This is a genomic window from Novosphingobium sp. CF614 (assembly GCF_900113255.1).
Lineage (GTDB): Bacteria > Pseudomonadota > Alphaproteobacteria > Sphingomonadales > Sphingomonadaceae > Novosphingobium.
In genome coordinates, this window is the sequence record NZ_FOOR01000001.1 from 115,343 (window position 1) to 225,224 (window position 109,882).

General features: G+C 67.2%; 120 protein-coding genes (2 of these 120 cut by a window edge). 67 read left to right on the forward strand and 53 right to left on the reverse strand.

Annotation, left to right across the window (positions count from 1 at the left end; genetic code table 11):
* Positions 1-247: the 3' end of a hypothetical protein gene (locus BM052_RS00450; RefSeq protein WP_091141998.1), read on the forward strand. The gene continues 971 nt to the left of window position 1, outside the view; only the last 247 of its 1,218 coding nucleotides appear in the window; its start codon lies off the left edge, out of view; it ends in the stop codon at positions 245-247.
* A 153-nt stretch (positions 248-400) separates the two neighbouring features.
* Here BM052_RS00450 and BM052_RS00455 read toward each other — a convergent pair whose 3' ends face one another.
* The 5 genes from BM052_RS00455 to BM052_RS00475 are packed head-to-tail and all read right to left on the reverse strand — an operon-like array spanning position 401 to position 3,611.
* Complete coding sequence (locus BM052_RS00455) at positions 401-1,537, reverse strand: GNAT family N-acetyltransferase (RefSeq protein WP_091141999.1); 1,137 nt, start codon at positions 1,535-1,537, stop codon at positions 401-403.
* On the reverse strand, positions 1,534-2,319 hold the full coding sequence (locus tag BM052_RS00460; RefSeq protein WP_091142001.1) for a glycerophosphodiester phosphodiesterase family protein: 786 nt from the start codon (positions 2,317-2,319) through the stop codon (positions 1,534-1,536). Before BM052_RS00460 ends, BM052_RS00455 begins: the two co-directional genes overlap by 4 nt.
* Positions 2,300-2,764 (reverse strand): RidA family protein, encoded by a 465-nt coding sequence (locus BM052_RS00465; RefSeq protein WP_091142002.1) that lies wholly within the window; start codon positions 2,762-2,764, stop codon positions 2,300-2,302. Before BM052_RS00465 ends, BM052_RS00460 begins: the two co-directional genes overlap by 20 nt.
* The gene (locus tag BM052_RS00470; RefSeq protein ID WP_091142004.1) at positions 2,761-3,405 is read right to left on the reverse strand and encodes an HAD family hydrolase; all 645 of its coding nucleotides are present in this window, start codon (positions 3,403-3,405) and stop codon (positions 2,761-2,763) included. The genes BM052_RS00465 and BM052_RS00470 overlap by 4 nt, the downstream gene beginning before the upstream one ends.
* The gene (locus tag BM052_RS00475; protein ID WP_369821483.1) at positions 3,402-3,611 is read right to left on the reverse strand and encodes a DUF3572 family protein; all 210 of its coding nucleotides are present in this window, start codon (positions 3,609-3,611) and stop codon (positions 3,402-3,404) included. Before BM052_RS00475 ends, BM052_RS00470 begins: the two co-directional genes overlap by 4 nt.
* Positions 3,612-3,775: 164 nt before the next feature.
* On the opposite strand from BM052_RS00475, the gene BM052_RS00480 reads away from it, so the two are divergent.
* The 4 genes from BM052_RS00480 (at position 3,776) to BM052_RS00495 (ending at position 6,546) form a co-directional block, all read left to right on the forward strand.
* Complete coding sequence (locus BM052_RS00480) at positions 3,776-4,138, forward strand: response regulator (protein WP_091142007.1); 363 nt, start codon at positions 3,776-3,778, stop codon at positions 4,136-4,138.
* Positions 4,139-4,259: 121 nt separating this feature from the next.
* Positions 4,260-4,499, forward strand: a complete 240-nt coding sequence (locus BM052_RS00485) for an acyl carrier protein (protein ID WP_091142009.1) — start codon at positions 4,260-4,262, stop codon at positions 4,497-4,499.
* A gap of 6 nt (positions 4,500-4,505) precedes the next feature.
* Positions 4,506-5,744 (forward strand): serine palmitoyltransferase, encoded by a 1,239-nt coding sequence (locus BM052_RS00490; RefSeq protein ID WP_091142010.1) that lies wholly within the window; start codon positions 4,506-4,508, stop codon positions 5,742-5,744.
* 4 nt (positions 5,745-5,748) lie between these two features.
* Positions 5,749-6,546: a GDSL-type esterase/lipase family protein gene (locus tag BM052_RS00495; RefSeq protein ID WP_143084714.1), complete on the forward strand. Its 798-nt coding sequence runs from the start codon at positions 5,749-5,751 to the stop codon at positions 6,544-6,546.
* On the opposite strand, the gene BM052_RS00500 is transcribed toward BM052_RS00495, so the two are convergent.
* Both BM052_RS00500 and BM052_RS00505 read right to left on the reverse strand, forming a co-directional pair.
* Positions 6,530-6,853 (reverse strand): usg protein, encoded by a 324-nt coding sequence (locus tag BM052_RS00500; RefSeq protein WP_091142013.1) that lies wholly within the window; start codon positions 6,851-6,853, stop codon positions 6,530-6,532. The genes BM052_RS00495 and BM052_RS00500 overlap by 17 nt on opposite strands.
* Before the next feature lie 160 nt (positions 6,854-7,013).
* Complete coding sequence (locus BM052_RS00505) at positions 7,014-7,652, reverse strand: YqaA family protein (protein ID WP_091142015.1); 639 nt, start codon at positions 7,650-7,652, stop codon at positions 7,014-7,016.
* Positions 7,653-7,915: 263 nt separating this feature from the next.
* Here BM052_RS00505 and BM052_RS00510 point away from each other — a divergent pair, with 263 nt between their 5' ends.
* From BM052_RS00510 to BM052_RS00600, 19 genes are all read left to right on the forward strand, one after another.
* Positions 7,916-8,434, forward strand: coding sequence for a hypothetical protein (locus BM052_RS00510; protein WP_255405863.1), 519 nt, complete (start codon positions 7,916-7,918; stop codon positions 8,432-8,434).
* Entirely contained in the window at positions 8,427-9,791 is a 1,365-nt protein-coding gene (locus tag BM052_RS00515) for a DNA-packaging protein (protein WP_255405864.1), read from the forward strand. The genes BM052_RS00510 and BM052_RS00515 overlap by 8 nt, the downstream gene beginning before the upstream one ends.
* A 50-nt stretch (positions 9,792-9,841) precedes the next feature.
* A complete protein-coding gene (locus BM052_RS00520; RefSeq protein WP_091142016.1) occupies positions 9,842-11,014 on the forward strand; it encodes a phage portal protein in 1,173 nt (390 codons plus the stop codon).
* Positions 11,011-11,319: a DUF6127 family protein gene (locus BM052_RS00525; protein WP_091142018.1), complete on the forward strand. Its 309-nt coding sequence runs from the start codon at positions 11,011-11,013 to the stop codon at positions 11,317-11,319. The genes BM052_RS00520 and BM052_RS00525 overlap by 4 nt, the downstream gene beginning before the upstream one ends.
* Entirely contained in the window at positions 11,316-11,858 is a 543-nt protein-coding gene (locus BM052_RS00530; protein ID WP_091142020.1) for an HK97 family phage prohead protease, read from the forward strand. The genes BM052_RS00525 and BM052_RS00530 overlap by 4 nt, the downstream gene beginning before the upstream one ends.
* A 26-nt stretch (positions 11,859-11,884) precedes the next feature.
* A complete protein-coding gene (locus tag BM052_RS00535) occupies positions 11,885-13,015 on the forward strand; it encodes a phage major capsid protein (protein ID WP_091142022.1) in 1,131 nt (376 codons plus the stop codon).
* A 173-nt stretch (positions 13,016-13,188) separates the two neighbouring features.
* On the forward strand, positions 13,189-13,737 hold the full coding sequence (locus BM052_RS00540) for a head-tail connector protein (RefSeq protein WP_091142024.1): 549 nt from the start codon (positions 13,189-13,191) through the stop codon (positions 13,735-13,737).
* Positions 13,734-13,895 (forward strand): hypothetical protein, encoded by a 162-nt coding sequence (locus tag BM052_RS19770; protein WP_177198262.1) that lies wholly within the window; start codon positions 13,734-13,736, stop codon positions 13,893-13,895. Before BM052_RS00540 ends, BM052_RS19770 begins: the two co-directional genes overlap by 4 nt.
* Positions 13,896-13,898: 3 nt before the next feature.
* Positions 13,899-14,288 carry a tail completion protein gp17 gene (locus BM052_RS00550; RefSeq protein WP_091142027.1) on the forward strand — a complete coding sequence of 130 codons (390 nt, stop codon included), beginning with the start codon at positions 13,899-13,901 and terminating at the stop codon, positions 14,286-14,288.
* 54 nt (positions 14,289-14,342) lie between these two features.
* A complete protein-coding gene (locus BM052_RS00555; protein ID WP_091142028.1) occupies positions 14,343-14,750 on the forward strand; it encodes a phage major tail protein, TP901-1 family in 408 nt (135 codons plus the stop codon).
* Entirely contained in the window at positions 14,747-15,073 is a 327-nt protein-coding gene (locus BM052_RS00560) for a gene transfer agent family protein (protein ID WP_091142030.1), read from the forward strand. The genes BM052_RS00555 and BM052_RS00560 overlap by 4 nt, the downstream gene beginning before the upstream one ends.
* A complete protein-coding gene (locus BM052_RS20395) occupies positions 15,070-15,360 on the forward strand; it encodes a phage tail assembly chaperone (protein WP_091142032.1) in 291 nt (96 codons plus the stop codon). The genes BM052_RS00560 and BM052_RS20395 overlap by 4 nt, the downstream gene beginning before the upstream one ends.
* Complete coding sequence (locus tag BM052_RS00570; RefSeq protein WP_091142034.1) at positions 15,350-15,916, forward strand: tail tape measure protein; 567 nt, start codon at positions 15,350-15,352, stop codon at positions 15,914-15,916. Before BM052_RS20395 ends, BM052_RS00570 begins: the two co-directional genes overlap by 11 nt.
* 32 nt (positions 15,917-15,948) lie before the next feature.
* Entirely contained in the window at positions 15,949-18,297 is a 2,349-nt protein-coding gene (locus BM052_RS00575; protein ID WP_091142036.1) for a DUF2460 domain-containing protein, read from the forward strand.
* Positions 18,294-19,118 (forward strand): DUF2163 domain-containing protein, encoded by an 825-nt coding sequence (locus BM052_RS00580; protein ID WP_091142037.1) that lies wholly within the window; start codon positions 18,294-18,296, stop codon positions 19,116-19,118. The genes BM052_RS00575 and BM052_RS00580 overlap by 4 nt, the downstream gene beginning before the upstream one ends.
* Before the next feature lie 11 nt (positions 19,119-19,129).
* Entirely contained in the window at positions 19,130-19,552 is a 423-nt protein-coding gene (locus BM052_RS00585; protein ID WP_091142969.1) for a hypothetical protein, read from the forward strand.
* A gap of 1 nt (position 19,553) precedes the next feature.
* The gene (locus tag BM052_RS00590; RefSeq protein ID WP_091142039.1) at positions 19,554-21,749 is read left to right on the forward strand and encodes a phage tail protein; all 2,196 of its coding nucleotides are present in this window, start codon (positions 19,554-19,556) and stop codon (positions 21,747-21,749) included.
* 24 nt (positions 21,750-21,773) lie between these two features.
* Positions 21,774-22,226: a DUF2793 domain-containing protein gene (locus BM052_RS00595; protein ID WP_091142041.1), complete on the forward strand. Its 453-nt coding sequence runs from the start codon at positions 21,774-21,776 to the stop codon at positions 22,224-22,226.
* A 196-nt stretch (positions 22,227-22,422) separates the two neighbouring features.
* Positions 22,423-23,439 (forward strand): OmpA family protein, encoded by a 1,017-nt coding sequence (locus tag BM052_RS00600; RefSeq protein ID WP_091142043.1) that lies wholly within the window; start codon positions 22,423-22,425, stop codon positions 23,437-23,439.
* Between the two features lie 159 nt (positions 23,440-23,598).
* Here the strand turns inward: BM052_RS00600 and queC are convergent, their stop codons facing one another.
* The 6 genes from queC to BM052_RS20375 all read right to left on the reverse strand — a co-directional run bounded on the left by queC (position 23,599) and on the right by BM052_RS20375 (position 28,775).
* Complete coding sequence (queC, locus tag BM052_RS00605; protein WP_091142045.1) at positions 23,599-24,294, reverse strand: 7-cyano-7-deazaguanine synthase QueC; 696 nt, start codon at positions 24,292-24,294, stop codon at positions 23,599-23,601.
* 49 nt (positions 24,295-24,343) lie between these two features.
* On the reverse strand, positions 24,344-24,739 hold the full coding sequence (locus BM052_RS00610) for a hypothetical protein (RefSeq protein ID WP_255405908.1): 396 nt from the start codon (positions 24,737-24,739) through the stop codon (positions 24,344-24,346).
* A 105-nt stretch (positions 24,740-24,844) separates the two neighbouring features.
* Entirely contained in the window at positions 24,845-25,753 is a 909-nt protein-coding gene (locus BM052_RS00615) for an Hsp33 family molecular chaperone HslO (protein WP_177198263.1), read from the reverse strand.
* Positions 25,750-26,676 carry an ornithine carbamoyltransferase gene (gene argF / locus BM052_RS00620; RefSeq protein ID WP_091142048.1) on the reverse strand — a complete coding sequence of 309 codons (927 nt, stop codon included), beginning with the start codon at positions 26,674-26,676 and terminating at the stop codon, positions 25,750-25,752. Before argF ends, BM052_RS00615 begins: the two co-directional genes overlap by 4 nt.
* The gene (locus tag BM052_RS00625) at positions 26,676-27,866 is read right to left on the reverse strand and encodes an aspartate aminotransferase family protein (RefSeq protein WP_091142050.1); all 1,191 of its coding nucleotides are present in this window, start codon (positions 27,864-27,866) and stop codon (positions 26,676-26,678) included. Before BM052_RS00625 ends, argF begins: the two co-directional genes overlap by 1 nt.
* A gap of 144 nt (positions 27,867-28,010) precedes the next feature.
* Positions 28,011-28,775, reverse strand: a complete 765-nt coding sequence (locus BM052_RS20375; protein ID WP_091142051.1) for a cold-shock protein — start codon at positions 28,773-28,775, stop codon at positions 28,011-28,013.
* Between the two features lie 309 nt (positions 28,776-29,084).
* Here BM052_RS20375 and BM052_RS00635 point away from each other — a divergent pair, with 309 nt between their 5' ends.
* The 7 genes from BM052_RS00635 (at position 29,085) to BM052_RS00665 (ending at position 35,037) form a co-directional block, all read left to right on the forward strand.
* Positions 29,085-29,513 carry a protein tyrosine phosphatase family protein gene (locus BM052_RS00635; protein ID WP_091142053.1) on the forward strand — a complete coding sequence of 143 codons (429 nt, stop codon included), beginning with the start codon at positions 29,085-29,087 and terminating at the stop codon, positions 29,511-29,513.
* Positions 29,514-29,682: 169 nt separating this feature from the next.
* On the forward strand, positions 29,683-31,218 hold the full coding sequence (locus BM052_RS00640) for a peptide chain release factor 3 (RefSeq protein WP_091142054.1): 1,536 nt from the start codon (positions 29,683-29,685) through the stop codon (positions 31,216-31,218).
* Between the two features lie 19 nt (positions 31,219-31,237).
* Complete coding sequence (locus BM052_RS00645) at positions 31,238-31,816, forward strand: pyridoxamine 5'-phosphate oxidase family protein (RefSeq protein WP_091142056.1); 579 nt, start codon at positions 31,238-31,240, stop codon at positions 31,814-31,816.
* Positions 31,817-31,824: 8 nt separating this feature from the next.
* Positions 31,825-32,529, forward strand: a complete 705-nt coding sequence (locus BM052_RS00650) for an endonuclease/exonuclease/phosphatase family protein (protein ID WP_091142976.1) — start codon at positions 31,825-31,827, stop codon at positions 32,527-32,529.
* Positions 32,530-32,679: 150 nt separating this feature from the next.
* A complete protein-coding gene (locus tag BM052_RS00655) occupies positions 32,680-33,018 on the forward strand; it encodes a P-II family nitrogen regulator (protein WP_007687500.1) in 339 nt (112 codons plus the stop codon).
* Positions 33,019-33,032: 14 nt separating this feature from the next.
* On the forward strand, positions 33,033-34,460 hold the full coding sequence (locus BM052_RS00660; RefSeq protein ID WP_091142057.1) for an ammonium transporter: 1,428 nt from the start codon (positions 33,033-33,035) through the stop codon (positions 34,458-34,460).
* 238 nt (positions 34,461-34,698) lie between these two features.
* Entirely contained in the window at positions 34,699-35,037 is a 339-nt protein-coding gene (locus BM052_RS00665) for a P-II family nitrogen regulator (protein WP_091142059.1), read from the forward strand.
* On the opposite strand, the gene BM052_RS00670 is transcribed toward BM052_RS00665, so the two are convergent.
* The 9 genes from BM052_RS00670 to hisN form a co-directional block, all read right to left on the reverse strand.
* A complete protein-coding gene (locus BM052_RS00670; protein WP_091142061.1) occupies positions 35,034-35,786 on the reverse strand; it encodes an SDR family NAD(P)-dependent oxidoreductase in 753 nt (250 codons plus the stop codon). The genes BM052_RS00665 and BM052_RS00670 overlap by 4 nt on opposite strands.
* A 15-nt stretch (positions 35,787-35,801) precedes the next feature.
* A complete protein-coding gene (locus BM052_RS00675) occupies positions 35,802-36,695 on the reverse strand; it encodes an aldose 1-epimerase family protein (protein WP_091142063.1) in 894 nt (297 codons plus the stop codon).
* A gap of 151 nt (positions 36,696-36,846) precedes the next feature.
* Positions 36,847-39,273, reverse strand: coding sequence for a phenylalanine--tRNA ligase subunit beta (gene pheT / locus BM052_RS00680; RefSeq protein WP_091142064.1), 2,427 nt, complete (start codon positions 39,271-39,273; stop codon positions 36,847-36,849).
* Between the two features lie 17 nt (positions 39,274-39,290).
* On the reverse strand, positions 39,291-40,445 hold the full coding sequence (gene pheS / locus BM052_RS00685) for a phenylalanine--tRNA ligase subunit alpha (protein WP_091142066.1): 1,155 nt from the start codon (positions 40,443-40,445) through the stop codon (positions 39,291-39,293).
* A gap of 43 nt (positions 40,446-40,488) precedes the next feature.
* Positions 40,489-40,821: a GIY-YIG nuclease family protein gene (locus BM052_RS00690; protein WP_091142067.1), complete on the reverse strand. Its 333-nt coding sequence runs from the start codon at positions 40,819-40,821 to the stop codon at positions 40,489-40,491.
* A gap of 146 nt (positions 40,822-40,967) precedes the next feature.
* Entirely contained in the window at positions 40,968-41,327 is a 360-nt protein-coding gene (gene rplT, locus BM052_RS00695; protein ID WP_091142069.1) for a 50S ribosomal protein L20, read from the reverse strand.
* Positions 41,328-41,340: 13 nt separating this feature from the next.
* Positions 41,341-41,544 (reverse strand): 50S ribosomal protein L35, encoded by a 204-nt coding sequence (gene rpmI / locus BM052_RS00700; RefSeq protein ID WP_091142070.1) that lies wholly within the window; start codon positions 41,542-41,544, stop codon positions 41,341-41,343.
* A 109-nt stretch (positions 41,545-41,653) separates the two neighbouring features.
* On the reverse strand, positions 41,654-42,124 hold the full coding sequence (locus BM052_RS00705) for a gamma-glutamylcyclotransferase family protein (RefSeq protein ID WP_255405867.1): 471 nt from the start codon (positions 42,122-42,124) through the stop codon (positions 41,654-41,656).
* Entirely contained in the window at positions 42,108-42,890 is a 783-nt protein-coding gene (gene hisN / locus BM052_RS00710) for a histidinol-phosphatase (RefSeq protein ID WP_091142074.1), read from the reverse strand. Before hisN ends, BM052_RS00705 begins: the two co-directional genes overlap by 17 nt.
* Between hisN and BM052_RS00715 the strand changes: the two genes are divergently transcribed.
* Positions 42,889-44,013, forward strand: a complete 1,125-nt coding sequence (locus tag BM052_RS00715; protein ID WP_255405868.1) for a helix-turn-helix domain-containing protein — start codon at positions 42,889-42,891, stop codon at positions 44,011-44,013. The genes hisN and BM052_RS00715 overlap by 2 nt on opposite strands.
* 43 nt (positions 44,014-44,056) lie before the next feature.
* Here BM052_RS00715 and BM052_RS00720 read toward each other — a convergent pair whose 3' ends face one another.
* Positions 44,057-44,992, reverse strand: coding sequence for a ribose-phosphate pyrophosphokinase (locus BM052_RS00720; RefSeq protein ID WP_091142077.1), 936 nt, complete (start codon positions 44,990-44,992; stop codon positions 44,057-44,059).
* Positions 44,993-45,152: 160 nt separating this feature from the next.
* Positions 45,153-46,133 carry a class II fructose-bisphosphatase gene (gene glpX / locus BM052_RS00725; RefSeq protein WP_091142079.1) on the reverse strand — a complete coding sequence of 327 codons (981 nt, stop codon included), beginning with the start codon at positions 46,131-46,133 and terminating at the stop codon, positions 45,153-45,155.
* 102 nt (positions 46,134-46,235) lie between these two features.
* Here glpX and BM052_RS00730 point away from each other — a divergent pair, with 102 nt between their 5' ends.
* A complete protein-coding gene (locus tag BM052_RS00730; RefSeq protein WP_255405869.1) occupies positions 46,236-46,643 on the forward strand; it encodes a hypothetical protein in 408 nt (135 codons plus the stop codon).
* Between the two features lie 40 nt (positions 46,644-46,683).
* On the opposite strand, the gene BM052_RS00735 is transcribed toward BM052_RS00730, so the two are convergent.
* On the reverse strand, positions 46,684-47,991 hold the full coding sequence (locus BM052_RS00735) for a homoserine dehydrogenase (protein WP_091142080.1): 1,308 nt from the start codon (positions 47,989-47,991) through the stop codon (positions 46,684-46,686).
* Positions 47,992-48,097: 106 nt separating this feature from the next.
* Positions 48,098-48,919 (reverse strand): hypothetical protein, encoded by an 822-nt coding sequence (locus tag BM052_RS00740; protein WP_255405870.1) that lies wholly within the window; start codon positions 48,917-48,919, stop codon positions 48,098-48,100.
* 380 nt (positions 48,920-49,299) lie between these two features.
* Here BM052_RS00740 and BM052_RS00745 point away from each other — a divergent pair, with 380 nt between their 5' ends.
* The 4 genes from BM052_RS00745 (at position 49,300) to BM052_RS00760 (ending at position 51,917) form a co-directional block, all read left to right on the forward strand.
* A complete protein-coding gene (locus BM052_RS00745; protein WP_091142083.1) occupies positions 49,300-49,956 on the forward strand; it encodes an energy transducer TonB in 657 nt (218 codons plus the stop codon).
* A 66-nt stretch (positions 49,957-50,022) separates the two neighbouring features.
* On the forward strand, positions 50,023-50,796 hold the full coding sequence (locus tag BM052_RS00750; protein WP_091142085.1) for a MotA/TolQ/ExbB proton channel family protein: 774 nt from the start codon (positions 50,023-50,025) through the stop codon (positions 50,794-50,796).
* Between the two features lie 123 nt (positions 50,797-50,919).
* The gene (locus tag BM052_RS00755) at positions 50,920-51,453 is read left to right on the forward strand and encodes an ExbD/TolR family protein (protein ID WP_177198264.1); all 534 of its coding nucleotides are present in this window, start codon (positions 50,920-50,922) and stop codon (positions 51,451-51,453) included.
* 29 nt (positions 51,454-51,482) lie between these two features.
* Positions 51,483-51,917: an ExbD/TolR family protein gene (locus BM052_RS00760; protein ID WP_091142087.1), complete on the forward strand. Its 435-nt coding sequence runs from the start codon at positions 51,483-51,485 to the stop codon at positions 51,915-51,917.
* Positions 51,918-52,025: 108 nt separating this feature from the next.
* On the opposite strand, the gene BM052_RS00765 is transcribed toward BM052_RS00760, so the two are convergent.
* Entirely contained in the window at positions 52,026-54,503 is a 2,478-nt protein-coding gene (locus BM052_RS00765; protein WP_091142088.1) for a ligase-associated DNA damage response DEXH box helicase, read from the reverse strand.
* A gap of 152 nt (positions 54,504-54,655) precedes the next feature.
* Here BM052_RS00765 and BM052_RS00770 point away from each other — a divergent pair, with 152 nt between their 5' ends.
* On the forward strand, positions 54,656-55,969 hold the full coding sequence (locus BM052_RS00770) for an MgtC/SapB family protein (protein WP_255405871.1): 1,314 nt from the start codon (positions 54,656-54,658) through the stop codon (positions 55,967-55,969).
* 86 nt (positions 55,970-56,055) lie between these two features.
* Here the strand turns inward: BM052_RS00770 and pgmG are convergent, their stop codons facing one another.
* The 3 genes from pgmG to BM052_RS00785 are packed head-to-tail and all read right to left on the reverse strand — an operon-like array spanning position 56,056 to position 58,577.
* Entirely contained in the window at positions 56,056-57,459 is a 1,404-nt protein-coding gene (gene pgmG, locus BM052_RS00775; protein WP_091142090.1) for a phosphoglucomutase/phosphomannomutase PgmG, read from the reverse strand.
* Between the two features lie 7 nt (positions 57,460-57,466).
* Positions 57,467-57,754 (reverse strand): J domain-containing protein, encoded by a 288-nt coding sequence (locus BM052_RS00780; protein ID WP_091142091.1) that lies wholly within the window; start codon positions 57,752-57,754, stop codon positions 57,467-57,469.
* Between the two features lie 13 nt (positions 57,755-57,767).
* On the reverse strand, positions 57,768-58,577 hold the full coding sequence (locus BM052_RS00785; protein ID WP_091142984.1) for a division plane positioning ATPase MipZ: 810 nt from the start codon (positions 58,575-58,577) through the stop codon (positions 57,768-57,770).
* Positions 58,578-58,734: 157 nt separating this feature from the next.
* On the opposite strand from BM052_RS00785, the gene panC reads away from it, so the two are divergent.
* The 4 genes from panC to BM052_RS00805 all read left to right on the forward strand — a co-directional run bounded on the left by panC (position 58,735) and on the right by BM052_RS00805 (position 63,126).
* Entirely contained in the window at positions 58,735-59,598 is an 864-nt protein-coding gene (gene panC, locus BM052_RS00790) for a pantoate--beta-alanine ligase (RefSeq protein WP_091142093.1), read from the forward strand.
* A gap of 116 nt (positions 59,599-59,714) precedes the next feature.
* Positions 59,715-60,482, forward strand: coding sequence for a CsgG/HfaB family protein (locus BM052_RS00795; RefSeq protein ID WP_091142095.1), 768 nt, complete (start codon positions 59,715-59,717; stop codon positions 60,480-60,482).
* Between the two features lie 590 nt (positions 60,483-61,072).
* Complete coding sequence (locus BM052_RS00800; RefSeq protein WP_091142986.1) at positions 61,073-61,759, forward strand: response regulator transcription factor; 687 nt, start codon at positions 61,073-61,075, stop codon at positions 61,757-61,759.
* Positions 61,756-63,126, forward strand: coding sequence for a sensor histidine kinase (locus tag BM052_RS00805; RefSeq protein WP_091142097.1), 1,371 nt, complete (start codon positions 61,756-61,758; stop codon positions 63,124-63,126). The genes BM052_RS00800 and BM052_RS00805 overlap by 4 nt, the downstream gene beginning before the upstream one ends.
* Positions 63,127-63,184: 58 nt before the next feature.
* Here the strand turns inward: BM052_RS00805 and BM052_RS00810 are convergent, their stop codons facing one another.
* Positions 63,185-64,429, reverse strand: a complete 1,245-nt coding sequence (locus tag BM052_RS00810) for an aspartate kinase (protein ID WP_177198296.1) — start codon at positions 64,427-64,429, stop codon at positions 63,185-63,187.
* 97 nt (positions 64,430-64,526) lie between these two features.
* Between BM052_RS00810 and ubiG the strand changes: the two genes are divergently transcribed.
* Entirely contained in the window at positions 64,527-65,261 is a 735-nt protein-coding gene (gene ubiG, locus BM052_RS00815; protein ID WP_091142099.1) for a bifunctional 2-polyprenyl-6-hydroxyphenol methylase/3-demethylubiquinol 3-O-methyltransferase UbiG, read from the forward strand.
* Here ubiG and BM052_RS00820 read toward each other — a convergent pair.
* From BM052_RS00820 to BM052_RS00835, 4 genes are all read right to left on the reverse strand, one after another.
* Entirely contained in the window at positions 65,242-65,760 is a 519-nt protein-coding gene (locus BM052_RS00820; RefSeq protein WP_091142101.1) for an AAA family ATPase, read from the reverse strand. The genes ubiG and BM052_RS00820 overlap by 20 nt on opposite strands.
* A complete protein-coding gene (gene pnuC, locus BM052_RS00825) occupies positions 65,757-66,356 on the reverse strand; it encodes a nicotinamide riboside transporter PnuC (protein ID WP_091142103.1) in 600 nt (199 codons plus the stop codon). Before pnuC ends, BM052_RS00820 begins: the two co-directional genes overlap by 4 nt.
* Positions 66,353-66,700, reverse strand: a complete 348-nt coding sequence (locus tag BM052_RS00830; RefSeq protein ID WP_091142105.1) for an arsenate reductase — start codon at positions 66,698-66,700, stop codon at positions 66,353-66,355. Before BM052_RS00830 ends, pnuC begins: the two co-directional genes overlap by 4 nt.
* Before the next feature lie 420 nt (positions 66,701-67,120).
* The gene (locus BM052_RS00835; protein WP_369821484.1) at positions 67,121-67,432 is read right to left on the reverse strand and encodes an antibiotic biosynthesis monooxygenase family protein; all 312 of its coding nucleotides are present in this window, start codon (positions 67,430-67,432) and stop codon (positions 67,121-67,123) included.
* 142 nt (positions 67,433-67,574) lie between these two features.
* On the opposite strand from BM052_RS00835, the gene aroC reads away from it, so the two are divergent.
* Positions 67,575-68,642, forward strand: a complete 1,068-nt coding sequence (gene aroC, locus BM052_RS00840; protein ID WP_091142108.1) for a chorismate synthase — start codon at positions 67,575-67,577, stop codon at positions 68,640-68,642.
* A gap of 72 nt (positions 68,643-68,714) precedes the next feature.
* On the opposite strand, the gene map is transcribed toward aroC, so the two are convergent.
* Both map and BM052_RS00850 read right to left on the reverse strand, forming a co-directional pair.
* Positions 68,715-69,545 carry a type I methionyl aminopeptidase gene (gene map / locus BM052_RS00845; RefSeq protein WP_091142111.1) on the reverse strand — a complete coding sequence of 277 codons (831 nt, stop codon included), beginning with the start codon at positions 69,543-69,545 and terminating at the stop codon, positions 68,715-68,717.
* 122 nt (positions 69,546-69,667) lie between these two features.
* Positions 69,668-70,507, reverse strand: a complete 840-nt coding sequence (locus BM052_RS00850) for a DUF3298 and DUF4163 domain-containing protein (protein WP_091142112.1) — start codon at positions 70,505-70,507, stop codon at positions 69,668-69,670.
* Positions 70,508-70,556: 49 nt separating this feature from the next.
* On the opposite strand from BM052_RS00850, the gene BM052_RS00855 reads away from it, so the two are divergent.
* The 6 genes from BM052_RS00855 to BM052_RS00880 all read left to right on the forward strand — a co-directional run bounded on the left by BM052_RS00855 (position 70,557) and on the right by BM052_RS00880 (position 76,331).
* A complete protein-coding gene (locus BM052_RS00855; RefSeq protein ID WP_091142115.1) occupies positions 70,557-71,939 on the forward strand; it encodes a leucyl aminopeptidase family protein in 1,383 nt (460 codons plus the stop codon).
* A 15-nt stretch (positions 71,940-71,954) separates the two neighbouring features.
* Entirely contained in the window at positions 71,955-72,356 is a 402-nt protein-coding gene (locus tag BM052_RS00860; protein ID WP_255405872.1) for an SH3 domain-containing protein, read from the forward strand.
* Positions 72,356-73,279: an N-acetyl-gamma-glutamyl-phosphate reductase gene (gene argC, locus BM052_RS00865; protein WP_091142118.1), complete on the forward strand. Its 924-nt coding sequence runs from the start codon at positions 72,356-72,358 to the stop codon at positions 73,277-73,279. Before BM052_RS00860 ends, argC begins: the two co-directional genes overlap by 1 nt.
* A 281-nt stretch (positions 73,280-73,560) precedes the next feature.
* On the forward strand, positions 73,561-73,899 hold the full coding sequence (locus BM052_RS00870) for a P-II family nitrogen regulator (protein WP_007685114.1): 339 nt from the start codon (positions 73,561-73,563) through the stop codon (positions 73,897-73,899).
* A 142-nt stretch (positions 73,900-74,041) separates the two neighbouring features.
* Complete coding sequence (gene glnA, locus BM052_RS00875) at positions 74,042-75,451, forward strand: type I glutamate--ammonia ligase (protein ID WP_091142119.1); 1,410 nt, start codon at positions 74,042-74,044, stop codon at positions 75,449-75,451.
* A gap of 199 nt (positions 75,452-75,650) precedes the next feature.
* The gene (locus BM052_RS00880; protein WP_091142122.1) at positions 75,651-76,331 is read left to right on the forward strand and encodes a lysozyme; all 681 of its coding nucleotides are present in this window, start codon (positions 75,651-75,653) and stop codon (positions 76,329-76,331) included.
* A 58-nt stretch (positions 76,332-76,389) separates the two neighbouring features.
* Here the strand turns inward: BM052_RS00880 and BM052_RS00885 are convergent, their stop codons facing one another.
* The 3 genes from BM052_RS00885 to BM052_RS00895 form a co-directional block, all read right to left on the reverse strand.
* Positions 76,390-78,171: a hypothetical protein gene (locus tag BM052_RS00885; RefSeq protein WP_091142124.1), complete on the reverse strand. Its 1,782-nt coding sequence runs from the start codon at positions 78,169-78,171 to the stop codon at positions 76,390-76,392.
* An 84-nt stretch (positions 78,172-78,255) separates the two neighbouring features.
* Positions 78,256-79,098, reverse strand: coding sequence for an arginyltransferase (locus tag BM052_RS00890; RefSeq protein WP_091142126.1), 843 nt, complete (start codon positions 79,096-79,098; stop codon positions 78,256-78,258).
* Between the two features lie 200 nt (positions 79,099-79,298).
* On the reverse strand, positions 79,299-80,552 hold the full coding sequence (locus BM052_RS00895) for a threonine ammonia-lyase (protein ID WP_091142129.1): 1,254 nt from the start codon (positions 80,550-80,552) through the stop codon (positions 79,299-79,301).
* A gap of 104 nt (positions 80,553-80,656) precedes the next feature.
* Here BM052_RS00895 and BM052_RS00900 point away from each other — a divergent pair, with 104 nt between their 5' ends.
* Together BM052_RS00900 and BM052_RS00905 are read left to right on the forward strand one after the other, a co-directional pair.
* Positions 80,657-81,565 (forward strand): NAD(P)-dependent oxidoreductase, encoded by a 909-nt coding sequence (locus BM052_RS00900; protein ID WP_091142130.1) that lies wholly within the window; start codon positions 80,657-80,659, stop codon positions 81,563-81,565.
* Entirely contained in the window at positions 81,562-83,253 is a 1,692-nt protein-coding gene (locus BM052_RS00905) for an amidohydrolase (protein WP_091142133.1), read from the forward strand. The genes BM052_RS00900 and BM052_RS00905 overlap by 4 nt, the downstream gene beginning before the upstream one ends.
* Positions 83,254-83,542: 289 nt before the next feature.
* Here the strand turns inward: BM052_RS00905 and tatC are convergent, their stop codons facing one another.
* From tatC to argS, 8 genes are all read right to left on the reverse strand, one after another.
* The gene (tatC, locus tag BM052_RS00910; protein ID WP_091142134.1) at positions 83,543-84,361 is read right to left on the reverse strand and encodes a twin-arginine translocase subunit TatC; all 819 of its coding nucleotides are present in this window, start codon (positions 84,359-84,361) and stop codon (positions 83,543-83,545) included.
* Positions 84,362-84,372: 11 nt separating this feature from the next.
* Positions 84,373-84,768: a Sec-independent protein translocase protein TatB gene (gene tatB / locus BM052_RS00915; RefSeq protein WP_091142137.1), complete on the reverse strand. Its 396-nt coding sequence runs from the start codon at positions 84,766-84,768 to the stop codon at positions 84,373-84,375.
* Between the two features lie 30 nt (positions 84,769-84,798).
* On the reverse strand, positions 84,799-85,032 hold the full coding sequence (locus BM052_RS00920; RefSeq protein WP_091142138.1) for a twin-arginine translocase TatA/TatE family subunit: 234 nt from the start codon (positions 85,030-85,032) through the stop codon (positions 84,799-84,801).
* A gap of 51 nt (positions 85,033-85,083) precedes the next feature.
* The gene (gene scpB / locus BM052_RS00925) at positions 85,084-85,725 is read right to left on the reverse strand and encodes an SMC-Scp complex subunit ScpB (protein ID WP_091142140.1); all 642 of its coding nucleotides are present in this window, start codon (positions 85,723-85,725) and stop codon (positions 85,084-85,086) included.
* A complete protein-coding gene (locus tag BM052_RS00930; RefSeq protein ID WP_091142142.1) occupies positions 85,725-86,543 on the reverse strand; it encodes a segregation and condensation protein A in 819 nt (272 codons plus the stop codon). The genes scpB and BM052_RS00930 overlap by 1 nt, the downstream gene beginning before the upstream one ends.
* Positions 86,544-86,546: 3 nt before the next feature.
* A complete protein-coding gene (gene nagZ / locus BM052_RS00935; RefSeq protein ID WP_091142144.1) occupies positions 86,547-87,560 on the reverse strand; it encodes a beta-N-acetylhexosaminidase in 1,014 nt (337 codons plus the stop codon).
* Between the two features lie 496 nt (positions 87,561-88,056).
* On the reverse strand, positions 88,057-88,839 hold the full coding sequence (locus tag BM052_RS00940; protein ID WP_091142146.1) for an SPOR domain-containing protein: 783 nt from the start codon (positions 88,837-88,839) through the stop codon (positions 88,057-88,059).
* Between the two features lie 3 nt (positions 88,840-88,842).
* Positions 88,843-90,600, reverse strand: a complete 1,758-nt coding sequence (gene argS, locus BM052_RS00945) for an arginine--tRNA ligase (protein ID WP_091142149.1) — start codon at positions 90,598-90,600, stop codon at positions 88,843-88,845.
* Positions 90,601-90,925: 325 nt separating this feature from the next.
* Between argS and miaB the strand changes: the two genes are divergently transcribed.
* On the forward strand, positions 90,926-92,257 hold the full coding sequence (miaB, locus tag BM052_RS00950; protein ID WP_091142151.1) for a tRNA (N6-isopentenyl adenosine(37)-C2)-methylthiotransferase MiaB: 1,332 nt from the start codon (positions 90,926-90,928) through the stop codon (positions 92,255-92,257).
* Positions 92,258-92,478: 221 nt separating this feature from the next.
* Here miaB and BM052_RS00955 read toward each other — a convergent pair whose 3' ends face one another.
* A complete protein-coding gene (locus BM052_RS00955) occupies positions 92,479-92,928 on the reverse strand; it encodes an RcnB family protein (protein ID WP_091142153.1) in 450 nt (149 codons plus the stop codon).
* A gap of 261 nt (positions 92,929-93,189) precedes the next feature.
* On the opposite strand from BM052_RS00955, the gene BM052_RS00960 reads away from it, so the two are divergent.
* The 5 genes from BM052_RS00960 (at position 93,190) to BM052_RS00980 (ending at position 97,577) form a co-directional block, all read left to right on the forward strand.
* Positions 93,190-94,212, forward strand: a complete 1,023-nt coding sequence (locus tag BM052_RS00960; RefSeq protein ID WP_091142155.1) for a PhoH family protein — start codon at positions 93,190-93,192, stop codon at positions 94,210-94,212.
* Positions 94,213-94,352: 140 nt separating this feature from the next.
* On the forward strand, positions 94,353-94,844 hold the full coding sequence (gene ybeY, locus BM052_RS00965) for an rRNA maturation RNase YbeY (protein ID WP_091142158.1): 492 nt from the start codon (positions 94,353-94,355) through the stop codon (positions 94,842-94,844).
* A gap of 22 nt (positions 94,845-94,866) precedes the next feature.
* The gene (locus tag BM052_RS00970; RefSeq protein ID WP_091142159.1) at positions 94,867-95,787 is read left to right on the forward strand and encodes a hemolysin family protein; all 921 of its coding nucleotides are present in this window, start codon (positions 94,867-94,869) and stop codon (positions 95,785-95,787) included.
* A gap of 65 nt (positions 95,788-95,852) precedes the next feature.
* Positions 95,853-96,737, forward strand: coding sequence for a LysR substrate-binding domain-containing protein (locus BM052_RS00975; protein WP_091142162.1), 885 nt, complete (start codon positions 95,853-95,855; stop codon positions 96,735-96,737).
* Between the two features lie 81 nt (positions 96,738-96,818).
* Positions 96,819-97,577 carry a DUF2059 domain-containing protein gene (locus BM052_RS00980; protein WP_091142164.1) on the forward strand — a complete coding sequence of 253 codons (759 nt, stop codon included), beginning with the start codon at positions 96,819-96,821 and terminating at the stop codon, positions 97,575-97,577.
* Positions 97,578-97,688: 111 nt separating this feature from the next.
* On the opposite strand, the gene BM052_RS00985 is transcribed toward BM052_RS00980, so the two are convergent.
* On the reverse strand, positions 97,689-98,156 hold the full coding sequence (locus BM052_RS00985; protein WP_091142166.1) for a peptidylprolyl isomerase: 468 nt from the start codon (positions 98,154-98,156) through the stop codon (positions 97,689-97,691).
* Between the two features lie 170 nt (positions 98,157-98,326).
* Here BM052_RS00985 and mgtE point away from each other — a divergent pair, with 170 nt between their 5' ends.
* Both mgtE and BM052_RS00995 read left to right on the forward strand, forming a co-directional pair.
* A complete protein-coding gene (mgtE, locus tag BM052_RS00990) occupies positions 98,327-99,751 on the forward strand; it encodes a magnesium transporter (protein ID WP_091142168.1) in 1,425 nt (474 codons plus the stop codon).
* A gap of 28 nt (positions 99,752-99,779) precedes the next feature.
* Complete coding sequence (locus BM052_RS00995; RefSeq protein WP_091142170.1) at positions 99,780-100,175, forward strand: DUF1489 family protein; 396 nt, start codon at positions 99,780-99,782, stop codon at positions 100,173-100,175.
* A gap of 145 nt (positions 100,176-100,320) precedes the next feature.
* Here BM052_RS00995 and nudC read toward each other — a convergent pair whose 3' ends face one another.
* The 3 genes from nudC to BM052_RS01010 are packed head-to-tail and all read right to left on the reverse strand — an operon-like array spanning position 100,321 to position 103,590.
* Positions 100,321-101,253, reverse strand: coding sequence for an NAD(+) diphosphatase (gene nudC / locus BM052_RS01000; protein WP_091142173.1), 933 nt, complete (start codon positions 101,251-101,253; stop codon positions 100,321-100,323).
* Positions 101,225-102,490 (reverse strand): serine hydrolase domain-containing protein, encoded by a 1,266-nt coding sequence (locus tag BM052_RS01005; protein WP_091142997.1) that lies wholly within the window; start codon positions 102,488-102,490, stop codon positions 101,225-101,227. The genes nudC and BM052_RS01005 overlap by 29 nt, the downstream gene beginning before the upstream one ends.
* A gap of 41 nt (positions 102,491-102,531) precedes the next feature.
* Positions 102,532-103,590: an A/G-specific adenine glycosylase gene (locus BM052_RS01010; RefSeq protein WP_091142175.1), complete on the reverse strand. Its 1,059-nt coding sequence runs from the start codon at positions 103,588-103,590 to the stop codon at positions 102,532-102,534.
* Between the two features lie 29 nt (positions 103,591-103,619).
* On the opposite strand from BM052_RS01010, the gene BM052_RS01015 reads away from it, so the two are divergent.
* The 7 genes from BM052_RS01015 to BM052_RS01045 form a co-directional block, all read left to right on the forward strand.
* Complete coding sequence (locus tag BM052_RS01015) at positions 103,620-104,189, forward strand: DUF721 domain-containing protein (protein WP_091142178.1); 570 nt, start codon at positions 103,620-103,622, stop codon at positions 104,187-104,189.
* A 2-nt stretch (positions 104,190-104,191) separates the two neighbouring features.
* Positions 104,192-104,929 (forward strand): DsbA family protein, encoded by a 738-nt coding sequence (locus BM052_RS01020; protein ID WP_091142181.1) that lies wholly within the window; start codon positions 104,192-104,194, stop codon positions 104,927-104,929.
* A gap of 116 nt (positions 104,930-105,045) precedes the next feature.
* Positions 105,046-105,804: a DsbA family protein gene (locus tag BM052_RS01025; RefSeq protein WP_091142183.1), complete on the forward strand. Its 759-nt coding sequence runs from the start codon at positions 105,046-105,048 to the stop codon at positions 105,802-105,804.
* A 27-nt stretch (positions 105,805-105,831) separates the two neighbouring features.
* A complete protein-coding gene (gene smc, locus BM052_RS01030; protein WP_091142186.1) occupies positions 105,832-109,269 on the forward strand; it encodes a chromosome segregation protein SMC in 3,438 nt (1,145 codons plus the stop codon).
* Between the two features lie 86 nt (positions 109,270-109,355).
* Entirely contained in the window at positions 109,356-109,628 is a 273-nt protein-coding gene (locus tag BM052_RS01035) for a BrnT family toxin (protein ID WP_091142189.1), read from the forward strand.
* Positions 109,629-109,671: 43 nt separating this feature from the next.
* Positions 109,672-109,872 carry a BrnA antitoxin family protein gene (locus BM052_RS01040; protein ID WP_369821485.1) on the forward strand — a complete coding sequence of 67 codons (201 nt, stop codon included), beginning with the start codon at positions 109,672-109,674 and terminating at the stop codon, positions 109,870-109,872.
* Positions 109,830-109,882, forward strand: the 5' portion of a protein-coding gene (locus tag BM052_RS01045) for a VOC family protein (protein ID WP_369821487.1). The gene runs 274 nt beyond the window's last position; only the first 53 of its 327 coding nucleotides appear in the window; the start codon lies at positions 109,830-109,832; its stop codon lies beyond the right edge, outside the window. The genes BM052_RS01040 and BM052_RS01045 overlap by 43 nt, the downstream gene beginning before the upstream one ends.

Here is a 109,882-nt window from a genome sequence, read left to right on the forward strand (position 1 = left end):
CGATATCGTGCCGTTCACCTTCGAATCCGCAACCAGAACCCTAGTCAGCGCGACTTCCAGCGAGCCGTCTTCGCTAGCCGTCGACCTTTCGGCAACGGCGGTGCCTGTCGAACCAGATTTTCTGCGCCTTCGCAGACTTGGCACGACATTCCGAGGACCAGTGCAGGTGCGCTACACAAGCAGCCTTGCCAACGGCCAGACATCCGAAGGTTACCTCTTCGTTCAAGTAAAGGTGCCGGGCACTTGAGCTGAACGCCAATCTGGCCAGACCCATGGGACTGCGAACCTCGAACTCTATTCTGATTGATTTCAGTTCCCGAAACTGACGAAGGGAAGGGGGAACAAGAGTTCCGATCAATCTACTGCGAGCGGGATGGACGGGATTCTTGGGCGCGATGCCCTAATCCTTGCGGAATGGCGAACGTTCGCCGAGCCAGATCTGGTCCCGGGCGATACCGGCGCGTTCCTGTTCAAGGTAGTCGGCGACCGCGGCCCGCAGGCCCTGGTTCACGATGTAATGCGCCGAAACCGTGCGCACCGGCTCGTAGCCGCGCGCCAGCTTGTGCCCGCCCTGCGCGCCGGCCTCGACGCGTGACAGGCCCAGCGCGATGGCGGCATCGATCGCCTGGTAGTAGCACAGCTCGAAGTGCAGGAACGGCTTGTCGACGCGCGCCCCCCAGTAGCGGCCGTAGAGCGCCTCGCCGCCGATGAAATTGAGCGCGCCGGCAACCGGCGCGCCGTCCGAAAAAGCCATGACCAGCAGGATCCGGTCGGCCATCGCCTCGCCCAGCAGCGTGAAGGCCGCCCGCGTCAGATAGGGCCGCCCCCACTTGCGCGCGCCGGTGTCCTGGTAGAACCCCCAGAAGGCATCCCAATGGCTTTCCGTGATCTCGGCGCCGCGCAGGCTGCGGATTTCCACCCCGTCCTGCGCCTTGGCGCGTTCCTTGCGCAAGTCCTTGCGCTTGCGCGAGGAAAGCGCCGCCAGGAAATCCTCGAAACCGGCATAGCCGCGATTTTCCCAGTGGAACTGGATATCCTCGCGCAGCAGCCAGCCGGCCTGCTCGAACAGCGGCACTTGCGCCGGTTCGATGAAAGTGGCGTGGGCGGAGGACAGGCCGCTGTCGCGGCACAGCGTCTCGGCCGCGCGCAGCAGCGGCAGGGCCAGTTCGCGATGGCGGGTGAGCAGGCGCGGCCCGGTAGCGGGCGTGAACGGCACCGCGATCTGCAGCTTGGGATAGTAGGACCCGCCCGCGCGGTGCCATGCATCGGCCCAGGCGTGATCGAACACGTATTCGCCCTGCGAATGATCCTTGAGATAGGCGGGAAGCGCGGCGGCCAGCCGGCCGTCCGGGCCGGCGATGACGATCGGCACCGGCCGCCAGCCGCTGCGCCCGCCGACGCTGCCCGATTCTTCCATGGCCGCCAGGAAGGCGTGGCTGACGAAGGGATTGTCGCCCGAAGTCAGCGCGTCCCACTCGCCGGCCGGAAGCGCGCCGACCGACGGGTGGATCCGCGCGGTGAATTCGCCCTCGCTCATGCCGGCGGCCCAACCGCACGATCCGCCTTCCCGCCTTCGAACAGATCGGCGTCGGCATGGGCGGCGGCGCGCGCGGCCAGTTCCGCGCCGCGCACGGTCCAGGCCACCACGGGCAGGCCCCGGCGGCGCTGCCCGGCGGCGAAACCGCTGGGCAGGTCGCGCACGTCATAGGCGAGGAAATCGGGCCGCGCGCGCCACAGCGCCAGGCGGCGGCGCAGCGTGCCCGGCAGCGCCCGGTCCTCCCCCTCGGAAACGACCAGCCCGCGCACCGTATGCGGCGAATGCTTCCAGTACCAGTGCGAGACGCGCGCATCGAAGCCCATCACCGCGTGCGGCCCGGTATAGCCTTCCAGCACGCGGCGCACCGCCAGGCACAGCGCGGCGACGTGGGCGTCACGTTCGGACTTGATCTCGATCAGCACCGGCGCGCGGCCGGCGACATCCGCCAGCACCTGGCGCAGCGTCGGGATCGTCTCGCCGCCGCCGGCCAGGGCGATGGCGCCGAGCTGCGCGGCGCTGCGCCGTGCGACCGGCCCGGTTTCGGCCGTCAGCCGATCGAGCACATCGTCATGGAACACCACCGGCGATCCGTCGCGCGATCGCCGCACGTCGAGTTCGATGCCATATCCGCCGGCGACGGCCTTCGCGAAAGCCGCGCGCGAGTTTTCCGGCACGCCGGGCCCATGCAGCCCGCGGTGGGCATAGTCGTGTTCGCCGATCCACCCGACCTTGCGCGGATCGGGCGGCGGCGAACGCCAGCGGTCAAGCAGGGCGAACAGCAACGACGGCGTCCACTTCGACGGCGGCGCCCAGCGGCAGGACCGGCACGCCGACGGCGCTGCGGGCATGCCTGCCCGCCTCGCCGAACACCGCGACCATCAGTTCGGAGGCGCCATTGGCGACTTTGGGCTGATCGGTGAAATAGCCGGCCGAGTTGACGAAGGCGCCCAGCTTGACCACCCGCTCCACCCGATCGAGCGAGCCCAGCGCCGCCTTGAGCTGCGCCAGGATCATCACCCCGCAGGCCTGCGCGGCCTCGATCCCCTCTTCCAGCGAGACGTCCTCGCCAAGCCGGCCGGTCACCAGCTCGCCGGCCACGAACGGCAACTGGCCCGAGACATGGGCCAGCCCGCCGGCGACCACCACCGGAACGTAGGCGGCGACCGGCGCGGCCGGTTCGGGCAGGATCAGGCCGAGAGCCGCGAGGCGATTGTCGATCTCACTCATTTCGCTTGCAGGTCCTTTTCTTCGCAGGTCAGGCTTTCGAGCAGCCACGGCAGGGCGTTTTCCCACTGGTCGATTCGGGCATGGGCATGGCCGGCCGCATGGGCGCAGGCAATATGGGGCGCGATCAGCGGCTCGGCGCAAAGATGCAGGCGGCGCACGTGCGGCGCGACTTCACGGACCGAGCCGTGGTGCTGCGACAGGTCATCGATGAAGACCGCGCGGACCGGCCGGTATTCGTCGAGAATCGCCTGGAGCGCCGGCCCTTTCGGCCCCTGGTTGGTGAAGACCCGCAAATCGATGCCATGCCCGGCCAGCTGCGCGCGGCGCGCCTCCCGGCGGAAATCGAGCAGGTTGGTCAGGACGACGACATCCGCGTGCTCGCGAATCGCCCGCAGCGCCTCGGCCGCGCCTTCCACCGGGGTCTGGCGGTGCATCTGGCCATCGAAGAACCGATTGAGCAATGCCCACATCTCCTGGTGTTCCAGCACCTCGCCGCTATCGATCCGGCGCATCGACTGGTGGAACTCGCCCCGCGCCATGTCGAAGGCAATCCCCTCGTCCTCGGCAAGCCAGTCGCGGAAGTGCGCGATCATGCGCAGCAGCACTTCATCGCAGTCGGTAATCAGCAGCGGCCGGTTCATGCGCCCAGCCTTTCGCGCGCGCCGGCAAGCTCCCGCGGGTCCACCCCCAGCACGTCGGCGGCGGCGACAAGGTCCGGCTCGTGCGCGCAGAGGAAATCGAGCACCGCGGCCAATGTCGCCGGCTGGCCCAGCGAGGCGCGCAAGGCATCGGGTGTCAGGCCGGTCAGCGCCAGGAACCGGGCGGCGCGATCACCGTCGCCCAGCACCCAGCCGAGCGCGCCGAGCGCCAGCGCCTGCGGATCCGCGCCGGGCGTCTTGCGGGAGGATGGGCCGGAGGACGGGCCGGGGGATGGCGGCTCTCTAAGAATTGTCAGCCTCGCTTGCCTGGCGCATAGGGCGGTTTGACCTCAACATGGTGCTCGGGCGTCGAATGGCAAAGCGAATCCTCGTTGTCGAGGACAACGATCTCAATCGGAAGCTCTTTTGCGACGTGCTCAGGAGCCAGGGCTACGCGGTGGAGCCGGTGGCCGACGGGCTCGACGCGCTCGAACGGGCGCGCCAGTTCGTGCCGAACCTGGTGATAATGGACATCCAGCTGCCCAACGTCTCCGGGCTCGACCTGATCGAAGCCGCCAAGAAGGACCCGGTGCTGCGCGCCATCCCGATGCTGGCGGTCACCGCCTATGCCGGCAAGGGCGACGAGGAACGCATCCGCGAAGCGGGCGCCGAGGGCTATCTTGCCAAGCCGGTTTCGATCGGTCCGTTCATGCAGGCGGTAAGGGCATTGCTGTAGATGGGACGGCGAACGGATCGCGATTCAGGACGACGCGCGCTTGACTTTGCCCCCGCGCGCCGCTTTTGCGCCGCATTTCCCGGCCAGAGAGCCATCCGAAGCTATCGGAGCTGACAAGACAATGGATCGCGAAGAGACCTCCGCCCGGATCGCCGCGCTGATCGCGCCCTTCAACAAGAAGGAGGTGGCGATCACCGACCGAACCCGCTTTACCGACGACCTGGAGTTCGACAGCCTGACCGTCATGGATTTCGTCGCCGCGATCGAGGACGAGTTCGACATCATCATCTCGATGAACCAGCAGGCCGAGATCGAGAACTACGGCCAGCTCGTGGACGCCGTAGTGAAGCTGCGGGGCTGAAGGACCATGACCGATATGCTCAGCGACAACATGACCGTCAGCCACACCGACCTGTTCAGCAAGTTCGATCCGCTGATCGAAATGCGCCGCAACCTGCTGGACTCGGGCGTCGAGGATCCGTTCGGGCTCGTCATGGAGCGCGTGCTCTCGCCCACCGTGGCGATGTGCAACGGGCGCGAGACGATCCTGCTCGGCACCTACAACTACATGGGAATGACTTTCGATCCCGACGTGATCGCCGCCGGCAAGCAGGCGCTCGACGATTTCGGTTCCGGCACCACCGGCAGCCGCGTGCTGAACGGGACTTACGCGGGGCACCGCGCGGTGGAGCAGGCGCTGTGCGAATTCTACGCCATGGATCATGCCATGGTGTTCTCGACCGGCTACCAGGCGAACCTCGGCATCATTTCCACCATCGCCGGAAAGGGCGATTACATCGTCCTCGACATCGACAGCCATGCCTCGATCTGGGACGGGTGCAAGATGGGCGACGCCGAAGTGGTGCCCTTCAAGCACAACGATATCGAGGCGATGGAAAAGCGCCTGCGCCGCATTCCCGACGGCGCCGGCAAGCTGGTGGTGCTCGAGGGCGTCTATTCGATGCTGGGCGATATCGCGCCGCTGAAGGACATGATCGCGGTCGCCAGGAAGTACGGCGCCATGGTGCTGGTGGACGAAGCGCATTCGATGGGCTTCATCGGGCCCAACGGGCGCGGCGTGGCCGAGGACCAGGGCTGCCTGGACCAGGTGGACTTCGTGATCGGCACGTTCTCCAAGTCGGTCGGCACGGTCGGCGGCTTCTGCGTTTCGAACCATCCCAAGTTCGAGATCATGCGCCTGGTCTGCCGCCCCTACGTGTTCACCGCCAGCCTGCCGCCGAGCGTGGTGGCCACCGCCCGCACCTCGATCCGCAAGCTGATGCACGCCGGGGCCAAGCGCGCGCATCTGTGGGAGAATTCCAAGACGCTGCACAAGGGCCTCAAGGACGCGGGCTTCCAGCTCGGCACCGATAGCCCGCAGAGCGCGATCATCGCGGTCATCATGCCCGATCTCGAACGCGGCGCCGCGATGTGGGAGGCGCTGCTGCACGAGGGGCTCTACGTCAACCTCGCCCGGCCGCCCGCCACCCCGGCGAACATGACGCTGCTGCGCTGCTCGCTCTGCGCCGAGCATTCGGCGGCGCAAGTGCAGCAGATCATCGGCATGTTCACCCGCGCGGGCAAGGCAGTGGGCATCCTGGGCTGAGATCGTGGCAGGCGGGCCGCGGAGCGTTCGCCTCTCGGTCGTCGTGGCCGGGCTGGCGCTGGGCATCGGCCTCTATCTCGCGATCGGCCAGTACCGGGCCTGGACGCGCGCCGGCCTGATCGGGCTGACCGAGCGCCCCTGCACCGCCGAGGGCGAGCCCATCACCGGGGACCCTTACGACGACTGGGCGGCGCTGTGCTTCTACCGCGAACGCAACGCCCGCCTGCTCGCCGCGGGCGCGCAGCCCGAAGTGGTGATGATCGGCGATTCGCTGACGATGGGCTGGCCCGGCCTCGGTCCAGAGGACCAGGACGGCGCCATCGTCAATCGCGGCATCGGCAGGCAATCGAGCGGGCAGGTCCTGCTGAGGTTCATGGCCGACGCGGTGCGGCTGCGCCCGCGCTTCGCCCACATCCTGGTCGGCACCAACGACGTCGCCGGAACCACCGGCCCGGCGGCGCCCGGCCAGCTGCGCGACAATGTGATCGCCATGATCGAGATCGCGCGGGCCAATCGCATCGGCGTGATCCTGGGCACCGTCCCGCCAGCGCGCGGCTTCGATTTCGGCGCGCGCGGCGATCCGCGCGAAGCGATCGCGCGGGCCAACGCGGAACTGGCGGCCATCGCGCGCGAACAGCCCGGGGTCGTGCTGGCGGACTACCACGCGGTCCTCTCCAACCCCGACGGCTCGGTACGGCAGGGCCTGTTCCTCGACGGCGTCCACCCCGACGCGGCGGGCTACGCGGCGATGCGCCCGGTGTTCGAACGCGCGCTCGGCCAGGCGATCAGTGGATCGAGATGATCCCGTCCACCGCGCGCCATTCCTGCGGGCCGATCAGGTGGTTGTGGGCGATGCGCACCGAATGCAGCGGCCCTTCGATCTCGCGCCGCCAGTAGTCGAGGAAATCGCGCAGCACCGGAAAGCGCGGGGCGATGTCGAATTGCTGGAAGGCGAAAAGCTGCAAGAGCTTGGGATGGTCCGGAAGGAAATAGTGGATCTCGATCGTCGTCAGGCCGTAGCCTTCGAGCTGCCTGAGAAAATCGGGCGATGCGCGGGAATCGGTTGAAGCCCGAAAACCTGACGAGGAACCTTCCAGTCGACCAGCCATAGTCCTCCTTTCGGCACCGCACGCTTATTGCGGTGCAGCAATCGAAAGATGACACACCAGCGACTACAGTCAAGTATCCGGCATTACCGGGAAATTCCGGAGGCGAGCGTTATCGCATCGTCATGAAACGGGCGGCGCCGGCAAGCGAGGATCGGCGGCCTCAGCCCATCGCCAGACTCGTGGCCGAGGCGCATTTTTCGCCGGTTTCCTTCGCGCCGCCGCCCAACAGGGCCAGGGCCAGGAAGCCGGCGACGATCAGGATCGCGAACGCCGCCGTCACCTTGCCCAGGTGCTGGTCGATCACCGCCTTGATCGGCGCGCCGAACAGGCGGAACAGCACGCCCACGATCATGAAGCTGATCGCGCGCGAGACGATCGAGGCGGCGATGAAGACCATCAGGTTCATGCCGATGAACCCGGCGGTGATCGTCAGCAGCTTGAAGGGGATCGGCGTCGCGCCCTTCACGATCAGGATCTCCGCCCCGTATTCGCGCAAGTAGCAGGCCGCCTTGGGAAAGCTTTCGGCAAGGCCCAGCGCGCGCAGCAGCGTCTGGCCGAAAGCCTCGTAGGCGAAATGGCCGATCGCGTAGCCCAGCAGCCCGCCGATGACCGAGCCGATAGTGGCGATGGCCGCGAAGCGCAGCGCCTTCTTCGGTTCGGCCAGGCACATCAGGCCCAGCAGCGGGTGCGGGGGAACCGGGAAGAAGCTGGCCTCCACGAAGGCGAAGGCGGCAAGCCACCACCCGGCGTGGCGATGCGCCGCCTTGGCCATGGTCCAGTCGTAAAGGCGGCGCAGCATCGATGTCTCCGGAAGACCCCCGATGCGGGGGGCTTGTGTCAAATCCCTTTGGCCGGGGCTCAACTCCCCTCCCCCGAAGGGGAGGAACGCGATGGGGCCCGCTCACCGTGCGCCGGTACTAATCGCCATGCTGCGTCGCGGCAAGGGATAACCTATATGGTTATTTGTATTGACATCGGCGCACTTTTTCGGTACATAACGGGAACATCGCGAAAGGCGGCGATTCGCCCTTCCCCGCAGGCTTCAGCAAAGGTCCAGCTCAGATGATCGATCCGACACCGGTCTCCGCGCGCAGGAAACAGGGCGGGAAACAGGAAAGGAAGCCGACGGGCCACTGGCGCACCTATTTCCTGGTCGCGCTGGCGGAAACCTCGAACGTCACTGCCGCCAGCGCCGCCGCCGGGGTCCATCCCAGCCGCGCCTACAAGGCCTGCCGCGAGGAACCGGGGTTCGCCCGCGAATGGCGCGCCGCCTTGCTTGAGGGATACGAGAGCCTGGAGCTGGAACTGCTCCACCGCCTGCGCTTCGGCGAGCCGAGGGACGGCGAGGTGAAGTTCGACAACGCCGCCGCGCTGCGCCTGCTGGGGCTGCACCGCGAAACCGTGGCGCGCGAACGCGCGATCCGGGAAAACGAGGATCTGGCGGTGGTGCGCGCCTCCATCCAGGCCAAGCTGGCGCGGCTGCGCGAACAAGTCCTGGCCCGCCGCGCGCGCCCGAAACGCACCAAGAGCGTGAAAACCGCGAAGAGCGCGAAGACCGCGAAAGGCGGGGTTCGTGGCTAGGCCGGAACGCGATCCGCTGCACTGGCTGAGCGAGGCGCGCGGCAGCGAACTCGAAGACTTCGCCGCCGCGCTCGATCCCGCCGAACAGCGCGAGTGGCGCTGGACCTGGGCGATCTGGGCGCGCAAGTCGCAGCTCGCCCCGCCGGGGGACTGGCGCGTCTGGCTGGTCATGGCCGGGCGCGGCTTCGGCAAGACGCGCAGCGGCGCCGAATGGGTCACTGCCGTGGCGGAGCAGCATCCCGAAGCGCGCATCGCCCTGGTCGCGGCCAACCTTGCCGAGGCCCGCGCCGTCATGGTCGAAGGCGAAAGCGGGCTGATGGCGATCGGCGCGCCGTGGCGCCGGCCGGTCTTCGAACCCTCGCTGCGGCGGCTGACCTGGCCGAACGGGGCGCAGGCCCTGCTCTATTCGGCGGGCGAGCCCGAATCGCTGCGCGGGCCCCAGCACAGCCATGCCTGGTGCGACGAAATCGCCAAGTGGGACAATGCCGGCGGCCGCGCCGTGGCGAGCTGGGACAACCTGATGCTGGGCCTGCGCCTGGGTGACCGCCCGCGCACCGTCGCGACCACGACGCCGCGCGCCGTCCCGCTGGTCGCCCGGCTGCTGGCGGAAGGAAAGGACGGCGGCATCGCCGTCACGCGCGGCGGCACGTTCGAGAACGCGGCCAACCTGCCGGCGGCGTTCCTGCGCTCGGTGCGGCGGACTTACGCGGGCACGCAGCTCGGCCGCCAGGAACTCGACGGCGAGTTGCTGACCGACATCGAGGGCGCGCTGTGGACGCGCGCGCTGCTGGAACAATGCCGCGAGACCGCGGCGACCGGGCCCTTGCCGCCAGAGCCCGCCCGTCCGGAACTCGCCCGCATCGTCGTCGGCGTCGACCCGCCCGCCTCGGAGGGAGGCGATGCCTGCGGCATCGTCGTCGCCGCCCTTGCGGCGGACGGCACCGCGCGGGTGCTGGCCGATGCCTCGGTGCGCAAGGCCAGCCCCGAGCGCTGGGCCCGCGCCGTCGCCCGCGCCGCCCAGGCCTGGCATGCCGACCGGGTCGTCGCCGAGGCCAACCAGGGCGGCGCCATGGTGGGAAGCGTGCTGCGCGCCGCCCAGCTCGCGCTGCCGCTGAAGCTGGTCCACGCCAGCCGGGGCAAGGACGCGCGCGCCGAGCCGGTCGCCGCGCTCTACGAAGCCGGCCGGGTGCGCCACGCCGGCACTTTCCCGGAGCTGGAGGATGAATTGTGCGGCCTCGTCACGGGCGGCGCCTACCAGGGCCCGGGGCGATCGCCGGACCGGGCGGACGCACTGGTCTGGGCACTGACCGAGCTGATGCTGGGCCGAAGCGCGCAGCCGAAGATCCGAATGACCTGAACGCCTCGTCCTCCCCGTGCCGGGGAGGACCGGAACACGAAAGGAATCCGATGTCCTTCATCCAAGCACTCGTCGCCGCCTTCAAGGGCGGGAGTGCCCGCGTGCCGCTGGCGCGGGGGGCAGCTTCCCCGTGGTTCTTCGCCGACGGCGGCGGCGGGCGCGCTCCGTTCGAGTACAATTCGGCGGTGCGCCGCGCCTACCTGGAGAACCCGGTGGCCCAGCGCGCGGTGCGCCTGGTGGCCGAAGGGATCGCCGGCGCGCCGCTGCGGCCGGCGGACGAAGCGCTGCGCGCGCTCGTGGCCGAGACCAGCGCCGGACAGTCGCTGCCGGAAACGCTGACCGCGCACTTGCTGCTGCACGGCAATGCCTATGTCCAGGTGCTCAAGGACGCGCGCGGCCGCCCGGCCGAGCTGTTCGCGCTGCGCCCCGAACGCGTTGGCGTGATCGCCGGGGAGGACGGCTGGCCTTGCGCCTATTCCTATGAAGTGGCCGGCCGCCGCCTGTCGATCCCGCTGCTGGACGAGGACGCCTTTCCCAACCTGATCCACATCCGCCACTTCCACCCGGCCGACGACCACTACGGCGCCGGCTGCCTGGCCGCCGCCGACGAGGCGATCGCCACCCACAACGCCGCCTCGCGCTGGAACCGCCAGCTGCTGGAGAACGCGGCGCGGCCCAGCGGCGCGCTGGTCTACGAGACGGGCGACGGCAATGGGCTGACCGGCGACCAGTTCGACCGGCTGAAGGCCGAACTCGCCAGCGCCTATGCCGGATCGAACAACGCCGGGCGGCCGATGCTGCTGGAAGGCGGGCTCAAGTGGCAGGCCATGGCGATGACCCCGGCGGACATGGACTTCGCCACGCTCAAGGCCGCCGCTGCGCGCGACATCGCGCTGGCCTTCGGGGTGCCGCCGATGCTGCTCGGCCTGCCGGGCGATTCGACTTACGCCAATTACCGCGAGGCCAACCGCGCGCTGTGGCGGCTGACGCTGCTGCCGCTGGCGGCGAAGATCTTCGCGGCGCTGTGCGAAGGCCTCTCGCCCTGGTTCCCCGGCGCGGTGCTGGCGGTCGATCTCGACCGGGTGTCGGCGCTCGCCGAGGACCGCGAGCGGCTGTGGGCCCAGGTCGGCGCGGCGGATTTCCTGGACCCCCAGGAAAAACGCGCGCTGCTCGGCCTGGACGCGGGTCCGTCGGGCGCGAAGCATCGGGAGAACATATCATGAACAATGGTGACATGCTGGCCGGGCTTCTCGCCCAGGCGACCGGCGACGGGGGCGATCTCGTCACCTTGCGCGCCATCGTCGAGGAAGCGAGCGAGATCGGCGCCCGCCGCATGCTCGAACGCATCGGCCTCGACGACGAGACCGCCCCGCGCGATCTCGGCGAACTGCGAGAGCTGCTGCAGGCCTGGCGCGATGCCAAGGCCAGCGCCCGCACCGCCGCGCTCGGCTGGATCGTGCGCGCGCTGCTGGCGCTGCTGCTGCTCGGCCTGGCGGTGCGCCTGGGCGTGACGGACCTGCTGCGATGACGGCGCGCGCGGACACCTGGGGCTTCGACAGGCTCAGCCTGAGCGGGAATTGGCCGAATGGAAATGGGCCGAGCGGAAACTGGCCGAGCGAAAACGGGAATCTCGTCCCCAACCCCGCTCGCCCCGAGCTTGTCGAAGGGCCACGCCCCCTCCGCTTCGCCGGCTACGCCGCCCTGTTCGGCCGGCGCGACGCCGGGCGCGACATCATTCGCCGGGGCGCCTTCGCCCGCACCCTGGCCGATCGGCGCGATCCGGTCCCGCTGCTGTGGCAGCATCGCCCCGGCACGCGCATCGGCTGGCTCGAAACCGCCGCCGAGGACGCGCGCGGCCTGCGCGTGATCGCTTCGCTCGGCAATCCGGACGGCGCGGCCGGCCTGGCGCTGCGGCGCGGCGCCGTCACCGGTCTCTCGTTCGGCTACCTCCCGCGCGCCAGCCGCAGGACCGGCGAGGGCCGAGAGCTGCTCGACATCGAGCTGCTCGAAGTCAGCCTGGTCACGCACCCGATGCAGCACGGCGCGCGCGTGCATCTGATTTCCTGATCCCCCACAAGAAAGGTGAATGCCCCATGGAATCCCCCATCCCGGTCGAAGCGCTCGATGCCTCGTTCGATCTCGTCACCCGCCAGGAAGCCACCGAGCAGGCCGTCGACGCGCTGCGCGGCGACGTGGAGGACGTCAGGACGCGGCTTGACCGCGTAAGCCGCGCCGCCGCCCGCCCGCTCATCGAAGGCGCGCCCAGCATCGAGGTGAAAGGCTTCGTCGACGGCTACTTGCGGCGCGGCCGCGAGACCGAATTGAAGTCGATCTCCGGCACCGTTCCCGCCGACGGCGGCTATGCCGTCCCGCGGGAGATCGACGCCATGATCTCGGCCCGGCTGAAGAACATCAGCCCGATCCGGGCGATCGCGCAAGTGGTCCAGACCGGCAGCGCCGGCTACCGCAAGCTTATCACCACCGGCGGCACCGCCTCCGGCTGGGTCAGCGAGACCGGCGCCCGCGACGAGACCGCCACCCCCAGCTTCGCCGAGATCGCCCCGCCCTCGGGCGAACTCTACGCCAACCCGGCCGCCAGCCAGGCCATGCTCGACGACGCGATGTTCGACGTCGAGGCGTGGCTGGCCGACGAAATCGCGATGGAGTTCGCCCGGGCCGAAGGCGCGGCCTTCATCAACGGCACCGGCACCAACCAGCCCAAGGGCTTCCTGACCGCCCAGACCAGCGCCGCCGGCGATTCCGCGCGCGGTTTCGGCACGCTGCAATATGTCGTCTCCGGCAACGCCACCGGCTTCGACACCGCGCCCGAACTCAAGCTGATCGACCTCGTCCACGCGCTGAAAGGCGGCCACCGGCAGGGCGCGAGCTGGGTGATGAACGCCAGGACGCTGGCGGTGGTGCGCAAGCTCAAGGCCGCCGACGGATCGTTCCTGTGGCAGCCGGGCCTGATGGAAGGCCAGCCCAACCGCCTGCTCGGCTACCCGGTGGTGGAGGCCGAGGACATGCCCGACGTCGCCGCCAACGCCTGCCCGATCGCCTTCGGCAATTTCCGCGCCGGCTACCTGATCGCCGAACGCAGTGCGACCTCCATCCTGCGCGATCCCTTCACCAACAAGCCTTTCGTCCACTTCTACGCAACCAAGCGGATCGGCGGGCAAGTGCTCGATTCGGACGCGATCAAGCTGCTCAAGATCGCGGCCTGACGCGAGTCGGATCCTCCCCGGCGCGGGGAGGTGGCAGGCGCATGGCGCCTGACGGAGGGGATTCGCGCCAAGGCGCTGCGCCGCCTCGCGGCATGAATCCCCTCCACCGCCTTCAGCGGTCCCCCGCGCCGGGGCGGACAGGCACCTTTCCACTCCCCCTATCGGAGACGCCCATGAACCGGGTCATACTCACATCGGCCGTGCTGCCCGCCTCGGCGCTTGCCGAACTCAAGCAGTGGCTCGGCATCACCACCGGCCGCGACGACGCATCGCTGTCCCCGCTGCTTGCCGCCACCCTCGACGTCTGCGAGTGGTTCACCGGACAGATGCCGATCGAGGCGGAATGCGAGGAAGTGATCCCCGCCGAGCCGGGCTGGCATGCGCTGGCGACCCGCCCCGTCCAGGCGATCAGCCGCGTCGAGGGCATCGCCGCCGACGGCACCCGCTTCAACCTCGATGCCGAGAGTTACGAGATCGAACTCGAGGCCGACGGCACCGGCCGCGTGCGCCTGCCCAGCTTCGGCGACGAAGCGCGCGTGGCGGTGCGCTTCACTGCGGGCCTGGCGACGGACTGGGACGCCCTGCCCGTTTCGCTGCGCCACGGCCTGGTCCGCCTTGCCGCGCACCAGCACCGCGAGCGCGAAAGCGGGGGCGCCGCGCCCTTGCCGCCCGCCTCGGTGGCGGCGCTGTGGCGGCCCTGGCGGCGGCTGCGCCTGGCATGAGCGGCACCATGATCGCGGCCCGGGCCCCCTTCGAACGGATCGCCGAACACCTCGCCGAACGCGCCCGCACGCTCGCCGCCGCACGCTTGCGGATGCGGGACGACGAACACCGCTGGCGCCGGGCCGACTTGCTCTGGCCGCTCTTCGCGAAAGGATAAGCCATGGAAATCGCCTTGCGCGCCGCGCTGCTCGAATGGCTCGCCGCCGATCCGGCGCTGAGCGGCGAACTCAACGCCATCACCGAGGAAGCCCCATCGCGCGCCAGCCTGCCCTGGCTCGCGGTGGCGGCCAGCGCCAGCACCGACTGGAGCTGCAAGACCGCGCGCGGCCGCGAAGTGCGCATCGCGCTGGAGCTGCACTGCCGGGGCGACATGCCCGATGCCGCCGCCGCGATCGTCGCCGCGATCGAGGCGCGCATCGAAAGCCTGCCGCGTGCCCAGCCGGGCTTCCAGCTCGTCACCGCCCAGTTCCTGCGCGCCCGCGCCGAACAGCGCGGCGAAAGCCGCCGGGCGATCCTCCTCGAATACCGCTTTCGCCTGCTGGCGAGCTGACCAGTTCCTCCCCGGCGCGGGGAGGAGAACCCAACCGAACCCAGGAGCATCATCATGACCGCCCAGAAAGGCAGCGCCTTCCTTCTCAAGATCTCCGATGGCGGCGCGCCCGCCAGCTACCAGACCGTCGCCGGGCTGCGCACCACGCAGATGTCCGTCACCGGCGATGCCGTGGTCGTCACCCACAAGGGCAGCGGCGGCTGGCGGGACCTGCTTTCGGGCGCGGGCGTGCGCTCGGTCTCGGTCAGCGCGGCGGGGATTTTCCTGGGCAGCGCGGCCGAAGCGCAAGTGCGCGCCAACGCCATGGCCGGCACGCTCGACGATTACGAACTGAGCTTCGAGGACGGCGAACGGCTGCGCGGCAAGTTCCTGGTCCAGCGCCTGGACTATGCCGGCGATTTCAACGGCGAGCGCAACTATACGCTCCAGCTCGAAAGCTCGGGCCAGGTCGTGCCGGCATGACCGGCGCCAATCCCCCGCACGCCAATCCCCTGCGCGGCGAGGCCCTCCTGCCGATCGGCGGCACCGCCCGGATCCTGCGCCCCAGCTTCACCGCGCTGGTCGCGGCGGAAGCGGAGCTTGGCCCCCTCTTCGCCCTCGTCGAGCGGGCCGGCACCGGGCAGCTTCGGCTGGACGAGATGGCGGCGCTGTTCTGGCACTGCCTGTCCGATGGCGATGGCATCCCGCGCGAAGCGGTGGGCGAGGCGATCATGACGCAAGGCCTCGCCGCCTGCGCCGCGCCGCTGCGCACCCTGCTTTCGCAAATCCTGAAAGGCGCGGGATGACGCGGCGGTTCGCGGAGCGTGCTGCTTGTCCGTTGTCTTCGTCATGGCGAGACGGCGAACCTGGGAAGGAAGCTGGGGGCGGGGACGCGAACGGCAGCTTCGCCCTCGCCGCGCTGGCGCTGTGCGGCCTGGCCGCGCGCGGGCTCGGCTGGCGGCCGCACGAGTTCTGGGCCGCGACCCCCGCCGAACTGGCGACCGCGCTGGGCCTGCCTTCACCCGGCGCGGTCCAGCCCGGCCTGGACCGCGAGACCCTGCAACGGCTGATGGAGCACGATCATGAACGATGAAATCGACAGCCTGCTGGTGGAAGTGCGCGCCGGCACCGACGGCTTCGCCCACGATATCGCGCGCATGCGCTCGGTGGTCGACGGCGACCTGGTCGCCGGCTTCACGCGCGCCGGCGACGCGCTGGAAAAGGGCCTGGCCGGGGCGATCCGGCAGGGCAGCCTGGGGTTCGACGATCTCAAGCACGCGGCCTTCTCCGCGCTCGACGAAATCGCCGCGCAGGCGGTGCGGACGCTGTTTTCCGCCGTCGGCGGCGGCGGAAGCGCGGGGGCCGGCCTGTTCGACGCGGCCGGGCTGTTTTCAAGCGCGCTCGGCCTGCCCGGCCGCGCGACCGGCGGCAATGTCTCGCCCGGACGCGGCTATGTCGTCGGCGAGCGCGGGCCGGAGCTGTTCGTCCCGACTTCGGCCGGGCGCGTCGAGGCCGCGGTCGCCGCCAGCCGCGACGTCCGCGTGGCGATCAACCTCACCGCCCCGCGCGGAAGCAGCGTCCCGCAATCGCTCCAGCGCTCCTCGCGCCAGGTGGCGAGCGCGGTGCGCCGCGCGCTGACTTACGGCTGACCCGCCATCGTCCGAGAGATTGGAGAACCTTCATGGCATTCTGGCTCGCCAACAAACGCGAAGGTCAGGCCGGCGACTGGATCATGCGCTTCGATCCGCGTTTCTGGACCGTCAACTTCCCGCGCCCGATGGTGGCGACGGTGGTTTCGACCGGCCCCAGTTCGCTGCGCGTCGAGGCTTCGTTCCTACGCCGGGCGGATCTTGGCGGACTGATCTGGGACAGCGAGGACCGGCTCGACCATCCACTGCTCGCCTACCGGACCGACCGCGACTATGCGCATACCTCGCTGCGGTTCCGCTGGCGCTCGTCCGGGATCGTCGCGCTCGACCAGGTGAACGGGCCGACGCTGACGATCGAGGGCAAGGACGCCGCCGGAAGCCCCCGCACCTGGTACGTGCGGCTGTGGAACTATGCGGCGGGGACCGGCGAGGACGCCGTGGTGACGCTCGATTTCGCGCGGCTCGACGGCGGCTATGCGCTGCCCGCCGATGCCGATCCGGTCTGGCCGCGCGCCATCGACCGGATGTTCGTCTCCTTCGCGCCGCCGGGCTATGACGGCGCCAGCACCGATCCCCTGCCCGCCGAGGCCGAAGGCTGGATCGAGATGAGCGCGATCGCCGCCGACGGCGCGCGCGCCATGCTCGAGATCGGCGATGTCCTGGTCCCTCCCCATGGGCTGGCGCTGGCGACCGGCTACGACGACCAGGGCGTGCAGACCCCGGCGCGGTTGCTGCGCAATGTCCGCCAGCTCGGCTATCGCGGCTCGGTGGTCCACTACGTGGGCATGAGCCATTACTTCCGGCTCGCCGAAACCGGCGGCGCCTTCCTCGCCGGCCAGACCGCCGACCCGCTCAACACGCCGAGCCGTTCCTGGCACCGCGCCTTCTTCGCCGAATGCGCCGCCACGGGTTTCAGTCCGGTCGCCTCGCTGTCTTACGAACTGCTTGCCCAACATTGCCCGGAAGCGTGGAAACAGCGCGACCACCTGGGCAATCCGGCGCTGACCGGATGGGATCCGCCCTCGACGCTGCTTTCGCCCGCCAGCGCGCAAGCCATGGCCTGGCTGCGATCGGCGGCCCGCGAATTCGCCATGCTGATGGCACAGGCCGGCGCGCCCCTGCGCTTCCAGGTGGGCGAACCGTGGTGGTGGACCTTCACCGACGGGCGCATCTGCCTTTACGACGAGGCGGCCGTGGCGGCCCTGGGCGGATCGCCACCGGTGATCGCGGACATGCGCGCGCCGCTGGGCGCCGCGCAAACCGCGCTGCTCGACGCGGCCGGCGCCCTGCTCGCGCAGTCCACCGCCGATCTGGTCACCGCCGTGCGCGCAGCCGTCGATCCCGAACCGGTCGAGGCGCTGGCGCTGGTCTTCACGCCGACCCTGCTTGCCCCCGACATGCCCGAACTCAAGCGCGCGAACCTGCCGCTCGGCTGGGCCCATCCGGCTTTCGACCGGTTGCAGGTGGAGGACTACGACTGGCTGACCGCCGGCGCCGAAGCCGCGCGCCGCAAGGCCCATGCCGAAATCGACGCGCGCCTGGGCTATCCGCCCGGCGAGCAGGACTATTTCGCTGGCTTCGTGCTCGATCCGGCCGGCAGCGACCAGTGGCGGCGCATCGATGCCGGGATCGACGAGGCGCTCGCCCGCGCCCCGCACGAGATCGTGGTCTGGGCGCTGCCGCAAGTCGCGCGCGACGGCTACGTGCGCCTCCCCTCCAGCCCCAGCCCCAGCCCAGGAGCCGACGACATGCAGGCCTTCGACGATATCCCCTATCCCCTCGCACTGGGCCGGGACGCGACCGTCACGCCCGAGTTCTCGACCAGCGTCGCGGTCACCGCATCGGGCTTCGAACGGCGCAACAGCCTGTGGTCGAACGCGCGGCTGCGCTTCGACGTGGGGCCGGGCGTGCGCTCAGAGGCGGAACTGGGCGAGCTGATCGCCTTCTACCGCGCCCGGCGCGGCCCGGCGCGGGGCTTCCGCCTGCGCGATCCTTCGGACAACAGCTCCAACGGCATGGTCGGCGTGCCCACCGCGCTCGACCAGGACCTGGGCACCGGCGACGGGCTCCAGACCCGCTTCGCGCTGGTCAAGCGCTATGGCGGCGGCGCGACCGCGCAAGTCCGCCGGGTGACCCGTCCGGAGTTCGCGACGATCCTCGTCTCCGTGGACGGCCTGGTCCAGGCCGGCAACTGGACGCTGGGCGAGGCGGGCACGATCCTCTTCGACGATCCCCCGCCCCAAGGCGCGGCGGTGCGCGCCGGCTTCCGCTTCGACGTGCCGGTGCGCTTCGCCGAAGACCGGCTGGAAGTCTCGGGCGCCGCCTTCGCCGCCGGCGAAGCGCCCAGCGTGCCGCTCGTCGAGATCAGGGAAGCGCCATGAGCAGGACCTGGTTCGCCGGCGACCTCGAGACGGTCGCCACCTTCTGGCGCATCCTGCGCCGCGACGGCGCGGCGCTGGGCTTCACCACCCATGACCGCGACTTGTGGTTCGACGGCGTGCTGCACCGCGCCGCGCCGGGCATGGTGCCCTCCTCGATCCGCAAGTCGGCCGATTTCGAGCCCGACAGCGCCGAAGTGCGCGGCGCCATCACCCATGACGCGATCACCGGCGAGGATCTGGCCGCCGGCCGGTTCGACCGCGCGCAAGTGCGCATCGGGCTGGTCGACTGGGAAAGCGGCGAGCGCGAGGTACTCTATGCCGGGACCATCGGCACCGTGAGCGAAGAGGATGGGCGGTTTTCCGCCGATCTCGTCTCCCGCAAGGCAGAGCTGCTGCGCGATCCGGTGCCGCGCACCAGCCCCGCCTGCCGCGCCGCCTTCTGCGGGCCGGGCTGCAACCTCAATCCCTTGCCCTTCACCCGCGAGGTTCGGCTCGCCGCGCTGGATGCGCTCGCCAATTCGGCGGCGTTCGAGGAAGCGCCCGACCCGGCGATCCACGCGGGCGGAATCCTTCGCTGGCTGGACGGCCCGCAAGCCGGAACAAGCATGGGGATCATGGGGGACGACGGCGCCGGCGGCCTGGTGCTCGATGTCCCGCTGGACCAGGACATCGCCGCCGGCACCCGCGCCCTGCTGCGCGAAGGCTGCGATCACACGCTGGGCACTTGCGCCTCGCGCTTCGGCAACGCGGTGAACTTTCGCGGCGAGCCGTTCCTGCCGGGCAACGACCTGCTCACCCGCTATCCCGGCCCCGGCCAATGACCGGAACCCTGATGACCGGAGCCTTGACCGGAGCCGCCCTGGCCGAGGCGGCGCGCGCTCTGGTCGGCGTGCCCTTCCGCCTGCATGGGCGCGACCCCGCACTGGGGCTCGACTGCATCGGCGTGCTGGAGGCGGCGTGCTCGGCCCGCGGCCTGACCGTGCGCCTTCCCGGCGGCTATGCCTTGCGCGGTCGCCGCTTGCCGCCGGTGGCCGGGATCGCCGCGCGGCTGGGCCTGCGCGAAGCGGCGGGTCCGATCGAGGCCGGGGACGTGGTCATGGTGCGTCCCGGCCCGTGCCAGCATCACCTGGCCATCGCCACCGCGCCGGACCGCTTCGTCCATGCCCACGCCGGCCTGCGCCGCGTCGTCGAGGGGCCGATCCCCGCCGATTGGCCGGTGGCAGGCCATTGGCGCGCCGATTCATCGAGGACTTGACATGGCGACACTCGTTTTCAGCACCATTGGAACTTACCTGGGCGGCCCCGTGGGCGGCGCGATCGGGTCGCTGGTCGGCCGCCAGGTCGATGCCGCGCTGTTCGGCTCGCCCGGCCGCCAGGGGCCGCGCCTGAAGGAACTGGCGGTCAGCACCTCCAGCTACGGCCAGGCACTGCCCCGCCACTTCGGGCGCATGCGGGTGGCGGGCCAGATCATCTGGGCCACCGATCTCGTCGAGCACAGCGAGACCCTGGGCGGCGGCAAGGGCGCGCCTTCGGTGACGGCCTACAGCTATACCGCCAACTTCGCGGTCGCGCTCGCCAGCCGGCCGATCCTGCGCATCGGGCGCATCTGGGCCGACGGCAAGCTGCTGCGCGGCGCGGCGGGGGATCTCAAGGTCGGCGGTACGCTGCGGCTCCACACCGGCGAGGGCGACCAGCAGCCCGACCCGCTGATCCTGGCCGCAGAAGGCGCCGAACGCTGCCCCGCCTATCGCGACCTCGCCTATGTCGTCTTCGAGGACCTCGACCTCTCGGAATACTACAACCATATCCCCGCCCTCGCTTTCGAGGTGATCGCCGACGAAAGCTTCGACCTGCGGGACGTGATCGGCGAGGTGATCGAGGATATCGACGCCGCCGTGGCGCTGGAGGAGATCGCCGGCTTCACCAGCGAAGGCCCGCTCGTCGACGACCTGCAAGCGCTCGGCCAGGTCATGCCGCTCCAGGCCGATGCCGGCGGCGAGCGCCTGGTGATCGCGCGCGCGCGATTGCAGGAGGACGCGATCGCCCTGCCCGAAGCGGCGATCGCCACGGGCGATGACGAATTCGGCGCCGGCACCGGCTATTCCCGGCACCGCGCGCCGCCGCCCGACCAGCCGCCCTCGGTGCTGCGCTACTTCGACGTGGACCGCGATTACCAGCCCGGCGCCCAGCGCGCTTCGGGCCGGGCGGCGCAAGGCGAACCGCGCGCGATCGAACTGCCGGCCGCCCTTGACGCGGCAACCGCCAGGGCGCTGATCGAGCGGACCGCGCGGCGGATCGACTGGACGCGGGATCGCGTATCCTGGCGGACCAGCGAACTCGATCCGGCCATCGCGCCCGGGGCGATCGTATCGCTTCCCGCCATCGCCGGGCGCTGGCGCGTGCTCGACTGGGAATGGCGGGAGAACGGCGTGGAGATTTCGCTGGAGCGAATCCCGCCCGCCGGCGCCGGCGCGACGCCGCAGCTGGCCTCCGACCCCGGCCGCGCCAACCCGCCGGTCGATCGACCGTCCGGCACGACCGCGCTCGTCGCCTTCGAGCTTCCGTTCGACGGCACCGGTGCCGGCCCGGATACGCCCCGGGCTTTCGCCGCCGCGTCGAGCCCGGACGCGAGCTGGAGCGGCGCGGCCCTCTACGCCGATCGCGGCGACGGCGAGTTGCATCCGCTGGGGCCGACCGGCCGGACGCGCGGCGTGATCGGCACCGCGACAGCACTGCTTCCGCCCGCCAGTCCCCTGCTTTTCGATCGCGGCTCGCAGCTGATCGTATCGCTTGTCGATCCGGCCATGCAGCTCGGCTCCGCGAATGCGCGGCAGCTCGCCTTCGGGGCCAATCTCGCGCTTGTCGGCGAGGAAATCCTGCAGTTCGCGCGGGCCACGTCGCTTGGCGGCGGAAACTGGCGCCTCGAGGGCCTGCTGCGCGGGCGCGGCGGCACGGAAACGGCGATCGGCGCGCACGCGGCCGGAGAGGCCTTCGCGCTGCTGGATTCGCGCCTCGTCGCCCTCGACGCCGCCGTGCTCGGGAGTGGCGGCGACCGGCAAGTCGTCGCCGTCGGCCGGGGCGATGCCGATCCGGTGACGGCGCCGATGCTGCTGGACGGGATTACCCTGCGCCCGCTGGCACCGGTGCATCCGCGCCGCGCCGTGCTCGCGGACGGCGCCTGGCGCCTGTCCTGGACGCGCCGCGCACGGGGCGGATGGGAATGGCGCGACGGGGTGGACACGCCGCTGGTCGAACAGGCCGAAGCCTACCTGGTGACGCTCGGGCCGATCGACGCCCCGATCGCGCTGTGGCGGACCGGCGAGCCCCGGCTCGACATTTCGGCGGCGCTGCTCTCCGAACTCTCGACGAGCGCCCCCGGCGAGATGCTGCGCGTCCGCCAGCAGGGGACCCACGGCCTTTCCCACCCGACGCCGCTTTGCCCCCTTCCTTGAAACCCGCCAGAACAGGAGTAGCCGATGAGCGATCCCGTGATTTTCGACAGCGCCAGCCCCAGGTTCGCGCTTCCGCTGCTTTACGCCGGACAGGCTCAGAAGGAGGCTTTCGTGAACGAAGCCTTCGCCGTCGCGGACGCCTTGCTTCACTGCAGCATAGAAGGCGAGGCGAGCGCGCCCCCGATGACCGCCGCCGACGGGCAGAACTGGCTCGTGGGGCCCGGCGCAACCGGCGAATGGGCGGGGCGGGAACAGACGCTGGCCTGCCGCCAGGCCGGAAACTGGATTTTCATTGCCCCCCGCGACGGGATGCGGATCTTCGATCTGTCGACCGGGCAGGAGCAACTCTTTTTCCATTTCTGGAGAAAAGCTTCCACCCCCGTGGAACCACTTGGCGGAACAACCGTTGATGGTGAGGCTCGAGCTGCGATCGGCGATCTGATCGCGGAACTTCGGGCCTTGGGTATCTTTCCATAAGTGTAACGGGGTGCAACGGGAGGGCGAAGTTGATGGTGTCGATTGCGCGAAGCAGTATCGAATACCATCTCCAATCCTTCAAAAGCGCGACTTTTTTGCAACAGTCGTTCACATTGTGCGCTTGCACCCGGTTTGCGGAGGGGTTAGACACTCGATGCACTCGGTGGCTCCAAATCTCTATTAGTAGGGGAAACATATGAGGAAACTCGTCATAGGACTGGCGCTGGCTTCTACAGCCTTCGCCACGCCCGCCTTCGCGCGAGACAAATCTTGGTATCTTGAACTCGATTTCGGCGCGATGATCGTCGAAGACGCCGACGTTAAGGTCGATGGTGAAACCGTCGGCACGGTGGAGTTCAAGAAGGGCTTCGACGGCGGCGCTGCCGTCGGTTACGACTTCGGTCCGTTCCGCTTGGAAACCGAAGCAAGCTATCGCCAGGCCCGGGTCAAGGATTTCGGCGGCGATGCCAGCAACCTGTCGTTCATGCTCAACGGCTTGCTCGACTTCGGCCCCGATGACGGCCTTCAGGGCTTCGTCGGCGGCGGCGTCGGTGTCGGCCGTGTCGATGTCGACTACGTCAACGATTCCGACACCGGGTTCGCCTGGCAGGCGATTGCCGGCATCCGCGCTCCGCTCAGCAGCCGCTGGGATGTGGGCGTCAAGTACCGCTTCATGAACGTCAACAATGTCGACCTGGTCGACACCGACGGCGTGGACATCAGTTCGCGCTGGCGCTCGCACTCGCTGATGGGCACGCTGGCGTACAACTTCGGTGGCGCCGAAGCGGCTCCGCCGCCTCCCCCGCCCCCGCCGCCGCCTCCCCCGCCGCCTCCCCCGCCCCCGCCGCCGCCGCCGGTGGTCTGCAACAAGGGGCCGTACATCGTGTTCTTCGACTGGGATAAGTCGGACGTCACGCCGGAGGCCGCCACCATTCTCGACAGCGCCGTCACTGCCTATGGCAACTGCGACAGCGTGCCGATCATGCTGGCCGGCTACACCGACCGTTCGGGCACGGTGAAGTACAATATGGGCCTTTCGGAGCGTCGTAACGCCTCGGTTCGTGCCTACCTCACCAGCCACGGCATTCCGGACGGCGCGATCTCGAGCCAGGCCTTCGGTGAAAGCAACCCGCGCGTTCCCACCGCCGACGGTGTGCGCGAGCTGCAGAACCGCCGCGTCGAAATCACTTACGGTCCGGGTTCGGGCATGTAAGCGAACCGGCAACGGTAAGAATTGGGGGCTCGGAGCGATCCGGGCCCCTTTTCTTATGTCAGTCACGGAGATCGGGCGTGGAGATCGGGCACGGAGATCGGGGCTCCGGCTCGCCTTCCGTTCTACCTCATACCAAGCCCCTTGAAGCGAGACTTGGTTTCAGGCCGCGTAGGGAGTGGGATCGAACAGTCCGGCTTCGGCGAAACCCGCCTTGCGCAGCCTGCAACTGTCGCACAGGCCGCAGGCACGCCCCTCGGGCTGGGGATCGTAGCAGGACCAACTCATCCCGGCATCGAGGCCCAGGCGATCCGCCTCGCGCGCGATGGCGGCCTTGCCCAGGAACTGGAGCGGCGCGTGAATGGCAATGCGCTGCCCTTGCGCACCGACCTTGGTCGCCAGCGCCGCGATATTTTCGAAAGCCGCGATGAATTCGGGCCGACAATCCGGATAGCCCGAATAGTCCAGCGCATTCACGCCGATGAAGATGTCACGGGCGCCAACCGCCTCCGCCCAAGCCAGGGTCAGCGACAGGAACACGAGATTGCGCGCCGGCACGTAAGTGACCGGGATATCCGGCCCCACCCCGTCCTTGGGTACGGCGATATCGTCCGTCAGCGCCGAGCCGCCGAACCGGCGCAAGTCCAGCGGCAGCACGACGTGGCGCAGCGCCCCGAGATGCCGCGCGATGGCGCCCGCGGCCTCGATCTCTCGGCGGTGGCGCTGGTTGTAATCGATGGTGAGCGCGTTGATCGCGAAGCCCGCCTCACGCGCGAGGCCTGCCGAAACCATGGAATCGAGGCCGCCGGAGAGCAGCACGACCGCCTGCCTCGCTTCTGAAGATGAAGAGTTCTGCATGGTGCCCGGCTACGCCGCCGCCTTTGCGCTGGCAACCGTCAGCGAAGCATCAACCGCGACAATTGCCGACCTGGCGACCTTCGGCGGCGAAAGCGAAGGGCAGGCCGTTGACGATGCCCTGGCTGTCGATCTGGACCAGGCCGTTGGTCTCGCGCCGGATATGCGTGCGGCCATAGCCCTGCCCCCGGCAGGTATACTGCACGGTAACCTCGTTCGCCGTATCCTCCACGATGGTCCGGTTGCACGACAGGCCGGGATGCCGGAGCTGGATCAGCTTGCGGCCATTGTCGAGGCAAAGCTGACGCACCGCCCCGTCACTGCCCCGCTCGCGCAATTCCCACCCCCCCGGACTAAGCTGGTCGAGCATGCCCAAAGACGGCTTCTGGCCATGGGCCGGAACCGCGAAGGCCGCCAGGGCCATCATGGACAAAGCCGCACGTCCGATCCTCACGTTCGTTCCCCCGACTGCAATTCCAGGCATTCCGGCCGCACCATTCCTGTATCATTGGACACATGCCGCAATTCAAGCATGGCACGGATGAAGCAGCGCTTAAGCAGGAATGCGCAGGATCCTTGAACAGAACGCGCAATCGACCGGAATCAAGCCGTCATCGTCGCGCATTTCAGCGCGCTGGTCTTCGGGAAACCGCGACAGCACGGCCTGATAGTGCGCAACCGTGCAGCGGCATCCACGCTCCAGGGGTGCGAGCTGCTCGACCCGCACTTCCTCCTCTTCGTGGAACAAGCGCCAGACCATCTGCTCCAGCGTGAGCACGGGATCGACGAGTTCCTCGGGCTGGATGCTGGCGGCAAGGATCGAGACGTGTTCCCAATCGGGGTGATCCTCACGGGCATGCAGCCGATCCTTGCCCTCCTCGCTGTCGGGCAGATGCTGGACGAGCAGCCCGCCCGCGGTACATCGCGGGCCGTTCGAGCGCACCGCGACGCGAATGAGGGTGGGCACCTGCTCCGACTGCGCGAAGTAGCTTTCACAGGCCTGCGTCAGCGATGCCCCCTCCAGCGGCACCACGCCCTGATAGCGCTCATCGCTGACGGCAAGATCGAAAGTGATCGCCAGATATCCCTTGCCGAACAGCGCGTCGAGCGAAGTGGCGCCGCCCAGGCTCGCCAGCGCCGCCTCGTCGTGGCGCACATAGCCGCGCACTTCGCCGCCGCGATAGTCACACACCAGCAGGTCGACCGGCCCGCCCTCCGACTGGGCCTGGACCGTCAGCTGCGAATCCTCTTCCTTGAGCAGCGCCCCCATCAGCGCCGTCAACACCAGCGCTTCGGCGAGAAGGTGCTTGATGACCGGGGGATAGTCGTGCGCCGAAAGCACGGTTTCAAGCACCGGCCCCAAGCGCACCACGCGCCCGCGCGCGTGCCGGACCGGCACCGAAAACGCCAGCACGCGATCGAAGCCGGTGTCGTCGATGCGGATCAGGTAGTCGTCGTTCACAGCCTGCCCAAAGCCCAAAGCAGGATCGACTTCTGCGCGTGGATACGGTTTTCCGCCTCGTCCCAGACCACCGACTGCACGCCGTCGATAACCTCGTCGGTCACTTCCTCGCCGCGATGGGCCGGAAGGCAGTGGAGGAAACGGGCACCCGGCGCGGCGGCCGCCATCAGCGCGGCGTTGACCTGGTAGGGGCCCATCGCCGCGACATGCTGTTCGCCGCCGGCCTGCCCCATCGAAACCCAGGTGTCGGTGACGACGATCTGCGCTCCGGCCGCCGCTTCGACCGGATCCTGCGTGAGGATCACTTCCCCGCCCGCCGCGCGCGCGCGTTCGATGAAGCCGGCATCGGGTTCATAGCCCGCCGGACCACCGATACGAATCGAGAACTTCATCAGGCCGGCCGCCTCGATCAGCGAATTGGCAACGTTGTTGCCGTCCCCCAGCCAGGCCAGTTGCAGGCCCGGCAGGGCGAAGCCGTGCTCCACCACGGTCAGCAGGTCGGCAACGATCTGGCAGGGATGCGACAAGTCGGTCAAGCCGTTGATGACGGGCACGTCGGCATAGTGCGCAAGCTCTTCGATCTTGGCGTGATCGTCGGTGCGGATCATGATCGCATCGACCATGCGGCTGAGCACGCGGGCGGTATCCGCCACCGTTTCGCCGCGCCCAAGCTGGGTGGTGCCCGATTCCAGGATCAGCGCCGAACCGCCGAGCTGGCGCATCGCCATGTCGAACGACACCCGCGTGCGGGTGGAGTTCTTTTCGAAGATCATCGCCAGCACGTGCCCGGCCAGCGGGGCATCCGCGTCCGGCCGCGCCTTCGGCCATGACCGGCGCGCCGCCTTGCGGTCGATCGCGTCGTTTATCATCGCGGCGACCATGTCGCCGCCGGCATCGGACAGGCTCAGGAAATCGCGCGCCATCAGCCCACCTCCTCGAGGTGGTAACTCGCCGCCGCGGCCGAAAGCTTTTCCATGAATTCGCCGATATGGCTGTCATCGATGACCAGCGGCGGCAGCACCCGCACGACGTCGTCCCCGGCCGCCACCGTCAACAGCTGATGATTGTCGCGCATATGGGCGACAAAGCCGCGCGGTTCGACCTTGAGCTTGATGCCGATGAACAGGCCGCGCCCGCGCACTTCCTCGAACAGATCGGGATAATTGCCGATGAACTGCTCGATCCGCGATTTCAGCCGCTCTCCCTTGGCGCGCACTTCGGCAAGGAACGCTTCGTCCGGAATCACGTCCAGGACGGCGCCGATCGCCGCCATGGCAAAGGGATTGCCGCCATATGTCGATCCGTGCGTGCCCACGACCATGCCGCGCGCCGCCTTTTCGGTGGCGAGGCAGGCGCCGACGGGAAAGCCGCCGCCGATGCCCTTCGCGGTCGCCATGATATCGGGCTCGATGCCGTACTGTTCGTAGGCATAGAAAGTCCCGGCGCGGCCGACACCGCTCTGCACTTCGTCGAGAATCAGCAAGAGATCATGTTCGTCGCACAGCTTGCGGAGACCTTGCAGGAACTCGTCCGTCGCGACGCGAATGCCGCCCTCGCCCTGGATCGGCTCGACCAGGAAACCGGCCGTATTCGGCCCGATCGCGGCCCGTGCCGCCTCGAGATCGTTGAACTCTACGTACTTGAACCCCGGCAGCAGCGGCAGGAAGCCCTTGTGCATCTTCTCCTGGCTCGAAGCGCTGATCGTGGCGAGGGTGCGGCCGTGGAAGGCATTGTTGAACGTTATCAGCTCGAACTTGCCGTCATTGCCAGCTGACTGGTGATAGGCGCGCGCGGTCTTGATCGCGCACTCCACCGCCTCGGCCCCGGAATTGGTGAAGAACACGGTATCGGCGAAAGTCAGGCCCACCAGGCGCTTGGCAATCGCCTCGCCCTGCGGACTGCCGTAGAGGTTCGAGACGTGCATGAGCGTTTCGGCCTGCTTCTGCAGCGCACCGATCAAGCCGGGATGCGAATGACCGAGGGCGTTGACGGCGATGCCGCTCGCGAAGTCGAGAAAGCGACGACCGTCCTCATCGATCAGATGGCAGTGCTCGCCGCGAACGGGCCGCACACCGCACCGGGGGTAAACGGGCATCAGCGGAGTGATCGACATGTCGGTTATCCTCGAAACAGATCGGTGAAGTCAGTGAAGTGAAGATCGCAAACGACAAATGGCGGCCCTGTCCGGACCGCCATTTGCGCGCATTTAAGCTTTTGCAGCCGCCCGGTCAAACCGCCGGGGGCAGTGCAGGCAGGATCAACCCTGGCGCGGCACAAGGTTGACCGCCGAGTACTTGCCTCGTCGATCGACCTCAATGTCGAATTCCACGCGATCACCCTCGTTGAGACCCGAGAGGCCCGAACGTTCGACCGCGCTGATGTGCACGAACGCATCGGGCTGGCCATCATCACGGGTGATGAAGCCGAAGCCCTTCATCGAGTTGAAGAACTTGACCGTACCGGTCGCCTTCTCGCCCGTGAGCTGGCGCTGCGGCGGCGCGGGTTCCCGCTTGGCCACCGGAATCACGTCGCCCACGACCACGAGGTCGCTGGCGGAGATCTTGCCGCCGCGATCGACGAGCTGGAATTCCAGCTGCTGCCCCTCGGCCAGGCCTTCCAGGCCGGCACGCTCGACCGCGCTGATGTGCACGAACACATCCTCGCCGCCTTCGTCACGCTGGATGAAGCCGAAACCCTTCGCCGCGTTGAAGAATTTCACGGTGCCCTTGCCCTGTCCGACGACCTGGGCAGGCATGCCGCCGCCTCCGCCGCCGCCACGGGGAGCGCCCCCGAAGCCGCCGCGACCGCCGCCGCCGCCGAAGCTGCCACCGCCGCTGCGAGCGCCTCCGCCGAAGCCGCCGCGATCATCGCCGCCGCCTCCGGCGAACCGGTCGCCGCCGCCGCCAAACCTATCCTGGCCACCGAAACGATCCTGTCCGGCAAAGAACGGATCGAACTCGTCCTCTCCGAACCGATCCCGCTTGTCGCGTCCCCTTCCGCGACGACCTCTGTCAAAACCCATTTTTACGAACGTACCTTCGCTGCGCCCCAAAAGCATTCGCCCGGACACGTGGACGAGCCGTGCCGGGCGTCAGGAGAAGCGACCGGGCAAGGCCCGACCCTATCCTGCGATCATGTGCCTTACACGAGTTCAAGGCCAATAGCGAACAGAAATACGGGCCCTTTCAGGGGATCCAGGCCTTCGCATTCGATTTCAACCAGCGGTTTGGCCGACGATTTGGCTTGCCTGTTCGTTCAAGTGGGTCTTGAAGACCGCCGGTCGGTGCTTCACCTGCCCCCGACAACTTTCGCAAACGGAGAGTGCCAAGCCATGTTCCGCCAGATCACCGAGACCGTATTCGCCAGCCCGCAGATCGGCAGCGACGCCGTCGCCGAGGCCAAGGCGCTCGGCATCGTGCGGATCATCAACAACCGGCCCGAGGGGGAAAGCGACGACCAGACCCCCGGCGCGGCGATCGAGGCCGCGGCAAAGGCGGCGGGAATCGACTATGTGGCGATTCCCGTGACTCACGCCGGCTTCAGCCAGGCCCAGGTGGACGCCATGCGGGAGGCTTTGGACAGCGCGGAAGGGCCGGTCCTGGCCTATTGCCGCTCCGGCACCCGCTCGACGCTGCTATGGGCGCTCGCGCGCGCCAAGGCGGGAGACAACCCCGCCGTGATCGCATCGAAGGCGGCTGCGGCCGGCTACGACATCACGCCGATCCGCCAACTGATCGAAATGCTCGCCGCCGGCGGCTGAACCCTGCGTCCGGTGGGGCTCGTCGGCGCGCCGCGCGCCTGCCGGAGCGATACCGTCACTTGCGCGGGTGACAGATCGTATTACTTGCGCGGTCCACCGAAGGCCGCAAGTAGGGCGCAAACCGCCAAGCCTCTCGACCGTCCGCCGCCGGGAGGCTAGGGGCGCAGCCATGAGCACAGGCACCCATTCCTCCCGGCGGACTTTCGCGATCATCTCGCACCCGGACGCGGGCAAGACCACGCTGACCGAAAAGCTGCTGCTGCAAGGCGGCGCGATCCACCTGGCCGGCGAAGTGAAGGCGCGCGGGCAGGCGCGGCGCGCGCGGTCCGACTGGATGAAGATCGAGCAGCAGCGCGGTATCTCGGTAACCAGCTCGGTCATGACTTTCGAGCGCGACGGCATTACCTTCAACCTGCTCGACACCCCGGGCCACGAGGATTTCTCGGAAGACACCTATCGCACGCTGACCGCGGTCGATTCGGCGATCATGGTGATCGACGCCGCCAAGGGCATCGAGCCGCAGACCCGCAAGCTCTTCGAGGTCTGCCGCCTGCGTTCAGTGCCGATCATCACTTTCGTCAATAAAGTCGACCGCGAGGGGCGCGCCTGTTTCGATCTGCTCGACGAAGTGGCCGACATGCTGGCGCTGGACGTTTGCCCGATGTCCTGGCCGGTCGGCATGGGCGGACTGTTCCAGGGCATCCTGGACATCGCCAGCGGCAAGGTGAGCCGTCCGGAAGGGCCCAGCAGGGAGTTCCTCGGCAAGGTCGAGGAAGGCGCGGTGCTGCCCGGCGAGGTCGCCGAGGAACTGGAACTGGCGCAGGCCGGCTATCCCGAGTTCGATCTCGAAGCCTATCGCGGCGGCGACCTGACGCCGGTCTACTTCGGCTCCGCGCTCAAGAACTTCGGCGTCGCCGAACTGATCGATGCCATCGCGCGGTTCGCGCCGCCACCGCGCCCGCAGCCTTCCGAGCAAGGCACGATCGCGCCCGATCGCAAGGAAGTCACCGGCTTCATCTTCAAGGTCCAGGCCAACATGGACCCGATGCACCGCGACCGCATCGCCTTCATGCGGCTGGTTTCGGGCACTTTCCGGCGCGGCATGAAGCTGACGCCGTCGGGGCTGGGCAAGCCGATCGCGGTGCATTCGCCGATCCTGTTCTTCGCGCAGGACCGCGAGATCGCCGACAGCGCCGAACCGGGCGACATCATCGGCATTCCCAACCACGGCACCTTGCGGGTGGGCGACACGCTTTCGGAACGGAACGACGTGCGCTTCACCGGGCTGCCCAATTTCGCGCCGGAAATCCTGCGCCGCGTCACGCTCAAGGACCCCACCAAGACCAAGCAGCTCCGCAAGGCCCTGGACGACCTGTCCGAAGAAGGGGTGATCCAGGTGTTCTATCCCGAGATCGGCTCGCAGTGGATCGTCGGCGTGGTCGGGCAGCTCCAGCTCGACGTGCTGATCTCCCGGCTGGAGGCGGAATACAAGGTCGAGGCGATGCTGGAAGCCTCGCCCTTCGATACCGCGCGCTGGCTCAAGGGCAGCGACGCGGCGCTGCGCAGCTTCGCCGAGTTCAACAAGATGAACCTCGCCAAGGACCGGGACGGCGATCCAGTGTTCATGGCCAAGTCCGCCTGGGACGTCGGCTATCAGCAGGAACGCAATCCCGACCTCACCTTCAGCGCTACCAAGGAGCGCTGAAACGGCGTAATCGAAGGCCATGGCTGAATTTACCGACCATCTCACTGACGATCACGCCGCGATGATCGCGCGCCAGCCCGTTTTTTTCGTGGCCACCGCCGCACCCGATGCGCGGATCAACCTGAGTCCGAAAGGCTATGACAGCTTCCGCGTGCTCGGGCCGAAGCGCGTGGCGTGGCTCGATCTGGCCGGTTCGGGTAACGAAACCAACGCCCATCTCCTGGCGGATGGACGCATCACGATCATGATGTGCAACTTCCAGCAGCCCGCGCTCATCCTGCGCATCTATGGCCGGGGGAGGCCGGTGCTGCCGGCCGATCCGCAGTGGCAGGACCTTTCGCGCCATTTCACGCTGCTCCCGGGGACACGGCAGATTTTCGACATCGCGGTGGAAAGCGTACAGACGAGTTGCGGCTGGGGCGTGCCGGTGATGACGCTCGATCATGAGCGGACGACGCTGACGAAGTACCACGCCCAGCAGGATCCTGAAGCCTGGGCGGCGAGGTACGCGGCCCGTGACCGGTCGATCGACGGATTGCCCGGCCGCCCGACCGACCGCTACATTGCGGGGGACTCGCTTGCCGACGGATCGGTTTGATCCAGGCCGTGAAGGTTACTGTCGCCAGCTACAATATCCACAAGGCCGTGGGGCTGGACCGGCGGCGTGATCCCGAACGCATCCTGACCGTGCTGCGTGAGATCGACGCCGATGTCGTCGCGCTGCAGGAAGTGGACCGCCGCTTCGGACGACGCATGACCGCGCTGCCGCTCGACGCGATCCACGAGACGACCGACTATCGCCCGGTCCCCCTCTCGATGAAGCCGGACAGCCTGGGCTGGCACGGCAACGCCCTGCTGGTGCGCAAGGGCATCGACCTGATCGAAGCCGCGCCGGTGCCCCTGCCCGTGCTCGAGCCGCGCGGCGCGATCCGCGCCGACCTGGCCGCCGACGGGCGACGCTTCCGGGTGGTGGGCATGCACCTGGACCTGTCCGGCCTGCGCCGCCGCCACCAGGTGCGCAGCGTGCTGGCGCATTGCGCCTCCTGCGACGATCACGTGCCGACGGTGATGATGGGAGACCTCAACGAATGGTCCCAACGCGGCGGTTGCCTGCGTGAATTCGGTGCCCCCTGGCGGGTTCTCATGCCAGGTCGCAGTTTCCCCTCGCGCTATCCCATCGCGCAGCTCGACCGCATCATTGTTTCATCGGAATGGCAGATTCTGGAAACCAACGTGCACCACAGCCCGTCGTCGGCGACAGGTTCTGACCATTTGCCGGTGTTTGCCTCGCTTACGGTGCCCAAAAAATAGGCATGTGCCCATGAATCGGGCGACGTATCGTGGCTTTCCTGCGATGACCGGGCGTGCAGGTCCTTGAATCTTGCCAATTGGTAAACTGGCACATCCCTTGCTTAGCGTAGCTCCAGCCGGCGCTGGGCCGGTGGCTAACAGGGGATAGGCATGAAGTTCATCATAGCCATCATCAAGCCCTTCAAGCTGGACGAGGTGCGAGAGGCGCTGGGCGCAATCGGCGTCGCCGGCATGACCGTGTCCGAAGTGAAGGGCTTCGGCCGGCAGAAGGGCCAGACGGAAATCTATCGTGGGGCCGAATATTCGACCAACATGCTGCCGAAGGTGAAGATCGAGGTCGCCGCGCCTGACGATCTGGCGCCGAAGATCGTGGAAACGATCCAGCAGGTGGCGAGCACCGAAGCCATCGGCGACGGCAAGATTTTCGTTCTCGACCTCGCTTCCGCAGTGCGCATCCGCACCGGCGAAGCTGGCGACACAGCGCTTTGAGGGGGGTATCCACGATGAACCGCAAGATTCTCAGCGGCGCCGGCGCTGCCATAGCGTCGCTAGCCGTGTCTTCAGCCGCATGGGCGCAAGCCGCCGGCCCGATCAAAGCCCCGACCGCCGAACAGATGGCAACCATGGTGAACAAGGGCGACACCACCTGGATGCTCATCAGTTCGGCGCTGGTGCTGATGATGTCCATCCCCGGCCTCGCGCTCTTCTACGGCGGCCTCGTGCGCGCCAAGAACATGCTCAGCCTGTGCATGCAGGTCTTCATGATCGTCTCGGTCGCCGGCCTGCTGTGGTGCTGCGTCGGTTATTCGATGGCGTTCACCTCGGGCGGTGAAAACCACTTCTTCGGCGGCTTCTCCAAGGCCATGCTGATGGGCGTGGACGGAACCACGCTGGGCGCCACGTTCAGCAACAACATCTATATCCCCGAACTGTGCTTCGTCGTCTTCCAGATGACCTTCGCGATGATTACGCCCGCCCTGATCGTCGGCGCCTTCGCCGAACGCGTGAAGTTCAGCGGCCTGATGATCTTCGTCGTGCTCTGGTCGATCCTCGTCTACTACCCCATGGCTCACATGGTGTGGTACTGGGCCGGCCCGGACTTCCTGGCCGACGCACCGACCGACTACGGCTTGCTCTGGGGCTGGGGCGCCCTTGACTTCGCCGGCGGCACCGTCGTTCACATCAATGCCGGTATCGCCGGCCTGGTGGGCTGCCTGATGATCGGCAAGCGCGTTGGCTACCCCAAGGAACCGATGCCGCCGCACTCGCTGGTGATGACCATGATCGGCGCCTCGCTGCTGTGGGTGGGCTGGTTCGGCTTCAACGCCGGCTCCAACCTCGAAGCGAACGGCGTGACCGCGGTCGCCTTCATCAACACCATGGTCGCCACTTGCGCCGCCGCGGTCAGCTGGTCGCTGGTCGAGCAGATCCACCACGGCAAGCCCAGCATGCTCGGTGCCGCGACCGGCGCGGTCGCCGGTCTCGTCGCGATCACGCCGGCCTCCGGCTATGCCGCTCCGATGACCTCGATCGTGCTTGGCTTCGTCGTTTCCCCGATCTGCTACCTCTTCGTCGTCAAGGTGAAGGGCATGTTCGGCTATGACGACAGCCTGGACGTGTTCGGCGTCCACTGCATCGGCGGCATCGTCGGCGCACTCGGCACCGCGATCGTCGCGGCTCCTTCGCTGGGCGGTCAGGGCGTGTTCGACTACACGCAGTTCCCGGCCGCGTTCGATCCGTCGAGCTACTCGATCGGCAACCAGCTGATTATCCAGGCCAAGGCCGTGCTGTTCACGCTCGCCTGGTCCGGTGTCATCTCCGCGGTCATCTTCTTCATCGTCGGCAAGACCATCGGTCTGCGCCCGGCCGAGGACGAAGAGAACCAGGGCCTCGACATCACCAGCCACGGTGAGCGCGCCTACAATATGTAAGTATCTCGAGTTTGGCGGCGGCGGGTACTTCCTCCTCTCCTCCCACCTGCCGTCGCCAACCGGTGTTCCTCCTGCGAACACAAACTCAATGGGCCGGAGCCAGCCGCTCCGGCCCTTTTTTCATGCCCGTTTCGCCCGGCCGGGCGCCAGCGATCAGTTTTCCTTTGTCTGCATGCCGCCAATGTGAAAAGCTGCGCGCGGCTGGATCGGAGCAGGGCTCCGGAAAGCAGGGGGCAGCATGAAATTCATCGTCGCCATCATCAAGCCGTTCAAATTCACCGAGGTGAAGGAGGCGCTCGCCGCGTCGGGCGTATCGGGACTGACAGTCACCGAAGTCAGCGGCATCGGACGCCAGAAGGGCCAGACCGAAGTCTATCGCGGGGCCGAATACGTCTCAAGCATGCTGCCCAAGCTCAAGCTAGAACTGGCTGTGCCCGACACGCTTGAGGACAAAGTCGTGGAGGTCATCCTCCAGTCCGCCAACAACGGGGAAATCGGGGACGGCAAGATCTTCGTGTTCGAACTCGCCGACGCGGTGCGCATCCGCACCGGCGAGCGGGGCGAACTCGCGCTTTAAGTATCCGTCCGGGCCACCTGAAAGCCGGCGAAGGACTGGTTTACCGGCATGATCTCCAGCGCGTTGATGTTCATGTGCGGTGGCAGCGAGGCCACCCACAGGACGGTCTCGGCGATATCGGCTCCGGTCAGCGGGTTCACGCCGGCATAGAGCTTGTCCGCGGCCATCCGGTCGCCCCCGTTGCGCACCAGCGTGAATTCGGTTTCGACCATTCCGGGCTCGATCGAGGTGACACGCACGCCGGTGCCCGAAAGATCCGAACGCAGGCCAAGCGCGAACTGGCGCACGAAGGCCTTGGTGCCGCCGTAAACGTTGCCGCCGACGTAGGGATAAGTCGCCGCGACCGAGGAGAGCATGATGACGGCCCCCTTGCGCGCGATCAAGACGGGCAGCAGCTTGTGGGTCAGCGAGGCCAGCGCAGTGACGTTGGTTTCGATCATCGTCTTCCAGTCGCCGAGGTTCGACTGCTGCGCCGGCGCGGCGCCGAGCGCGAGACCGGCGTTGTTGACGAGGCAGTCGATGCCCGCGAAGCCTTCCGGCAGCGCATCCAGCGCCGCGTCACGCATCGCCTCGTCGCGCACGTCGAACACGCAAGGGTGAAAGCAATCCGCGCCCAGATCGTCCACCAGCGCCCGCAGGCGATCGGCACGGCGTCCGGTGCCGACGACGCGCCATCCCGCCCCGGCGAAGGCACGCGCGCAGGCTTCGCCGATCCCGGAGGTGGCGCCGGTGACGAGTACGGTCTTCATCGCTGCTGGTCTCCTTCAATCGGCTGACAGGACCGTCACGTCCATGCGGAAACCGCGCGCCGCGCCGGGTTCCAGTAGGACCACCCCGGGCTTGTCCCGGAAATCGCCGGCGAAGCCCGCCGGGTCGGCATGGCCCTGCCAGGGTTCGATGCACAAATACGGTGCGCCCGGCTTCTGCCAGATGCCCAGCATCGGCGTGTCCGGGAAGGCGATGGCAAGCTGCCTGCCGCCGGGCGTGCCAAAGGTCAGCGAGCGGCTGTTCAGGCCGTCCCAGATCATCGCATCGGCTTCGAACAGCGATGCATCGAGCGCGAGGTGGTGCCCCTCGACCGGGGTCGGCACCGGCTCGGGCAGGAGCAGGCCGCTTTCCGCATCGATGCGGCGGATCGGCTGCGGCTCGGGCTCGGCGAATGCAATCACGTGATCGGCCTTCGCGGCCCCGCCTGGCAGCGGCCAGGCGAAAGCGGGGTGAAAGCCGATGCTGAACGGCAGCGGCGCCGCGCCGGGATTCCGGACCGTGGCCGCCATGTGAAGCGTGGCCCGGTCAAGGCGGAAGCCCATCTCCAGCTCGAATGCGAAAGGATAGGCCCCTCGCGTCTCGTCGCTATCGCGCAGCCGCAAGCGCGCATGGCTTTCGCCGGTATCGACCACCTCGAACCGCGAATGACGCGCGAAGCCATGCTTGGGCAGCGCGTACTCCCGCCCGTCCAGCCGGTAACGCCCGGCATTGAGACCGCCGACGATCGGGAACAACAGCGGCGCATGGCCCGTCCAGAACGCCGGATCGGCATCGGTCATGTACTCGCGCCCGAGCGCGTCCGTCAGCGACCATAGCTCGGCGCCGAAAGGATTGATCCGGGCGGTGAGTTCGCCGGAGGTGATCGCGAGCAGTTCGGTGTCAGCTGTCATGTTCCAGGTCCATTTCTCGCCGCGAGGCGATCGGAGAATGGGCTACGGCGAGTGCCGAAACAAGTTGAACAGGGATGGAACCTTCCCACGCCGTGGAGCATCGACTGGCTCTGGACGAGCGGGTCTTGTTTCGGACGTCGGGTTCCTCACCCTAGCCCCGGAGCACCGCACCCAGCTTCGCCGCCGCCGCCGTCACTTTGTCGGTGATCGCCTTGAGGTCCGCTTCCTGATAGCTCTTCTCCAGCGGCTGGAGCGTGACTTCGAGCGCCAGCGACTTCTGTCCTTCCGGCACGCCCTGCCCCCGGAAATCATCGAAGAGCCGCGCGGCGGCGATGTTCGCCTTGTCCGCGCCTTGCACCACGCGCACCAGGTCCCCGGCCGGAAGACCGGCGGGCACCAGGAAGGCGTAGTCGCGCGTCAGCGCCTGCAACGCCGGCGGCGCGTAGTGGCTGCGCGCGAAGCCGGCGGCACCCTTCCTGCCGGGGATCGCGTCGAGGTAGAGTTCGGCCACCGCGACCGGGCCCTCGACATCGAAATGCTTCGCCACCTGGGGATGCAGCATGCCGAAACGGGCGAGCACGTTCTTCGGGCCAAGCCGCAGCGTCGCCGACTGGCCGGGGTGGAATTGCGGTCCGGGCCCAAGCGCGTCAGGGATCATGACTTGCAGCTTTTCGACCGGAGCACCCGCCTCGGCGAGAAGCGCCAGGACTTCGGCCTTGGCGTCATAGGCATCGAAGGGCGCGGCCTTGCCGGTCACCCAGCCGCGCGGGGTCTTCTCGCCCGCCAGCACCAGGCCAAGGGTCAGCCGCTCGTCGCTTGTTCCGGCCTCGCCGCGCAAATAGCGGCGGCCCACTTCGAACAGCCGCAATGACGAAGCGCCACGATCGAGATTGCGCCTGGCCGCCGAAAGCAGTCCCGGCAGCAGCGAGGGGCGCATCGCCTTCATATCCTCGCTGATCGGGTTCGACAGCAGCCACAGGCCGCCGTTGCCGGGCGCGAACACTTCGGCATCGGCTTCCGGCAGAAACGACCATGTAACCGCCTCATGCAGCCCGCGCGCGGCGGCGGCGCGGCGCACGCGGCGCTCCAGTTTCTGGGCAGAGGTGGCGGTCGGCCGGGCGACGCCGTCCGCGCGCGGCAGCGCGACGCTCTCCACCTTGTCGAGCCCGTGGATGCGCACGACTTCCTCGACGATGTCCGGCGCGCCGTCGATATCCGGGCGCCAGCCCGGGACGGTGACCGCCCACTCCTCCTCCCAGTTCGCTTCCTCGCCCACCACCGTGAAGCCGAGGCTGGCGAGGATACGCTTCTGCTCGCCGGGCTCCACCCGCACGCCGCCGAGTTTCTCGACCAGCGCGGGCGCGAAGTGGACGATCCTGGGCCTATCCGGCGCCGTACCCGCGCGCATCACTTCCGAAGCTTCGCCGCCGCACAGCGTCTGGATCAACTCGGTCAGGTGGGCAAGGCCGGTGTCGAGAAAGCCCGGGTCGATCCCGCGCTCGAACCGGCTGCGCGCGTCCGAGGTGAGGTTGAGCTTGCGTCCGGTCGCGGCGATCCGCTCGGGATCGAAATAGGCGATCTCGAGCAGGACATCGGTGGTCTCCTCACCGCATCCCGAATGCGCGCCGCCCATGATCCCGGCGATGTCGTGAACCCCGCCGTCATCGGCGATCACGGTCATGCCGCTGTCGAGCGTGTAAGTCTTCTCGTTGAGCGCCGCCACGGTCTCGCCATCCTTCGCGCGGCGCGCGACGACCGGGCCGTTCAGCTTCGCGAGGTCATAGGCATGCGCCGGGCGGCCATGGGCCAGCATCATATAGTTGGTCGCATCGACCAGTGCCGAAATCGGCCGCTGGCCGGCGGATTTCAACCGATCCTGCAGCCACTGCGGCGAAGGACCGTTCCGCACGCCCCGGATAACTCGGCCATAAAAGGCGGGACAGCCTTCGGGATCATCGGTCCGGATTTCGACCGGGCAAGGATAGCTGCCGGAGATATCCAGTGCCCCGATCGGCTGAAGCGTGCCCAGCCCCGCCGCCGCGAGATCGCGGGCGATGCCATAGATGCCCATGCAGTCCGGCCGGTTGGGCGTGACCGCCACCTCGATCACGGGATCGGCGCCATGGTATTCGGCAAAGGCCATCCCGACCGGCGCGTCCGCGGGCAGTTCGATGATGCCGTCATGGTCCTCGCCCAACTCCAGCTCGCGGGTCGAGCACATCATGCCGTTGGATTCGACGCCGCGAATCGCCGACTTGCGAAGGACGAGGCCGTTGGCCGGAACCGTCGCGCCGGGCAGGCCCAGCACGCCGACGAGCCCCGCGCGCGCATTGGGCGCGCCGCAGACCACCTGCAACGGATCGCCTTCGCCGGTGTCCACGGTCAGCACCTGCAGCTTGTCCGCCTGCGGGTGCCTTTCAGCGGTCAGCACGCGCGCCACGCGAAAGCCGGAGAGCTTCGCCGCCGGATCCTCGATGCCCTCGACCTCGAGGCCGATGGCGTTGAGCCTGGCGGCGACCTGCTCGACCGTCGCTTCGGTTTCCAGGTATTGCTTCAGCCAGGAAAGCGAAAATTTCATGTCCTGCTTCCTTCCGCTCAGACCGGCATGCCGACGCCGCCCGAAAGGGTCGGCACGTCGAGGGCGGAGAATCCATAGTGGGACAGCCAGCGCACGTCGCCGTCGAAGAAGGCGCGCAAATCGTCCATCCCGTATTTCAGCATGGCGAGGCGATCGACGCCGGTGCCGAAGGCGAAGCCCTGCCACGCGTCCGGATCGAGCCCGCCGGCCTCTATCACCCGGCGGTTGACCATGCCCGATCCCAGCACTTCCATCCAGGCATGGCCCGGCGCGTCTCCCGAACCGCCGACCACGCGGCGGCCGCCCTCGTTGGCGTAGCCGACGTCGACCTCGACCGAAGGCTCGGTGAAAGGGAAGTAGCTGGGGCGCAGGCGCAGGACGATGTCGTCGCGCTCGAAGAAGGCCTTGAGGAACGTCTCGAGCGTCCACTTGAGGTGCCCCAGGTGGATGCCCTTGTCGATCACCAGGCCTTCGATCTGGTGGAACATCGGCGTGTGCGTGGCGTCGCTGTCCGAACGGTAGACCCGGCCCGGCGCGATCACGCGCAGCGGCGCGCCTTGCGCCAGCATCGAGCGGATCTGCACTGGCGAGGTGTGCGTGCGCAGCAGCATCTCACGCCCGCCTCCGTTGCGGTCGGGGAAATAGAAAGTATCGTGCATCGCGCGCGCCGGATGGCTTTCGGGCATGTTGAGCGCCGTGAAGTTGTGCCAGTCGTCCTCGATCTCGGGACCGGTGGCGACGGCGAAGCCCATGTCGGCGAAAATCTCGGCCAGTTCGTCCATGACCTGTGAGATCGGATGGACCGAACCTTTCGGCGCTTCGGGCGCGGGCAGCGAGAGGTCGATGGTCTCGGCGGCGAGACGGGCATCTAGCGCGGCGGCTTCGAGCATGGCTCTGCGCGCGGCAAGCGCAGAAGTGATTTCGTCCTTCAATCGGTTGAAACGGCTGGAAACGAACGGCCGATTTTCAGGCGGAACGGTTCCAATCAACTTCAGCCACTGACTGACTACACCTGCCTTACCGAGGCTGGCTATCCGTTCCCTCTCCAGATCGACGAGCGTTCCCGCTTCCTCAATCGCTTGCAATATTTTGCGCCGCGTGGAGTGATACTGTTCGGACGTGACGCCCAAATCAAGGATCTCGTCCAGCTTCCTGAGTTCTACGTCTTCCATAATACCTCGTCATTCCCGCGCAGGCGGGAACCCATCTCCTGCCCTATCCCCTGACAATCCGGTGCGATGACAGAGGATCGAAGCCCCAATCCACCGCCAGATCGCGCCAGTCCGGATTCGCCGCTTCGATCAAGGCAATTTTCCAGGCACGATTCCACTTCTTGATCCGTTTCTCACGAGTGATCGCGTGCTCCATTGTCCCATGCTGTTCAAACCAAACGAGGCGGTGGACGCCGTAGTCCTTCGTGAAGCCGTCGATCAAGCCTTCCCGGTGCTGATGCAAGCGCCGCAGCAGATCAGACGTGACACCGACATAGAGTGTACCTTGGCGGTGCGAAGCCAGGAGGTAGACTGTCGGCTGAAACGTATCCCGCATCCGCACCCTCCGAAGATGGGTTCCCGCCTGCGCGGGAATGCCGAAATCAAAGGGGATATTCACGTTACGCGAAAAGGGCGCGGACGGCACCCGCCATCCACGCCCCATTATTCGCGCCTAGAAACGAAACCTTCGTGTCGGCGTGATTACGCCGGCAGCGCCGCCTTCGCCTGCGCGATGACGGCGGTAAAGACCCCGCCCTCGTTCATCGCGAGATCGGCCATCGCCTTGCGGTCCAGCTCGATCCCGGCGAGCTTGGCGCCGTGAATGAACTGCGAATAGGTCAGGCCCTCGGCGCGGACGGCGGCGTTGATGCGCTGGATCCACAGGGCGCGGAAGCTCCGCTTCTTCACCTTGCGGTCGCGATAGGCGTACTGCCCGGCCTTCTCGACGGCCTGGCGGGCGACGCGGATGGTGTTCTTGCGGCGGCCCCGATAGCCCTTGGCCTGGTCCAGGATCCGCTTGTGCTTGGCGCGGGTGGTGACACCCCTCTTGATACGGCTCATGTGCTAGCGCTCCTCAGTTCAGCCCGTAGGGCGCCCACTTCTTGATGACCTTCGCGTCAGCGTCGGAAATCACTTCAGTGCCGCGATTCTGGCGGATGTACTTGCCGTTATGGCTGATAAGGCGGTGGCGCTTGCCGGCAACGCCGTGCTTCACCTTGCCGGTGGCGGTGAGCTTGAAGCGCTTCTTCACACCGCTCTTGGTCTTCAACTTGGGCATTTTCGTCTCCTTTTCAGGGACACGTCCGGTCAGCCCTGGCAGCCCTTTTCGCCAGGCCGACCCGCGAATCTCTTGAAAGACCCAACCGTGTCGATTGAAGGGCGCGCCTTTAGTGCGGGAAAGGCGGAAAGGCAAGGGCCTCGAACGGTTGCCGGCCGGTCCGGCGCAGCCAGTCGAGGAAATCGCCCCCCGCGATCATCGGAGATTTCGGCGGCAAGGCCAAGCGCCACCGATAGGCCTGCGCGCGCATCCGGCTGCCCCCGTCCATCCGCACCGGCAGCCAGACGCGCCGGTATTCGATGCCCTCGTAGCGGTCCAGCAGCACCAGTTCACCGGACGTGAGCATGAGTTCGCACAGGGTCCCACGCACCCGCGCGGCCGACCGCGCCGGCACCAGCGCCGGAAACCAGCCCCGGCCATCGCGGACGGCGAACAGCCTGCCGGGCACGCAGGCCGGCTCCGCGCGCGTCAGCCTCGCCGCGATCCACCGCGCCATGCGCGTGCCCGCCAGCGGCTGCAGCGTCCCGTAGACGAAGAGGCGCACGGGCTGCCGCACACCGGGCTCAATGATGGCAGGCAAGTGCTTCCACGACGTCTTCCAGCCGCGCCGGGTCGCCGATCGCCAGGACGTGACCGTCGGACCGGGCATTGAGCGGATCGCCGTTCCAGTCGCACATCGTCCCGCCGGCCCCCTCGACCACCGGAACCAGTGCCGCCCAGTCATGCAGCTTCAGCCCCGCCTCGCAGACCAGGTCGATCTGCCCGCTGGCCAGCAACCCATAGTTGTAGCAGTCCCCGCCCATCATCATCCGCCGATGATCGGTGCGTGCCGCCAGGGCCATGAAGTGCGCGCCCTGGTGATCGTCGAAATACTGGGGGCCGGTGGTCGCCAGCATGGCTTCCGACAGTTCCCGGCACGCACGGGTGCGCACCTCGCGGCCGTTGAAGGTCGTGGCCCGGCCGCTTGCGCCGATCCATCGTTCTCCCAGGATCGGCTGGTCGATGATCCCCAGGACCGGCCAACCATCGACCAGCAGCGCGATCAGCGTCCCGAAGATCGGCCGTCCGGCAATGAACGAGACGGTGCCATCGATCGGGTCCAGCACCCAGGTCCGGACGGAAGACCCCTCGTCCGTGCCGAACTCCTCGCCGATGATCGTGTCGCGCGCGGCTTCCGCTTTCAAAATCCGCCGCATGGCTTCCTCCGCCGCCTGGTCGGCGATCGTCACCGGGGTGGCGTCGGCCTTGCGCTCGGCGCTCAAGCCGTTGCGGAAATAGGGGCGAATCGCGTCCCCGGCGGCATCGGCAAGCCGCAGCGCCAAGGCAATGTCCTGTTCGATCTTCATGGCCGTCCTGTGCCCATCCGCGCTCGTTTTGGTCAAGGCGCCTCTCAACAATCGCACAACAATCGTGTGTTGTGTGAAATATGGTGGGCAACCACATGTCCATGGGGGTTTTCTGCCATTGCGGCGCCTCGCCTCGAACCGTAATGCAGGCTTTGGGGACAGCGGCAAGAGTGGGGGCATGAACCGAAAAAAACGCCCGGCTGTCGATTCGTCGATCGCGCCGGAACAAGGAGTCACGAAAGACGGGCAACCCCTGTCTTACAATCGCGCTCCGGCGCCTGATCTGGCGCCCTGGATCGCACGCCTCTATGTGACCAAGGTTGTCGCGCCGGATGACTACGTGCTGTCGTGCGGCCTGTTCAACGATACGGCCTGCGTGCGGATACAGCTCGCCGGAAAGTGGACGGCCCAAACTGCGACCGGACCCGAAGCGTTCGAACGCGCCGCGCTGTTCTTCGGCCCGCAATCGAAGCGCATGCCGATCACCGTGACCGGCAGCTTCATCAGCGTGGGCATCTCCATCCGCCCGGGGGCCTGCACCGCGCTGCGCGGACCGCGGCTCAGCGATTTCATCGACCGCCTGATCCTGACCAGCGCCGTGACCATTCCCTGGGAAAAGGTCTTGGAGAAACTCGAAACGGACGCCACGCCCGAGGAATGGCTGCGGACGATAGAGAACCTGGTGCGAAAACGCGTGGACCACATTGGCCGCGTGGAGCCCGATCCGATTGCCTCCCGCTTTGAGGAGATCACGTTCAGCAACCCCGGCATGACGGTGAGCGAAGCGGCCCAACTATGCGGGGTCGAGCGCCGCAAGCTGGAGCGGATCGTCAACCGCGACTTCGGCATGCCGCCCAAGCAGGTCCTGCGGCGGGCCCGCGCGCTCGACATGGCCAGCCACTTACGGGGTGTCGCCGATTCGGAGGAAGGCGAGGAGATGGTGCTTCGCTATTACGACGAAAGCCACCTGATCCACGAGTTCACCGAATTTTTCGGAATGTCGCCGCGCCAGTTCGTGGCGACGCCGCAGCCCATCCTTACGCTCGCGCTCGAATCGCGGCAGGCACGGCGGCTGGAAGCGCTTCACAGGATCGAGCCCGGCCAGGCCAGGCCCTGGGAATAGGGTGGAAGCCCCCGGGCCGCCGAAAGCCGGCGGCCCCGTCACGTCAATCGAACAGGCTGGAAACCGAACTTTCGTCGGCAATGCGGCGGATCGCCTCGCCGATCAGGGGGGCAATCGTCAGGATACGGATACGATCGGAATTCTTGGCCGCATCGGTCGCCTGGATCGAATCGGTGATGACCAGTTCCTTCAGCGCCGAGTTGCTCACGCGTGAGACGGCGGCGCCCGACAGCACGCCGTGGGTGATGTAGGCGGTGACGCTGGCGGCGCCCTCGTCCATCAACGCCTGTGCGGCGTTGCACAGGGTGCCGCCCGAATCGATGATGTCGTCGATCAGGATGCAGGCCCGGTCCTTCACGTCGCCGATGATGTTCATCACCTCGGACTGGCCCGGACGATCGCGCCGCTTGTCAACGATGGCCAGCGGCGCGTTATCGAGGCGCTTGGCGAGCGCGCGGGCGCGGACCACGCCGCCCACGTCGGGCGAGACCACCATCAGCGATTCGTCGCCGTACCGGGCCTGGATGTCGGCCGCCATGACGGGAGCCGCGAAGAGGTTGTCGGTCGGGATATCGAAGAAGCCCTGGATCTGGCCGGCATGCAGATCCACCGAAAGCACACGGTCGGCGCCCGCCTCGGTAATCAGGTTGGCCACCAGCTTGGCCGAGATTGGCGTGCGCGGCCCCGGCTTGCGGTCTTGCCGCGCGTAGCCGAAGTAGGGCACCACGGCAGTGATCCGCTTGGCCGACGCACGGCGCAGCGCATCGATGCCGATCAGCAGTTCCATCAGGTTGTCGTTGGCCGGATAGCTGGTCGGCTGGACCACGAAGACATCTTCGCCGCGCACGTTCTCGTGGATTTCGACGAAGATCTCCTCGTCGGCGAAACGGCGCACACTGGCATCGGTAAGCGGAAGTTCAAGATAGCCGGCAATCGCGCGCGCGAGCGGAAGGTTGCTGTTGCCGGACATGATCTTCATCGCGAATCCCCAAACGGCCGAGGTTGCTGGCTCAGGCGCCCGCCTCTAGCCATGAGTCATCCGATTGCAATAGAGCGCGCGAAGGTTTTCACCGGCGGGGCCATGACCGCGCGCAGCCCTCCCCCACCCCGGAGCGCATTGCCCGGGATGGGGGACGATTTCAGATCCGGTGTTCGCCCTTGATCCAGCGCACGGTGCCCGAGCTGGCGCGCATGACGACGCTTTCGGTGGTCATCTTGCCGCCCTTGAGCCGTTTGACGCCTTGCAGCAGCGAACCGCTGGTCACCCCGGTCGCCGCGAAGATGCAGTCGCCCTTGGCGAGTTCCTCGAGCTTGTAGACCTTGTTGAGATCCTCGATTCCCCACTTGCGGGCACGCGCCCGCTCATCGTCGTTGCGGAACAGCAGCCGGCCGTTGAACTGGCCGCCCACGCAGCGCAGCGCCGCAGCGGCAAGCACCCCTTCGGGCGCGCCGCCCGATCCCATGTACATGTCGATCGTGGTGTTCTCGTCGGTCACCGCGATCACGCCGGCGACATCGCCGTCGCCGATCAGGACGACGCCGCAGCCCAGGCCGCGCAGTTCGGCGATGAGATCGGCATGACGCGGCCGGTCGAGCACGCAAACGATGATGTCTTCGGGCTGCACGCCCTTGGCCGCGGCCACGGCCTTGACGTTCTCGGTCGCGCTCTTGTCCAGATCGATCACGCCCTCGGGATAACCCGGGCCGACGGCGATCTTGTCCATGTAGACGTCGGGCGCGTTCAGCAGGCCGCCTTGTTCGGCGGCGGCCAGCACCGCAAGCGCGTTGGGGCCGGCCTTGGCAGTGATCGTGGTGCCTTCGAGGGGATCGAGCGCGATGTCGATCTTGGGGCCCTTGCCCGGCGCGCCACCGACCTTCTCGCCGATGAACAGCATCGGGGCCTCGTCCCGCTCGCCTTCGCCGATGACGACCGTGCCATCCATATAGAGTTCGTCAAAAGCCTTGCGCATGGCTTCAACAGCGGCATGATCGGCGGCTTTCTCGTCGCCTCGCCCGATCAGGTGCGAAGCGGCGATGGCGGCAGCTTCGGTGACACGGACCATTTCGAGGACGAGAACGCGGTCGAGTACTTTACTTGCGGGAGTCGGTTTGTCGGGCATGTTCACTCCGGATTAATCCTGGGAGGAAAGGTTCAGACCGCTTAGACAGAGGAAATCGAATTGTCGAGAAGCTGGTCGGTTGTTTTCGCAATTGCAGCAATAGTGTCCGCTCCAGCGACCGCGCAGACGGCTGCTCAAGTCAGCGACGAGGACCGCGCCATCGCCGAAAGGATGATCCGTGGCGGGGTCACGCCCGACACCTCGCGAAGCCGCTGCTTCAAGACGATCAGGCAGGGCGAGATCGTGGTCTGCGCCCCCGACGAGGATGAATTCCGGGTCAAATCGACAGGCGATGAGGATCCCTATTCCGCCCAGGCCCTGAACGATGGACGGCCGCACGCGCCCGATGTAAGCGGCCTTCCCGATTGCCGCCCGGGCAGCCGGAAGGGCTGCATCGGCATCGGCAGCGTGCCGCCGCCGGTGTATCTGATCGATCTCTCCTCCATCCCGCTGGCCCCGGCCGGCTCGGATGCCGACAAGATCGCGAAAGGCGAAATACGCGCACCCTGACCGGGGCAGGGCCGGAAGAATACGAAGGCCGGCCGCGGCGTCAGCCCTCGATGATCTGCATCACCAGCGGCCGCGCGGTCAGGCTGTCCGACCCATCGAGGATGCGCATGGCCTCGGTCACCGCGCTCTCCGGTCCTTCGTGAGTGACGATGGCGAGGATCACCTCGCCGTCGTCGTCGGGATCGCCCTTCTGGATCATGCTCTCGATCGAGACATCGGCATCGCGCATGGCGGCGGTGATATCGGCCAGGACGCCGGGACGATCGGGAACCGTGAAGCGGATATAGGAGCGGCCGACACGGTGTCCGGTCGGCGCCGGCTCCATCGCTTCGAGTTCGCCCGCCGGCATCGAGAACGCCGCGCCTTTTTCCCCGCGAGCAATGTCGATGATGTCGGCCACCACCGCGCTGGCGGTCGGCCCGTCGCCGGCCCCGGCACCCTGGAACAGCAGCCGGCCCATGAAGTTGCCCTCGGCGACCACCGCGTTGGTGGCGCCGTCGACATGGGCAAGCGGATGGTTGAACGGCACCAGATGCGGCCGCACGCGCTGGAACAGGCGCGAGCCGCCGCCGTTGCGGTCGATCTCGGCCATGCCGATCAGGCGGATGACATAGCCCAGCGCCCGCGCCTGCTCGATATCGGCGGCCTTGACCCGTGAGATGCCCATTGTCTCGACCGCGTCGAAACGCAGGCGCGAACCGAAGGCGATCGCCGCCAGGATCGAAAGCTTGTGCGCGGCGTCCACGCCCTCGATGTCGAAGGTCGGGTCGGCCTCCGCATAGCCCAGGTGCTGCGCTTCAGCGAGCACGTCGGCGAAGTCCGCGCCCGTGTCCTCCATGGTGGAGAGGATGTAATTGCAGGTGCCGTTGAGAATGCCGTAGACGCGCTCGATCGCGTTGGCGGCGGCGCCTTCGCTCAGCCCTTTGATGACCGGGATACCGCCGGCGACGGCAGCTTCGAACTTCAGCGCCACCCCGGCCACTTCCGCGGCGGCGGCAAGTTCCAGGCCGTGATGCGCGATCATCGCCTTGTTCGCGGTAACCAGGCTCTTGCCCTGGGCGATCGCGCCGCGCGCCAGCGTCAGCGCCGGTCCGTCGGAGCCGCCGACCATCTCCACCACCACGTCGACATCGCCGCGCGCGGCCATCGCCGCGGGGTCGTCTTCCCAACTATAACGGGAAAGATCGACGCCCCGGTCCTTGCCGCGATCACGCGCGCTCACCGCGGCAATGCGGATCGGGCGGCGGGCACGACGCGCGATCAGTTCCGCGTTCGTCTCGATGAGACGGACGACGCCGGTCCCGACGGTTCCCAGACCAGCAAGCGCGATATTGAGCGGTTCAGCCATTATGCTCCCTTTCGGGAGCGCGCCCTAGGCCAGCCGCCGGCGAATTTCCAGCGCCTTGACGACTATCCCCGGGGCGCGGCCCGAGGGCGGGCCCGAGGCGGGATCGTCACGACAAGTTGCGTTCGCACACGCCCAGTTCTCCCAGCACCACGCGGTAATCGGCCTCGGCCTGCATTCTCGCGGCGTAGCCTTCCGAGACATTGACGCCGGGCGGCAATGTGTTCGGCAGGAAACAGGCGAGACGATACCATTCCAGCGTGTCATGCTGCGGCGGATTGCCGACGTCCGCGACGAGCTCCGAAAACGAGACGCCCCACGCCGCCGGCTGACCGGGATCGTGCCGCACCGTGATGGAGGCCGCCGAGCCATCTCTGGTCGTCAGAAAGATCTGCGTCTCGCCCTGCCCGGCCAGATTCCCCGGCACATAGAGCAGTTCGCGTACGCCCGTCACCCGCGCCGGCGCGTCGGGCGAGACCAGAGACTTGAGGATGCCGCGCAGGCGCGCCTCGCCTGACGCGCTCCACGGCTCCTGCGCGACGGGCGTGACCAGCTGCAGCTCGCCGGGCCGACCGGGCACGGCGCGAGCGAACAGGAACACGGCCTGCTTCTTGAGCTTCGGCGGCTTGCCCCGCGCATCGAGCGGCAGGTCGACGAGATACTTGACCGATTCGCCGAGCGGCGCGTTGCCCGTCAACAGCGCCTTGGTCCTCGCCTCGACATAGAAACGACCATGCCCCGGCCGCCTGCCGGGCGCCCGCTGGTCTTCCACGCGCATCACTTTCATGACTTGCGCGACGATCACCAGGCCGGCCGAATCGGACAAGTCGGCGATATCGGCATAGGTCGCCTGCGGGGCGCTTGGAACACCGGCCTGCGCGTGGACGGGAAGCGCATGAAATGTAAACGTTGTCCCGATCAGAGCCGCCATGAGGGGATTCGATTTCAAGGGCATGAAGGACAATCTCCGTGGAAATGCCGAGCGTTATACGCCGCGATGGGCCGGGTACAAATGATCCCCGGACGATTTCGCCAGACCTGCCCTGAATCGCCCGTTAACCTTTGCCTCGCGGATAAGGCGTTGCGCAGGGGGGGCATCGCCGCTAAGGAAACTCGCAAAATGGGGCAAAAATACAAAAATGCCTCACGGTCTGCCGGCCCGTCGCTTGTTTACGGTTGGCGGATTGTCAGCCGTCAGGGTGGGTAAATTCGATTTTCGTCATGGGCTCCGCTTCCGGGGAGTCCATGGGCGCCTTTGGACTTGTCCGCTTTGGACTTAGCCGGGGCTTGGTAATGGAGTGATGCGTCTGAATGGCTTACGCTGACCAGCAAATGAGCGGCAACAAGATTACCGCGCTTGTCATTGTCGCCTTGATCCACGTCTTCGTCGGCTATGCGCTCGTCACGGGTCTTGCCTATGAGGCGGCGAAGAAGGTCATGCAGAAAGTGACCACGGTGGACATCAAGGAAGAAGAGAAGAAGCCCGAGGAGCCGCCACCACCGCCTCCGAAGGAAGATACGCCGCCGCCACCCATCGTGGCGCCGCCGCCGCCGATCAACATCGCCCCGGCTCCGCCGCCGGTGCAGACCGTGATTACCCCGCCGCCGCCGCCGCCTCTGGTGGTCCCGACGGCCGCCCCTCCGCCTCCGCCGCCGCCCCCGGGCCCATCGAAGGCCAGGAGCGCGTCGCCCAAGGGCCAGGGCAACTGGGCCGGCCGTATTCAGGCCAACTACCCGACCCGCGCCGCGCGCGAGGAACGCGAAGGCCGTGTCGGCGTTCGTGTGACGATTGGACCGGACGGCAAGGTTTCCGCCTGCTCCGTCACCAGCTCAAGCGGGAGTCCCGATCTTGATGCGGCGGCTTGCGACGGCATGACCCGTTACGCGCGCTACAATCCCGCGCTGGACGATGCCGGGAACCCGACCACCGGGTCCGCTTCGACGGCGATCGTGTACAAGCTTGATTAACTTGACGGCTCGGCCGGTCCCGCGGGTTCCGGCTATATCCTGCATTCTTCTTGAGAGGTAAATCGCATGCTTATCGTTGATATCCTTGCCGCTGCCGGTGAAGCCGCGCCGCAGAACAAGTTCGGTTTCCTGGAAGCCCTCGAGCAGGGCGGCTTCATCGCCTATGCAACCGTAATCATTCTGGGCGTTATGTCGTTCGGCTCGTTCTACATCCTGTTCACCAAGTGGTTCGAACAGTCGAAGATTCTGCGCCAGTACCGCGAACTGCGCACCAGCTTCTGGAAGGCCCCGACCCTGCGCGAAGGCGTCACCAAGCTCGAGAAGAACAGCGCCTGGCGCCAGCTTGTCGACGATGGCATCTCGGCCGAGGACCAGCACGCGAAGATGACCGATTCGCTCGAAGCGCATGATTGGCTGCATGGCTCGCTCGCCCGCTCGGAAGCGACCATCAACGCCCGTCTCGCCTCGGGCCTGCCGTTCCTCGCCACGGTCGGCGCGACCGCGCCGTTCATCGGTCTGTTCGGTACGGTCGTCGGCATCTACCGCGCGCTCATCGCGATCGGCATCGCCGGTTCGGCCTCGATCGACAAGGTCGCCGGCCCGGTCGGCGAAGCGCTCATCATGACCGCGCTCGGCCTGCTCGTCGCGGTTCCCGCGGTGCTCGCCTACAACTACCTGCAGAGCCGCAACAAGCGCATCGCCGAGCTGCTGACCGGCTTCTCGAACGACGTCCTTGCGAACATCAATTCGAAGGGCGCCGTCAAGCCCGCGTTGACGTCCGCACCGGCCAAGCCCGCCGCGGCTCCCGCCAAGCCGGCTGCCGCTCCCGCCAAGCCGTAAGGAGCACGGGCCAGCGGAACCGGTCCACCCGGCTCCGCTCCCGCCGGGGATTCGGGACTGCGGCAAGATGCATGCGCAAGCCGCCGTCCCACCCCAGGGCAATGCAAGGATTAGGATAAGACTATGGCGATATCCACGGGCGGAGGCGGTGCCGACACACCGATGTCCGACATCAACACGACGCCGCTCGTCGACGTCATGCTGGTGCTGCTGATCATCTTCCTCATCGCGGTCCCGGTCGCGATCCAGACGATCGAAAAGCTGCGCATCCCGGTCATCCCGGCGGTCGAATCGAAGGACAAGGTGGAAAACCTGCTCCTCACCGTCTCGACCACCGACGACGGCGGTCGCAGCGCGGGCGAACCCGGCTTCACCGGCGCATCGCGCGGCGGCGAATGCCGCATCTACTTCAACAACATCACCCCGGTGAGCTCGGCCGAGCTGCGCGACAAGGCTTTCAAGCGCCTTGACGCGATCGTGAAGCGCGCGGGCGGTCCGCAGGCCCTGATGGCCAATCCGGAAATGATCCCACAGGTTCACATTCGCGGTGATGTCAACGCCCCGTGGCGCTGCGTGGCGGGCGCGATCTACAACGTCCAGATCTCGGGTTATCCGACGGTTGGCTTCATCACCAACCCGATCGACCCGAACGGCTGACGTTACGGCAGGAACAGGAGTAACTTTCCATGGCAATGTCAGGCGGCAAGGATGATGGCTCGCCGATGATGGAGATGAACACGACGCCGTTGATCGACGTCATGCTCGTGCTTCTCATCATGTTCATCATCACCATCCCGGTTGCGACCCACTCGATCGATATCGACCTGCCGGTGGCCACTCCCCCAACGGATACGCCTCCACCGGTCGACCCGGTCAAGAACAAGGTCGTGCTCACGGTGGACAACAAGATCCTGTGGAACGGCAATCAGATCAGTGGTCCGATGCTGATGGATCTGCTCAAGCAGTCGCTGACTTACTCGGTCGAACCGGAACTGCAGTTCCAACCCGAACCGAACGCCAGCTACGAGCTTTCGGCACAGGTCCTGCAGATCATCAAGGCCTCGCAGGTCACCAAGTTCGGCTTCGTCGGCAACGAGCAGTTCGCCGAATTCAACAAGTAGTCTGAAGAGCGGACCAAAGTCCCATCCGGGACCCAACAAGGGGCGGAGCAATCCGCCCCTTTTTTTTGCGCCGCGGCGAAAGCGCGCGGACTGTCTTCCAGCGTCAAATCAATCCTCTTCCCCGGCATCCAGCCGCATCGCCAGCGAGGCCAGCGTCTCCGCTTCGACCAGCAGATCCTCGTCCGCAGTGCCGGAAGGGAGACTTTCCCGGCCGATCATGGAAAGCGCCGGCACCGACAGCGGACTGATCCGATCGAGCCGCACATGGTCCACCTCGCGCGCGGCGCGGTCCAGCACATCGGCCACGCGGGCAACGTCGGTCATGCGCGCACGGGCATCCGCCCAGGCCGCCTCGATAAGCAGGTGGTCGGGTTCGTACTTGCGCAGCACGTCATAGATCAGGTCGGTCGAGAAGGTGACCTGCCGTCCCGACTTGCGCCCATGGTGGCCCTGGCCCGGCTGCTGGCGCTCGACCAGTCCCGAAATCACCGCCACTTCGCGAAAGGCCCGCCGCAGTAGGTATGATTGCTGCACCCAATCGACGAACTCATGCGTCAGGATATCGGGCGAAAGCAGCAAGGCCGGGTCCTCCACCGGCTTCAATCCCCAGACCACCAGCGTATAGTCGGTGGCGACGAAGCCAAGCGGGCCCAGCCCCCGGTCCTCCATGCGCCGGGTGATGAGCATGCCGAGCGACTGGTTCGCGGGCCACCCCTCGAAAGTGTAGTAGCTGGTATAGGCAAGGCGCTCGTGCGGGAAGCTTTCGACCAGCAGCCGGCCCGGCGCGGGCAGGTGCGAGCGACAGTCCTGCACCTCCAGCCACTCGCGCACGTCGTCCGGAAAGCGGGCCCAGCCGGCCCGGTCGGACAGCATTTCACGCACCCGGTCGGCGAGGTGCGTGGAGATGGGCATGCGCTGGCCCATGTAGCTGGGGATCGTCGCCGAGCGTTTCGCGGCGCGCACGACCAGCTCGAGATCCCGGAGCGCCTCGACCTCCAGATCCAGGCCGGCGAAGCGGAAGGTATCGCCGGGCTTGAGGCTGGCGCCGAAACCTTCTTCCACCCGGCCCAGCGAACGCCCGTTGCGGAAGCGCACGTCCAGCATCTCGGCATCGACGATGATGCCCGCGTTCAGGCGGTGGCGGGCGGCATGCTCGGGGTGGGTCAGACGCCAAAGGGCCCCGGATTCGCCGTTCTTCTCCCGCACGATGCGGTGGAACCGGTCGTAGGCGCGCAGGGCGTAGCCGCCGGTCGCGACAAAATCGAGCACGCGCGCGAAGATCGCCTCGTCGACCCAGGCATAGGCCAGCGACGAGCGCACCTCGGCCAGCAATGCCTCTTCGCGGAACGGACCGGCGCAGGCGACGGCCATGACATGCTGCGCCAGCACGTCCAGTCCGCCGGGGCGGAAGGCGTCGCCGTCGCGCTGGCCCTCGCGCACCGCCTGCTGCGCCGCGAAGGCTTCCAGGAACTCGAAACGGTTGCCCGGAACCAGCAGTGCCTCGCTGGCCTGGTCCAGCCGGTGGTTGGCGCGCCCGATGCGTTGCAGCAGGCGCGAGGACCCCTTGGGCGCGCCCATCTGCACGACAAGGTCTATATCCCCCCAATCGATCCCGAGATCGAGACTGGCGGTACAGACCAGCGCCCGAAGCTCGCCGCGCGCCATCGCGGCTTCGACCTTGCGCCGTGCCTCCCGCGACAGCGAGCCGTGGTGGATGCCGATCGGCAGGTTGCCCTCATTCGCGTCCCACAGCTCCTGGAAGATATACTCGGCCAGGAACCGCGTGTTGGTGAAGACCAGCGTCGTGCGATGCGCCGTGATCTGCTCGATCAGCTGGGGAATCGCCCAGGTCGCGGCGTGGCCGCTCCAGGGGATGCGTTCCTCGCGCGGCAGCAGGATCTCGACTTCGGGATCGGCCCCCGGTTCGCCCTCGACCAATTCGACCGTATCGATCTCTCCCCAGGGCGCGAGCCAGCCGCGATAGCTGTCGGGATCGGCCAGCGTCGCCGAGAGCGCGGCACGTTGCAGCCGCGGACCGAGCGCCTGCAGCCGCGCCAGCGAGAGCGCCAGCAGATCGCCGCGCTTGCCGGTGGCGAAGGCATGGACCTCGTCGATCACCACGCGCCGAAGGCCGGCGAACAGCACGGGCGCCTCCGGATAGCTGAGCAGCAGCGAGAGCGATTCGGGCGTCGTCAGCAGCACGTGCGGCGGCCGCGCGCGCTGGCGTGCCTTGCGGTCCGAAGGCGTATCGCCGCTGCGGGTCTCGATGCGGATGGGCAGGCCGATTTCCTCGACCGGCGCGATCAGGTTGCGCTGGACGTCGGTCGCCAGCGCCTTGAGCGGTGAGACGTAGAGCGTGTGCAGCCCCTCCGGCGGTCCCTGCCCGCCCAATCGCGAGGGGCAGAAAGCCGCAAGCGTGGGCAGGAAGCCCGCCAGCGTCTTGCCCGCGCCGGTATCCGCCACCAGCAGGGCGTGGCGGCCCGCGTCGGCGGCAGCCAGCATGCGGGCCTGGTGACGCCGCACCCGCCAGCCGCGCGCACCGAACCAGGCGGCGAGTTCCGGCGGCACCCCGCCCTGGTCCGTCATCGGGTTGGCCTGCCGGTGGGGCGACGAAACGGGGCGGAAGACAATGCCATGGCAGCGGTGGAGCACATCGCCGCGCGCGGGAAAAGCCCCGGGTCCAGGTAACTCGGTCGCGAGCGGGTGCGACGTCTTCGGAGCTTGCAGCAAGGCCCGCCTTGTCCGAAGAGCTTGACCAGAACCATCCGAAGGACCCGATGACCACGCTTTCCGACTTTTCCGGCCTCACCGGCATCGCCATGGCACTGGCGCTGGGCTTGCTGGTCGGTCTCCAGCGCGGCTGGGCGCTGCGCGAGCGGGCGGACGGCTCGCGCTTCGCGGGGATTCGCACGTTCGCGCTGATGGGGCTCGCGGGCGGCATCGCCGGCGTGCTCTATGACCATGCGCGCGGCCCGGCGACGAGCCTGCTCGCGGCCGCCATGGTGCTGGTGGTGCTCGGCTACGAACGCGTCTCGCGCGAGCGCGGGCAAGTCGACGGCACTTCGAGCGTGGTCGCCCTGCTGACACTGGCGAGCGGCTTCCTGGTGGGCAGCGGCGAGCGACTGGCCGGCACGGCGGTCGCGGTGGTCATGGTGCTGCTGCTGGCGATGCGCGAGCAGCTTCATCACTGGGTCAACCATCTCAGCAAGAAGGAAATGCTGTCGATCGCGCGCTTCGCTCTGATCGCGCTCGTGATCCTGCCGCTGCTGCCGGACCACCCCTACGGCCCTTACCAGGCGTGGAACCCGCGCAAGCTGTGGATGGTGGTGGTGCTGGTTTCCGGCTTTTCCTTCGCCGGCTACTTCGCGGCGCGGCTGCTGGGTCCGACACGCGCCGTGATCGCAACCGCGGCGGCCGGATCGATGGTATCCTCGACAGCGGTCACCGCTTCACTGGCGACGCGGATGAAGGAAGGGACCGCCCAGACGCCCATCCTCGCGGCGGGGATCTCGGCGGCATCCGCGGTCATGTACTTGCGCGTCATGGCCCTCACCGCGGCCATCGCGCCTTTCGCGCTCGTCTCGCTCGTGCGGCTGATGGTGCCGGGACTTCTCGTCAGCCTGGCCTTCGCCGCCTGGTACTTGCGCAAGGTGCCCCAAGGTCCCTCGTCCGAGCCGCAAGGCGAAGTGCCGATGCGCAACCCCTTCGACCTTGGACCGGCCTTCATGCTGACCCTGCTGGTCATGGTGCTGACCGTTGCCGCGCGCTGGGTGCTCGATCGTTTCGGCGACCGCGAACTGGCGCTGGTGCTGGCGGTTTCCGGCACGGTCGACGTCGATTCGACGATCATCACCATGGGCGGCCTGCCCGCAGGCACGCTCCACCACGTCAGCGCCGCGCTGGTGCTTGCCCTGTCGGTAATGTTCAACACGCTGTTCAAGGCTTTCGTCTCGGCCAGCGTCGGCGGATGGACAAAAGGCAAGCACGGCGCGCTTCCGCTCGTCGCCAGCGCCGTGGCGGTCGCACTGGGCGCGCTGACGCTGCTGATCTAGCCGGAAACGCTCACGTCCTGAGGCGCGCTCGTCCTTCGACGGGCTCAGGATGAGCGGGTCTTCATTCGCGTTTCGAGTTCTTCGCCCTAGGCTTGCCGCCCTCGCGAAAGGCCCGAGAGGGCCAGCTGTTCGTCGATCTGGCCGATCAGCCGCTCCAGCCCCTCGCGCGTTTCGCTTTCGGCGCGGGCGGTGAGAACCTCCTGCGTGTTCGAAGCGCGCAGCAGCCACCAGCCGTCCTGCGTAGTGACGCGCACGCCGTCGATGTCGACGACTTGGGCGCCGCTTGCCGCAAGGCGCGCCCTGACTTCCTCGATCGCGGCGAACTTGCGGGCCTCTTCGACCTGGAAGCGCAGTTCCGGCGTATTGACCATCTCCGGAATCGCCGCGCGCAACTCGGTCAGCGACTTGCCCAGCCTCACGGTCGCGGCCATCAGCCGTACCGCCGCGTAGAGCCCATCGTCGAAACCGAAGTAGTCGTCGGCGAAGAACACATGCCCGCTCATTTCCCCGCCGAGCGGTGCTCCGGTCTCGCGCATCCTGGACTTGATGAGCGAATGCCCCGATTTCCACATGAGCGGCCGCCCGCCCAGCCCGGCCACGGCATCGAACAGCGCGCGCGAAGCCTTGACGTCGGCGATGACCGTGGCGTTCGGTATCCGGCGCAGCAGATCCTCGGCGAAGATCGACAGCAGCTGGTCTCCCCAGATCACCCTGCCCGTGCCGTCGATCGCGCCGATGCGGTCGGCATCGCCGTCGAAGGCCACGCCGAAATCAAGCTTCTCGCGCAGGACGAGCGCGCGCAGGTCCGCAAGGTTCGCCTCGATGGTCGGGTCTGGATGGTGGTTGGGAAACCGCCCATCGACTTCGGTGAAGAGCAGATGATGTTCGCCCGGCAGCTTCGCCGTCAGCAGTTCGACCGCGGGGCCGGCGGCACCGTTTCCAGCATCCCAACCGATCCGCAAGCCGGCAAGCCTATCGGGATCGACACCGGCCAGTCCCTGGAGCAGCCTGTCGACGTAGCCTTCCAGGACCGCCCGGTGGCAGCAATGCCCGCCTCCGCGCTCCCAGTCCCCCGCCGCCGCCATGGTTCCCAGCCGCGCGATGTCCTTCCCGAAAAACGGCCGGCCGCGCAGCACCATCTTGAAGCCGTTGTGGTCGGGCGGATTGTGGCTGCCGGTCACCTGGATGCCGCCGTCCACGTCCTGGCCCGTGGCCTCGGCGAAGTAGAGCATCGGCGTGGGCCCGAGCCCGATTCGCACGACATCGGCCCCGCTCGCGGCAAGGCCCTCGACCAGGGCCTGTTCCAGCATCGGCGAACTCAAACGGCCGTCGCGACCGACCGCGACCTTGCGCCCGCCGGCGCGGCGCAGCACCGTCGCGAAGGATCGCCCGATCGCATGCGCGTCACGCGTGCCCAGCGTCTCTCCGACCACGCCGCGAATATCGTATTCGCGCAGGATCGTCGGGTCGAACCGATGGCCCTCCCCCATGCCCGCCTCAGCCCCGCGAGTCGGTCGGCAAAGCGGCCAGCAGCAGATCCCGCGCGGCATTGGCTTCGTGCACCTGCTCGTTGCTGCCGCCCCGGTCGGGGTGGACGGCGGCGATGCGGCGGCGGTGCGCCTCGAGGATATCCTTGCGGCCAGCCCCCGCCTCCAGCCCCAGGACCGCACGGGCCTGGGCCTGGGCGAAGCTTTTCCGATCGCGCGGCTTGCGCTGCCAAGGCCAGCGGCCAGCGAACACCCGCCAGGCCACGCAGCCCAGCGCGATCAACCAGAGCAGCTTCACGCCGGAGTGCCCATCATTCCGCCGCGATCGCCGGTTCCTGCTGCCCGCGCGCCGGTATCGGCAAGTTGAGCCCGGCAACCAGGCCGCGCAGCTCCTGCCGGGCGACCAGATGGCTGGTGCCCAGCTCGCCCAGGTGCGGCTTGTCGAGCAGGGTGAGCCCCGAAGGGAACAGTTCGCGGAAGATCACGCGTTCGGACAGGCCCCCGGCGATGCGGAAGCCGACCCGCCTGGACAGCTCCTGCAACGCGCCGTCGAGGCGGCGCATGTTGCGCGCCTCGACGTGCTGGACGCGGTTGCGCACCACCACCCAGTCCATCTCCCGACGGCCGTCGCTCAGGGTCTTCATCCCGCGCTGTTTGCGCGTTTCCCACATGAGCTCGGCATAGAACGACAGCTTCTTGACCTTGAAGGTCTCGCCTTCGACCTGGCCGATCAGGTCGAAGTCGACGAAACTGTCGTTGAGCGGAGTGACCAGGGTATCCGCGGTGGCCGCCACGTGACGGGCGAAGGGATCGTCGCGGCCCGGCGTGTCGAAGACCAGGAAGTCATAGCCTTCCGCGATCTGCTCGGCGAGTTCGTCAAGCTCGGCGATATCGTCGCCATCGTAGACCGCGAAGCGCGCGCCCGGCAGGGCGATCTCGCGCCGGCGCTCGGTCTCGACCCGGTTCTCCAGATAGCGGAACAGGGTGCGCTGGCGCGGATCGAGATCGATCGCGGCGACATTCGCACCCTGGTAGGCCAGGGCGATGGCGACATGGACGGCGGTGGTGGACTTGCCGGTGCCGCCCTTTTCATTGGCGAAGACGATACGATGCGCTGTCACGGGCCTGTTGGTCGCTTTCCTGCTGCGGGCCGGCGGGCCGGGCCCCACGAATTCAATTTCAATGCCACATTCAATTTCATTGCCGCTTGCGGCGCGCCGCCGCTAATGACTGGCGCACCTGCCGAGCAGGGCCATCATATCGGAGCTGCCCCAGCCAATGCAAACCGTTCACAGCCTTGATCCACTGCGCAAAGAGGTCGCCAGGCTGCGCGAGACGGGAACACTGGCGCTCGTGCCCACCATGGGCGCGCTGCATGAAGGCCATCTGACACTGGTGCGCGAGGCCAGGGCGCGCGCCGCCCACGTCGCGGTCTCGATCTTCGTCAACCCGCTGCAGTTCGGCGCGGGCGAGGATCTCGATGCCTATCCCCGCCAGCTTGAACGGGACTGCGCGCTGCTTGCGGCCGAAGGCGTCGACCTGGTGTGGGCACCAGGGGTCGATGCGATGTACCCGCAGGGCTTTTCCACCAACATCTCGGTAAGCGGTGTCAGCGAAGGCCTGTGCGGCGCGCAGCGGCCGGGCCACTTCGACGGCGTGGCCACGGTGGTGTGCAAGCTGTTCCACCAGGTCCTGCCCGACGTGGCCCTGTTCGGCGAGAAGGACTGGCAGCAGCTGGCGGTGATCCGCCGCATGGCCCGCGACCTGGACCTGACGCGGCCCCATGCCGGCGACATCATCGGCGTGGCCACCGTGCGCGAGGCCGACGGGCTGGCGATGTCCTCGCGCAATGCCTACCTGACGCCGCGCGAACGCACGCAGGCCGCGTCCCTCCCCGCCGCGATGAAGACGGCGATCTCCGCGATCGAGGCGGGCGAGGACGTGGCTGCCGCGATCGCATCGCTGGAAGCCGGCCTCGTCGCCGGCGGCTTCGCCTCGGTCGACTATGTCCGGTTGTGCGATGCGGAGAGCCTCGCCCCGCTCGAACGCCGATCCGCGCGACCGATGCGGCTGCTGGCCGCCGCCCGCATCGGCAAGGCGCGGTTGATCGACAACATGGCGGTCGCGCCGGCGGCCTGCTAGACAATCTCACAAGGATCGTCATTTGTCCCGGGGTCAATCCCGACCTAGGGTCGACGCGCCTTTGGGACTGGGCAGCCCGCGCACGGCAGCGCGGCAGCAAGGAGGGATGATCTGACATGAAGAGATTCGTTTGCGCGCTGGGCGCGCTCGCCGTTTCACTGACCGCGTCCTCGGCCCTTGCCGCGGACAAGTCTTCCGCTCGCAAGTCGCAGGAAAAGGGTACGCGGGAAATTCCGGTCTGCACCAGGAACCTGGGCACCGTGGCAATCGTCGAGCCCGACAACCAGTGGTGGCGCGAACTCAGCCTCGGCAGCCCGGAAGCGATCCTGCGCGTCTTCGTGCAGCAATCGCGCTGCTTCACGCTGGTCAACCGTGGCCGCTCGCTGCAGAGCAGCGCGATGGAGCGTGCGCTGGCCGATCAGGGCGAGCTGCAGGGCGGCTCAAACATCGGCAAAGGCCAGATCAAGGCGGCCGACTACTTCCTGCAACCCGACATCGTCAGCACCAACAACAATTCGGGCGGCACCAACCTGGGCGGCGTGCTCGGCGGGATCGGCGGCATGTTCGGCCGTGGAGTGGGCGCCATCGCCGGCGGCCTCAATATCAAGAAGGGTGAGGCGAATGTGACGCTTTCGATCGTCAATTCGCGCACCACTGTCGAGGAAGCGCTGGTCGAAGGCTATGCCCGCAAGTCCGACGTCAGCTTCGGCGCCGGTGGCGGCGGCTTCTTCGGCGGCACTTTCGCTGCGGCGGGCGGCGGCTATCAGAATACGCAGATCGGCCAGATCATCGTGCTCGCCTATCTCGATGCCTATACCAAGCTGGTCTCCCAGCTCGGCGGCCTGCCCACCGATGCCTCGGCGGCGGCACCCGTCGCCCACTGAGGGGCCCAAGAACCATCGTTCGCAAAGGGCGGGCCACGCGGTCCGCCCTTTGCTTTCCCGGCCGCAAGCCGACCGGCTCAATCTAGCAGGCCCAATCTGACAGGCCCAATCTAACAAGCATTGTCAGGGGACCTTGCCGGCACGGTGCTTTATTTCCGTCCAACGATCGATCCGTCGAACATCCGGGGGCTGGGGATGAAGCCATTCGAAGCGGCGTTTCAGGAATAGGTCTTCGGCGCGGGCACGATGCCGGCAGGGCGCGCAGGCGCCGATCCGAAGCGCATTCCGGCAAGAAGCGTCGCAATTGCACATACCAATCGGTTCGGGGGAACAGGCGCCCCAATCCCAGTCCCCTTCGGCGGCGCCCTGTAACCCCGCGCCTGGTGGCGGACATCGGGTCTGGCTGGTTCGCGGGTCGGGAGGAACCGCAAACCGGATCGGCTCCGAAGTCCGCCACCGGCAACCCTGCCACCCATTGCCATCGCGGGCGGGGAATTCTACCCACGACAACGACGGGCGCGGTACGCACCGATGAAGCAACGATGAACAGTGACGACGGCGTGGGCAATCACCAGGGGGGCGAAACCGGCATGAGCGGGCTCAACATCCTCTACATCGAGGACGATGCGCGCGCCGCTTCGCAGGTCGAGGAACTGGCAGCCCATTCCGGCGACAGGGTGACATGGGCACCGACCGGCAACGCCGGCCTCATGCGCGCCGGCGTGGAACGCTTCGACGTCATCGTGCTCGACCGCATGCTGCCGGATCTCGACGGCATCACCATCCTTTCCCGCCTGCGCGAAAGCGGCATCGGCACGCCCGTGCTGATGCTTTCGGCGCTGGGGCGCACGACCGACCGCGCGGAAGGTCTGGACGCCGGCGCCGATGACTATCTCGCCAAGCCGTTCGAGGGCCAGGAACTGCTCGCCCGCCTGCGCGCGCTGCACCGCCGCGCCTCGGGCCGCGAGCACAGCGCCGTGATCCTCTACGGCTCCTTCGAATGCCATGTGAAGGCACGCACCGCCTTCCGCGACAATCGCCACCTTCCGCTCAGCCCGAAGGAATTCGAGCTGTTCCGCTATTTCATGGAAAACGCGGGCGAAGTGCTGACACGCGAAATGCTGCTGCGCGACGTGTGGAAGATGAACTTCGATCCGCAGACCAACGTCGTGGACGTCAACATCGGACGCCTGCGCCGCAAGCTCGAGGAGGGTTTCGACCGGCCCGCGCTCGAGACGATCTGGGGATCGGGATACCGGCTGCTGGACGGCAGGTGATCCGGTTCATTGCCATTCGCCACTCGATCTTTGCCCAGATCGTGCTCTGGGCGATCTTCACCGCGGCGGAAATCACCTTCGGGCTCTGGCTGCTGACTGATACGACGATCCAGCGCACCAATCGCCTGGCGATGGAGCGCGCCGTCGACGTCGATCTTGCCGGCATGGTCGACATCTACGCCAGCGGCGGCGTCAAGGAACTTACCAAGCGGATCAACGATCGTCTGGTGCTGCAATCGCGCGATGGCAATCCGGCGCACTACCTGATCGCCGACGCCAGGGGCGAACGCATCGCCGGCGACATCAAGCGCTGGCCCGGATTGCGTGCGAAGCTGTCGGAAACCGCCGAAATCCGGCTTGACGGAAAGCGGCTGGCCTTTGCCCGCGCCACCCAGCTCGGCCCCAACCTACGGCTGCTGGTCGCACACGAGCACCGCGACCTTGAAGTCCTGCTCCGGCAGGTCGCGCTGGCGTTCCTGACCGGCGGCATCCTGGCCGTGCTGGCTGTCGCCGCCGGAGGCTGGATCGCCGCGAATCGCCTCGCCGGACGGATCGGAAGGATCAACGCCGCCTTCCGGCAACCCGACGACGCGGCGCTCGCCCAGCTCGAACGCGGATCGGCGGGCCACGACGAGATCGACGAGCTGACCAGCCATTCCGCCAATGCGCTGATGCGGCTCAAGCAACTGGCAGCGGCCCATCGCCAAACCACCGATCATGTCGCGCACGAGATGCGCACCCCGCTGATGCATCTCGACAACCGGCTGGTGCGGGCCCTGGCGACCGCGCCTGAGGCCGGAACCGCGGCGAGCATCGCCGACGCCCGTACCGAGATCCGCGGCATCATCCGCATGCTCGAATCGCTGCTCGACATCGCCGCGAGCGAAGCGCGGCGCGGCGACCGGCACGGCCTCGCTCCGGTCGACCTCAGCGCCCTCGCCGCGCGCCTGGGCGAACTCTACGCCGACAGTGCCGAGGAATCGGGCCATACCTTCAAGCTCGACATCGAACCCGGCGTCAAGATCGAAGGCGAGGAGATGCCCCTGACCCGGCTTATCACCAACCTGCTCGACAACGCCTTCAAGTTCGTGCCTGCCGGCGGCACGGTCTACCTCGGGCTGCGCAAGGGTCCGATGCTGATCGTCAGCGACGACGGCTGCGGCGTCCCCGAGGACCAGCAGGAGAATATCTTCGAAAAGTTCAACCGGGGAGGACGCTCGGCCGCGACCGAGGGTGCCGGACTGGGCCTCGCGCTATGCCGGGCCATCGCCGAGCGCCATCACCTGGAGATAAATCTGGTTCCGTCGGACAAGGGCGCCTGCTTTACCGTGACGCCGGAGACGAAACGACGCATCTCGGCGGAATAGCCCCGGCCCCCATCCCGGCCCCATCCCGACCATCGCCGGGACGAGGGAACCGGGAAAATCAAGCCGCCGCGTCGAGCCCATAGGCCGTGTGCAGCACCCGCACCGCGAGTTCGGTCTCGTCGGCGTCGATCAGCACCGAGACCTTGATCTCGCTGGTGGAGATTGCCTGGATGTTGATCCCGCGATCGGCGAGCGTCTTGAACATGGTGCTGGCGACGCCCGCATGGCTGCGCATGCCGACGCCCACGACACTGATCTTGGCGACCTTGTCGTCCGAGATCATGCGGTAATAGCCGATGGCGTCCTTGCGCTCCTCCAGCATCGCCTGCGCGCGGGCGAGGTCGGCCTGGGGCACGGTGAAGGTCACGTCGGTCTCGCCCTTGTCCTTGGCGACGTTCTGGATAATCATGTCGACGTTGATGTTCGCCTCGGCGAGCGGGGCGAAGATCGAGGCCACCGCGCCGGGACGGTCGGGCACGCGGGTGAGAGTGACTTTCGCCTCGTTCTTGTCGGCGGCGATGCCGGTGATCAGCTGGCGTTCCATATCGCTTCCTTCCAGTTCCTCGTCGCTGACGATCATCGTGCCTGGCAGCGTGTCGGCCGGCGGGTCGTTCCCGTCGACGAACGAGGAGAGCACCTGCACGCGCACGTTCTCCTTCATCGCCAGCGAGACCGAGCGCGTCTGCAGGACTTTCGAGCCTACCGAGGCCAGCTCGAGCATTTCCTCATATGTCACCAGCGGCAGCTTGCGCGCCTTGGCGACGATGCGCGGGTCGGTGGTGTAGACACCGTCAACGTCGGTGTAGATGTCGCAGCGATCGGCCTTGACCGCCGCCGCCACCGCCACTGCCGACGTGTCCGATCCGCCGCGGCCCAGCGTGGTCACCCGGCCGTGGGGCGAAAGGCCCTGGAAACCGGGGATCACCGCGATCTCGCCCGCCGCCATCGAGGCAAGCAGGGCCTGGGAATCGACCTCCTCGATACGCGCCTTGGCGTGGGCGTCGTCGGTCCTGACCGGCAGTTGCCAGCCTAGCCACGAGCGTGCCTTGCAGCCCATCGCCTGCAAGGTCAGCGCCAACAGCCCCGAGGTGACCTGCTCGCCGCTCGCGACGACGACGTCGTACTCGGCGGGATCGTAGAGCGCGTTGGCCTCACGGCAGAAGTTGACGAGGCGGTCGGTCTCGCCGGCCATGGCCGAGACCACCACCGCGACTTCGTGCCCGGCCTCCTGCTGGCGCTTGACGATCCCCGCCACGCGCCGGATGCGCTCGGTCCCGGCCATCGAAGTGCCGCCGAATTTCATCACGATACGTGCCAAGGTGCCGGTGCTCCCCTGTCGTTTGCCCTGCGCGCCCATCGCGCGAGTGGATAAGAGTCGGGCGCGCTGTTAGGGAGGAGTGATGGACAATGCAACCGCGACGATCGACCCCAAGGAAGCAGCACACTTCGGCGCCCTGGCCGCCGATTGGTGGGACCCGACGGGCTCATCGGCGATGCTGCACAAGCTCAATCCCGTGCGCCTGGCCTTCATCCGCGACGCGATCGACGCGCATTTCGGCACCGATTCGCGCACGCGCCGGCCGCTTTCCGGCAAGCGCGCGCTCGATGCCGGGTGCGGCGCCGGCCTGCTGTGCGAGCCGCTCGCCCGGCTCGGCGCGGCGGTGACCGGCGTGGATGCCGCGCCACAGAACATCGCGGCGGCCAGGGCCCATGCCGAAGCGATGGGCCTGGACGCCGCGATCACATACCGGCAGGGAGAGTTGGACGGGCTCGGCCTTGGCAGCTTCGACCTGGTCTGCTCGCTCGAAGTGATCGAGCATGTGGCCGACAAGGCGCTGTTCCTGGGTCAGCTGGCCGCCGCGCTGGCACCGGGCGGGCTGATGGTCCTGTCCTGCCCCAACCGCACCTTGCGCTCACGCGCGATGCTGGTCGAGGCCGCCGAGCGGCTCGGCCAGGTTCCGCGCGGGACGCACGACTGGAAGCAGTTCGTCACGCCCGGCGAACTGCGCGAGCTTGCGGCGGGCGCGGGGCTGGCGCTCGGCGAGCCGAGGGGCATCGCCTGGTCGCCGGCGAGCGGCCTGCGCCTCTCCGACGATCTTTCGCTCAACTACATCGTCACCGCGCACAAGGCCTGAGCGGCACGGCCAGCCGCGAGATCGCCGCCCTCGCCTGCGCCTCGCGCTCGTCCCACGAGCCGGCGATGCGCCGGAACGGCACTTCGGCGCGCACCAGCATCTCCTCCGCCAGCGCGGCGAAGCGGGCCCGCTGCGCGGGTTCGCCGAAGAAACGGGTGCCGTCCGGGCGCCAGGGTACGTCGGGGGCGAACAGCAGGTAAAGGTCGGCCTTGGGATATTCCATCAGCACTTGCGGCACTTCGCCGAACAGCATCATCGCCCAGGCCGCCGTCATCAACTGGTCGGTATCGAGCACCAGCAGCGGCGGCCGCATGGCCATCGCCGCGCGGTTCGCCGCCGCCTGGCCCTCCGCTATCGCCAGCAGGTCGCCCCGGCGCAGTTCGGTGCCGTTCCGCTCGCAATAAGTACGTCCGTATTCGGGCACCCAGGCGTGCCCCAGCTTGCGCGCCAACGTCGACTTGCCCGTGCTTTCCGCCCCGTGGAGGCAGACGGTCATCATGCCGGCTGAACAGCGCCTTCCGGCTCCGCCTTCGCCGCGCTGATCCACTCCTTCAGGCCCAGCAGCGACATCACCAGCATGCCGCCATAGAGCCCTGCGGTGGGGTAAAGGCCCCGATTGATGTAGAGCAGGATCGAGGCGATATCGATCGCGATCCACAGCAGCCAGTTCTCGATACGCCGGAAGGCCAGCAGGATCTGCGCCAGAACGCTGGCCCCGGCGATCGCCGAATCGGCGTAAGGCATGACCGCGTCGGTGAAGCGGTTCATGATCCAGCCCAGGTTCAAGCTCACCGCCAGCGTCGCCACGCACCACACCGCGCGGCTCATGGGATCGAGCCAACGCACCGGCACTCGGTTGTCCTCTCCCCCCACCTTGAGCCAAAGCCACCAGCCCCAGGCCTGCGCCAGGAAGAAGAACACCTGCAACCCGGCCTCGGCATAGAGCCGCTCCTCCCAGAACACCAGGATGTAGAGCGCCACCATCGCCATGCCGAACGGATAGTTCCACACGCTGCGCCAGATCAGCAGCGTGATGTTGATGACACCGAATCCCGCCGCGAGCCATTCCAGCGCGGCCAGCATCTGCAGACTCATGTCAATGCCGCCTCCCATTCGGCTTGCTTGAACCCCACCAGCAGCCCGCCGGGATGCTCCACGACCGGCCGCTTGATCGCGCTGGGATTGGCCGCCATGACCGCCACCGCCTTGGCCGCGTCGAGCCCGACCTTGTCTTCCTCGGGCAGCTTCCGGAAGGTCGTGCCCGCCCGGTTGAGCACTGTCTCCCAACCCATCGACGCGACCCAGCCTCCCAGCCTGGCCGGGTCCGCGCCCTTCTTCTTGTAGTCATGGAAGGCATAGTCAATCCCCCGCGCCTCAAGCCACTTGCGCGCTTTCTTGACCGTGTCGCAATTGGGAATGCCGAATACCTCGATCACCACAGTCACCTATGCTTGCATTCTTAATGCTGAATTTGAATAATAATATTCAAATTCGAACCGATCCGGATACCGCGATACACCGCTGTCCATGGATTGTGGATGCCGAACAAAGCGGACCATCCCACCCCTCACAATGTGACGGAGGTTTACACGATTTACACCAAATCTCGCCGATCGGAACGTTTGCACCCCTTCCCTTGGTCATCACGAGCGGCCGAAGCCGGTGCGGCAATCCCGGATTTTGGCCAGAATGTTGGCAGGGCGGTTTGGTGCCGCACCGGTGTGGCACGTGGGAAGTCGGACACTGGATCATGCGATGAAAGTACCGCATTGGCATATGTGTAGGAAAGTCCTGTTTGCGGTTATTCCTCGAAAGCGAACGTCCGCAAATCCTCCCCGCCACGGGGAGAAAGCGCCAGGTCACTCGCCTCGGTCCTCCACCGAAAACCGGCGCACGTCGGGCTCGTCGCAGGAATAGACCGTGTAGCTTTCGTAATACTCCGCCCTGCCCCGCCCTTGCACGGCCAGGTGCTCCGGGTTGCGGGCCCAGGCGCGGGCGTGGGCTTCGGTTTCCCATTCGGATATGGTGACCGTCTCGCCGTCCTCGGCCGAAAAGCTCTTGTAGGAAACGAAGCCCGGCTGCGCGGTCGCGAGCGCAGCCATGCGCGCGGCGTCGGCGCGATAGGCTTCTGCCTGCATGTCGGCCCGTTTGCGGCTGCGAAACACGTTCATGTACATCCGCCAGGCAATGCCGCGCGAATCGTGCTTCGACAAGTGCGGGATGAACGGGATGGGGCCAAAAACGCCAGGGTCCGCTCATCGCGCCGGTGTCGAAGGATGGACAAACCGCCCGCTTGGCGACAAAGCGCAGGCCATGAGCGTGAACAGCTTCGGCCGCCTTTTCCGTTTTACCACCTGGGGCGAAAGCCACGGGCCGGCGATCGGCGCCATCGTCGACGGGTGCCCGCCCGGCCTGGCCATCGACGAGGGGATGATCCAGCCCTTCCTCGACGCGCGGCGCCCGGGCCAGTCCAGGTTCACCACCCAGCGCCAGGAGCCGGACCAGGTCCGCATCCTTTCCGGCGTCTTCGAAGGCAGGACCACCGGCACGCCGATCAGCCTCATGATCGAGAACGTGGACCAGCGATCGAAGGACTATTCGGACGTCGCCCGCGCCTATCGCCCTGGCCATGCCGACTATGCCTACGACGCCAAGTACGGCTTTCGCGACTATCGCGGCGGCGGGCGCTCCTCGGCGCGCGAGACCGCCAGCCGGGTGGCGGCGGGCGCGGTGGCGCGGCTGGTCATTCCCGAAGTCTCGATCCTCGCCTATGTCTCCGAGATCGGCGGCGACGCCATCGACATGGCGAACTTCGACGCCGCCCAGATCGGCGCCAACCCGTTCTTCTGTCCCGACGCCGAAGCCGCCGGGCGGTGGGAGCGGATCGTCGACACCGCGCGCAAGGCCGGTTCCTCGGTCGGCGCCGTGGTCGAATGCGTGGCGACCGGCGTGCCCGCCGGCTGGGGCGCCCCGCTCTACGGCAAGCTCGATGCCGACCTTGCGAGCGCGATGATGGGCATCAACGCGGTCAAGGGCGTGGAGATCGGCGACGGCTTCGCCGCCGCGCGCCTGACCGGCGAGCAGAACGCCGACCCGATGCGGCCCGGCGCCGATGGTCCGGAATTCACCGCAAACCACGCCGGCGGCGTGGCCGGGGGCATCTCCACCGGCCAGCCGGTGGTCGTGCGCGCCGCCTTCAAGCCGACCAGCTCGATCCTCACCCCGCAGCCGACGATCACCCGCGAAGGGGAAGCCACCGAACTCTTCACCAAGGGCCGCCACGACCCCTGCGTCGGCATTCGCGGCGTGCCGGTGGTGGAAGCGATGATGGCGCTGGTACTGGCCGATCACAAGCTGCTGCACCGGGGGCAGTGCGGGTAAATACCCGCGGCTCGATCACACGACCCGGTATTGCGCTCCACCGAGTGCCCCTCCGGACAACGGGCGGTTCCGTCAGGCGTAAGGCGGCTTGTGCAGGCCCTTGGGGCTGAGCGTGAAGATTTCGCAGCCGTCCTCGGTGATGCCGATCGAATGTTCGAACTGCGCCGAGAACGACTTGTCGCGAGTCACCGCCGTCCAGCCGTCGCTCAGCAGCTTCACCGGCGGCTTGCCGAGGTTTATCATCGGCTCGATGGTGAAGAACATGCCCGGGCGCAGCAGCGGGCCGGTGCCGGCACGGCCGGCGTGGACCACCTCGGGCGCGTCGTGGAACAGACGCCCCACGCCGTGGCCGCAGAATTCGCGCACGACGCCGTAGCGGTTCGATTCGGCATAGGCCTGGATGGCGGCCCCGATGTCTCCCACGCGGTTGCCGGGCTTGGCCTGCGCGATGCCGATCATCAGGCATTCATGCGTGACGTCGACCAGCCGGCGCGCCTTGAGCGGCACGTCGCCGACAAGGTACATGCGGCTGGAATCGCCGTGCCAGCCGTCCAGCAGCGGGGTGACGTCGATGTTGACGATGTCGCCGTCCTTGAAGGTCTTTTCGGACGGGATGCCGTGGCACACGACATGGTTGATCGAAATGCAGGACGAGTGCGCATAGCCGCGATAGCCGAGCGTGGCCGGCACGGCGCCGCCCTCCAGCGTGAGTTCGCGCACTTTGTCGTCGATCGACGCGGTGGTGACGCCGGGCTGCACCAGCGGCGCGATCTCGTCCAGGATCATGGCGGCCAGGCGCCCGGCCTTGCGCATGCCCTCGAACGCCTGGGGACCATGCAGCTTGATGGTGCCGTCCCGCAGCAGGGTTTCGTTTTCGTGCTCGACGATCTGGTATTCGCTCATCGGCACGAGATAGCACCAGCCGGCGCGAATTGCGAGATCGCGCTGCCAGATGCTGTCTCGCCCGGAAATCCGTGGCGGAAATCCCTGGCGGAAATCCCTGGCGGAAATCCCTGGCCGGGCAATCACTGGGCGACGGAGAAGCTCGCGCGGTACTGGGGCCTCAGCGTGGCCATGATCGCGCCGGTCACCGGCAGCGTCACCTCATAGGTGCCTTCCGCATAGGGGCCCGCCTCGTAGGGGGCGACCAGGATGCCGATGCGATCGAAGGTCCGGCCGTTGGAGGACCCCAGGATCAGCGTCTGCGCCACCGGATCAATGCATTCGCTGAACATCTGCTCGCTGTCCCGCTTGACCGGCTCGCCGCGCCGTTTCGTCCGCTCCTTGTCGAGCGCGTCGCAGAACGAATCGCGGATCGCGCCGCGCAGCGCGTCGGTGCCGGTGAACAGGTCCTGCGGCTTGCGGGCGACCTCTGCACGCCGGTCCCACAGCAGGCTGTCGAAGTTGGACATGCCGTGCGCGCCGCCGGAGTACATGTAGAGATCGGCCGAGAGCGAAAGCCAGCCCGGCAGGTCGGTGACGACCGACCACTTGGCGCCATAACCGTGCGGCCGGTAAGGGAAGCCGTCCTTCTTCGCCGCCGCCTGGTCATCGCGCGCGGAGGAGGCCAGTTCCGAACGGGCGCCGGCGAGCCGCGAATCGAGCATGTCCTTCAGGCCGGGTATCGCGCCGGCGGCGTCGGGATAGGAATAGGTGAACTCGTAAAGGTCGTTCGCGACATCGATCGAGCGTCCGGTGCCCGGCGGCGCCTGGGACGCGGCTTCGCTCGGCGCCCCACTCGCGTCGCTATCGGCGAGCATGGTTTCGGGAACGGCCGTCGCTTCGGCGGGGGCGGAATCGTCGTGCCCGCCCTGGCAACCGCTTGCCAGCAGCAGTACCGCCAAGGCCCATCCGCCGTTTCGCATCACTTTTCCTCTCGCGCATTAGCTCGCCGCAAGGCTAGAGAACCTCACCATGAGCGACAAGAACGCATTGATCCAGCCTGATCGCGGCCAGAAGGCCATTGCCATCCACCTCGTCGACAAGGACGGGCTGGAAACCTTCCGCAAGGGCCTGTCCGCGCCCCAGCGCGCCGCGCTCGACGCCCACAAGTTCGTCGCCGACGGCTATCAGTACGCCGTCATGCCCGATGGCGAAGGCTGGGCCGTCGCGGCGGGCGTGGCGAATGTCGCCGATCTTTCAAGCTGGTGCATGGCCAAGCTGGCGGAGAAGCTGCCCGCCGGCACTTACCGCCGGATCAGCGGCGAGCCGGGGCCGGCCATGCTGGGCTGGATCACCGGCCAGTATCGCTTCGACCGCTACCTCTCCGATCCGGACGCGGAAGGCGCGCGCGTGCTGCTGACCGGCGAACCGGCCTCGATCGGCGCGGTGACGGCCGAGGCCGAGGCGGTCATGCTCGTGCGCGATCTCGTCAACACCCCCGCCGAGGACATGGGCCCCACCCAGATCGAGGCCGAGGCGGAAAACCTGCACAAGGCCTTCCGCGCCGAGATACGCGTGACGCGCGGCGACTTGCTGGAGCGCGAATTCCCGATGGTCCACGCGGTCGGCCGCGCTGCCGCCCGTTCCCACGCGCCGCGCATGATCGAGCTGGAGTGGGGCGATCCCGGGCATCCCAGGATCGCCGTGGTCGGCAAGGGCGTCTGCTTCGATTCGGGCGGGCTCGACATCAAGCCTTCCTCGGGCATGCTGCTGATGAAGAAGGACATGGGCGGGGCCGCCCACGCCCTCGCGCTGGCCCGGCTCATCATGCAGGCCCGGCTGCCGGTGCGGCTGCACGTACTCGTCCCGGCAGTGGAGAACGCGGTCTCGGGCAACAGCTTCCGCCCCGGTGACGTGCTGCGGAGCCGTGCGGGCATCTCGGTGGAGATCGGCAATACCGATGCCGAGGGCCGCCTGATCCTGGGCGACGCGCTCGCCCGCGCCGGCGAGAGCGAGCCCGCGTTCATCATCGACTTCGCGACCCTGACCGGCGCCGCGCGCGTCGCGGTCGGTCCCGACCTGCCCGCGCTGTTCACCCGCGAGGACGCCACCGCCGAGGCGCTGCTGGCGGCGGGCAAAGCCTGCGATGATCCCTGCTGGCGCCTGCCGCTCCACGAAGGCTACCGCGAATACCTCAAGTCCGAGGTGGCCGATATCAACAACGCCGGCTCCAGCGGCTTCGCCGGAGCAAGCACGGCGGCGCTGTTCCTGGACAGGTTCGTGCCCAAGGGCATCGACTGGGCCCACCTCGATACTTTCGCCTGGCGCCCCGCCGCCAAGCCGGGCCGGCCCAAGGGCGGCGACGCCCTTGGCCTGCGCGCGGCCTGGCACATGCTGAGACAGCGGTATGGCTGACCTTGCGAACCGGCCATGACCCAGCTAAGCGCGCCCATCTTTGCCTTTGGAGACGCATCCACGTTGGTCGCCGATGATTCCTATATCCGCCCGCCCCGGCTCGACGGCATGCTTGCCATGACCGGGCCGAGCGTGAAGGCGGATCCCGGCTGCCTTCCGGTGCGCGGCGACCTGGCGCACATCAAGCTCGCCGGGCTTTACTTCGTGCCGCATTACGCGGTGCCGATGCCCCATGCGATCAAGGCGGGCGCGGTCCTGCGCGTCGCCGCGCGCGGCGACGGCGAGGCGATCATGGACCTGCCCGAAGGCGATACCTTCAACGTGCTCGACATCGCCGGCGCCTGGACCTGGGGCCAGCTCGGCGAGGACGGCCCGGTCGGCTATGTCGCGCTGGGCCAGCTTGAGGCCCTGGCCTGATGGCTTTCAGCGTCTTCATCGACGGCGCCGCCGGCACCACCGGGCTCGAAATCGCCGAGCGGCTGGCCGGGCGGACCGAATTCGAACTCGTCATTCTCGATGAGGAGCGCCGCAAGGACGACACCGCCCGCGCCGAGGCGCTGAACCAGGCGGACTTCGTGATCCTGTGCCTGCCGGACGATGCCGCCAAAGCAGCCGTGGCGATGATCCGCAACGATCGCACGCGGATGATCGACGCCTCTTCCGCGCACCGCGTGGCGCCCGGCTGGACTTACGGCTTTCCCGAAGTGATCGGCCGCCAAGCCGTGGCTTCGGCCCGCTTCGTCAGCAATCCCGGCTGCTATCCCACCGGCTTCATCGCCCTCACCGCGCCGCTGGTGCGCGCCGGGCTGCTGCCGGCCGACTGGCCCTATGTCTGCCACGCGGTCTCGGGCTATTCGGGCGGCGGCAAGGCGCTGATCGCCCGTTTCGAGGCCGATCGCGACATCGCCTTTCGCGCCTATGGCCTGGCGCTGGGCCACAAGCACGTGCCTGAGATGCAGGCGCACGTCGGCCTCGCGCATGCCCCGCTGTTCGCCCCGGCCGTGGTGCCCGCCCATCGCGGCATGCTGGTCGAGGTGCCGCTGCACCTCTCGGCCATGCCCGGTGCCGGCACGCCCGACACGCTGCGCGCCGCGCTCGCCGAATTCTACGCCGGCAGCCCGGTCGTGAAGGTCGAGGCGGATGCGCCCGACGAACTGCTGCTGCGCGTCTCCATGGAACCGACCGACACCCTGACCTTGCGCGTGCTCGGCGCCGCGGACGGCAGCCAGGCCCGCCTCGTCGCCCTGCTCGACAACCTCGGCAAAGGCGCGAGCGGCGCGGCCGTGCAGAACCTCAACCTGATGGCCGGCCTCGACGAGACGGCGGGACTGCGACTCTAGAGGCTGGTCGCCCGATATACCGCCCTGCACAATTTCCAGGCACGCTTTGCCCGAATCTTGAACAGAACTTGCCCGAACGCGGCTCCGGACTTCCCACAGGCTGCTTACCAGGCTTGGTAAATCGTGCGATTCCGGTCTTTTCGCGACTGCACACATGCCCTACCACTAGGCCTACCGCATTGGCACGATTCTTGATGAGAGTCGCGCGCGAGGCATCTGGTTCCCGGACCGGAAAACCTCTTCGGAAATGTCCGGGGGCAAGTGCAGGGGTCTAGGCAGGCGTGAAAAAGATCGAAGCCATCATCAAGCCTTTCAAACTCGACGAAGTGAAGGAAGCGCTCCACGAAGTGGGCGTGTCCGGCATCACCGTTACCGAAGCCAAGGGGTTCGGCCGCCAGAAGGGCCATACCGAACTCTATCGCGGCGCCGAATACGTCGTGGACTTCCTGCCCAAGGTGAAACTCGAAGTCGTCGTGCCCGATGCCCTGGCCGACCGCGTGGTGGAGGCGATCGCCGATGCCGCGCAGACCGGCCGCATCGGCGACGGCAAGATCTTCGTCGTGCCCGTCGAAACGGCCGTGCGGATCCGCACCGGCGAACGCGACGACGACGCTCTTTGAATTCCGGCACGTGCCGGAAGGAAATCGCCCGGCCCCCGCGCCGGATCGGGAACGAGCCGGCAGGGGGGCCGGAAAGTTCTCACTTACGCAATACCCCTAGCCTCTTTCGGGATCGGAAGAGCATCACTGGAGAACCACGCTAATGGCTAGTGCAAAGGACGTCCTCAAGAAGATCAAGGACGAGGAAATCGAATGGGTTGACCTGCGCTTCACCGACCCCAAGGGCAAGTGGCATCACCTGACGATGTGCTCGGTCGTGATCGGCGAGGACGAGCTCGAGGACGGTCTGATGTTCGACGGTTCCTCGATCGAGGGCTGGAAGGCCATCAACGAATCGGACATGATCCTCAAGCCCGATCTCGACGCGGTCTACACTGATCCGTTTTCGGCCACGCCGATGCTGATCGTCGTGTGCGACATCGTCGAACCTTCGACCGGCGAACTCTACGCCCGTGACCCGCGTTCGACCGCCAAGCGCGCCGAGGCCTTCGTCAAGTCGGCCGGTTTCGGCGACACCGTCTATGTCGGTCCCGAAGCCGAGTTCTTCATGTTCGACGACGTGAAGTTCTACGACGGATACGACGGCAACGGCTTCAAGATCGACGACATCGAGCTGCCGACCAACACCGACAAGTCCTATGACACCGGCAATCTGGGCCACCGTCCGCGCGCCAAGGGCGGCTATTTCCCGGTCGCGCCGGTCGATCCCTGCACCGACATCCGCGGCGAGATGGTCTCCACCATGCTCGAAATGGGCCTGCCCTGCGACAAGCACCACCACGAAGTGGCGGCCGCTCAGCACGAGCTGGGCCTGACCTTCGGCACGCTGGTCACCACCGCCGATCGCATGCAGATCTACAAGTACGTCGTGATGATGGTCGCCCAGGCCTATGGCAAGACCGCGACCTTCATGCCCAAGCCGATCATGAAGGACAACGGATCGGGCATGCACACGCATATCTCGGTCTGGAGCGAAGGCCAGAACACCTTCGCCGGCAACGGCTATGCGGGCCTGTCCGAGACCTGCCTCTACTTCATCGGCGGCGTCATCAAGCACGCCAAGGCCCTCAACGCCTTCACCAACCCGACCACCAACAGCTACAAGCGCCTGGTGCCGGGCTACGAGGCGCCGGTGCTGCTGGCCTATTCGGCCCGCAACCGTTCAGCCTCCTGCCGTATTCCCTACGGTGCCGGCACCAAGGCCAAGCGCGTCGAATTCCGTTTCCCCGACGCGATGGCCAACCCCTACCTGTGCTACGCCTCGCTGCTCATGGCGGGCCTCGACGGGGTCAAGAACAAGATCCATCCGGGCGAAGCGATGGACAAGAACCTCTACGATCTGCCCCCGGCCGAACTGGCCGAAGTGCCGACCGTCTGCGGTTCGCTGCGCGAAGCGCTGGACAGCCTCGCCGCCGACCACGCCTTCCTGCTTGAGGGCGGCGTGTTCACCGAGGACCAGATCGAAGCCTACCTCGAACTCAAGTGGCCCGAAGTGCTGCGCTGGGAAACCACGCCGTCGGCCGTCGAGTTCGACATGTACTACAGCGCCTGATCCAAACACGATCGGGCGGCGACCAGTTCGCCGAGGGAGGGCGTCCGGAGCAATCCGGACGCCCTTTTCCGTTGCCGGCGAACACGCTTTCCTACATCGCCGCGATCATGGTATGAACTCTTCCTCCACGCCCCGAAGTAACGGCGGGATCGGTCGCATGATTGTTTCTATGTGAACGGATGCGAGAGGAAGTCCTGCCATGAACAAGAAGCCGATCTTCGATGCTGTCCGCGAAATGCTGGACCGTAGTTTCACCCAGGCCGAAGTCATCGCGCTGGACCAGGCCATAGATCTCGCCGCCGCATCGCTGCCGGCGAACACCGCACCGGCGCCCGGCCCCACATCCGCAACGACACCCTCGCCCGCACCCCCGCCTACGCCGACACCGACGCCCACACCGGGGCCAACGCCCACCGGCTGGAAACTGGGCGCGGCGGGAACCAAGCTCATCCAGAAATGGGAAGGCTGCGAGAAGCGCCGCGCCGATGGCCAGTTCGATGCCTATCCCGATCCCGGCAGCGCCGACGGCAAGCCCTGGACGATCGGATGGGGATCGACCGGGCCCGACGTGAAGAAAGGCGTGATCTGGACCCAGGCCCAGTGCGACGCGCGCTTCGACCAGGACATGCTCAAGTACGTGAAGCAGGTGGTCGACGTGCTCGGCAACGCGCCGACCACGCAGAACCAGTTCGATGCGCTGGTCTCATTCCACTACAACACCGGCGCGATCGGCACGGCAACGCTGACGAAACTGCACAAGCTGGGCAAGTTCGCCGAGGCCCAGAACGAATTCGGCAAGTGGATCTACAACAACCACAAGCCGATGAACGGCCTCAAGGCCCGCCGCGCGGACGAAGCGAAACTGTACGGGACGGGGTGAGCGAAAAGTTCAGCGAGCGCTTCCCGATCCGTGCAAGGCGGCGTTCGATAGGGCGAGTTCAGGTCGTCCGACGGCGTCCCACACACGATAGGGCGGCTGCGACCGCGAACCCGCCGAGGCTCAGCAGCAGCGCGGCCAGACTTATCCAGGCCGCCACGTACTGCTTGCTTGGCCATATATGGCCGAACGGACGGTATTGGCTAAATGCCTGGGATTCCCTTCGCTGCGCCGCAGTGAATTCATCGCCGGGATGGCAACTGTTCTCGGTCGGAAAGACATAGCATACCGGATTCTTGAGGTTGAGCAGTCCGCCTTTCACATCGTGCACCGGCCCGGCCCCCAGACGCCCCTGTCGGAACATTTCCATCCGATAGCCGAACATGGGTTCGTAGCAGGGGTAATCACTGATCCCGTCCACCAAGGCATCGTTGCGACTCGATCTATTCGGCTGCAGTCGGCCATCAACCAGCCAGGGATCCCCGATTCGCACGATCGGCGGCACCCCGCCGCCTGCGGCGACATGCGTATGAGCCGCTATCAGCGGGGCCGGATCATAAACCTGGTCAGCATAATAGCTCATGTCTGTTCCCGCAGCCTGCGTAATCGTCAGCAGCATCGCACCGCTCACCCACATTGAGCGCCGCGCAGGATCGGGCACGAGATAATCGATCAACAACGCGACCAGGACGCATAAAAGCGGTACATAGACGAACCAGAAGCGTAGCATCACCGACATCATCTTCAGGATGGGAAGGTGCAACACCAACCAGCGCAGCCCCAATGCATCCCAGTTGAGCAGGATCGGGATCGCGAGCAGCAGCACGATAGCAAGCACCAGCGGCCAGCGGCCCCCAGTAAAAGGCCGGATCAACTCGCCCCGTCGTGCCGCCACCCTCAATCCCACGGCCAGCACCACCAGCGGCACGATACCGACGCCGTATTCGAACTCCACCCGATCGAGCACCAACCTTTCGGACGGCAGCCAAGCCAGCACCTGCGGCACGAACAGCGACATGCCCGCCGCGCCGAGCAAGTCGAACAAGTTGCCGGTCATGCGCAAGCTCACCGGCCGCGTGACATTGCCGGCGAATGCGAGCGCCGGTAACAGCTTGTAAGCGCACATGGCCACACATAGCATTACCGCGATACCCACCAACGGGACGATTCCGGCGTGCCAACGTCCGCCATGCGCCACTAACAGGGCCAACACCGTCAGTGCCAGCATCATCGGCAGGATCGTGTTGGTCCCCCCACTATAAAACAGGTAGGCCAGCAACAACGCCGCCGAGAAGCAGCGCGCGGCAACTTCCGCATAGCGGCGCTTAGGCACGACGCCTTCGAGCGGGCGGGCAAATAGCAGCAACGCGATCAGCGGCAGCAGCATCACCCCGTGAAACGTGATGTGCCCGATAATCATCCGAGTCGTATAGAAGCCATTCAGCAGGAAAATCGTCGCGCTCAACAGCGCGGCAACTCTCGATACCCCGAACACACGCCGCACGAGAGCGTACATCCCTACAGCACCCACCAGCCCGAAGGTCACCCAAGACAGGATCAGGCTAGCCATCGGCGGCATCACCGCCATCAACGCCTGGGGCAGCGACCAGAATACTGACTGTGGATTGAACAGGAACGGCACGCCGCCACAGAACGATGGCAGATATTCAGGTGGAACCAGCGGCCCATTGACCGATTGCCAGAAATATCCGCCGATCAGCCACGGCAGAAACAGACCATAGTCATAGCCCAGCCCACCGTTATGGTTCGGGAAGAAACGTGCGATATTGCAGACGAACAGCACGATCGCGCCAAGCGCGATGATCCACGGCCCCTTCCGCAAGATGCCCCTCCGCCTATCCGTCATACGCGGCAAACATCGTGCCTGCTGCGATATTCCGCCCCGACGCTGGGCCGGCCCCCGCCCTCACCGCTTGGCGATGGAGAGCACGCCGTCCTTGCAGCCGGCTTTGCCGAGTTCATCCTGGCTGCGGGGACTGGCCGCGGCGGCGGCGATCAGGCGGTCCTGCTCGGCGGCGCTGATGCGCTCCCAGCCCGCGCGGCCCAGCTTTTCCATCGGGCGGTAGCGCACTTTGTACTGCATGCGCGGCGAGCCTTCGACCCAGTAGCCGAGATACACGTAGGCCAGGCCGATCTCCTGGGAACGGCGGATGTGGTCCAGGATGATATAGTTGCCCAGCCCCTGCCGCGCCGTGTGATGCGGATCATAAAAGCTGTAGATCATCGACAACCCGTCGCATTGCCGGTCGGTGAGGCAGGCGCCGACGAGCCGGCCCGGGGTGACGCCGTCGGCCGAAGGTTCGCGGTATTCGATGACGTAGCTGGTGACCGGCGTATGCTCGACCATGTCGGCGAAGTCGACCTCGTCCATCGAAGTCATCCCGCCTTCGGGGTGGCGTACCGAGAGATAGCGCTGCAGCAGGTCGAACTGCTCGCTGGTCGACCACGGACGGCACACGGTGGCGATGAGGTCCGAATTGGCCTTGAGCGTGCGCTTCTGCGTGCCCGAGGCCGCGAATTCCCCCGCCACCACGCGCACCGAGACGCAGGCGTTGCAATCGAGGCAGGACGGCCGGTAGGCCACGGTCTGGCTGCGCCGAAAGCCGATGCGGCCGAGGGCATCGTTGAGCGAGTCCGCGTGCGGCCCCTTGAGTTCGGTGAACACCTTGCGTTCGTTACGGCCCGGCAGGTACGGACACGGCGCGGGACTGGTCACGAAGAAGCGGGGAAAGCGAACCGGAGCCGTCACGGGGCTGTAACTTCCTCTTACGTTGCGACAGGCAAGCACTGCGTGGAAATGCGAATATGCATGCCCGGACCGAACCTTGAAAGCGTTTTAACTACAGAATCCGAACAACCCGTGGTGAAATGGCGCCGCCGTGGCCGCAACCGGCTGCCAGCGTGCCAATTCGGGGCGACCCCGCCAGCCAACCTTGCGCCGGACGCCGTCTATTCCGTCTCGACCTGCTTCACTTCATAGCCCTCGCGGCGCAAGGCGGCAACGAGGGCGTCGAGCTGTTCCTTGTCGCGCGCCTCACACTCGATCTCGGTGACGAGGCCCTTGGCGGGCAAGTGCGTGAAGATGCGCTGGTGGAACACCTCGATGATGTTGACGTTGTGCTCGTGGAACACCTTGGCGACCTTGAACAGCGCGCCGGCGCGGTCCTGCAAGCCGATCCGCAGGCGCGCGAGACGGCCCGAACGCGCAAGGTCACGCAGCAGCACGTTGGCAAGCAGGCGCGTATCGATGTTGCCGCCCGACAGGACCACGCCCACCTTGCGTCCGGCGAACAGCTCGCGGTTGTCCATCACCGCGGCAAGGCCAGTGGCGCCCGCGCCTTCGACCAGGGTCTTTTCGATCTGCAGCAGCAGCGCCAGCGTGCTTTCGATCTTCGGCTCGCTGACCAGCAGGAAATCGTCGAGCAGTTCGCGCAGCACTTTCGACGTGAACAGGCCCGGCGCGAACACCGCGATGCCTTCCGCCAGGGTATCCCCGCCGATCGGCAGGTTGGTGCCCTTGAGCAGGTTGTACATCGAGGGATAGAGCTGCGCCTCGACGCCGACCAGCTTGATCGCCGGGTTCACGGCCCGCGCCAGCGTGCCCATGCCCGAGGCCAGGCCGCCGCCGCCGATCGGCAGCACCAGCGTATCGAGATCGGGCACGTCCTGCAGCATCTCGAGCGCGACGGTGCCCTGGCCGGCGGCGACATGCGGATCGTCGAAAGGGTGGATGAAGGTCAGCCCAAGCTCGGTCTCGAGCTTGCGCGCATGGGCATAGGCCTCGTCGAAGCTCTCCCCCTCGAGCACCACCTTGCCGCCCACGCTCTCGGTCTGCATCACTTTCACCAGCGGCGTGGTGCGCGGCATGACGATGGTCACCGGCACGCCCAGCCGGGTGCCGTGATACGACAGACCCTGGGCGTGGTTGCCGGCCGAAGCGGCGATCACGCCGCGCGCCTTGCGGGTCTCGTCCAGCAGCAGCAGCGCGTTGAGCGCGCCGCGTTCCTTGTAGGCGGCGGTGAACTGCAGATTCTCGAACTTCAGCCAGATCTCGGCGCCGGCCATGGCGCTCAACGTGGAGCTGCGCATCGTCGGCGTGCGCACCACCTTGCCCGCAATGCGTTCCGCCGCCGCATGGACGTCGGCGGCGGTAAGGGCGGCGTTTCCGGTCCCTGGAGCGATCTTGAGCACTGGCTGTTCCATGGTGGCCGCGCCTAACGGAAACCGTGCCGAATTGAAAGCAAACTCCGGTCCGCCACGAAACCTACCCGGTTTGCTTTCCCGCAAAACCCGCTAGAAGTTCCCTCATGAACGAGAGCACAAGTGAACGTCGCCGGGTGTCCTTCCTTGGCCTTGGCGTGATGGGCGGTGCGATCGCACGGCACATCGCGCAGGCCGGCCATGAACTGACGATCTACAACCGTTCGCCCGAGCGCTCCAGGAAATGGGATGAGGACAATCCCGGGCTCGCGCACCGTATCGCCGCCAATCCCGCCCACGCGGCACAGGACGCGGATGTCGTCATCACATGCGTGGGCAATGACGACGATCTGGCCGAAGTCGTGCTCGGCCCCAACGGGGTGTTCCGCATGCTCCGCAAGGGCGGCGTGTTCATCGATCACACCACCGTATCGGCCCGGATCGCCCGGCAGATCTCGGTCGAGGCGCGCGATTTGCAGATCCACTGCGTCGACGCGCCGATGACCGGTTCGCAGATCGGTGCGGAGAAAGGCACGCTGACGCTGATGTGCGGCGGCCGCAACGAAGCGATCGAGGCCGCGCGGCCGGTGATGGAAGCCTATTCCAGCCGCATCGTCCACGTCGGCAAGTCCGGGTCGGGCCAGATCGCCAAGATGGCCTGCCAGATCTGCATCGCCGGCAATATCGCCGCCCTGGCCGAAGCGGTGCGCTTCGCGCAGGCCTCCCACCTGGACATGGCCAAAGTCTACGAGGCGATCTCCGGCGGCGCCGCGCAGTCCTGGCAGATGGACAACCGCTGGCATTCGATGGACGAGGATCGCTTCGACTTCGGCTTCGCGATCGACTGGATGCGCAAGGACCTGGGCCTCAGCCTGGAGGAAGGACGCGGCCTTGGCGTCTCGCTGCCGGTCGCCGCGCTGATCGACCAGTTCTTCGCCGAAATCCAGGCCATGGGCGGCGGCCGGCTCGATACCAGCGCGATCATCAAGCGGCTGCCGAAGAAGGGCAAGAAGTGAAGCATATCGCAGCGGCGGCGCTCGCGCTGCTTATCGCCGCACCGGCCCGGGCCGATGTGCTGGTCGACAATGTCGAGGGCATCACGCCGGACGGCAAGGGCGGCATCGAGCATTTCGAGGGTTTCCTGATCGGCCCCGACGGCCGGGTCCTGAACCTCTACCGCCACGGCGACAAGCGGCCGAAGAAAGTCCAGTACCAGGTCGACGGCAAGGGCCGCGTGGTGGTGCCCGGCATGATCGACGCGCACGGCCACGTCATGGCGACCGGCTTCGCCCGGATGACGCTGGACCTTTCGGCCACCCGTTCGCTGGACGAGGCGCTCTCGCGGGTCGCCGCTTGGACCGCCGCACATCCGGACGCGCCATGGATCCTGGGATCGGGCTGGAACCAGGTCCAGTGGGGGCTCGACCGCATGCCCACCGCCGCCGAGCTCGACCGCGTGACCGGCGGCAAGCCGGCCTGGCTCTCCCGCGTCGACGGCCATGCCGGCTGGGCCAACTCCGCCGCCCTGGCCGCCGCCGACCTAACCGCCGCGACGCCCGATCCGGCCGGCGGCGAAATCCTGCGCCTGGCGGGCAGCAAGACACCGGCGGGCGTGCTGGTCGACGCCGCCACAGCGCTCGTCGAAGCAAAGCTGCCCAGGCCCCGCCCCGAGGACCGCGACACCGCCGTGGGCGAGGCCCAGCTGGCATTGCTGGCGCAAGGCGTCACCGCCATCGCCGACATGGGCACCTCGATCGAGGACTGGCAAGCCTTCCGGCGCGCGGCCGACCTCGGCCGGCTGCGCATCCGCATCGTCGCCTACGCCGCCGGCATCGACGACATGGGCCTGATCGGCGGGCCCGGCCCCAGCCCCTGGCTCTATGACGATCGGCTCAAGATGAACGGGCTCAAGCTTGTCCTCGATGGAGCGCTCGGCTCACGCGGGGCCTGGCTCAAGGCGCCTTATGCCGACGATCCGCAAGCCATCGGCCTGCCCCAGATGAACCAGACCCAGCTCGGCAACCTGATGAGCCGCGCGGCGATCGACAATTTCCAGGTCGCCGTCCACGCCATCGGCGATCAAGCCAACAAGACCGTGCTCGACGCCATCGACGAGCTTTCGGCGACCTACAAGGGAGACCGGCGCTGGCGGATCGAGCACGCGCAAGTTGTCGATCCGGCGGACATTCCCCGCTTCGGCCAGCACGGCGTGATCGCCTCGATGCAGCCGCAGCACCAAGCTTCGGACCGGCTCATGGCCGAAGCGCGGCTAGGGCCGAACCGATTGGCCGGCGCCTACGCCTGGAAGTCGATCGCGGCGGCCGGAGCCCCCCTCGCCTTCGGTTCGGACACCCCGGTCGAGCCGGCCCATCCGTTCGAGGGGCTGGCGGTGGCGATCACCCGGCAAGGCGCGGACGGGCAGCCCCCGTCCGGCTGGCAACCGCAGGAAATCGTCAGCCGCGAAGCCGCGCTGAATGCCTATACCGCCGGCGCGGCTTACGCGATGTTCGCCGAAGACCGCCTCGGCCGCATCGCCAAGGGCTACCGCGCCGACTTCCTGTTCGTCGACACCGACCCGATGCAGGCGCCGCCCGGCCAGGTTCGCGCGACGAAAGTGCTGGAAACCTGGATCGGCGGCCAACTCGCCTGGTCCTCGGCGAAGGACCGGGTGATCCCGGAGAAGAAGGACGACAAGGGGCGGTAAACAGGGATTCGCGCGAAACGGAACGGGTTCAATGGAGAGCCGCCCGTTCGATCGTCAGTTGATAAGCACGCAGAGACGCGGAGACGCAGAGAAGATGGCTCCGCGCCGCAGGCGTTTCCCCCGCTTCCTGGTCGCGGCAAACACACCGTCAGGCAAGCGAGCGGGCTTCGCCCAAAGCACAACCTCCTCTGCGCCTCTGCGTAAATTTCCTCATCTTGCGCCTTCGCGCGAACCCTTCCCTCCGCCTGGCAACGACGAAGGAAACGAGTCTCGACCCACGAGACCGGAATCAGGCCGGAGGCGCCTGCTCCGCCACGCCCTCGGCAAGGGTTTCCTCCGTCACCTTCGCGCGCGCGTCGCGGCGCTCGGTGAACCACATCACCAGCAGCGTGCCTTCGAACAGCATCAGCAGCGGGATCGCCAGCAGCAGCTGGGAAACCACGTCGGGCGGCGTCGCGACGGCGGCGATGATGAAGATGGCGACGATCGCATAGCGCCGTGCGCCGGTAATCTGGGCGCGGGTGAGGATGCCGGCACGGTTGAGCAGCATCAGCAGCACCGGCAGCAGGAAGCTGATGCCGAAGGCCAGGATGAACTGCATGACCAGCGCCAGATAGTCGCCCGTCCCCGGCAGCGCTTCCAGCTTGAGGCCGCCCTTGTCGCCCTGGAAACCAAGGAAGAAATGGAAGGCCGTGGGCATGACCACGTAGTAGGCCAGCGCCGCGCCCATCGTGAACAGGACCGGCGTCGCGACGAGGAAAGGCAGGAACGCCTTCTTCTCCTTGGCATAGAGCCCCGGGGCGACGAAAGCCCAGATCTGGTTGGCGATCACGGGAAAGCTGACGAAGAACGCCGCGAACAGCGCCACCTTCACTTCGACGAAGAACGCCTCGTAGAGCTTGGTGTAGATCAGCTTGCCCTGCCCGGCCGGAAAGGCCTGGGTCAGTGGGCGGACCAGGAAGGCAAAGATGTTGGCGGAGAAATAGAAGCACACCGCGAAGGCCACCGCAAAGGCCGCGAAAGCGCGCAGCAGCCGGGTGCGCAGCTCGACCAGATGGTCGAGCAGCGGGGCCTGGGTCTCGTCTATGTCGGTGATGCGGAAAGCCATGGCGGGGCGGTTCAAGGTGGCGGCGGAAGGTGCGACGGCGCGGGCCGCGTTTCCTCGCCCGGTTCGTGAGCGCCCGTTTCGTCAGCCGCTTCCGCCTCGGGCGCGGGGCGCGGCGGCTCGATGGCGGAGGTCGAGGATTGCGGCGGCTGCATCTCCTCCGCGGTGGGAAGCTGCGGCGCGGCCTTCATGATCGCCTCGTTCTGCTCGCGCCACTTGCGCTCCATCTCCTCCAGCTCGGCCTCGCGCACCATGGCGTCGATACCGGCGCGGAAATGGTTGGAGACCTTGCGCATCTTGCCGATCCACCGCCCGGCCGTGCGCATCGCCATCGGCATGTCCTTGGGGCCGATGACGACGACCGCCACGATGACGATCATCAGCAGTTCTGATGCACCGACGTCAAACACCGGCCCGCAGCGCCCTCAAGCTCGCGAGGCTCAGGCCTGCTCGTTCTTCTGTTCGCTCGCGGCGGGGCTGGCATCGCCCGACTGCGAGGAAATCTGCGCGGGGGGCTGCGTCGAGGACTTCTTCTCGTCCTCGTTCATGCCTTCCTTGAAGCTCTTGATGCCTTTGCCGAAGTCGCCCATGATTTCCGAAACGCGGCCGCGTCCGAACAGCACAAGCACGATCACCAGGACGATCAGCCAGTGCCAGATCGAGAAGCTACCCATAATCTCAACTCCAATGCGTCACGGCCGAGTCAGGCCGCCACGCCTTCTCATCTAGGCGCTTTGTCCCGAACTTGCCACCCCGTCATCGTTCTGACCGGGCGCCGTCGCATCACCGTCATGATCGCTCCCGAGGGCGGCTTCGATCATGTCGTCGTCCACCGGATCGAGCAGGCCGGCGGCGCGCAGATCGTCGATGCCGGGCAGCTCCTTGAGCGACTTGAGGCCGAAGTGGGCCAGGAACTCCGGAGTCGTCGCATATATCACCGGGCGGCCGGGTACTTCGCGGCGGCCGGCGACGCGCACCCAGCCCGCTTCCATCAGCACGTCGAGCGTGCCCTTGGCGGTCTGGACGCCCCGGATCGCCTCGATCTCCGCGCGGCTGACCGGCTCGTGGTAGGCGACGATGGCGAGCACTTCGGTGGCCGCGCGCGAGAGGCGGCGCGGCTCCTCCCGCTCGCGGCGCAGCAGATGGGCAAGGTCCGGCGCGGTCTCGAAATGCCAGCGCCTGCCGCGCTCGACGAGGCGCACGCCCCGCCCCGCATAGTGCCGCTGCAATTCGTCGAGCGCGGCGCGCACCTCCGCCTGGCCGAGGTGCGCCGAAATCGCCTCGATCGTCATCGGCTGCCCGGCGGCGAACAGCGTGGCCTCCACCGCGCGGACGAGATCGTCGGGCGCGCCGGCTTCACTGGACATTATCGCCGAACCGCCTTCAGCCGCAGCGGTCCGAAGGTCTCCTCCTGCGCCAGTTCCGCCCGGCCGGTACGCGCCAATTCCAGCGCCGCCACGAAGCTGGAGGCCAGCGCGGAGCGGCGCAGTTGCGGATTGGCCCAGGCCTCGCTCGCGTGCGGCAGGAAATCCCGCAGGTCCATCCAGTCGATGGCGACGCCGAGCATCGAGGACACCCGCTGGATCGCGCTGTCCAGCGTCATCACCATGCGTTCGCGCACCATGTGGACCACCGGTTCGGCGCGGATCTTCACGTCGCCATAGGCACGGATCAGGTCGAACCACTCGCACTGCCAGCGGTTGCGGCGATCGACGCGCAGGCCTTCCGGCGCGCCGCGCGCGAAGACGTCGCGCCCCAGTCGATCGCGCCCCATCAGCCGCGCCGCCGCCTCGCGCATGGCGCCCAGGCGCTGGAGGCGCAGTTGCAGGCGCAGCGCCAGTTCCTCGGGGCTCGGGTCCTCCTGCTCGTCCTTGGGCAGCAGCAGCGCGGACTTGAGGTAGGCAAGCCAGGCGGCCATCACTAGGTAGTCCGCCGCCAGTTCCAGCCGCAGCGCCTCGGCCTGCTCGATATAAGTCAGGTACTGGTCGACCAGTTCCAGGATCGAAATCCGGCGCAAGTCCACCTTCTGCCGCCGCGCAAGGTCCAGCAGCAGGTCAAGCGGGCCTTCCCAGCCGTCGATCTCCAGGTAGAGCGCTTCGGTGCGCGTTTCGGCCGTGGCCGCGCCGTCCCATGCGATCTCGGCCGCGCCGAGCGGTTCGGGGGCGATGTCCGGCGGCAGGTCCACGGCTTAGCCCACGCCCAACGCCAGCAACGCATCGCGCCGGGCGACGAGTTCGGCCTGGTCGCCCCCCCGGTGCGCCGGGTCGATCGAGGCGAGGACCCGCTCCAGCCGTCCGGCAGCGTCTTCGCGCATGGTCGGCACGGCCTTCGCGATGCCGATCATGTCGTCCATCCTGGCCCAGCAGTTGAGCGCGATGTCGCAGCCCGCCGCGATCGCCCGTTCGGCGCGCTCGGGCACGGTGCCCGAAAGCGCCTCCATGTCGAGGTCGTCGGTCAGCAGCAGCCCGGTGAAACCGATGCGCCGGCGGATCACCTCGCCCACCACGAAAGGTGAAAGCGTGCCGGGCCGATCGGCGTCCCAGGCGGTATAGCGCACATGCGCGGTCATCCCCACCGGGGTGTCGGCAAGCGCGCGGAACGGCTGGAGATCGAGCTCCAGTTCCGCCTCGGAGGCATCGACGGTGGGCAGTTCCCTGTGGCTGTCGGCCATGGCGCGGCCGTGGCCCGGCATGTGCTTGATGCAGCCGACCACCCCGGCGCGCGCCAGCCCCGCCAGCACCGCCCGGCCCAGCGCCGCGACGCGCATCGGCTCGGAGCCGAGCGCACGATCGCCGATCACGTCATGCGCGCCGGGCCGGCGCACGTCGAGCGAGGGATGGCAGTCGGCGGTGATCCCCACTTCGGCAAGGTCCAGCCCCAGCGCCTCGGCATTGGCGCGCGCCGCCTCGATCGCGGAGGCCGGAGCGATATCGTAGAGCCGGTCGAACGCGTCGCCCGGCGGATAGGCAGCCCAGACCGGCGGCTTCATCCGCGCGACCCGGCCGCCTTCCTGGTCGATGCAGACGAACAGGCGGTCCCGCCCATGGATCGCCTTCAGGCCATCGACCAGGGCCCGCAACTGCTCGCGGCTTGCGACGTTGCGGCCGAACAGGATGTAGCCCGCCGGATCGGCATCGCGAAAGAAGGCACGCTCCTCGTCGGTCAGGGTCAGCCCGGAAAGGCCGAAAATCGCGGGTATCATCGCGATTTCGTCGCAGAAACGCGTGGGTTCCGCAAGGCAGCGACGACGAGAGGTGTGGATGACCTCCGCAAGCAGGCGCGCCGTATCGAGAACGGTTGAGAGTTGAAATCCTAGAGATTTGGCGCTAGATAGTGCTTACCAAACGACATTGGCTTTCGCCTTTGGACGACCCCTCGCCACGGCAATGGTGGGGGGTCAATCGTTTGGGGGACGCGCGGCAACGCGCCCCCCTCCCGTTGGCCTATTTGCGGGTTGCCACCTCAACCACCTTCAAAATAAGGGTGGCAAAGGCAAACAACGCCGCAAGGAAAAGGCACAAGTCACCAAACGACATTGGTCTTTCTCCCTTTGGGTCGACGGCAACAGTGCCGCCACCCACGCCCTTAGGCCGCTTTGAGGGAGATTTGAATCGCTCGGACTTGACAATGTTTGATAAAGCTCACTTCCGCGCGCCTGTTAGTCGACATGAACGGCGCTGCGAACAGCCCCATGTCCCTCAATCCTTCACCTGGCAGCTCAGCCCCGCGCCCTTCATCCCGCCGCACAGCGTCCGCGCCGCCGCGAGATCGCCGGCGACGGCCTGGAGACGATAGACGGTGCCGATGTCGGCCTGGCCCTGCACCACGCGGTGCGACACGCCCGACAGCGCCGAATACTGCGTCTTGAGCGCGTTCCAGCCGGCCTCGGCCGCTTCCTTCGAGGTATAGGCGCCGACCTGCACGCCGACACCGCCCGAGGACACGGGAGTGGCCGAAGACACGGGACTGGCCGAAACCTTGGGGTCGGGCCTTGTGATGACGCCGTCGAAACCCGGCTTGACCGCTTCGTCCTTGCCGTCGATCTGCGGCGGGCGGCTCTGCCCCTCCGCCACCGCGAAGCTGGTGTCGCCCGTCCCGGCGACGACTTCGCCGCCCGGGTTCTGCGGCCTGGTCTTGTAGGGTTCCTTGGGCGCCGTGACCACACCGCCATCGGCCACGAGCTGCTCATCCGGCTTGCCGCGCATCGCCCAGAACAGGCCGCCGACGATCACACCGATCGCGACCAGGCCCAGCAGGACCAGCAGCATGCCCTGGCCGACGCCGGAACCGCCCTGATCCTCGTACTCATCCTCATCGCCCTCCAGCCAGGGCAGGCGGGTGTCGTCGTCGCCGAGTTCGAGCTGCGGCGGCTGTTCGAAGCCGGTATCGCCCCCGAACGGCTCGGTCGCGCCGGCTTGGCCGCCGTTCTCCAGCGAGGCATCCGCCTCGGGGGCTTCGCGGCCCGTGTCAGAGATCGCCATGGCTTACATTTCCTCCACCGCGTCGACGCCCAGCAGCGCCAGCCCGTTACGCACAAGCTGCCCGATTTGTGCCGCCAGGAAAAGCCGCGCGGAAGTAAGATCACCATCCTGGGCGACAATGAAGCGCTTTTCGACGCGATCATTGCCCAGGTTCCAGTATCCATGGAAGGCGGCGGCAAGATCGCCGAGGAAGAACGCCATGCGATGCGGCTCGCGCGCCGCCGCCGCGCCTTCGATCACGCGCGGAAACTGCGCGGCGAGCTTGACCAGCTCAAGCTCCTCGTCGCCAAGCCGCTCGAGATGCGCGGCAGAGGGAGCGAAGCCTTCCGCCGCGCCCTTGCGCAAGGTCGAGCAGACGCGGGCATGGGCGTACTGGACGTAGAACACCGGGTTGTCCTTGCTCGCCTCCACCACTTTGGCGAAATCGAAGTCCATCTGCGCCTCGGGCTTGCGGGTGAGCATGGTGAAGCGCACCACGTCCTTGCCCACTTCCTCAACGACATCGGCCAGGGTGACGAAATTGCCCGAACGCTTGGACATCTTCACCGGTTCGCCGTCGCGCAGGAGCTGGACCATCTGCACCAGCTTGACCTCGAACGGCGTGGGTTCCCCGTCCGCGCCGGTCATGGCGGCGACGGCGGCCTTGATGCGCTTGACGGTGCCCGCGTGGTCGGCACCCCAGATGTCGACGAGGGCGTCGGCCTGCTGCGCCTTCTGGTAGTGATAGGCGAGATCGGCGCCGAAATAGGTCCAGGTGCCGTCGCTCTTCTTGATCGGCCGGTCCTGGTCGTCGCCGAATCGCGTGGAGCGGAACAGCGGCAGTTCCACCGGTTCCCAATCCTCGGGCGTCTTGCCCTTGGGCGCTTCCAGCACGCCGTCGTAGACGAGATCCTTCGCGCGCAGCCAGGCTTCCGCCTCGTCCGGCTTGCCGGAGGCCTGCAATTCCGCCTCGGACGAGAACAGATCGTGGTGGATGCCCAGCAGCGCGAGGTCGTCCTTAATCATGACCAGCATGGCCGCCACCGCCCTTTCGCGGAAAAGGTCGAGCCATTCCGATTCGGGAGCCTTCGCGTAGCGGTCGCCGAATTCCCCCGCGAGCGCCTTGCCGATCGGGACCAGGTAGTCGCCCGGGTAGAGGCCCTCGGGAATCTCCCCCACCTCCTGCCCCAGCGCCTCGCGGTAGCGCAAGTGCACCGACCGGGCGAGCACCTGCACTTGCGCGCCGGCGTCGTTGACGTAGTACTCGCGGATCACCTTGTGCCCGGCGAACTCGAGCAGCGTCGCCAGCGCATCGCCGACCACGGCGCCCCGGCAGTGCCCCATGTGCATCGGCCCGGTGGGATTGGCCGAGACATATTCGACATTGACCGTGGTGCCTCCGCCCATGGTGGAGCGGCCATAGTCGGCGCCGAGCGCCGCGATCGCGCGCAGTTCCGCCAGCCAGGCCGAAGGCGCGAGGCGCAAGTTGATGAAGCCGGGTCCGGCGATATCGGCCGAAGTGACGGCCTCCAGCTTCGAAATTTCCGCCACCAGCGCTTCCACAAGGTCGCGCGGCTTCATGCCGGCAGGCTTGGCCAGCACCATCGCCGCGTTGGTGGCAAGATCGCCATGCGAGGGATCGCGCGGCGGCTCGACCGTGACCGCATCTCGCTTCAACCCGCCCGGCAGCGTGCCCGCTGCTTCCAGCGCATCGAGCGCGGCGGAAAGGTGGCCGGTGAAGGCGGCGTAAAGGGTCTGGTTCTCACGCGTTTCAGTGTTCATGGGCGCGCGATTAGCCGAACTGCGCGGAAAGGGGAACAGGGCGGATGGCGCACGGAGACCGCAAGGCGGTGCGGTTGGCACTGTTCGGGGAGGGAAGCGCTTTCTCGGGAGGCAGCTTCGCGATAACCGCTATGGCAAGGACGAGATCAGGGCCGGACTTTCCGGACATGCCGGTGTTGCGGGCACACTATGCAATGGCAGCGACGCACTCATTGCAGCCATTCGCGCGCCCTCGACGCATGCCGGCCCCAACAATAATAGCCGACAGCCCCCGTCCACACCCCGCCCCTTCAAAACCTGCGCGAACGCGTGTATCGGCCCGCCGATGGACTCCACCCCCGCCCCCAGGACCTACCGCGTCAAGAGCTTCGGCTGCCAGATGAACGTCTATGACGGCGATCGGATGGCCGAACTGCTGGCCGAACAGGGGATCGCCCCCGCCGCCGCGGGGGAGGACGCCGACCTTGTCGTGCTGAACACCTGCCACATCCGCGAGAAGGCGGCGGAGAAAGTCTATTCCGACATCGGCCGGCTGCGGCGCGAGGACGGGTCGGTGCCGCTGATCGCGGTCGCCGGCTGCGTCGCCCAGGCCGAGGGCGAGGAGATCATGGCGCGCGCGCCTTCGGTGAAGATGGTGGTCGGCCCGCAGGCCTATCACCGCCTGCCCGAAATGATCCGCGCCGCCAGCGAAGGCCGGCGCGTGACCGATACCGACATGCCGGCGCGGACCAAGTTCGACGCGCTGCCCAAGCGCCGCCGCTCCGGCCCCACCGCCTTCCTGACGGTGCAGGAAGGCTGCGACAAGTTCTGCACCTACTGCGTGGTGCCCTATACGCGCGGCGCCGAAGTCTCCCGCCCGCATGCCGACCTGATCGACGAAGCCGGGCGGCTGGTCGCAAGCGGCGCGCGCGAGATCACGCTGCTGGGCCAGAACGTCAACGCCTGGACCGGCGAGGATGCCAGGGGCCGGACGATCGGGCTGGACGGGCTGATCCGCGAACTGGCGGCGATCCCCGAACTGGTGCGCATCCGCTATACCACCAGCCACCCCAATGACATGACCCAGGGCCTGATCGAGGCGCATGGCGAGGTCGAAAAGCTCATGCCGTTCCTCCACCTGCCGGTGCAGGCGGGCAACGACCGCGTGCTGAAGGCGATGAACCGCAGCCACACGGTGGAGAGCTACCTGCGGATTCTGGAGCAGGTGCGCGCGGCGCGGCCGGACATCGCGCTTTCCGGCGACTTCATCGTCGGCTTCCCCGGCGAGACCGAGGCCGAGTTCGAGGATACGCTCGGGCTAGTCGACACCGTGGGCTATGCCCAGTGCTTCAGCTTCAAGTATTCGCCCCGGCCCGGCACCCCGGCCGCGACGATGGACGGCCAGGTTCCGCTGGAAGTCATGGACGAGCGCCTGCAACGCCTCCAGGCGGCGCTGGGGCGCCACCAGCATGCCTTCAACCGGGCCTCGGTGGGCAGGACCTGCCAAGTGCTGGTCGAACGCAAGGGCAAGCATCCCGGCCAATGGCTAGGCAAATCGCCCTGGCTCCAGTCGGTGCACTTCACCGGCGAAGTCCGGGTGGGCGATATCGTCGACGTGGAACTGGTCGAGGCGGGCCCGAACTCGCTGGGCGGCAGGCTCACGCCACCCCGGACCTGATCCAGGACGGCGTCATCGCCCGCCCAGCTTTCCCGGAATGCCCGGCTTATACCAGGCCTCTTGGCCGGAGACTCGTTTTCCCCATTTCGTCGCCCGCGAGGCGGCGAAGCCGCCGAAGCAATCCAGGGCAGCGCCATCCGCCCTGGATTGCCGCACCGCCTTCGGCCGTTGGCAATGACGAAGGGAAGGGAAACGAGAGTTCCGATCAATGAGACTTGGTATTACCAGAAGAAGCCGGAATGGATGGTGATCGCGGCGCCCGTGCGGGTATCGATCAGCACGGCATCGTTGCCGTAGCGGATCCAGCGGGCGTTGGCGCGCGGGCGCGGCAGGCGGTAGGTGCCGTAGTCGTTGATCCAATAGCGGCTGGCGCGGTACTCGGGCGCGAAGCGATGGCCGACGACGACCGGGCGATACCGGTAGCCACGCGGACCCACATAGGCCGGGCGGTGGTAGACGCGGGCATGGGTGCGCTTGTAGTCGCGCCAGTCCTCGCGCAGTTCGCGGCGATCCTCGCGCGCTTCCTTGTAGTCGCCGCGGCGCACGTCGCGGCGGACCTCGCGCTGGTCCTGGCGCACTTCGCGGGCGCTCTGGGCCGAAGCGAGCGTGGGAACCGCCAGGCTTGGCAGGACGACTCCGGCGGCAAGGGCGGCCATGATGAGCTTGTTCATTGCAACTTCTCCTGTGACGATGGACCCTCTCGGGTCCGCGCCGTGGTCTCTGCACGCGGCCGGCTGAATTGCCCACGAACCGGACGTACAGCAAGTGCTCATCAATGTCGCACGGCTGCGACAAGTTCCCTGCCCGCGCGCCAGGCCGCGCGGTTATCCCCGACGAAGCGACACGCCTTCTTGAATGTCCCGCTTGCATGGCGCGATGCGGCAAGCCATCTATGATGAAGAAGCGAACAAGAGTTTGTCCGAAAGGAGCGCATGGCCCGCAAAGCAGCCCGTGCCGTTGATGCGGCGCAGTTCCGCCCCGAGACCCATCGTCGGGCGCGTGTCGAGATAGAATTCGACGAACCGACGCTGCTGGGGGCCTTGTTCGGACAGTTCGATGCGAACCTGGTGCAAGTCGAAAACCGTCTCGGCGTCTACATCGCCGCGCGCGGCAATCGCATCCAGATCGAAGGGCCGGAAGACGCCGTCGCCCGCGCCCGCGACACGCTCAAGGGCATGTACCACCGGCTCGAGATGGGGCAGGATCTTGACGCTGGCGCCGTCGAATCGCTGATCGCGATGTCCTCCGAACCGACCCTGGAGGGCATCATCGCCGGCGACCAGGGCACGCCGCCGATCATGATCCGCACGCGCAAGAAAACGATCGTGCCGCGCTCGGCGACGCAGATCGAATACATGCGCGCGCTCGCCCGATCGGACATGATCTTCGCGCTGGGCCCGGCCGGCACCGGCAAGACCTACGTCGCGGTGGCGCAGGCGGTCAGCCAGTTGATGACCGGCTCGGTGCAGCGCCTGATCCTCTCGCGCCCGGCGGTGGAGGCGGGCGAGAAGCTGGGCTTCCTGCCCGGCGACATGAAGGACAAGGTCGATCCCTACCTGCGCCCGCTCTACGACGCGCTGTACGACTGCATGCCGCCCGAACAGGTGGAACGCCGTCTCGCCAGCGGCGAGATCGAGATCGCGCCGATCGCCTTCATGCGCGGCCGCACGCTCGCCGACGCCTTCGTCATCCTGGACGAGGCGCAGAACACCACGCGCGAGCAGATGAAGATGTTCCTCACCCGCTTCGGCCAGAACAGCCGCATGGTGATCTGCGGCGATCCCAGGCAGGTCGACATCCCCGGCGGCGACAGGATGAGCGGCCTGGCCGACGCGGTCTCGCGGCTGGAGGGCGTGGAAGGCATCGAAGTCACCCGCTTCACCGCCGCCGACGTGGTGCGCCATCCGATCGTGGGGCGGATCGTGGAGGCCTATGAGGGGAAGGATGAATCCTGATCGGGCCGTTCCATGCGATCGCACAAATGGCTGGAGCAAGGAGCCCAAAACCTGAATCACGATCCGCTCGTCCTGAGCTTGTCGAAGGACGCTCACCCAGGGACGGCGATGTCAGTGGGGAAGAAGCGACGGGTGTCGACATGGAACTAGATGTCTCGATCGAATCCCCCTGGCCCGCCGGCATCGACTGGGCCGACCTGGCGCAACGCGTCCTCGAAGCGCTTCAGGAGGTTGCCCCGGAACTCGCCAATCCGCGCCTTACCGCCAGCGTGCTGTTCACCTCCGACCAGGAGGTGCGGGTTCTCAACCGCGAGTGGCGGGCCAAGGACAAGCCAACCAACGTGCTCTCCTTCCCCATGCTAAGCCGTGCCGAGCTGCTGGAACTCGCCGCTGACGGTGCGCCCGAGATGCTGGGCGACATTGCCCTTGCCCATGACACCTGCGCGCGCGAGGCGGCGGAAAAAAACGTGCTGTTTGATGAACATGCCAGCCACCTGATCGTCCACGGCCTGCTCCATCTGGCCGGCCACGACCATGAGATCTCCGATGCCGAAGCCGATGCGATGGAAGCACTTGAAACAAAGGCTCTTGCGATTCTCGGCATTGCCGACCCATATGGGGGCGCAACTTAGGCTTCAGGGGTAATCAGGCACAATGGCCGACAATGGCCGCCACACCGAGCCCGGCTCGGGAGATGGAGACAGTACCGGCACGCTCTGGCGTATCTTCAGGCGACTTTTCCAGTCCGACGGCGATCAATCGCTGCGCGCGCAGATCGAAGAAGTCATCAACGAGCACGAGGGTGAGACCGACCCCGGCGGCACCAAGGGCGACCTTACGCCGCTTGAGCGCCAGATGCTGCGCAACCTGCTGCACTTCAGCGAGCACGACGCCGACGACGTGGCGATCCCGCGCGGCGAGATCATCGCCATTCCCGCTTCCGCGAGCTGGGAGGAAGTGGTCGAGGCTTTCGCCGAGCACGGCCACAGCCGCATGCCGGTCTATGGCGAATCGCTCGACGAGATAAAGGGCATGATCCACATCAAGGACGTGTTCCCGATCCTGGCGCGCGGCGGCCGCGCCCCGCTGGACTGGAGCGATCTCCTGCGCCAGCCGCTCTACGTTCCCCAGTCGCGCGGCGCGCTGGACGTGCTTGCCGACATGCGCGCGCAGCGCACCCACCTTGCCGTCGTGATCGACGAATACACCGGCACCGACGGGATCATCACGATCGAGGATCTGGTCGAGGAGATCGTCGGCGATATCGAGGACGAACACGACGACGCACCCGAGGAACTGCTGGTATCCCTGGAGGACGGCCTGTGGGACGCGGACGCTCGCGTCGAACTGGACGAGGTGGCCGAGCGAATCGATCCCCGCCTTGCCGAAGTCGAGGAAGCCGTCGATACCCTCGGCGGCCTCACGTTCGTTCTTGCCGGGCAGGTCCCCCAGGTGGGCACCATACTGAAGCACGACAGCGGCTGGCGGATCGAAGTGACCGACGGAAATGAGCGCCATGTGACCCGCCTGCGTCTTCACCCGCCACTCGAAGACTTGGAAAACGCGCGCGATTAGCGCACAAGGTTGCATGATCTGCACGGCAGGTTGCATTATCGGCAACAACGACGAAAAGACCCCCATTGCCTGTACGTCGACTTCCCCCCCTGCGCGCGCTTGAAGCCTTCGTGCGCGTCGTCCGCCTTGGTTCGGCCAAGGCCGCCGCCAACGAGCTGGCGCTGTCCCCGTCCGCCCTTTCGCGCCGCGTCGCCGCGCTGGAGGACTTTACCGGCAAGCGCCTGTTCACGCGCCAGCACCAGGCGATGAAGCTCACCGAGGAAGGCCTGTCCTTCTACAATGCCATCGGGCCCAAGCTGGAGGAGCTGGCCGAAGCGGTGGAGGCCCAGGTCGATCGCGGCCAGGTGCTGCGCCTGCACCTGGGCGTGCCTTCGCTGTTCGGCGGCCAGCGGCTGTTCCCGCGCCTTCCCGAACTGCGCAAGCTGCACCCGCGCCTGCACATCGACATCGATACCGGCGCCCATCTGGAAGACCGCGTGGGCGACACGCTCGATGCCGCGATCGTGCTGGCCAAGGAACCCGACCCGGCGTTCTACCGTGTCCAGCTCGATCACAACAAGGTCTACGCCATCGTCTCGCAGGAACTTGCCGCCGAGATCGGATCGGTGCCCAACGAGCAGACGCTTTCGAAGCAGACCTTCCTGATCCACCAGGACCTGCCCGACAGCCTCGATGCCTGGAAGACGGCAATCGGCATGCCCGACCTGGAGCCCGCCGCGATCGACAAGTTCGATTCGGGCCAGCTGGTGCTGGAAGCGGCCGCCCAGGGCCTCGGCATCGCGATCATGCACGACGACCACTTCCGCCGCGCCCACGACGATCGCCTGGCCCGGCTGTTCGACACCGATGTGGAGAGCCCTTACCGCTACTGGTTCATCTGCAAGCCCAAGGCCCTGGAAACGCGCCCCGTGCGCATCTTCCACGAATGGCTGCTGCAAGCGGGGCTATAGCCCGCCGATTGTCACGGCCTTACGCTACGGCCCCGGACGGAGCGGAAGCCACGCCGATCCGATACGACGAAAGGAAATCCCATGCCCAAGTTCCTTGCCGCGCTGATCGCGCCGGCCCTGCTGTTGACGGCCGCGCCCGCGCTTGCCGCCCAGGCTCCCGGCGAAACCGAAGCCGCCACCGAAACCTCTATCGACCCCGCTCGCCTCGCTAGCGCGCGGCAGACCGTCGACTATGTCTTTCCGCTGGGCACCTATGCGCGGATCATGAACGGCACCATGGACAAGATCATGGATTCGATGATGGATTCGATGAGCAAGATGCCGCTCAAGGATCTGGCGGGCCTGAGCGGCGTCGATACCCAGAAGCTCGGCTCCGCGTCGCTGGCCGAAATCATGGAGATCTACGATCCGGCCTACAAGGAGCGCCTGAAAGTCACGACGCACACGATGATGGCCGAGATGATCGGGCTCATGACCGATTTCGAACCGGAAATCCGCGACGGCCTGGCCAAGGCCTATGCCGCCAAGTTCGACGCGAAGCAGCTGGGCGAGCTCAACGCCTTCTTCGCCACGCCCACCGGCAAGAGTTACGCCGCCGATTCGTACATCATCATGATGTCGCCGGAAGTCATGGAGAAAATGCAGGCCTTCATGCCCAGGATGATGCAGCAGATGCCCGCCATCGGCGAAAAGGTGAAGGCCGCCACCGCCGCCCTGCCGGCGCCGCGCAAATACGCAGATCTCGGCAAGGCCGAGAAGGCGAAGCTCGCCAAGCTGCTGGGCCTTGCCGAGGCCGAGCTGGAAAAACAGGAAGCCGCCAAGGCCAAGCAGGCGGATTGACGCCAGGCCCCGGTGACCGGGACCCGCGAGGCCTTCCCCCCATCAGGGGAGAAGGCCTCGCACGCCATATTCGGCGCGCAAGGGCGTGAAACGCCGACGAGCAGGAAACCGTCAGCCCTCGCCGACGGTCGCCTTGACGATGGTGCCGGGATTGCGCGGCGGTTCGCCCTTGGGCAGCGCGTCGACGTGTTCCATGCCTTCGACCACCTGGCCCCAGACGGTGTACTGCTTGTCCAGGAAGGTCGCATCGTCGAAGCAGATGAAGAACTGGCTGTTGGCCGAGTGCGGCGCGCTGGTGCGCGCCATCGAGCAGACGCCGCGCACGTGCGGCTCGGCGTTGAACTCGGCCTGGAGGTTGGGCTTGTCGGAACCGCCCATGCCGGTGCCGTGCGGGCAGCCGCCCTGTGCCATGAAGCCGGGGATCACGCGGTGGAACTTCACACCGTCGTAGAAGCCTTCGCCCACCAGTTCCTTGATCCGCTCGACGTGGCCTGGGGCCAGGTCCGGGCGCAGTTTGATCTTGACGTTGCCCTGGCCTTCGCCGGTATCCAAGGTGAGCGTCAGGTATTCGTCGGCCATTGCAAAATCTCCTTTCGACCGCTCCCCTTGGAGCCGGGCTCGGCGCCCGATATAGGCCGCGCGCCGGCAATGTCACGCGTGGGCGAGATTTCGTTCGGGACGGGCAGCGGCCGGTGCGCTCCGCTCGCTCCCCTGTTGCAATTGCGAAATAGGCGCTTAGACCGACGCTCATGAGCGAAGCGGACCTCAAGGAGAACCTGCCGGAAGACGAGGCCGCCGAGGCCGCGACCGAGTCCGGCAGCCTCGACGAGGAAAACCGCCTCAAGCCCGAATTCGTGCGCAACGTGAAGGACGCGCTCGACGAGGAAGATTTCGACCGCGTCTACGATCTGGTCGAGCCGCTTCACCCCGCCGACATCGCCGACTTGTTCGAACTGGTCGACGAGGACGAGCGCCTTACGCTCGCCCGCTCGATCCGCGACCTGATGGGCGTCGAGGTCATCGCCGAGCTCAACGACTGGGTGCGCGAACTGCTGGTCGAGGCGCTGCCCGCCGAAGTCGTGGCCGAGATCGCCGAACAGCTCGATACCGACGATGCCGTCGCCATGCTGGAAGACCTCGACGAGGCCGACCAGCGCGCCGTCCTCGCCGAGATGGAGCCGGAAGACCGCGCCGCCATCGAATCGGCGCTGTCCTACCCCGAGGAATCCGCCGGCCGCCTTATGAGCCGCGAGTTCGTCGCGGTGCCCGAGACGATGACGGTGGGCGATCTCATCGATTTCCTGCGCGAACACCGCGAACTGCCCACCGAGTTCTGGGAAGTGTTCTGCGTCGATCCCACCCACCGCCCGGTGGGCACTTGCGCGCTTTCGTGGATCCTGCGCTGCCCGCGCAACATCCCGCTCTACGACGTGATGGCGCGCGACCAGACGCTGATCCCGGCCGACATGGACCAGGAGGAAGTGGCGCTGCGCTTCCAGAAGTACGCGCTGATCTCGGCCGCGGTGGTCGATGCCTCGGGCCGGCTGATCGGCCAGATCACCGTCGACGACATCGTCCACATCATCCAGGAGGAAGCCGGCGAGGACGCCCTGCTGCTTTCGGGCGCGGGCGATGGCGACATCAACGAGCCGATCCTGCTGACGGTGCGGGCGCGGCTGAGCTGGCTGGTCGTCAACCTCGCCACCGCGATCGTCGCCTCGTCGGTGGTCGGCCTGTTCCAGGGCGCGATCGCGCGCTTCGCGCTGCTGGCGGTGCTGATGCCGATCGTTTCCGGCATGGGCGGCAACGCCGGCACGCAGACGCTGGCGGTGGTGGTGCGCGCGATCGCCACCAACCAGCTCACCGATTCGAACACCTGGCGCATGATCGTGCGCGAGTTCCGTATCGCCGTCGCGAACGGGACCGCGCTCGGCGTGCTGATCGGCGGCGGCACCGCGCTGCTCTTCGCCAATCCCCTGCTAGGCGCCGTGATCGGCGCCGCGATGGTCATCAACAACCTGGTGGCGGGGCTCGCCGGCATCCTGGTTCCGGTCACGCTCCAGCGCTTCAAGGTCGATCCGGCAGTTTCCTCCGCCGTGTTCGTGACCACGGCGACCGACGTAATGGGCTTCTTCTCGTTCCTTGGCCTTGCCGTGATTACCGGGCTGGCCTGAGCCGCCGCCGCGCCCTATCCTGGCGGCCATGCCGCTGCACATGACCAAGATCGCCTATTCCGCCGAAAGCCCGGGAAGCTTGCGCGACTGGCTGGAAAGCCACGCCGACGAGGCCCGCCTGACCACCCGCTACCTGCCCAAGCGGCACGAGGAGATGGAAGGCGGATCGCTCTACTGGATCTTCGAGCATGCGTTGATCGGGCGATCCCCGATCCTGGGTTTCGAACAGCGTGAGGACGGGCGCTGGCACATCCGCCTTGCCCCGGTACTGATCCCCGTCGTCACCAAGCCCAAACGCGCGCACCAGGGCTGGCGCTACCTGAAGGAGGAAGACGCCCCGCGCGACCTGGGCGAAGGGGAAAGCGCCGGCGACGCCATGCCGCCCAAGCTGGCGCGCGAACTGGCGAAGCTGGGGCTGGTGTGATCCCTGGCGCCGGGAACCTCAAATCCGCATCGAGACCCAGCCCCGAAGGGTAGGGGAGAAGACTCGCAATCAACGCATGTTGGTATCACGCCAAAGGCCGACGCGCCGCCGATGCCGGCTTCCCCCGCGATGCCATGGAACATGCTCACCCGCGCTCGACCCACCAGCGCAGCAGGATGTGGGCGATCGCCGTCTTCGGCGGCGCTCCGAAGGCACGGCCCATTTCGCCGCGCGCCACGGCCTCCAGCGCATCGACGATATCCTCGCGGCTAAACCAGCGCGCATCGTCGAGTTCGGTCTTGTCGATGGTGATCGCCGGATCGTCGGCGAAGGCATGGCAGCCGATCATCAGCGAGGACGGGAAAGGCCAGGGCTGGCTGGCGACGTAAGTGACGTCGCGGACCCGAACCCCCGCCTCCTCGAACACTTCGCGGGCGACGGCTTCCTCGATCGTTTCCCCCGGTTCGAGGAAACCGGCCAGCGCCGAGAAGCGGCCCTCGGGAAAACGCGGCTGGCGGCCGAGGAGGATGCGCCCCTCGTGCTCGACCAGCATGATGGTGACGGGATCGACGCGCGGGAAGTGCTCCGCGCCGCAAGTCCCGGAAGAACAGGTGCGCTGCCAGCCACCCTTGGCGAGGCCCGTCGGGCTGCCGCAGACCGCGCAGAAGCGGTGCCGGGAATGCCAGGCCACCAGCGACCGGGCGCCGCCGTAGCTCGCCAGTTCGCCGGCTTCGAGCGCGGACAAGGCGCTCCAGCTCCCAGGCCCGGCCTGGGGACCGGCCAAGGGATAGGAAGCCCTCACTTCGGCGAAGCAGCCGCGATCCCCGTCGAGCCCGAGGAAAACCAGTTCGCTGTCCAGCGCGGCATCGGCCAGGCTGCCCCAGTCGAGCGTGCCTTCCGGCGTCAGGACCGGATCGAGCCCGTTCATGCGCAGCAGCCGCGCGCGCCAGGTCATCAGCGCTTTCAGCGCCGCGGGATCGTTGCGGACCTGGTCGGCGCGGTCGATGTGCGAGCCGGCGAAGGCGATGACAGGGGCGGGGGCGTTCACGTCAATGTTTCTCCAGGATGGCCATGACATCGGCCTTCAGCGCGGTTTGGAACTCCGGCAGCAGGTCATAGGCATTGGGCGGCATGAACTGCACGAAGATCTGCGAGCGCAGCGCGTGGAGCATGTCCACCATGCCCACGGTGCCGGCCGCGCCCGACCAGCCATATATTCCCGCTTCCGCACCCTTGCCGACCCGGCCGCCGGCGCCGAAGCCGGCGGCTCCCCCGAAACCTGCCGGGATCGTCATGCCTGCCGGCAGGAGGTCCTGCGTGCCGGATCGCACGGCGGTTTCACTCAACACGCGCTGGCCGTCGATCGTGCCGAACTGCGCGAGCATGCGCAGGAAGCGGTCGTAATCGCACGGCGAACTGACAAGGCCCGCCCCGCCGAACGGGAACGGCGGCTTGTCCAGGAAGATCGAACTGTCACCGGGATCGATCGGCACCAGGACCTGGCCCAGCACGCCGTAATTGGTGGTGAGCCGGTGCGCGTCGGCAGCGGGCACCTGGAAGGTGGTACTGGCCATTCCGGCGGGTTCGAAAATCGTCTCGCGCAGATAAGCGTCGAAACGCTTGCCCGCGACCACTTCGATCACGCGCCCCATCAGGTCGAGCCCCATCGAATAGCTCCACCGCGTCCCCGGATCGCAGACGAGCGGCACTTCGGCCAGGCGGTCCGCGAAGACGTCCAGCCCATGCACCGGCGTTCCGCGCGACAGGCCGGGTATTTCCATGCGGCTGACCTGGCCGGCGACAAGCCCCTTGTCCTCCATCAGCGTCTTGATCGGGCCCTTCTGGACGATCGTGTAGCCGATGCCGGAAGTATGCGTCATCAACTGGCGGATGGTGACGGGCCGGGGCGCGGGATGCAGTTCGGTGATCGAACCGTCATAGCTGTCCTGCACCATCATATGCCGATATTTCGGCAGAATCTCGAACAGCGGCTGGTCCAGCCCGAGCTTGCCTTCCGCGATCAGCTGCATCGCCGCCATGCCGACGACCGGCTTGGTCATCGAATAGATGCGAAACAGGCTGTCGGCGGTCATGGCGTCGCCGTCGTTGAAGCCTTCCGAACCGCGCGCGACATATTCCGGCTCGCGGCCCGGCATGCCGAGCGAGGCGACGATGCCAGGAAACCGGCCGGGGCCGACCCAGCGCTCGACCAGGGCGCGGACCTGGGGAAGCAGGTCCGGATCGCTCGCCGCCAAAGCCAGCCTGGGCATCAGCGCCGCGCCCAGCCCGGCACCGGCGCCCATGCGCAGCAGCATGCGCCGGTCCACTGTCGCTGCAAGCGCTGCCCGATCCCGAATCACGCCAATTCTCCCGTCCCGGCCAGCGCCAACCGCGCCGCCTTGGCGAACAGCGTGGGCAGGCCGGCCTCTTCCAGCCGTTCCAGCGGCCACCATTCGCCGTCGCCGGGAACGAGACTAGCGCATTGGCCGCCGAGATAAACCGCCAGATGCAGTTCGAGCGAGAAATGCGTGAAGACGTGCCCCACCTTGCCCGCGCTTTCCCAGGGCCCGGCCAGCGGCCCCTCGCCCGACCCGTCACCGCGCGCGGACCAGCCGTCGTCGGGGAGCGCGCGCATACCGCCGAGCATGCCCCTGCCCGGGCGGCGGACCAGCCAGACGCAGGCATCGCGCTCGATCCAGAACGCACGGCCGCGGCGCTCCGGCTTGGCCTGCCGGGGCGCCTTGACCGGGAAGCGCCCGGGCTCGCCGGTGGCGCGCGCCCGGCAATGGGCGGAAAGCGGGCAGAGCAGGCAGCGCGGCGCGCGGCTGGTGCAGACGGTGGCGCCCAGGTCCATCATCGCCTGCGCGAAGTCTCCGCCGCGCGCATCGGGCGTGATCGCGTCGGCCTTCGCGCGAATCAAGGCGCGCGCGCCCGGCAGCGGCGCGTCGATCGCATAGAGCCGCGCCACGACACGCTCGACATTGGCATCCACCACCACCGCGCGCCGGCCGAAGGCGATCGCGGCCACGGCGGCGGCGGTATAGGCGCCCAGCCCCGGCAGGGCGCGCAGACCCGCTTCGGTATCGGGAAAGCGCCCGCCGCGCGCCGCGACCTCGCGCGCGCAGGCCAGCAGGTTGCGGGCGCGGGCATAATAGCCCAGCCCGGCCCAGGCGGCCATGACATCCTCGTCCGCGGCCACGGCAAGCGCCTCCACGCTGGGCCAGCGCCGGGTGAACAGGGCGAAGTAATCCTTCACCGCCGCAACGGTGGTCTGCTGCAGCATCACTTCGGAAAGCCAGACGCGATAGGGATCGGTGGCGGGCGCTCCCGGCCGGGCGCGCCAGGGCAAGTCGCGAGCGTGCGCGTCGTACCAATCGAGAAGGGCGCGCGGGATGGTATCGGAACTGGCGTCCATGCCCCCGCTATGGCATTGGAACCGGGACAATGGAACGGGATGACCGCAAACAATCTGGCTCTTCCAAGGTCGGCTCTTCAAGGGCCGGCTCTTCCGGGCTGAAGCGCTTCGAGCGGCCGCGCGGAGGGCAGGCGCGCGCTATTTCCGAGCTGATGCCCGAAATCGGCCGCACCGCCTTTCGCCGTTTCGGCTTCGTCCAGTCGAGCGTGGTCAGCCGCTGGCCGGAGATCGTCGGCGCCCGCCACGCGCGCGTCTGCTCGCCCGAATCGATCCGCTTTCCGCCCGGCGAAAAGAGCGGGGGCATCCTGCAGCTCGTCGTCGTACCGGCCCATGCCCCGATCATCCAGCACGTCATTCCCGAGATCATCGAACGGGTGAACCGCTTCTTCGGCTACAATGCCGTGGCCAAGGCGAAGATCCGGCAAGGCGAGGTTAAGGCGCCGCCTGCTTCCAAGCCGCAAGCTGTCGTGCCTGCGCTCAGGCCGGTGCCGCTTGAACTGGGGGATTCGCTGCGCGACATCGGCGACCCGGAGCTTCGCGCGGTGCTCGAATCGCTGGCGCGCAGTCTTGGCACCAAGGACAATCAGGAAGAGCATTAGTGATGCCCCCCAGGATCAAAGCAACCCTGCGCACCGTCGCGCTTGCGGCCTGCGCCGCGCTTTGCATCGCGGCGACCGGCAAGTCCGGCCGCAGCCTGGAAGCCCCCAGGGCGAACTGGAACGGCCAGGTCGCGGTGACCGACAACGGCAGCTACCGGCTCGGCAATCCCAATGCGCCGGTGAAGCTTACCGAGTATGTCAGCTATACCTGTTCGCACTGCGCGCATTACCAGCGGGAATCGGACCCGGTGCTGCGGCTGACCGTGATCCCCAAGGGGCAGGTCTCGGTGACGGTGACGAACCTTGTGCGCAACCCGGTCGACCTGACCGTGGCGATGCTTACCTATTGCGGCGATCCCAAACGCTTCTTCGTGCGGCACAACGCCTTCTTCGCCACGCAGGACGCCTGGCTCGCCAAGGCGGAAGCGGCGAGCCAGGAGCAGCAGCAACGCTGGTTCCAAGGCCGGATGATCGATCGCCTGCGCGCGATCGCCAGCGATCTGGGCTTTTATGCGACGATGGCCGGCTGGAACATCGACCGGGCGCAGGCCGACGCATGCCTGGATAATCCGGCAATGCTCGACAAGTTGCGGGCGCAGCAGGCGGAAGTCGCCAGTCTCGGCCTCGACAGCACGCCCAGCTTCACGCTCAACGGCCAGGTCCTGCCCGGGCATGACTGGGCCGCGGTTTCCAAGTCGATCACCGACAAGCTTGCCGAGATACACGCCGGAGCCATCTGAAATCGCCGAAAACCGAGGGTTAGTTGTGGAGAGATGGCCGCCACGCGCACCCTCGCGCTTTGTTCCGCCCATGGCATGGGCTAGCCTTTTATCGTCCTCGTAAAGGATTCGTCACGATGACCCGCATTCGTTTCCGTCACGTCGCGCTGGGCATGCTTGCCCTGCCGCTCGCCCTTGGCCTCGCCGCCTGCGACAAGAAGGCCGAGGATGGCAGCTCGACTTCCGGCCAGCCGATCGCCAAGATCGCACCGCCGGCCGGCAAGGCCTGGTCGGACATGGTCGAGAAAACGGCCGAGGGCGGCTATCGCATGGGCAATCCCGAAGCCCCGATCAAGCTGATCGAATTCGGTGCGCTCAGTTGCGCGCACTGTGCCGAATTCGCCAAGGAAAGCTTCGAGAAGCTGCGGGACGACTACATCGCCAGCGGGCGCGTCAGCTACGAGCTACGCTACTTCATGCTCAATCCCTACGACGTTCCCGCCTCGCTGCTCGCCACTTGCGGATCGACCGAGGCGGTGATCCCGCTGAGCGAGCAGTTCTGGGCCTGGCAGCCCAACATGTTCCAGAATGTCCAGGCCGCCGGCGATGCTAGGCTCAAGGCGGTCGGCGAAATGCCCAAGGAACAGCAGATCGGCGCCATCGCCGAGCTTGCGGGAATGACCGAGTTCTTCTCCGCACGGGGGATCGCCCGCGATCAGGCCAATTCCTGCCTTGCCGATACCGCCAAGGCCAAGGCTCTCGCCGACCAGACCGAGAAGGCGACCACCCAGTTCGACGTTACCGGCACGCCCACTTTCGTCATCAACGGCGCGTCGGTCGGCTCGATGAGCTGGGCGGAGCTGGAGGCCAAGCTGCAGCAGGCCGGCGCGCGCTGATGCGCCGGAACCTCTAAGGACGCCTGGATGCGCATAAGGCGGCTCAAGCTCACGGGATTCAAGAGCTTCGTAGAGCCTGCCGAACTGCGCATCGAACCGGGGTTGACCGGCGTCGTTGGCCCCAACGGCTGCGGCAAGTCCAACCTGCTCGAAGCGATCCGCTGGGTCATGGGTGAAAGCTCGCCCAAGTCGATGCGCGGCGGCGGCATGGAAGACGTGATCTTCGCCGGCACCGCCAATCGTCCGCCGCGCGCCTTCGCCGAAGTGGTGCTGCAAGCCGAAACCTCCCCGCACGATGACGGCACCCGCGACGAACTCGAAGTGGTCCGCCGGATCGAGCGCGGCACCGGCAGCGCATACCGCGTCAACGGGCGCGACGTGCGTGCCAAGGACGTCGCGCTGATCTTCGCCGATGCCGCCACCGGCGCGCATTCGCCCGCGCTGGTCAGCCAGGGCCGCATCGCCGCCGTCATCGCCGCCAAGCCCGCCGAGCGCCGCGCGATGCTGGAGGAGGCGGCGGGCATCGCCGGCCTTCACGTCCGCCGCAAGGACGCCGAGCAGAAGCTGCGCGCGACCGAAGCCAACCTCGCCCGGCTGGACGACATCATGGCCGGGCTGGACAAGCACGTCACCGCGCTGCGCCGGCAGGCCAAGGCGGCGGAGCGCTACAAGGCGTTGTCGGACCAGATCCGCCTCGCCGAGGCGCGGCTGGTCTTCGCCCGCTGGCGCGATGCCGCCGCCGCCGCCCAGGCCGCGAAGAAGGAAGCAGAGGCCGCCGAGGCCCGCGTTGCCGATGCTCAGGAGGCGGCGCGGACCGCCCAGCAAGATCAGGCCGCCGCCGCGCAAGCCTTGGCCGAAGCGCGGGAAGAACTGGCCGACCGCCGCGACGATGCCACTGCGCAAGGCCATCGCATGGCGGCGCTGACCAGCCAGCTGGACGCTGCCGAACAGCGGCTCAAAGACCTTGAACGCCAGCACGCACGGCTCGAGGAAGACCGCAGCGACGCCGATCGCCTCACCCGGGACGCTGCCGAGGCACTGGCCCGGCTCGAACGGGACCTGGCGGAGGGAACGCGGCAGCTCGAAGCCGACGCAGCTCGGCGCCCGCATCTCGCCAACGCCCTCGAGGGCGCCGAGCGCGCCGCCCGCGCCGCGGAACTCGATCTTGCCCGGGCCACCGCCACCCAGGCCGGCGTCGAGGCCGAATGGCGCATCGCCGAAGCCGAACTGGCGCAGGCACGCGGACGGCTCGAACGGCTGCGCGCCGATGCCGCGCGGTTCGAAGCGCAATTGTCCGCCCTGCCCCGGATCGACGCGCTCGACGCCGCCATCGCGCGGGCGCACGGCGATGCGCAAGCGGCCACGGCCGCGCTCGGCCAGGCGCGCGAGGGCCTGGACGCGCGGCAGGCGCGCAAGGCCGAACTGCTGGCCGAGCGCGACATCGCCGCCTCCGCCCTCGCCGGCGCCCGCGCCGACCTCACCGGCATCGAGCGCGAGCATGCCGCGCTGCTCAAGGACCGGGAGGCTCGCGCCAAGGGCGCCAGGGCCGCGCACGGGCTTCCGATGGCGATCGACGCGGTGCGCGCCGCCCCGGGCTATGAACGCGCGCTTGCCGCCGTGCTGGGCCGGGATGCCAAGGCCCCGCTCGGGATCGTGGCCGATGCGGACGGGCGCTTCTGGACCGGGGCCGAGGCGCCGATGCCTGTCGCCGAAAGCCTTGCCGCGCACGTCACGCGGTGCCCCCCGGAACTCGCGGCCCGGCTTGCCCTGGTCCATGTCACCGGCGACGATGACGGGCGCGTCCTGAAACCGGGCGAGTGGCTCGTCACGCGCACCGGCATGCTGCGCCGCTGGGACGGCTTTGTCGCGCGCGGCGAGGGCGCGGCCGAGGCGGCACGGCTGGAAGCCGAGAATCGCTTCGCCGAACTCGAGGCCCGGCTTCCCCCGCTGCGCGAAGCCGCCGCCCAGGCCGAGGCCCGGCAAGGCCAGGTGCAGCAGGAACTTTCCGCCCTCTCGGCTTCGCTGATCGCCGCCGAGCGGGCAATCGCCGAAGCAGCCAGTGCCGAGCGAAACGCGCTGCGCGCGCTCGATCAGGCCGAGGACGCCAAGGCGCGCGGGGAAGCGCGGCGCGCGGAACTGGACCGCGGCATGGAGGAACTCGCCGACCGGCACCGCGGCGCCGAGCACGATCTTGCCGCCGCCCAGGACAAGCGCGCCGCCCTGCCCGATCCCGAAGCCGGCCGCGCCGCGCTCGATGCCGCCCGGGCCAGGAACGAGGCCGCGAAAACCGCGATGCAGGCCGCCACCGCCGCGCTCGCCGCGCATGACCAGGCGCTCGCCGTCGCGCAGGAGCGGACGACATCGCAGCGCGGTGACATCAGGAACTGGCAGGCGCGCGCGGGCGATGCCGCCAATCGCCTTGCCCAGATGGCCGGACGGCTGGAGGAGATCGAGACCGAACGGGCCGTGATCGCCGCCAAGCCCGCCTCGCTGATGACGCAGATCGAACAGGGCGAAGCGGTCCGCGACCGGCTCGCCCAGGAACTGGAGAAGGCCGAAGCCTCGGTCGGTACGGCGGCGGAGGCCGTCCGCCGGGCCGATGCCGCGCTTGCCGCCGCGCAGGAAACGCTCGCCACTGCCCGCGAAGGTCGCGCGGGCGCGGCGGCGCGTGCCGAAAACGAGGACGAGCGCCGGGTCGAGATGACACGCATTTCCGGCGAGCGCTTTCAGTGCCCGCCCCCGGTATTGCCCGAGCGTTTCGCTTTCGCGTCCGCCGAAGTGCGCGCCGCCGCCGAGGAATCGGCGGTGATGGACCGCCTTGTCGCCGACCGTGAGCGGATCGGCCCGGTCAACCTCGTCGCCGCCGACGAACTCGCCGAAGCCGAAGCCCAGCTAGGCACCAGCATCACCGAAAAGGCCGAGCTTACCGAGGCAGTGAACCGGCTGCGCGGCTCGATCGGCAACCTGAACCGGGAAGGCCGCGAACGGCTGCGCGCCGCTTTCGAAGCGGTGGACGGTCATTTCCGCCGCCTGTTCACACGCCTGTTCCAGGGCGGGCAGGCACACCTGGCGCTCGTCGATTCGGACGATCCGCTCGAAGCCGGCCTGGAAATCTACGCGCAGCCACCGGGCAAGCGCCTGCAATCGCTCACCCTGCTTTCGGGCGGCGAACAGGCGCTGACCGCGGTGGCGCTGATCTTCGCCCTGTTCCTGACCAACCCCGCGCCGATCTGCGTCCTCGACGAAGTCGACGCCCCGCTCGACGACGCCAATATCGAACGCTTCTGCGACCTGCTCGACGCGATGACCAAGGAGACCGACACCCGCTACCTGATCGTCACTCACAATGCCGTGACGATGAGCCGCATGCACCGCCTGTTCGGCGTCACCATGGTCGAACGCGGGGTCTCGCGGCTGGTGAGCGTGGACCTGGTAGGGGCGGAAGAGCTGCTGGCGGCGGAGTAGGGATTGACAGTTTTTGTGGTTACATTTATTTAACAGGCGATCCACTCCAGTTTGTGCAATTCCGGCGTCCACGCCCGGAGTGGATTGTGCAGATCGAATTCGATGAAGCCAAGCGGCGAAAGATTTTGGAAGAGCGAGGCCTCGATATTGCCGACGCGAACCTCATTTTCGCTGACGACTATTATGAGATCGAAGACGATCGCAAGGACTATGGTGAGAGGCGCTACCGCGTTTGGGGCTTTCTGAACGGTCGTCGCGTCTCGCTCGTTTGGACGCCGCGTGATGGTAGGCGTCGCATTATCACGATGAGACATGCCCATGAGCAGGAACACAAAATCCGCTTCCGGTCCCTGGATTGACGCGGATGACGATGATGTCGAATGGACCGAGGAAATGTTCCGGATGGCCGCCATCTACAGAGGCGATCAACTGATCCGTCCGGCCACCGGCACGCTCAAGTCGATCGGCCGTCCCGTCTCGCCCAACCCCAAGAAGCAAGTCACGCTCCGCCTCGATCCCGACGTGATCGAGGGCTTTCGCGCGACCGGCAAGGGCTGGCAATCGCGGATCAATGCCGAGTTGCGCAAGGCGCTGGGGATCTGAACCGTCATTT

What these genes read in the sequence shown, in the direction of transcription:
- queC (WP_091142045.1), bottom strand. Translation starts at nt 24,294, where the DNA reads ATGCAGAACTCTTCATCTTCAGAAGCGAGGCAGGCGGTCGTGCTGCTC.
- BM052_RS00670 (WP_091142061.1), bottom strand. Translation starts at nt 35,786, where the DNA reads ATGAAGACCGTACTCGTCACCGGCGCCACCTCCGGGATCGGCGAAGCC.
- BM052_RS01005 (WP_091142997.1), bottom strand. Translation starts at nt 102,490, where the DNA reads ATGCTGCTGCGCATGGGCGCCGGTGCCGGGCTGGGCGCGGCGCTGATG.
- BM052_RS00480 (WP_091142007.1), top strand. Translation starts at nt 3,776, where the DNA reads ATGGCAAAGCGAATCCTCGTTGTCGAGGACAACGATCTCAATCGGAAG.
- BM052_RS00995 (WP_091142170.1), top strand. Translation starts at nt 99,780, where the DNA reads ATGCCGCTGCACATGACCAAGATCGCCTATTCCGCCGAAAGCCCGGGA.
- BM052_RS00665 (WP_091142059.1), top strand. Translation starts at nt 34,699, where the DNA reads ATGAAATTCATCGTCGCCATCATCAAGCCGTTCAAATTCACCGAGGTG.
- BM052_RS00740 (WP_255405870.1), bottom strand. Translation starts at nt 48,919, where the DNA reads ATGGCGGCTCTGATCGGGACAACGTTTACATTTCATGCGCTTCCCGTC.
- BM052_RS00465 (WP_091142002.1), bottom strand. Translation starts at nt 2,764, where the DNA reads ATGAGTGAGATCGACAATCGCCTCGCGGCTCTCGGCCTGATCCTGCCC.
- BM052_RS00560 (WP_091142030.1), top strand. Translation starts at nt 14,747, where the DNA reads ATGACCGGCGCCAATCCCCCGCACGCCAATCCCCTGCGCGGCGAGGCC.
- rpmI (WP_091142070.1), bottom strand. Translation starts at nt 41,544, where the DNA reads ATGCCCAAGTTGAAGACCAAGAGCGGTGTGAAGAAGCGCTTCAAGCTC.
- mgtE (WP_091142168.1), top strand. Translation starts at nt 98,327, where the DNA reads ATGAGCGAAGCGGACCTCAAGGAGAACCTGCCGGAAGACGAGGCCGCC.
- tatC (WP_091142134.1), bottom strand. Translation starts at nt 84,361, where the DNA reads ATGGCTTTCCGCATCACCGACATAGACGAGACCCAGGCCCCGCTGCTC.
- BM052_RS00835 (WP_369821484.1), bottom strand. Translation starts at nt 67,432, where the DNA reads ATGAACGTGTTTCGCAGCCGCAAACGGGCCGACATGCAGGCAGAAGCC.
- BM052_RS00820 (WP_091142101.1), bottom strand. Translation starts at nt 65,760, where the DNA reads ATGATGACCGTCTGCCTCCACGGGGCGGAAAGCACGGGCAAGTCGACG.
- BM052_RS00595 (WP_091142041.1), top strand. Translation starts at nt 21,774, where the DNA reads ATGAGCGATCCCGTGATTTTCGACAGCGCCAGCCCCAGGTTCGCGCTT.
- BM052_RS00455 (WP_091141999.1), bottom strand. Translation starts at nt 1,537, where the DNA reads ATGAGCGAGGGCGAATTCACCGCGCGGATCCACCCGTCGGTCGGCGCG.
- BM052_RS00745 (WP_091142083.1), top strand. Translation starts at nt 49,300, where the DNA reads ATGGCTTACGCTGACCAGCAAATGAGCGGCAACAAGATTACCGCGCTT.
- BM052_RS00715 (WP_255405868.1), top strand. Translation starts at nt 42,889, where the DNA reads ATGGCCGTCCTGTGCCCATCCGCGCTCGTTTTGGTCAAGGCGCCTCTC.
- BM052_RS00765 (WP_091142088.1), bottom strand. Translation starts at nt 54,503, where the DNA reads ATGACGGACCAGGGCGGGGTGCCGCCGGAACTCGCCGCCTGGTTCGGT.
- BM052_RS00655 (WP_007687500.1), top strand. Translation starts at nt 32,680, where the DNA reads ATGAAGTTCATCATAGCCATCATCAAGCCCTTCAAGCTGGACGAGGTG.
- BM052_RS00980 (WP_091142164.1), top strand. Translation starts at nt 96,819, where the DNA reads ATGCCCAAGTTCCTTGCCGCGCTGATCGCGCCGGCCCTGCTGTTGACG.
- BM052_RS00750 (WP_091142085.1), top strand. Translation starts at nt 50,023, where the DNA reads ATGCTTATCGTTGATATCCTTGCCGCTGCCGGTGAAGCCGCGCCGCAG.
- BM052_RS00640 (WP_091142054.1), top strand. Translation starts at nt 29,683, where the DNA reads ATGAGCACAGGCACCCATTCCTCCCGGCGGACTTTCGCGATCATCTCG.
- BM052_RS00960 (WP_091142155.1), top strand. Translation starts at nt 93,190, where the DNA reads ATGGCCCGCAAAGCAGCCCGTGCCGTTGATGCGGCGCAGTTCCGCCCC.
- BM052_RS00690 (WP_091142067.1), bottom strand. Translation starts at nt 40,821, where the DNA reads ATGCGGGATACGTTTCAGCCGACAGTCTACCTCCTGGCTTCGCACCGC.
- BM052_RS00525 (WP_091142018.1), top strand. Translation starts at nt 11,011, where the DNA reads ATGAACAATGGTGACATGCTGGCCGGGCTTCTCGCCCAGGCGACCGGC.
- BM052_RS00575 (WP_091142036.1), top strand. Translation starts at nt 15,949, where the DNA reads ATGGCATTCTGGCTCGCCAACAAACGCGAAGGTCAGGCCGGCGACTGG.
- nagZ (WP_091142144.1), bottom strand. Translation starts at nt 87,560, where the DNA reads ATGATACCCGCGATTTTCGGCCTTTCCGGGCTGACCCTGACCGACGAG.
- BM052_RS01010 (WP_091142175.1), bottom strand. Translation starts at nt 103,590, where the DNA reads ATGGACGCCAGTTCCGATACCATCCCGCGCGCCCTTCTCGATTGGTAC.
- BM052_RS01015 (WP_091142178.1), top strand. Translation starts at nt 103,620, where the DNA reads ATGGAACGGGATGACCGCAAACAATCTGGCTCTTCCAAGGTCGGCTCT.
- BM052_RS00590 (WP_091142039.1), top strand. Translation starts at nt 19,554, where the DNA reads ATGGCGACACTCGTTTTCAGCACCATTGGAACTTACCTGGGCGGCCCC.
- BM052_RS01020 (WP_091142181.1), top strand. Translation starts at nt 104,192, where the DNA reads ATGCCCCCCAGGATCAAAGCAACCCTGCGCACCGTCGCGCTTGCGGCC.
- BM052_RS00500 (WP_091142013.1), bottom strand. Translation starts at nt 6,853, where the DNA reads ATGGCTGGTCGACTGGAAGGTTCCTCGTCAGGTTTTCGGGCTTCAACC.
- argF (WP_091142048.1), bottom strand. Translation starts at nt 26,676, where the DNA reads ATGGCGCGCGATTTCCTGAGCCTGTCCGATGCCGGCGGCGACATGGTC.
- BM052_RS00600 (WP_091142043.1), top strand. Translation starts at nt 22,423, where the DNA reads ATGAGGAAACTCGTCATAGGACTGGCGCTGGCTTCTACAGCCTTCGCC.
- BM052_RS00970 (WP_091142159.1), top strand. Translation starts at nt 94,867, where the DNA reads ATGGCCGACAATGGCCGCCACACCGAGCCCGGCTCGGGAGATGGAGAC.
- glpX (WP_091142079.1), bottom strand. Translation starts at nt 46,133, where the DNA reads ATGCCCGACAAACCGACTCCCGCAAGTAAAGTACTCGACCGCGTTCTC.
- nudC (WP_091142173.1), bottom strand. Translation starts at nt 101,253, where the DNA reads ATGTCATGGCCATCCTGGAGAAACATTGACGTGAACGCCCCCGCCCCT.
- BM052_RS00900 (WP_091142130.1), top strand. Translation starts at nt 80,657, where the DNA reads ATGAACGAGAGCACAAGTGAACGTCGCCGGGTGTCCTTCCTTGGCCTT.
- BM052_RS00880 (WP_091142122.1), top strand. Translation starts at nt 75,651, where the DNA reads ATGAACAAGAAGCCGATCTTCGATGCTGTCCGCGAAATGCTGGACCGT.
- BM052_RS01040 (WP_369821485.1), top strand. Translation starts at nt 109,672, where the DNA reads ATGGCCGCCATCTACAGAGGCGATCAACTGATCCGTCCGGCCACCGGC.
- BM052_RS00660 (WP_091142057.1), top strand. Translation starts at nt 33,033, where the DNA reads ATGAACCGCAAGATTCTCAGCGGCGCCGGCGCTGCCATAGCGTCGCTA.
- pnuC (WP_091142103.1), bottom strand. Translation starts at nt 66,356, where the DNA reads ATGAGTCTGCAGATGCTGGCCGCGCTGGAATGGCTCGCGGCGGGATTC.
- pheT (WP_091142064.1), bottom strand. Translation starts at nt 39,273, where the DNA reads ATGAAATTTTCGCTTTCCTGGCTGAAGCAATACCTGGAAACCGAAGCG.
- BM052_RS00810 (WP_177198296.1), bottom strand. Translation starts at nt 64,429, where the DNA reads ATGAAATTCGGCGGCACTTCGATGGCCGGGACCGAGCGCATCCGGCGC.
- BM052_RS00490 (WP_091142010.1), top strand. Translation starts at nt 4,506, where the DNA reads ATGACCGATATGCTCAGCGACAACATGACCGTCAGCCACACCGACCTG.
- argS (WP_091142149.1), bottom strand. Translation starts at nt 90,600, where the DNA reads ATGAACACTGAAACGCGTGAGAACCAGACCCTTTACGCCGCCTTCACC.
- BM052_RS00625 (WP_091142050.1), bottom strand. Translation starts at nt 27,866, where the DNA reads ATGTCGATCACTCCGCTGATGCCCGTTTACCCCCGGTGCGGTGTGCGG.
- BM052_RS00855 (WP_091142115.1), top strand. Translation starts at nt 70,557, where the DNA reads ATGAGCGACAAGAACGCATTGATCCAGCCTGATCGCGGCCAGAAGGCC.
- BM052_RS00755 (WP_177198264.1), top strand. Translation starts at nt 50,920, where the DNA reads ATGGCGATATCCACGGGCGGAGGCGGTGCCGACACACCGATGTCCGAC.
- ybeY (WP_091142158.1), top strand. Translation starts at nt 94,353, where the DNA reads ATGGAACTAGATGTCTCGATCGAATCCCCCTGGCCCGCCGGCATCGAC.
- pheS (WP_091142066.1), bottom strand. Translation starts at nt 40,445, where the DNA reads ATGGAAGACGTAGAACTCAGGAAGCTGGACGAGATCCTTGATTTGGGC.
- BM052_RS00505 (WP_091142015.1), bottom strand. Translation starts at nt 7,652, where the DNA reads ATGCTGCGCCGCCTTTACGACTGGACCATGGCCAAGGCGGCGCATCGC.
- panC (WP_091142093.1), top strand. Translation starts at nt 58,735, where the DNA reads ATGCAAACCGTTCACAGCCTTGATCCACTGCGCAAAGAGGTCGCCAGG.
- BM052_RS00645 (WP_091142056.1), top strand. Translation starts at nt 31,238, where the DNA reads ATGGCTGAATTTACCGACCATCTCACTGACGATCACGCCGCGATGATC.
- BM052_RS20395 (WP_091142032.1), top strand. Translation starts at nt 15,070, where the DNA reads ATGACGCGGCGGTTCGCGGAGCGTGCTGCTTGTCCGTTGTCTTCGTCA.
- ubiG (WP_091142099.1), top strand. Translation starts at nt 64,527, where the DNA reads ATGGACAATGCAACCGCGACGATCGACCCCAAGGAAGCAGCACACTTC.
- glnA (WP_091142119.1), top strand. Translation starts at nt 74,042, where the DNA reads ATGGCTAGTGCAAAGGACGTCCTCAAGAAGATCAAGGACGAGGAAATC.
- BM052_RS00510 (WP_255405863.1), top strand. Translation starts at nt 7,916, where the DNA reads ATGATCGATCCGACACCGGTCTCCGCGCGCAGGAAACAGGGCGGGAAA.
- scpB (WP_091142140.1), bottom strand. Translation starts at nt 85,725, where the DNA reads ATGTCCAGTGAAGCCGGCGCGCCCGACGATCTCGTCCGCGCGGTGGAG.
- BM052_RS00850 (WP_091142112.1), bottom strand. Translation starts at nt 70,507, where the DNA reads ATGCGAAACGGCGGATGGGCCTTGGCGGTACTGCTGCTGGCAAGCGGT.
- aroC (WP_091142108.1), top strand. Translation starts at nt 67,575, where the DNA reads ATGAGCGTGAACAGCTTCGGCCGCCTTTTCCGTTTTACCACCTGGGGC.
- BM052_RS00535 (WP_091142022.1), top strand. Translation starts at nt 11,885, where the DNA reads ATGGAATCCCCCATCCCGGTCGAAGCGCTCGATGCCTCGTTCGATCTC.
- BM052_RS00955 (WP_091142153.1), bottom strand. Translation starts at nt 92,928, where the DNA reads ATGAACAAGCTCATCATGGCCGCCCTTGCCGCCGGAGTCGTCCTGCCA.
- miaB (WP_091142151.1), top strand. Translation starts at nt 90,926, where the DNA reads ATGGACTCCACCCCCGCCCCCAGGACCTACCGCGTCAAGAGCTTCGGC.
- BM052_RS00580 (WP_091142037.1), top strand. Translation starts at nt 18,294, where the DNA reads ATGAGCAGGACCTGGTTCGCCGGCGACCTCGAGACGGTCGCCACCTTC.
- BM052_RS00530 (WP_091142020.1), top strand. Translation starts at nt 11,316, where the DNA reads ATGACGGCGCGCGCGGACACCTGGGGCTTCGACAGGCTCAGCCTGAGC.
- map (WP_091142111.1), bottom strand. Translation starts at nt 69,545, where the DNA reads ATGAGCGAATACCAGATCGTCGAGCACGAAAACGAAACCCTGCTGCGG.
- BM052_RS00940 (WP_091142146.1), bottom strand. Translation starts at nt 88,839, where the DNA reads ATGGCGATCTCTGACACGGGCCGCGAAGCCCCCGAGGCGGATGCCTCG.
- BM052_RS00795 (WP_091142095.1), top strand. Translation starts at nt 59,715, where the DNA reads ATGAAGAGATTCGTTTGCGCGCTGGGCGCGCTCGCCGTTTCACTGACC.
- BM052_RS00520 (WP_091142016.1), top strand. Translation starts at nt 9,842, where the DNA reads ATGTCCTTCATCCAAGCACTCGTCGCCGCCTTCAAGGGCGGGAGTGCC.
- BM052_RS20375 (WP_091142051.1), bottom strand. Translation starts at nt 28,775, where the DNA reads ATGGGTTTTGACAGAGGTCGTCGCGGAAGGGGACGCGACAAGCGGGAT.
- BM052_RS00735 (WP_091142080.1), bottom strand. Translation starts at nt 47,991, where the DNA reads ATGGCTGAACCGCTCAATATCGCGCTTGCTGGTCTGGGAACCGTCGGG.
- hisN (WP_091142074.1), bottom strand. Translation starts at nt 42,890, where the DNA reads ATGAAGATCGAACAGGACATTGCCTTGGCGCTGCGGCTTGCCGATGCC.
- BM052_RS00635 (WP_091142053.1), top strand. Translation starts at nt 29,085, where the DNA reads ATGTTCCGCCAGATCACCGAGACCGTATTCGCCAGCCCGCAGATCGGC.
- BM052_RS01025 (WP_091142183.1), top strand. Translation starts at nt 105,046, where the DNA reads ATGACCCGCATTCGTTTCCGTCACGTCGCGCTGGGCATGCTTGCCCTG.
- BM052_RS00800 (WP_091142986.1), top strand. Translation starts at nt 61,073, where the DNA reads ATGAGCGGGCTCAACATCCTCTACATCGAGGACGATGCGCGCGCCGCT.
- BM052_RS00585 (WP_091142969.1), top strand. Translation starts at nt 19,130, where the DNA reads ATGACCGGAGCCTTGACCGGAGCCGCCCTGGCCGAGGCGGCGCGCGCT.
- BM052_RS00555 (WP_091142028.1), top strand. Translation starts at nt 14,343, where the DNA reads ATGACCGCCCAGAAAGGCAGCGCCTTCCTTCTCAAGATCTCCGATGGC.
- BM052_RS00920 (WP_091142138.1), bottom strand. Translation starts at nt 85,032, where the DNA reads ATGGGTAGCTTCTCGATCTGGCACTGGCTGATCGTCCTGGTGATCGTG.
- BM052_RS00760 (WP_091142087.1), top strand. Translation starts at nt 51,483, where the DNA reads ATGGCAATGTCAGGCGGCAAGGATGATGGCTCGCCGATGATGGAGATG.
- pgmG (WP_091142090.1), bottom strand. Translation starts at nt 57,459, where the DNA reads ATGGGGGAGGGCCATCGGTTCGACCCGACGATCCTGCGCGAATACGAT.
- argC (WP_091142118.1), top strand. Translation starts at nt 72,356, where the DNA reads ATGGCTTTCAGCGTCTTCATCGACGGCGCCGCCGGCACCACCGGGCTC.
- BM052_RS00470 (WP_091142004.1), bottom strand. Translation starts at nt 3,405, where the DNA reads ATGAACCGGCCGCTGCTGATTACCGACTGCGATGAAGTGCTGCTGCGC.
- BM052_RS00570 (WP_091142034.1), top strand. Translation starts at nt 15,350, where the DNA reads ATGAACGATGAAATCGACAGCCTGCTGGTGGAAGTGCGCGCCGGCACC.
- BM052_RS00895 (WP_091142129.1), bottom strand. Translation starts at nt 80,552, where the DNA reads ATGGAACAGCCAGTGCTCAAGATCGCTCCAGGGACCGGAAACGCCGCC.
- BM052_RS00540 (WP_091142024.1), top strand. Translation starts at nt 13,189, where the DNA reads ATGAACCGGGTCATACTCACATCGGCCGTGCTGCCCGCCTCGGCGCTT.
- BM052_RS00860 (WP_255405872.1), top strand. Translation starts at nt 71,955, where the DNA reads ATGACCCAGCTAAGCGCGCCCATCTTTGCCTTTGGAGACGCATCCACG.
- BM052_RS00985 (WP_091142166.1), bottom strand. Translation starts at nt 98,156, where the DNA reads ATGGCCGACGAATACCTGACGCTCACCTTGGATACCGGCGAAGGCCAG.
- BM052_RS00675 (WP_091142063.1), bottom strand. Translation starts at nt 36,695, where the DNA reads ATGACAGCTGACACCGAACTGCTCGCGATCACCTCCGGCGAACTCACC.
- BM052_RS00485 (WP_091142009.1), top strand. Translation starts at nt 4,260, where the DNA reads ATGGATCGCGAAGAGACCTCCGCCCGGATCGCCGCGCTGATCGCGCCC.
- BM052_RS19770 (WP_177198262.1), top strand. Translation starts at nt 13,734, where the DNA reads ATGAGCGGCACCATGATCGCGGCCCGGGCCCCCTTCGAACGGATCGCC.
- BM052_RS00550 (WP_091142027.1), top strand. Translation starts at nt 13,899, where the DNA reads ATGGAAATCGCCTTGCGCGCCGCGCTGCTCGAATGGCTCGCCGCCGAT.
- smc (WP_091142186.1), top strand. Translation starts at nt 105,832, where the DNA reads ATGCGCATAAGGCGGCTCAAGCTCACGGGATTCAAGAGCTTCGTAGAG.
- rplT (WP_091142069.1), bottom strand. Translation starts at nt 41,327, where the DNA reads ATGAGCCGTATCAAGAGGGGTGTCACCACCCGCGCCAAGCACAAGCGG.
- BM052_RS00720 (WP_091142077.1), bottom strand. Translation starts at nt 44,992, where the DNA reads ATGAAGATCATGTCCGGCAACAGCAACCTTCCGCTCGCGCGCGCGATT.